This window comes from Streptomyces sp. ME19-01-6 (assembly GCF_033793745.1).
GTDB lineage: Bacteria > Actinomycetota > Actinomycetes > Streptomycetales > Streptomycetaceae > Streptomyces.
In genome coordinates this window covers 227,637-341,614 of record NZ_JARAXF010000004.1, presented here as the reverse complement: position 1 = coordinate 341,614, position 113,978 = coordinate 227,637, and the positions used below count along the sequence as shown (strand labels likewise).

The following is a 113,978-nucleotide window of genomic DNA, read 5'->3' as shown; positions in this document are numbered from 1 at the left end:
CCGCTCGCGGGCGTGGCCCGAGGCCCGTCCGTCGTCCAGATACAGCCGCGGCAGCCGGGTCAGCACCTCCGCGAAGTCCGCCTCGGTCGGCAGCCGGTCCGGGTGGCCCAGCCGGCCGGCCAGCACCCGCACCGTGGCGATCTGGGCGGCGTCGTGGTGGCGCGAGACCTTCGGCACCCCGCCGAGGACGTCGACCGCTCCGGTGCGGTCGCCCGCGGCGAGCCGCAGCCGGGCCAGGCCGAAGGCGGCGCTGCCCTGGGAGCGGTTGCGCTGCCAGACCGCCTGGTAGAACCGCTCGGCGGCGCCGTGGTCGCCCAGGTGCTCGGCGCAGTACCCGAGGGCGAGCTTGGGCGCGGACTCCCCGGGCAGCGCCCCGTACACCGCGTCGAACTCGCGCCGGGCCTCCTGTACGGCGCCCTCGGCGAGCCGCACCAGCGCGCGGTGCCAGTTGAGCCGCCAGTCGTACGGCGCGGCGTCACCGCCGATGATCCGCTCGGCGGCCCTCACCTGGGCGTCCGCCTCGTCCAGCTCGTCGAGCTCCAGGTGGGCGCGGCAGGTGCGGAGCCGTATCTCGGCGGACTCGTGCGGAAAGGCGCCCAACTGCTCGATCAGCCGCCGCGGGCCGCTGTCGGTCGGGGTGTTGAGCAGCGGCGCGCCCGGGTCCTTGGCGTCGGGGAACGGCACCGGCAGTCCGAGCGGCACCTCCTCCGGGCCGGGCCGGCCGTCCGCGAGCACGGGACGGGCCTCCCCGGTCAGCCAGCGCTCCAGGCCGGGGATCCGGCCGAGCCCGGAGTCGAGCAGGGCCGCGGTCGGGGCGAACAGCGTGGAGGGCTCGGGCTGCTCCCGCTCCAGCCGCAGCGAATGGATCTCGCGGAGCACCCCGCGCAGCTGCTCGGCCATCTCGCGGGCGGAGCCGAACCGCTGCCGCGGGTCATAGGCCGTGGCGCGGGCCAGGAGCCTGTCGTACGACTCGCGGCCGAGGCCCGGCGGCCGCTGGGCGGCCCGCTTGACCTTGTCGGAGAGGTTCTTCAGCGTCTCCCCGGCCCCGTAGAGGTCATGGAGCTCGGTGGGGAGGGCGCCGCGCTGGACCACCTCGGGGGCGGCGAACTTCTCGGTGATGACGGGTGAGCCGTCCCGCTGCCCCAGCTGGCGGACCGCGCCGAGGTCGATCACCTTGACCCTGCCCTCGTGGTGCATGACATTGCTCGGCTTGAGGTCGCAGTAGACCAGCTTCTCGCCGTGCAGATAGTCCAGCGCGTCGAGGATGAGGGCTCCGTAGGTGAGGATGTGCTGGTAGACGCGCTCCCCGTCGAAGTGCGGGTCGGCCCGGGCGATGTAGTCCCCGATCGTCGAGAGGGTCACGCCCGCGACGAACTCCATCACGATGTAGCCCTGCGGCCGGCCGCTGCCGCGGGCGGGGTGGCGCACGTAGTTGATGATGCTGACGATGCCCGGGTGGTCGAGCATGGTCAGATAGCGGCGCTCCTCGATGGCCGCGCGCTGCGCCGCCTCGTCGTCGTCGTTGATCAGCCCCTTTATGGCCACGGGCTGGCGGTCCAGCTGGGTGTCCTCGGCCAGATAGACCCACCCGAGACCGCCGTACGCCACGCAGCCGGCCACCTCGTACTGGCCGCCCAGCAGATCCCCGGGCCGCAGCTGCGGCGTGAAGTCGAAGGGGTGGCGGCAGTGGTGGCAGACCCCCGCCCAGAGCGCGGGCTGCCCCGCGTACGGCGCGCCCACGGTCTCCTCGCAGCCCCCGCACGGCTGCCCTTGAGGGGGCGGCTGCGGGTCGTCGTCGATCAGGTCGCGGAGAGAGGGGAGCTCGACGGGCGGCAGGTCCATCAGGCCGTCGCCCGCGGGCCGGACGGTGAACTTCCGGGCCACGGCGCGCCGTCGCGCGCGGGCCCCGGTGGCGGTGGACTCGGACTCCAGGATGGCAGAGCCGGAGGCAGAGGCAGCCGCGGAGGCGCCGGGGGAGGAGCTGCCGGGTCCCCGGCCCCGGGCCTTGCGGCCGCACTCCGAGCAGAAGCCCCGGACGTTGATCCGGCCGCGGCCGGCACCGCGGCAGTCGGGCCGGTCGCAGACCGCCGCCCCGCCGCTCGCGCCGCCCCTCGTCCCGTCCGTCATCCTGTCTCCTCCCCGTCCCGGCTCTCTCCGTCCTGCCTCTTCCCGTCCCGCCTCGGGAGCCCGCTCACGGCCTGAACTCGTTGACGGCGCGCACGAACCGGTCGACCGCCTCCTGCGCGGCCGCCACGTCGTACGGCACCGCACGCAGCAGGTCGAAGGCCGCGCGCTGGAGCGGGATCAGCTCGGGGTGCTCGGCCGCGCCCATGGCGCCCAGCCGCACGGCGTAGGGGGCCAGCAGGCTCTCCAGCTCCGGGATGCGCTTCAGCTGCTCCTCGGCCGCGCGCAGCGCCGCCTCCGCGCGGCGCAGAACCGTGGCCACCTCGTGCTCGAAGGCGGCCATCTTGGCGATGATGTGGTGGGTGTGCAGCCCGGGGTCCTCGCGCAGCCTGAGCAGATTGACGCGCAGCACCGCCGCGTTTTGGGCGTACGGCGGGCCCGGGGCGGGGGAGAGGCACGCTCTTCGCTCGACCGCCTCGCGCTCCAGGCCCTCCGCGCGGGTCACCTGCCCGGTCAGCTCGTCCAGCCATGCGTCGATCCGTGCCCGGTCCGGGCGGAACAGCCGCTCGGCCAGGCGCAGGCCCGGCGCCCGCGGATCGCGGAAGACCAGCATCAGCCGGCTGCCCCGGTCGGCGAGGAGCTTCATGAAGTGGACCAGGGCCTCGGGGTCATGGGCCCGGTCGACGCTCACGGCCACGATGGTCAGCGGCACCGCGTTGGCCCGGATCCGGCTGAGTGGTGAGGTGTCGCCGAGCGACTTGAGGTCCATCCGGTCGGCGACCCGCTTGGCCACGTCGGTGTCGGTGCGGCCGGTGACGTCGATGGCCAGGTCCAGGCTGCCGATCGGCGGCACCGTGTTGCGCGGCGCGGCGGACACCGCCTCCTCGGCGCCGCCCCCGGACAGCTCGCGGTCCGCGAGCGTCACGGCCCGGCTGAGCGCCCCGTACCGGTCGCTGTCGTCGTCCTCGATCACGACCGTCTGGACGTCCGCGATCCCATCCCGGCCGGCCAGGCTCTCCCGCCGCAGCCACAGGGCCAGCCGCCGGGCGAAGCCGATGTCCTGGACGCCGTCGGTGAGCGGGGAGACCAGCCGCGGGTCCACACCGGCCTCGCCGCCCACCCAGCGGGCGACCCGAGGCAGGTGCCGGACGATGGTCTCGACGGGGATCATGTACGAAAACCGGCGGCGCTCGGCGCTCGGCACGCTGTCGGAGTCGTCGTAGCGGCTGACCACCATGCCGATGACGTGGTGGGTCTGCTCGTCCTCGACCCCGGCGCCGCTGAAGCCGTACCGCACCACGTCACCGGGCGTCTCCGGGTTCACCTGCACCCACTCCGCGCGCGGGCCGGCGGTGCCCGCGAGGCGGCCCAGGAACCACATCCCGTCGTCGTTGCCGTCGGGGAAGCCGCACATCCGCACCGGCCGCCGGGACACCGGGGGCAGCCGGAACAGCGGCGCCGCGTGCTCGGCGGGCTGAGGGCGGCTCAGCCTCAGCAGCGCCACATCGCCGCAGCTGTCGGCGCGCTGGGGCACCCAGCAGCCCGGGGCGACGCGCGCGGTGACGGGCTCGGCGTCGGGCACGCCGACCAGGTCGACCCGGACCTCCGTGGCGGGAAGCGGCTGCCCGTCCTCGGGGATCACATGGGCGCACGTCAGCACCGTCTCGCTGCCCAGAAGGATTCCGGCGCCCAGGACATCGCCGGTCGTGCTACGGATCCGTACCCGCCAAGCCCCGTCGTGGGTGGGCACATTGGCGGTATTGCCGTTTTCCGCCCCCATGTGGCCCGAGCATACGCCCGAGACGTACAAAATTGACTGCTCCCCTCCCAAAATCCTGAAGGGAGGGGAATCCTGGCTCAGGCTGCCTCCGGGAGCAGCGCTCCCGGAGGTCTTACGCCCTCGGCACCAGCCGGGTTCAGACCTGCCCGGACGAGCATTACGCGGGCGGAGTTCTTGTCTCTGGGGGAGACGGCTCCGCACGCGGTGCAGGTGTAGGTGCGCTCGGACAGCGGCAGTGCGTGCTTGGTTCTCGCTCCGCAGCGTGCGCAGTCCATGGTGGTGTGCGCGGGATGCACGAGACGGATGTCGCGCCCGTGCTTGCGGCCCATCTCGATCAAGGCCTTCTTCGTGGCGCCGATCGCGGCGTCCGCCGCCTTGCGCGCCATCGAGGACCTGGCGAGGAATTTCGCCTTGAAGTCCTCCACCGCGATGGCGTCGTGGTCGGTCACGGCCTTCTTCGCCCACTTGCGGCCGGTGTCCTGCCGCTGCCGGGCGACCTTCTTGTACGCCTTCGCGCGCAGGTGCTTGGCCTCGCGGTAACCCTTCGAGGCGGCTTGCCCCTTCTTCGGTCTGCGCCGGGCCATCATCCGGTCGTACCGGGTCAGTTTGGCCTGGGCCTTGCGACCGTGCTGGGCGTGCGGGAGGTCGTGGGCGTTCGAGGTGGTGGTCGCGGTCTCTTTCACACCCCAGTCAACCCCGAGCACCCGGCCGGTCTTCGGTAGCGGCTGCACCCGGGTGGGGACCACGAACGAGCAGTACCAGTGCCCGACGCTGTCCCGGTATACACGCACCGACGAGGCTTCGGCGGGCAGGTGCCGCGACCACACCACCGTCAGTACAATCCCGCCCGCCAGGTGCAGGCGACCGTCCTTCAGCCGGAACCCGCGCCGGGTGCAGCTCAGCGTCAGCAAAGCCTCACGCTTCTTCTTCCACTTCGGCATACCGGCCCGCTGCCGCTGAGGCGGCCCTTCCCGGATGTCCTTGTGCGCCTTGGCGCGGGACTTGCCGAAGTCTCGTATCACCTGCTGCTGCGCGACGCTGGAGCCCCCGCACAGCCACGGCGTACGCTCCCGCGCCTGCGTCAGCATCTTGTCGAGCTGCGCCGGGCCACCTTGGCGAGGCACTCGTTCCAGACCCACCGGCACCGGTCCCATTCCGTCAGCAGCGCCGCACCGGCGGTCGACGACACGCGAAGCCGGTACGTGTACCGGGCGTGCCCGGCCTCGTCGGCTTCACTTGGCGTCGTCATGCTGCCAACGTAGCGTCATCGTTCGTTTCTCACTCAGGATCCTGGCAGACCTACACGAACGGGTGACTGCTCAAGCTGCAGCGCCACCGTCGGCACCCTGTTCACCTACACCGCGGCTCCGCCCCGGACCCAGCGGGCGGTCCCCGGACGGCCGGGACCACCACACGCCCTCACCGCGCGTGAGCCCCGGCAGCCACCGCTTCACCCCGTGCACCTCCCGGGCCGGGATCCGGCCTTCGAGCAGCCAGGCCGGCACCGCGCCCGCCGTTTCCTCGACGGCGGTGATGTCGGCCTCGGCCGCAGTGAGTTGGCCGGTGACCGGGGCCAGCGTGTCGTGCGGGATCTCCAGCTCGAAGGCGTGACACGGCTCGTACACCCGCGTCCCCGCGTCGCGCAGCGCGCGCTCCAGCACCACCGGGGTCAGGCCCCGGAAGTCGCCCGCGGTGCTGACCGGGCTGGAGAAGCCCGAGCGGATGAGGGTGACGAGGCAGTCGGTCACCGGACGGCCGTCGTGGCCCTGGAGGAGGGTGTCCTGCACGGTCTCCTCGATGGCGTGGTGGAACGCGCGGGGCAGCGCGCCCAGTTCGGTCTCGTACCGGAAGATCACCCCGGAGCCGGTCCGGGCGGGTTCGACGCGCAGCCCGATGGTGGCCCAGAAGCCGGTGTGATGGCGCCGGGCCATCTCCTCGCACGCCTCGCCGACGCGCACGGGCCGCTCGACGTGGACCGGCCGGCTCGGCTCGAAGTCGGCCTCGATGCCGAAGTCCCGGGCCAGTGTCGCCGCGATGATCTCCTTCTGGACCTCGCCGTACAGCAGCACCGAGGTGGCGCCGCCGGGCAGGGCGCGGGTGTGGATCAGCGGGTCCTGTTCGGCCAGGCTCAGCAGCGCGGCGTGCAGCCGCGCGGCGGGGCCCGGACCGGGCTCGCGCGCGCGGACGACCGTGCTCAGGCTGGGCGCGGCGAAGTGCGGCTGGTCGGGCAGCGGGTGCCCGGGGCCGCGGCCGTTTGCGTGGCCGGTGCCGCTTTCGGCGCTTGGGTCGGTGCCGGTGTTGCCGTTGGTGTGGGCGTCGGTCCCGCCGAGCCGGTCGCCGACCCGTACCTCGGGCAGGCCGCGCACCTTGCCGATGTTCCCGGCGGTCAGCCGCCCGGCGTCCGCCTGCGCGCCGGCCCGGCCGACGACATCGAGCGAGGTGATCTGGCCGCTGTACTCGAACAGCGTGCCGCCCGGCCCACGGCGGTGGAGCGTCACCTTCTGGCGTACGGCCAACTCGCCCGCGAACAGCCGCAGATACGCGGTCTTCCCGCTGGTCCCGCCCCGGCGCTCGACGGCGAAGACCGTCCCGTACGGGGCCGCTGCCGCTTCCGCGCCGACGGGCGCGGGCGGCAGCAGGCGCACCATGCCGCGGGCGAGTGCGCCGACGCCCTGGCCGCTCAGCGCCGAGCCGAAGAACACCGGGTGCACGCGGCAGTCCGCCGTGCCACCGGCCAGCTCCGCCCGCAGCTCGGCGGGCGTGGGCGGGGGCCCGTCCAGGACGCGGGCGAGCAGCGCGTCGTCGGTCTCGGCCAGCGCTTCGGCCACTTGGGCGCGGAAGTCCGCGTCGTCGAGCGAGCGGGGCACGGCGCGGGCGTCCCGCGTGCCCGGGTCCCGTACGGCCGTCATGGCGACGAGGTGCGGGGCCAGCTTGTGCCGGATGTCCGTCAGCAGCCCGGCGTCGCGGGCGCCCGCGCGGTCGATCTTGTTGACGAAGAGCAGGGTCGGCAGCCGCAGCCGGCGCAGCGTCTTCATCAGCACGCGGGTCTGCGCCTGGACGCCCTCCACCGCGGACAGCACCAGGACCGCGCCGTCCAGTACCCCGAGAGCGCGTTCGACCTCGGCGATGAAGTCCGAGTGGCCGGGCGTGTCGATCAGGTTGACCTGGGCCGGTCCCACGGTGAAGGAGGCGACCGCCGAGCGCACGGTGATGCCGCGCTCGCGCTCGATGTCGCCCGTGTCGGTCTGGGTGGTGCCGCTGTCGACGCTGCCGAGGCGGTCGATGGCGCCGTGGTCGAAGAGCAGGCGCTCGGTGAGGCTGGTCTTACCGGCGTCGACGTGCGCCAGGATGCCGATGTTCAGAGTGTGCGAAATGGGCATGCGTGTGGAGGTCCTCGAGAACTGTCGTCCGGTGGGGGCGCTGGGTAGTTCCGAGGAATCGGCGCATCGCATGCTCCTGGCTGGGCGTCGGACGGACGCGGGCCATCCTGTCAGCGGGAGCGGCAGGGTCAACCGAATTTAAGGCCGTATGGGTGGGGTGGCCTGCGCGAGGTGGCGGACGATCCGGCGCAGCTGCTCGGTGTAGTGCTCGCGGAACTCCGGCGAATCCGGGTCGGTGCCGAAGAGCTGCCGCACGAGGTGCGGCATCGCGACCGGCGCCGAGACCATGCTGATGAACAGCATCATCGCGGCGGCCGGGTCGAGGTCCTCGGCCAGCTCGCCGTCCGCCTGGCGGCGGCGCAGTCCGGAGAGGTCTTCGGGCTCGGGCTCCAACGCGCCGCCGGTGAGGCCCTTCCAGAGCATGAGGCGGGTGGGCCGGGGGTCGGCGAAGGTCAACTCGAGGTAGCGCGCGATGAGTTCGTCGAGGGGGAGGCCGGGGTCGGCGATGGTCTCCTCGCGCCGCAGCCACTGCTGCTGCAGCTCGCGGTAGAGCCCTTCCTTGCCGCCGAAGTAGTAGCTGATCAGCTGCTTGTTGAGCCCGGCACGGTCCGCGATGTCCTGGACGCGGGCGCCCGCGTACCCCTTCTCCGCGAACTCGTCCATGGCGGCGTCCAGCAGCAGCCGCCGGGAGCGCTCGGAGTCGAGCTTGCGCTCTGTGGGCGCGGGGGCGCGGCGGGGCTTCTTCGGCGGTTGCTGCCGCTGTTTCTCCTCCACGCGATCAGGCTAGCCGCAGCCCCTCGGCAGGTCACCCATCTAGTTGTTTGACAACTTCATCTGTCTGGATGAAGAGTGGTGGACGTCAAGCCCCAATCGCACGGCAGAGCAAGGAGTTTCGTCATGATCGTGGTGACCGGAGCCACCGGAAACGTCGGTAGGCATGTGGTGGACGAACTGGTCGCGGCGGGCGCGGAGGTCCGTGCGCTGACCCGTGACCCGGACTCGGCGCGGCTGCCCGAGGGGGTGCGCGTGGCGCGCACCGCGGACCTTCCCCTGGAGGGTGCCGACGCGGTCTTCCTCAACCCGGCGGTGGTGTGGGACAAGGGCCCCGGCGAGCTGCTGCGCGAGGCCGCGCGGGCGGGGGTGCGGCGCATCGTCACGCTCTCCTCCTCGTCCGTGCTGCACCCCGGCCCGGGCAACGACATCGGCAACCACCATCATGAGCTGGAGACCGAGATCGAGGCCTCGGGGCTGGCCTGGACGCATGTGCGGCCGGGCGCGTTCGCCTCGAACGCGCTGCAGTGGGCGGAGCAGATCCGCAAGGGAGACGTGGTGTACGGGCCGTACGCCCAGGCCCACACGGCGCCCATCCACGAGGCCGACATCGCGGCCGTCGCCGCCCGCGCCCTGCTCGGTGAGGACCACGCCGGTCAGGCGCCGGTGCTGTCGGGGCCGCAGTCGCTGACCTTCGCGGAGCAGGTGAGCATCATCGGCGAGGCCCTCGGGCGGCCGCTGCGGTACGAGGAGATCCCGCCGGAGGCGGCGCGCGAGGCGATGACCGGTGGCGGTCTGCCGGCGAACGTCGCGGACACGCTGCTGCGGATGTACGCCGGGTTCGTCGGCCGTCCCGCAGAGATCTCCGCCGAGACGGAGCGGATCACCGGGCGGCCGGGGCGCACCTTCGCCCAGTGGGCGAGCGACCACGCGGCGGCGTTCAGCTGACGCGTGCAGCTGACGCTTCCGTAAGGCCGCGGCCCGGCAGTGGTCCGGCGGCGGTCAGGAAGCCGTCCTGCCGCCCGCCCGCTTGCCGGTGGCCTGCTTCTTGGCGGGGGCCTTCTTGGCCGCGGCCTTCTTCGCCGTGGTCTTCGCGGCGCCGGCCTTAGCGCCGGCCTTCTCCGTGCCCTTCGCGGCGCTCTTCTTCGCCGCCCCGGCGGTCCGCTTCCCGGCCGGGGCCTTCTTCGCGGGCGCGGCGGCCTTCTTGCGCGCCCGCAGCGGGTGGACCGTCGCCTCCGCCTCTTCCCCGGCCTCACCGGCCTCCGCCTCTTCGCCGGCCTCCTCGCCCCGGGCCTCGCGGGCGCTGCGCACGCTGTCCCGCAGCGCCGCCATCAGGTCGACGACCTGGGCCCCGGCCGGGGCCTCGCCGGGCTCGGCGGTGGGCGTGGCGCCGGCCATCTTCGCCGCCACGAGGGCTTCCAGCGCCTCGTGGTATTCGTCGTGCAGCTCGTTCAAATCCACCTCGCCGAGCGTGTTCATCAAGGTGTCGGCCAGGTCGAGCTCCGCCTCCCGTACCGTCACCTTCTCCTTGGGGGCCACCCCGACCGGGGTGCGCACCTCGTCGGGCCACAGCAGCCGGTGCATCGCGATGGCGTCCCCCACGACACGCAGCATGCCCAGGCGCTCCCGGCCGCGGTGGGCGTACTTGGCGATGGCGACCTTCTCGCTGCGCTTGAGCGCCTCGCGCAGCAGCGCGTACGGCTTGGCGGCGGCGGGGCCGCTCGCGCCGAGGTAGTAGGCGTCACCCATCTGGAGGGGGTCGATGTCCGCCGCCGAGACGAACGCCTGGATCTCCAGGGCGCGGGTCGTGGGCAGCGGAAGGCGGGCCAGGTCCTCGTCGGTGATCGGGATCAGCGTGCCGTCGGCGTCCTCGTACGCCTTGCTGATGTCCTCCGCGTTGATCTGTTTGTCCTCGAGCTCACAGACCTTGCGGTAGCGGATACGGCCGCCGTCCTTGGCATGGATCTGCCGGAAGGAGACCGAGTGGTCCTCGGTCGCCGGATACATCTTGATCGGGATGCTGACCAGGCCGAAGGAAATGTTCCCATTCCAGATGGATCGCATGCTTTTGATCCCTTTCGTGAGATTCTTATCGTATGTCCCCGATCGCGGAGGTGGAGGGGCGGCGTATCGCGCTCAGAAACCTCGACAAGGTGCTCTATCCGGCCACGGGCACCACCAAGGGCGAGCTGCTGCACTACCTGGCCGCCACCGCCGGCCCGCTCCTCCGCCATCTGCGCGGCCGCCCGCTGGCGTTCCTCCGCTTTCCGGACGGCCCCGACGGCCAGACCTTCTTCACCAAGAACCCGCCCCCGGGCACGCCCGACTGGGTGGAGACGGCCGAGGTGCCCCGCCACGAGGGCGAGACCTCCCGCCAGATCCTCGTCCAGAACCTGGCCTCCCTGATGTGGGCCGGCAACCTGGTTGTCGAATTCCACGCCCCCATGTGGCGCGCCGATCGCGACACCGGCCTCGCCGACCGCCTCGTCTTCGACCTCGACCCGGGCCCGCCCGCCACGATCGTGCACTGCTGCGCCGTCGCCGAGTGGCTGCGCGAGCGGCTGCGCGCCGACGGCCTGTCCGCGTACGCCAAGACCAGCGGCTCCAAAGGGCTGCACCTGCTGGTCCCGGTGGAGCCGACCCCCTCCCGGCAGACCACCGGCTACGCCAGGAAGCTCGCCCTGGAGGCCGCGGCCGCCGTGCCCGGCCTGGTCACCTCCAAGATGACCCGCTCGCTGCGGCCCGGGAAGGTGTTCGTCGACTTCAGCCAGAACGCCGCCGCGAAGACCACCGCCGCCCCCTACACCGCCCGCGCGCGACGCGAGCCGACCGTCTCCGCGCCCGTCACCTGGGGCGAGGTCGAGGGGTGCGAGGACCCCGCGCAGCTGGTCTTCCGGATCGGCGACATCACCCCTCGGCTGGACCGCCACGGGGATCTGCTGGAGCCCCTCCTGGACCGAGAGCAGGCCCGCCCGCTGCCCGAGGGGGCCGGACAGTGACGGCGACGACCGGACCGCCCGCCGGGGCGCCGCATGCCGGACCGCCTGCCGGAGCCGCGCTGTGATCCCGCACTGGAGCCGGCCCTCTCGGGTGCCGCTGCTGCCGCCCGTGGAGGTCGCGCTGGCCCGCCCCGTCCAGGCCTTTCCCGACCCGGCCGGGAGGCGGCTGGCGTACGAGCCGAAATTCGACGGCCACCGCGTACTGATCTTCCGTACGGAGAACGATGTCCTGCTGCAGGCGCGCTCCGGCCGCATCGTCACCACGGCCTTCCCCGACCTGCGGGCCGCCGCGGAACAGCTCCCGGCCGGCACCGTCCTGGACGGGGAGGTCGTGGTGTGGACCGGGGGCCGTACGGACTTCGCCGCCGTCCAGAAGCGCGCGGCCGCCACCCGCGCCCGCGCCGCCCGGCTCGCCCGCGAACTCCCCGCCTCCTACGCCGCCTTCGACCTGCTGGCCGCCGGGGACGAGGACCTGCGCCCGCTGGCGTACGAGCGGCGCCGTGTCCGGCTTGTCGCCCTGCTGGAGCCGTACGGGCCGCCGCTGCAGCCCGTCCCCATGACCACCGACCCCGAGCTGGCCGCCACCTGGTACGACACGCTTCCGGCCATCGGCGTCGAGGGCCTGGTCATCAAGAGCCTCGGCCAGCCCTATCGCGCGGGCCGCCACTGGTGGAAGCTGCGGCACTCCGAGACGTGGGAGGCCGTGGTGGTCGGCGTCGTCGGCCCCCGCTACCACCCGCGCTCGCTCGCGCTGGTGCTGCCGGGCGACGACGACCCCGTGGTCTCCACGCCGCTCTCCCCGGCCGTGCGCGCCCAGATCACGGCCGCGCTGCGCGGTCTGCCCGCCGCCTCCGAGCCGCCCGGGCCTCCCGGGGCCGAGCCCGGCCCCACCGCCAAGGACATGGTGGGCACCGAGATCATGTACCGGCCGGTGGCCCCGGAGCTGACGGTCGAGGTGAGACAGGACAGCACCGCCCGCCACGCGGCGACCACGGTGGTGCGGCTGCGCGCGCCGGGATAGCCGCCGAGTTTGTGGTGAGTATGAGACATCGACACGCCGACGCCACGGCCTGTCGATGTCCCAAACCCACGACAAACTCACTGGCCCGGCCCCGGAACCGGATCCGGCGGCCCCGTGATCACGGCCGTGACCCGGCTCCCCGGCGGCAGTGCGGGGCCGCCCGCCAGGTCGTACACGCACCGCAGCATCTTGGCGACGTAGCGACGCTCCGCGGCCAGGCCGTGCCGCTCCTCGAAGCCCTCGGCGAAGGCGGCCAGCTCCGCCGGGACGCGGCCGTAGCCGCCGCCGTGGTGGTCGTGGTCGATCCGCCAGTTCGGATACGTCCGCCCCCACCCCCGCTCGTGCAGCCGCGCCACCTCGCCGTCCAGATACCGGGCGCCCTTGACCACCGCGACCCCCAGCGCCCGGGCGCCCTCGGGGAGCGCGGCGGCGATCCCGGCCAGCGTGCCCCCGGTGCCCACCGCGCAGCACACCACATCGCCCGGCCCCAGTCCGGGCAGTTCCGCGACGATCTCCGCCGCCCCGCGCGCCGCCGCCACGTTCGTACCGCCCTCCGGCAGCACATAACAGCGGCCCCACCGCTCCTCGAGCCGCCGGACCGTCTCCGGCGCCGTCTTTGGCTCCGCCAGCTCGCGCAGCGTCTCCCGGAAGCCGGCCCGGTTCCGGAACGCCAGCTCCATCCCGTACTCCTCGGCCCGCGCCAGCGACCAGTTGCGGGGTGCTCCGGCCAGCTCGTCGCCCCGTATGACCCCCACCGTCCGCAGCCCGACGGCTGCCCCGGCGGCGGCCACGGCGCGGATGTGGTTGGAGTACGCCCCGCCGAACGTGAGCAGCCGCGAGTGCCCCTGGTCGAGGGCGGCCGTCAGGTTGGGGGCCAGCTTGCGCCACTTGTTGCCCGGCACCGTCGGATGCACGAGATCGTCCCGCTTCAGCCGCAGCTCCACGCCCCGCTCGGCCAGCCGCTCGTCGTGCACCCGCTGCAGCGGGGACGGCAGCCGGGGCGCGAGGGCGACGGCGGGATCGATGGGCAGGCTCACCTCTCCATTCTGACCGCTGGAGCCCGTCTACTGGGCCGTGCGGCCGACCGGCCGGGAGGGGCCGGGACGTGCGCCGGACACGCAGCGTAAGCACTGGCACGGTGGCCACACACCGGTTTGCAGGGGAGGTAGGGATTCGCTGCTCATGACCACCACCTCGGCACCCCAGGTCCGGCCGCTGTCATGGGACACCCTGAGGCTCATGAGCCGCCGACCCTGTTTCCTTCTGTCCGTCATGATCCGCCCTCTCTGTTGCGTCCGGTCGTGATGGTGGCGCCGTTGCCCGGGACACTGCGACGACAGAAAGGGCGTTGCTCGGGCGTCCCTCAATAGGCGTCATTTAGGTGTCATCAGGCGCCGGTTGCCGTTAGCGTTGGGTGTCATGACGACCGAGGTGCACGTACCGAACGACGCACTGCGGGCCGTGCGCATCGGCCTGCGGATGAGCCAGGACGACCTGGCCAAGGCGCTCCGGCGAGCAGGGGCCGAATCAGGGGAGCCGAACGACGCCAGTAAGAGGCTTGTGCAGCGCTGGGAAGCCGGTATCAGCAGGTCGCCGAGGCCCGTGTACGTTCGCGCTCTGGAGAAGGTCACAGGGCTGTCAGCCGAGTCCTTGGGGTTCGCCCCGCAGGTGCCCATGGGCAGAGTCCAGGGCGATGGGCGAGGGGGAGACGACATGGCTCCGAGCCCTGAGGGCGTCGCCTCCGCCTCGGCGGACACCCGGACGGTTCAGCAGGCAGCGGAGGCCAACTACAGCGGCGTATGGCTGTCCCGGTACGAGTTCTATTCCTCGGGCCGCGACGACTCGTTCGAAGGCAGGCATTACGTCGTCCTCGTTCAGCACGGCAACCGATTGACGGGACGTTCGCTGAACGGAGCTTCGTCGAATCCGGATTCGCCGCTCTCGCTGGACCTCACGGTTGACCGGAACGTGGTCACGGGGACGTGGACCGAGCAGACGGCCAATGACGGCTACTACCAGGGAGCGTCCTACCACGGCGCGGTTCAGCTGCTCGTGGAGCCGACGGGCCGCCGTATGGCGGGCAAGTGGGTCGGGTTCGGAAAGGACTTCGACGTCAACACCGGCCCTTGGGAACTGAGGCTCATGGACACGTCGACGTCCAAGGCCGCCTTGGAGCGGTACAGCATTCCGCCGGAGTGAGGGCATACGACCGGGCCGGGCGCGGTCGCCGACCGCCGTGCCCACCGGGGCCACCCGCGACCGTGCCGGGAGTCGTCCTCGGCGGCGTACACGCTCACCTCGCCCCATCCGCCGAGGACGACCGTCTGCATCGGAGGGGCCGTCAGGCGAACCGCGCGATGGCGGTCATGGTCGGCCGCAGGTTCCGTACGACGGGCAGCCGGTACAGCACCGGCGTCAGCGCCCCGAAGTACGGGCCCCGGCCGCGCGGCAGGTGCAGCTCGCGGACGTCGACGACGGCCGGGTGGGCCGTGCGCACCTTCCGCAGCTCGCCTGCGTTCAGGCCCCACGGCATGCCGGGCATGCGGTAGTTCGGGGCGGGGCGATTCTCGCCGCGCTGGGTGCCGACGCTGAGCCAGCGGGGGACGGCGTCGAAGACCAGCGCCCCGCCCCGGAACCGCTCGGCGCACGCGTTGATCAGCTCCCGCACCTCGCGCGGGCGCAGATACATCAGCAGCCCCTGGGCGGTGATCAGCACACCGTGTTCGGTGTCGACCTCGTCCATCCAGGACAGGTCGAGCACGGACTGGGCCAGGACGCGCCGCCGTTTGGTGTCCGGCAGCAGGGTGCGGCGCAGCTCGGCGGTTTCCGGGAGCTCGACGCCCAGCCAGTGCGCCCGGCCGTTGTCGACCCGCCAGAACTGGGTCTCCAGGCCCTCAGCGAGGTTGACGACGGTGCCGGCCGGGTGGTCGGCGAGGAAGGCCTGTACGGCGGCGTCGAAGGTCCGTACGCGCAGCGCCTGGCCCTGGGCGAGCAGGGGGTGGGGTCGGCCGAAGGTCTTCTCGAAGGGGTAGTCGAGGCGGTCGACCAGCTCAATGGCCTTGGGGTCGTGCAGCACTGTCCGGGGCTGCCGGGCCTCATGCGCCCGGTGGTAGAGGTTCCATAACAGGGTCTCGGGGACGCGGCTGAGCCGCACGGGCACCTTGTCCTGGTCCGCCACGTTTCCTTGCTCCCTTCCGGCCGTATGTCCCGGCGAATATCGCAGCGAACGCTAGTGGTCCGCCCGGGCAAGGTGTGGGTGCCCGCGCCGTATGAGATCAAATCGGGACTCGCTGCTGGAAGTTGGGCGTGCCGACTATGCTCGCCACACCGCCTGGGGGATGGTCGGCCGCACGAGGCGCACCACCGCCGCAGGAGGGGGAGGAAGAGATCGCATGAGGCCCGGGGACGGCGAGATCGCGACGCCCGGCGAGCGTGGCGCCGGACGGCTGATCGCCGGTCGGTATCTGCTCCTGGACCGGCTCGGCAGGGGCGGCATGGGCACCGTCTGGCGCGCGCGTGACCAGGTGCTGGAGCGCGAGATCGCCGTCAAGGAACTGCACATTTTCACCGACGGCGGCGAAGAGCACAGGAGGCTGCTGCGTCGCGCGGTCCGGGAGGCCCGTACGGTCGCCCGGGTGCCCCATCCCCATGTCGTGGGGGTCCATGACCTGGTCGAGCACGAGGACCGGCTGTGGATCGTGATGGAACTCATCGACGGCCCTTCGCTCGTCCGCCTGCTCGCGGACGACGGGCCGCTGCCGCCGCGGCGGGCCGCCGCCCTCGGGCTGCAGCTGCTCGGCGCTCTGGAGGCCGTCCATGCCGCCGGAGCGCTGCACCGCGACGTCAAGCCCGCCAATGTGCTGCTGCGCCGGGACGGCAGCGCGGTGCTCACCGACTTCGGCATCGCGATCCTGGACGACGGCGAGTTCCTGACGACCACCGGAGAACTGGTCGGATCCGCCGACTTCATGGCGCCGGAGCGGCTGAACGGGGACGAGGTCGGGCCCGCGTCCGATCTGTGGTCGCTGGCCGCGACCTTGTGTGTCATCACCTCGGGGGAGTCGCCCTTCGGGCGTCCTTCACGCGTCGCCACCCTCCATGCCGTGGCGTTCGGGGAGCCGGTGATCCCGGAGCGGGTCGGGCCGCTGCGGCCGGTGATGGAGGCCCTGCTGCGCAAGGCCCCCGAGGAGCGCCCGTCCGCGGCGACGGTGCGGGACGCCCTGCGGCGCGTCGCGGACGGCGCCGCGGACCCCGGCCCGCCACCGCCGGCCGTAGGGTTACCACCGGACGCACGGCCTTTACCGGACGCACAACCTTTACCGGCGGCGCCGCCTGAGACCGTACGGGCGTCGAGCCTCATCGCGGACGCGGAGACCCGGACGCACGCGGGCGGTACGGGCTCCTGGGCGGGCGGATGGGAGCCGACCGCCGCCGGCACGAGCCCTCTTCCCGACCCCCGGGCCACCACCTGGGCCACCGTCCGTGACGACGGCCGCGGAAGGAGCCGAGGGAGCCGGAAACGGACGTGGTGGGCGGTCGCGGCAGGGGCCGTCGTGCTCACGGCCGGGCTCGCCACCGGTCTGTTCGTCACCGGCACGCCCCCGTTCGGGCGGGACGACGCCCCGCTCGGCCCGACCACCACGAAGAGCAAGATGACGGTGCGCGCGGCCACGGGCTGGCAGCGGGCGGCGGTGACGCCCATCCGGAAGGGCGACCGGGTGACCGTGCGCTACACCAGGGGCACCTGGACGGTGGACTACCGACAACGACAACTGCCCTATGTCGGCGCGCGCGGCCTTTCCGCGGCCGACGACCAGGCCTTGGAGTTCGCCAGGGACTGCAAGGTGAACTCCGGCGCGAGGTTCGGAACGCTGCTGGGGCGCTTCTCGGGAAACGCCAAACGCCTCCCGGGCCACATCGTGGCGCCCGAGTGGCACTTCCGGGCGGCCCGCAGCGGGACATTGGAGCTGCGGATCAATGACGGCGACGACTGCCTGGAGGACAACAAAGGCACCCTCGGCGTGACCGTGTCGGTCACCCACTGAGTCACTGATCCGTTACGGATCCGGCCCGGATCGCGCCGCACATGTCCCCTATGCTGGGAGTCGTGCCACAGGGTATTGCTCCGCTCCCAGCCGTTGGTGGTTCGATTGCCGCACTTTCTCGACGCACTGCCCTTCGACTGGAGCAGGCCGGAGTCCCGTGAACTGCACGACTTGCTGGCGGGTATCCATTTCCGGGAAGGGCCGGTTGTCGAGTTCGCCGTACGGGCGGGGGTGAAACCGGCGACGATCGCATGGGATCGGCCGATGCATTCCGTCTGGCACGACCTGATCACCAAGGCCCGTAACCAGAATCGCCTGCGTGCGCTGCTCGAACAAGTGGCGGAAAGCGATGAGGCGGTGGCGCTGCGGCTGCGGGAGCTGATGGCGGCGGAGCCGGTGGTGGAGGCCCCGGCGGCGGCCGATTCGGGGGTCGTCTGGAAGGGCTTCGACGCCCGTGGCGGGTGGGAGCGGCAGATCTTCGACGAGCCGACCCTGCTCGATGTGGCGTTCATGCGGCGCGGGGTCGAACTCGCCCCGGCCGTGGTGCGGCTGTTGGTGGCGCTGGAGAGCGGCCGGGCCTACGGGACCGCGTTCCGGATCGGCGACGACCTGCTGCTGACCAACCACCACGTCCTGTTCGACCCCGGCTCCGGTCCCGTGGGCGGTACGCCCGCGACGCGCGTCGAGGCCTGGCTGCACTACGAGCTGGACACCGCTGCCCGGCACCGCGTTCATACGGTGGTGCACTGCCGACCCGAGACGATCACCGGCGACCGGACGCACGACTGGGCCGTGATCCGGGCGGACGGACCGCTGCCGCCCGACATTCCCGTCGTCGCATTGGCCGCCGCCGAGCCGGTCTCGGTCGGCGAGCGGGTCTCCATCATCCAGCATCCGAACGGCGGGGTGAAGAAGATAGGGATGCACCACAACGTCGTCCGGCATGTCGATGACGATGTGATCCAGTATTGGACGGACACAGAGGCCGGTTCCTCCGGCTCGCCCGTCTTCAACGAACGGTGGCAATTGGTCGGGCTGCACCATCGATGGCTGGCCGTCGAGGAGTTCGGGAAGCGGGAATTCCGTAATCAGGGGCGCCGGATATCCCGGGTGGCAGAGGGACTTGCCTCGGCTGGAGTGCTGTGAGTGCTGTGAGTGGTGTGAGTGATACGAGTCTGTTGGACAAGGCCCCTTTCGCCGCCGACGACCCGCAGGCGCGGGAGCTGCTCGCCGTCCTCCTGACCGTGTACGACCGGGGGCCCGAGGTACGGACCTTCGTACTCTTGGCGGGGATGCGCGCGGCCGAGTTTCCGTGGACGGCGCCCATGGCGGAGGTATGGCCACAGGTCCTGCGCCGGGCGGCGGACCAGGGGAGGCTGCGGCGCCTGGTCGGCGTGATCGCCGAGGACCCCGACAGCGCGGCGTACGGGATCATCGCCCGGCTCGCCGCCACCCCCGCACCGGCCACCGCCACGGCGAACGCCGCCGCCCCCGCACGCCTCTCCTATCAGCCGGGTGACGTACGCCGACTGGTCATGGACTCCTTGGACGACGACGAGCTGAACGCACTCTGCCTCGATCATTTCCCGTCCGTGTACGGACAGTTCGCCCAGGGCATGAGCAAGTCGCAAAAGACGATCCGGCTGATCGAGTACTGTGCGCGACGTGATCGGCTACCGGACCTCGTGCGACGGGTGGGCGAGGTCAACCCCGTCAGACACCGCGAGTTCACCGACCGCCTGGAAATCCGAGACGAGAGGTGAGCATGGACGAGCGTGAGCTGAAGCTCAATTCCCTGTCGCGGTACGCCAAGACGTCACCGCTTTTCATCCTCGAAGAACACGGACATTGCGAGGTGCCCGCCGGATGCGGCGGCGTGGTGCTCCGGTGGCGCAATCCGCGGGCCGGAGTCCCCTTCACGATGTGGCTGGAGACCGACGGCCCGAGTGAAATGTACCTCGACGGCACGGCGCCCTCCTCGTCCCGCCCACTGGTCCCGTTCGGCACACATGTCCTCGCGCTCGAAATAGCCGCGTACGACTCCGCGTACACCACGCTGATGTTCGCCGGGATCTACAAACCGGATGAAGACATCCATGTGCAGACCACGGCCCCTCACGGCGTCGCGGAGACGTCCGTGCTCTCGGCGGCGGACGGCACTTGGAAATACTCCCTCGACGAGCCGGAGGACGATGCCTGGGCGCGCCCCGGTTTCGACGACGACGGCTGGCAGCCCATGGTGGAGCGGCCCGAGCGGCGGCCGGCGGAGGATCCGGAGCGAAATGCCGAGCCCTACCGGGTGAGAAAGCTGAAGGGATTCGGCGCGGTCGGCCTGGGGGTTCCCGGGCAGGGCGGCGGCCGGGTCTGGGTCCGCAAGGTCTTCACCATTTCCGACCCGGACGCGGCCTGACAACAAACGGAGGTTAACGATGCCGGAACGGGCCCCGCTGGTGCTCACCCCGCAATTCTTCGGCAGCCTGGTCTTCGACCGCCGTACGTCGCGGTATCTGCCCTTCGACGCGGAGGCCACGGACGTACTGCGGCGGCTGAGCACGCACCCCGTCGATCGCCTGCTCGCGGAAACGGACGACCCGATCCGGCGCGGCCGGATCCAGCGCTTCTTCGAGCACTTCTACGACCTGGGGTTTTTCACCATCGACGGCCGGTTCGCCGGTGTCGTCCGCGACGACACCGGCGAACCGGCCGTGCCGCCGGACCATCTCACCGGCCCGCTGGCGGTCCATCTGGAGGTCATCGCCTCGTGCAACCTGGGCTGCACCCACTGTTTCGCCGGTGACCTCCCGCGCCGCGAGAAGCGGCTGAGCCTGGAGGAGATCGACCGGCTCTTCGCCGAGATGGCGCGGCTCGGCGCATTCCGGCTCGGGCTCACGGGCGGCGAACCGCTGCTGCGGAAGGATATTTTCCGCATCATCGACATGGCCCTCGACCACGGCCTGGCCCCGTGCATCACCACGAACGGCCTGCTCATCACCGAGGACATCGCCAAGGAATTCGGAAAGCGCGAACTGGTCTGGCTGAATGTGAGCCTGGAGGGCGCGACCGCCGAGACCAACGACCGGGTGCGCGGCCCCGGCACCTTCGCCAAGGTCCTCGACCGCCTCGCCGTGCTCCGCGAACACGCCCGCTTCACCCTGGCCTTCACCATCATGCGGACCAATCTCGACGAGATCGACGCCTGCGCCCGGCTCGCCCATGAAGTGGGCGCGGACACCGCGGTGTTCCGGCCGCTGTACCCGGTCGGTGTCGCCGAGCGGAATCAGGAACTGATGCCGAGCTTCGTGGACTACACCGAGGCGTTGAACAGCCTGTCCCGGCTGGGCGGCCCAAGCCTTGACGATCCCGGCAACCACGTCGATCTGCATCACATCGACCCGTTCAGCCCGCATTCCCGGCAGGAGACGCAGTCCGTCATCCACCAGAACTACGGCTGCGGCGCCGGAAACCTCGTGTGCTCCGTCTCCGTGTCCGGCGACGTCAACCCGTGCAGCTTCCTCGGCCCGGATTTCGTCGCCGCCAACGTACGGGAGACGTCCCTGGCCGAGATCTGGCACCACAGCGCCGGATTCCAGGCGATACGCGCCCTCCCGCACACCGACCCGGCCAGCGACCACGGCCAGACCGCCACCTTCGCCGGCGGCTGCCGCGCCCGCTCCCTCGTCCTGGCCGGCTCGGTCAACGCCCCCGACCCCTGGATCGCCGAACAGGTCGCGGCAGAGGCGCGCTCGGGGGCGGCGGTCCGCAACCCGCTCGCCGTCCTGGACGTATCGGCGCGGCATTCCCGCCCCTCCTGCCCCTCCGCTCAAGGGGTGTCCTGCCACGGATCGTGCGGGTAAGGCGATGGGATCCGCGTACGAATGGCTGCGCACGGACCACACCGCCACCGGCAGCGCCCGCGACCTGCTGCGGCTCGCCCGCGAGCTGGAGGCCCAGGGCGACCCGCGCACCGCCGCGACCGCGTACGACCGCGCGCGCAGGGTCGCCCCGGCGGACCCCGAGATCGCCGAGGCCCGGGGCGCGCTGCTGGACCGGATGGCGGTGGAGGAGCACGGCATCCTCTTCCGCTACATCCCGGCCGGCTCCTTCGTGATGGGCTCCGCCGGCGGCGACCTGGACGAGCGCCCGGTACACCCGGTCCGGCTCGACGACTACTGGCTGTCCGAGACCCCGGTGAGCTGGGCGGCCCACTGCGACCTCATGGACTGGGAGCCGCCCCCCACCGGGATGCCCCAGGAGGAGCTCGGGCGGGGCGGATCGGTGAACCCCGGCTGGTTCCTGTACGAGGCGAACAAGATCCGCCTGCAGTACTGCGAGGACGCGACCGTCCGCGCCACCGACTGGCACGCCCACGCCCCGCGCCACGACTGGGTGAGCGGAAGCGGCGAGCGGGTCGACTCCCGGACCCTGTTCGGCACGCCGCGCCGTGACGACCCCCGGCGCCCGTGGGCCTACGACCGCAAGCCCATGGTGAGCGTCTCCTGGCAGGACGCCGAGGAGCTGTGCGCGCGGCTGTCCACCGACCAGGTCCGGTACGCCCTGCCCACCGAGGCGGAGTGGGAGCGGGCCGCGCGCGGCGGCCTGCCCGGCCGCCGCTATCCGTGGGGGGACGAGCCCCCGACACCGGAGCGCTGCGACTCCGACCGCTTCGACCAGTTCTCCATCCTGCCCATGCGGCGCCTGCCCGCCAACGGCTATGGGCTGTACGCGATGAGCGGCGGGGTGTGGGAGTGGACCGCCGACTGGTACGACGCGGAGTACTACCGCACCAGCCCGGGAGCCAACCCGACCGGGCCCGCCCAGGGTCAGGAGCGGGTGCTGCGGGGCGGCTCCTGGGCGGACTGCGCCGAGGCGGTCACGGTGTCCTTCCGGATGTCCCGTGAGGCGGGCAGCTGGCGAAAGGGCGGATGGGGCGCCCATATGACCCCCAACATCGGCTTCCGGCTGTGCCGCAAGGGACCCGCGCCCGCGGTAGCGCCATGACGGGCGGCGGCCCCCACGGCGACGCGTACGGCGCCGTGCGCAACCCCGGCGCCGTACGGGCCCTGATCGACCGGGCCCTGTCCGAGGACGAGATCCGGGACCTGTGCTTCGACCACTACCCCGAGGTGTACCGGGAGCTCTCGGCGGCCATGAGCCGCCGCGAGTGCATCCGCAGGCTGGTCGCCTGGTGCCACGCCCATCACGAGCTCGGCGCGCTCGTCGCCCACGTCGCCGGGATCAACGCGGAGGCCGTCGCCGCGCACGCCGAAGCACTCGCCGCGCCCCCACGCGACCCGGACCCCAGGGCCGCGTCGCGGGTACGCCCCCTGACGGCCGGCATCGTCCACGCCCTGCCCCCCGCCCCCACCTTCGTCGGCCGCGCGGACGAACTGGCCGCCCTCAGCCGCTTCTGGCAGGACGGCGAGCCGGGCGTACTGGCGCTGCTCGGCCTCGGCGGCGCGGGGAAGACCGCCCTGGCCGGGGAGTTCCTGACCCGGCTGAGGACACAGGGGGACCCGCCGCCCGACGAGCTGTTCATCTGGAGCTTCTACCTCAACCAGGACGTCAAGGAGTTCCTGGAGGTCGCCTACACCTACTTCAGCGGCGGCGCGGTCGTGCGCGGCAGCCCCATGGGCACCTTCTACCTGCTCACCGAAATCCTCACCTCGCCGGGGCGCAGACTGCTCGTTCTGGACGGCCTGGAGCGGGTGCAGCGCCCGGCCACCGACCGTCAGGGCGCCTTCGGCGACCTGACCGACCGGCTGCTCGCCCAGGTCATCGACCGCCTCGCCGACGGCCTGGGCACCACCAAGTGCCTGATCACCAGCCGCCTCCCGCTGCCCCGGCTGGCGCCCTGGCACGGCCGCGGCTACGCCCGGCTCGACATCGACCAGCTGTGCCGCGAGGACGCGGTGGCCCTGATCCGCGACCGCGGCGTACGCGGTGGCGACGACGCGCTGCACACCCTGATCGACGAGTTCGGTGCCCACGCCCTGACCCTCGACCACCTCAGCGGCTACCTCGTCGCATACGCCGACGCCGACCCGGCCCGCGCCGCCTCGCTGCCCGAGCCGCGCGCCGACTCGGGAGAGCCGCAGGAGCGGCGCCTGGCGCGGGTCCTCGACGCGTACGAGACCGCGCTCAGCGAACGCGAGACGGCCCTGCTCGCCCGGCTGTGCATCTTCCGCTTCGGCGCGTCCGCCGACCAACTGCACTCCGTCTTCACCCGCAGCACCAGCCCCCAGATCGCGGGCCCGCTGAGCGGCCTCGACCGGCGCGACGTCCTCGCCACCCTGCGCCACCTCCACCAACTCCACCTCGTCCTGCGCGAATCCGCCGACCAGTTCACCGTTCACCCCGCGGTCCGCGACCACTTCTACCGGTCCTTCACCGACCCGCGCTCCGTCCACCAGGCCATACGCCGCCACTACAGCGCCCTGGTCAGCGGCCCCGGCGTGCTGCCCCCCGACCGCCCCGAGACCCTGGACCTCCTCGAAGAGCTGGTCCACCACTCGCTGGCGGCCGGCCATGTCGCCGAGGCCGAGGAGGTCTACCGGCTCCGCATGGGCGGCTACGAACATCTCGCCTGGCAGACCGGCCAGTACAGCCGCTGCGTCCGCGTCCTGGAGGAGTTCCCCACCTGCCCCGACCCCGGCGGCCTCCTGTGGTGCTACCGCGCGATCGGCGACCTCCCCGCCGCCCTGGCCCGTATCGACCCGGACGACAGCTGGTGGCTCGCCATGATCGGCACCCTCAGAGGCCGCCTCGCCGAGGTGGCCGACCTCCTGCGCGGCAGCCGCCGCGACCCCATCCTCGCCGTCTCCCGCGCCCTCACCGGCTCCCTGCCCATCGACCGGCTGGCCACCGCCCCCGTCTGGTTCGGCCTCCCGCTCTCACCGGCCGAGTGCCTCCTGGAGGCCGGCCTTCCCGAACCGGCGCTCGCATACGTCTCCCGCGCCCGCTCGGGACTGACCGACGCCTCCCTGGGCGTCGACTGGAACGACGAGGTCGCCCGCTACGACCTGATCGAGGCCGCCCTCGCCTGCCACTCCGGCGACCTCGTCATGGCCCAGAGCCTGCTGGACAAAGCCACCCAGTGGATCGTCACCTCCGGCTCCCAGGAACACCTCTGTCTCCTCCACCTCGGCCGCGCCCGCCTCGCCCGCGCCCAGCGCCACCCCACCCTCGCCACCACCGCGATCCGCGAAGGGCTCCGCACCGCCGAACAGTGCGGCTTCGGCCTCCACCGCCTCGCCCTCCTCCTCGAAAAGGCCGAACTCGCCCTCCACGAAGACGACCCCACCGCCGCCGCCACCACCGCCACCACCGCCCTCCACGCCGCCTCCGACCCGGCCTGCCACCACGTCTGGGCCACCGCCCGGGCCGGCCACCTCCTCGCCCGGGCCCACCACCGCCTCGGCGACCACGCCCCCGCCCTGGCCCAACTGACCCGCACCATCGCCCTCCAACGCGACATCGGCGACCCCCGGCTGGCCGGGTCCCTGGAGCTGTTGGAAAGGATCGAGCAGCGGCGCGAGTGAAGGGCTGCGCAGACGAGCGCAGCGCCACGCTCAAACGGCCGAGACCAGCGCCAGCGCCTCGTTCAAGTGATGTGCGGCGATTCCTCGCATGAACGCCCGGTCGGGGAAGTCCCCCTCGAGCAGCCGGAGCGGGCCCGCCGTCAGTGACAGCCGCTGGGCGAGCGTGTAGAGCGCGAACCGGTCTTCGTCGAGGCCGTCCACCGCCAACCGCCGGTAGTGGCCTTCGGGATGGCGGAGTCGCAGGAACACGTGCTCCCACTCGACGTCGAAGTACATCAGGTCCTCGATGTCGATCAGAACGGGGTTGCCGTCCCGGTCCACCAGCACGTGATCCAGCCCCAGCTCACCATGGACGACCGAGTACTCGGCACGCGGCCGTACCGCTGCGGCGAGCTCTCGCAGCCGCTCCTCCAGCCGGTCGCGGGCATCCGCGATCCGCTGGTCACGCGCGGCCGCCTCGGCGAGGCAGCGCAGCGCGAAGTCGAACACGGCACCCTCGCACGACGTCCCCCGCGACGTCCTGCCCCCGTCGATCAGGGCCACCTTGCCGAACGATGGCGCCTGGTGACCCCGCATCGCCACCAAGGCATCGGCAAGGCGCGCCATCGTCGGCTCTGCGGCGCGCGGGTCGCGGTTGAGCAGGTCAAGCAGGTTCTCGCCGGGGAAGTCCTCCACGATCGCGAGGTCGGCCGGGTAGTGGGTGCGATCGCGGTCGACCAGGTGGACCTCGGGAACCCGCAGGCCCAGCGAGCCCAGCCGCGCACGGGCGGCCTCGAACAGGTCGAGCCCGACACCGGGCGAGAACGGATCGGTGAGGTCGCCGTCGCCCTCGGCCGTCGGCCAGTAGTTCTCCGACTCGTCCCACAGATACGCGACCGCCGTCGTGGCATCGTCCATCGTCAGCCGGTACACGCCCTTCCTGCTGCCCCCGGCAAGCCGCTCAACCGCCTCCAACCGCCGCCCGCCCCCCAGCGCGGCCCGCGCCACCCCTGCCAACTCGTCTCGCGTCACTGTCCGGGGTGCCATGTCCACCACTCGCCTTTCCAAAGGGACAACTGGGGAACCCTAAGCGAGACACCGCTCAACGCCGAACGATTTGTCGCGCCGCACCCCCCTACCGCCTAGGGTCGAGGCATGCTTTGACGCCTGCCCGCCGGCCGGGCACCCCCGCCACCTCCTTCGTACGTCCCATCCCGATTCTGCGGACCCCACGAAGGAGACCTTTCCCATCGACCCCCATCGACGTCCCCGACGCCTTCGCACCGCGTGGCCGTGCGGGTCCTGGCCGAGTTGATGGCGCGGCTGACCTCGGTGGCCGCTCCTGAGGGGCTGCGGGGGCTGGCCGGTGTCGCGGCGGCCATGCTCGACGAGACGCCGCAGGCGGTGCCGGCGCTGTGTGACCCTGGTGAGCAGCGGCTGGTGCGCAGTTGCGCGTCCGCTGTGTAGGCCGGGGCCGTGCGGTCCAGCGCCCTGTACGACGAGCAGGGCGGCGGGTGGGCAGGTGGAGCGACTGGTACAGCCGCCGGCAAGGGGGTAGTACTCGTCGCGCGCGTTGCGCGCCTCGATGACCCTCCACCTCCCTCGGGCTTCCCTTCATAGGCCCTGCACCCAAGCGGGATCATGTGATTTATGAACTTAAATGGGGACAATGGAGGGAGAAGGCAAAGTCAGGTGATGGGTCAGGTGTGATCATTATGAAACATCGCGTATCGGATCGAATGCTGCCACCAGGCAATGGTCCGCCCGGTGCGGGGGCAGTCGGTGATGAGCTGTCGATCAGCCAAGCGGTGCCGCCTGCCGACAGAACACCGGACGTCGTCGAGCGGGATGAGCTGCTGACCTTGGTGGCCCGGCGACCGCTGGCCGATCTGGGGGCGTCGGCGGTCAATGTGTACCTGCACGACGCCGACAGCCGCATGCTGAGCGCTGCGGTGGTGGCGGTGACGCCTCTCGGTATTGGGTCGGTGGAGCGTGTGCCGGAGGACGAGTATGTCTACGCGTCGGCGACCGCGTTCAGCACGGGAAAGATCACGACCGCCCATTCCCTCCAGGAGTTGGGGAGCCACCCCGAGCTTGCGGTCTTCGCGCCCTTCCCGTTCACCGTCACCTCGGTGCCGCTGATCTCCGAGACGCGCCGCTTCGGTGCGGTGGCCGCGTACTGGCCGCAAATGTTCCGGGTGCTGACCGACGACGACCGCCGCTACCTGCACGATCTCGGCGCCGAGACGGTTCGGAAGCTGGAGCGGCTCGTGGATCGGGGCGTTTCGATGGAGCCGCCGCGGGTGCCGCTGGTGGTCACCGCACCCGGAGAGGCGGCTAACGACGCCCACTTCGACGAGAGGTCCTGGGCCACCACGCCGCTGATCTACCACGTGCACAAACTGGCGAACGCGCTGATCGGTGCGGAACGCACCTCCGAGGCGGCGAATCTGGCGCTGGAGCGGATCACGAACGGATTCAACGCGCCCGCCATGGCGCTCAGCCTGATCGACGGCGACCGGCTGCGGGTGATCGGTGCCTCCGGCTGCTCCCGTTCCTTCCTCCGCCGCCTCCATGGCCGACCGCTGGGCGTTTCCTCGCCGGAGACCGACGCGATGTCGCAGAAGCGGCAGATCGTGCAGGGCCCGCCCGAGGAAGGCGGCCCGGAGCCTGGTGTGCCCGAGCGCGACAACCTCGTCTGGGCGGTGCTGCCCCTGCTGGCCGGCGGCCACGCCATCGGAAGCTGCTCGATCGGATTCCGGCCTGATCAGGCGAGCATCCTCTCCGAGCACTCGATTCTCATCGCGCTGGCGACCTTGCTCGGCCAGACATTCGAGCGAACCTGGCACCGCGACGCCCAGCACGCCCTCGCCCAACGTCTCCAGCAGACCCTTCTGCCCCGCATGCTGCCCCATCAGGCCGGCGTGATCACCACCACGCGCTACGTGCCCACCAGTAGCGGGATCGAGCTCGGCGGCGACTGGTACGACGTGATCAACCTGCCCGACGGTGGCATCGGAGCCGTCATCGGTGATGTCCAGGGCCACAACATCGCTGCGGCCATCACCATGGGCCAGCTGCGTAGTGCGGTACGCGCCTACGCGGCCGAAGGGCACGACCCGAGCACCGTGCTGAGCCGGACCAACCGCCTGCTGCTCGAGCTGGAAACCGACCGGTTCGCCACCTGCTGCTGCGTGTGGCTCGATCCGAGCACCGGCACCGCCGAGATCGTCACCGCCGGCCACCACCCGCCGCTGATCCGCAGCCCTGACGGCGGGTACCGCGCCCAGGAGGTGGACCCCGGCATCCCCATGGGCATCGAAGCGGACGCCCGCTACCAGGCCACGACGGTCACCCTGGCCCCGGGAACGTTGATCATGCTCTACACCGGAGACCTTGCCGAGCCCGTCGGCCAGCCCACCGGCAGGTTCATCGACACGCTCGAGGCCGCGCTCGCCGACTCCGGAGGGGAATTGGAGACCCTCGGTGACCGGTTGATCGGCGGCATCGCCAGCCGACCCGCCCGCGCCGACGACGCCGCACTGCTGCTCGTACGGTACGAAGGCCCCTCGGCGGGCTCCCACCTGCATGTCCGCAGCCTCGCGATCCACCGCCGTGACCTGCAAGGCGTCCGGCGTGCCCGGCGATTCCTCCGCGAATGGCTGCACAGCGTCGAGCTGACCCCGATGTCGGAGGAGGCCGAGCTCCTCGCCTCCGAGGTGGTCACCAACGCCCTGATCCACGGCGACAGCGACGTCGACATGCACGTACGTCGCTACCCCGAGCGGATCCGCGTCGAGGTCCGCGACAGTGACCCGCACCCCGCGCTGCCCGTCTCGCTCGGCCTCGCCGAAGACGAAGCGGAAGGCGGACGGGGCCTGGTCATCGTCTCCGCCATGGCCTCCGCTTGGGGCAACTCTCCCAGCGGACGCGGCAAGACGGTCTGGTTCGAGCTACCCACACCCGGCGGCAACGGCAACCGCGACTACTAGGCCGTTCCTGTCGCCCCCGGCGGCATTGTGCCCGGAGCCGGCGCTCAGCCCAGCACCAGCAGCGTCGCCAGCGCCGGGCCCAGCGCCCCGCCCAGCTGATAGCCGAGGGTGAACAGGCCGATGGCGGTGGGACGTTGGGCCGCCGGTACGGCGGAGGCGGCGTCCATGGACTGGGTGGCGTTGGCGCCCGTCGCGCAGAACACCGCCGCGCCCGCCGCCGCGAGCAGCGCGGGCGCGCTGTGGGCCCACGCCGCCGTCGCCGCGGCCAGCACCCCGACCGTGAGCAGCACCGCCCGCACCCGCGTCCGCCCGAGCCGTGCCGAGACCGCCGCGAAGCCGAGGGCGAGGGCCGAACCGGTCAGCAGGGCCACCAGCTGGCCGGTGGCCACCGCCCCCGTCGACCAGCCGGCCCGCCCGGCGATCAGCCGTGGCACGGCGAACAGCAGCACGAAGTACGACGTGGAGAGCGTGAGCGCGAGCAGCGTTCCGATGCGGAAGACGGGGGTGCGCAGCACCGCCGACGGGACGAACCCCTCCGGGCGGCGGCGGATGTGCAGGGCGAGCAGCACGGTTGCGCCCACCGCCGCGCCGACGGCCGGCAGTGGATAGGAGGGCAGCAGGATGACACCGGTGGCCAGGGCGCTGAGCAGCAGCGCGCCCCGGGTGTCGAAGCGGCCCTCGGCGGGCGGGGCCTGGGTGACATGGCGCCCGACGGCAGGTACGGCGAGCAGCGCCACCACCGACACCGCCAGGGCGGCCCGCCAGGACACCGCCTCGGTGATGCGCTCGCCGAGCAGGGGACCGGCCGCGCCCAGCATGCCGAACCCGGCGCTGATCACACCCATCCGCCGGGCGTTGCCCGCCAGGCTCATCGCCACCGCGATCAGCCCCGCGCCGCCCGCGGCCTGCGCGGCGCGCCCGAGGAGGGTCAGCGGCAGCCACGGCGACGCGACCAGCACAACGCTGCCGCCGAGCACGAGACCGGCCCCGACCCGTAGCGCCATCCGCGCCCCGCGCCGCCGCAGCAGCGTCGCCAGCAGCGGCATCGCCACGGTCATCGCCCACGCGAACGCGGTGACCAGCCAGGCGGCGGTCGCCGTGCCGACGCCCAGCGAACGGCTCATGTCGTCGAGGATCAGTACGGGGGCGTTGGCCCCGGCGGCGACCGGCGTGGCCAGCAGCGCCAGCCAGAGTACGGGGATCGGACGGGCTCGGCCGTCGCTTGTGCCGGTGTCGGTGCCGGTGCCGCGGGGGCCCGGCCTTGCGGTGATGGACAACGGTTCCCCCGCCTCGCTTATCTCAAGGTTCATTCTCTCAACGTTGAGATAAAAACAGCCGGGCTTGTGCGGCGTCAAGTGTCTTAACATTGAGAAGGTCTACGCTGAGGAAAACAGGGACGCCGAGGGGAGTGCCGATGAGCGACGTCATTGACCTCATCGCTGAGCAGTGGGCGCAGGAGCGCCCCGAGTTGGCGGACGATCTCTGGACGGTCCAAGTGCTCGGTCGCGTGCAGCGGATGCAGCGCGTCATCGACAAGTCGCTCAAGGCGTTCTGTGCCGAACACGGCATCGAGATGGGCGAGTTCGACGTCCTCACCACGCTCCGCCGCTCGGGCCCGCCCTACGCCCTGACCGCGGGCGCCTTCCTCAAAGCCGCCATGGTGACCTCCGGGGCCATCACCAATCGCATCGACCGCATGGAGGCCAAGGGGCTGGTCGAGCGGGTCCGCGAGGGTCGCGACCGGCGCACCGTCCTCATCCATCTGACCGAGCGCGGCCGGGAGCTCATCGACGCCGTGATGGCCGCGCATCTGCGCAACTACGCCAAGATCCTCGGAGCCCTCGACCGCGACGAGTGCGAGCAGGTCGCCGCGGGCCTGCGCAAGGTTCTGGAGGCCCACGGCGACACGTCGATCACCTGAGAGGGCGCATGGGGGTGATTGAGGACGCAAGGCACCCTCGATCACCCCCGGAAGCCTTCCCGGCGCAGGATCAGGCAGGGTGGTCCTTGTCCGACGCGAACCAGGCCTGAAGGTTCGTCGGGTTGATCGGGATCGAGATGTGCTCGTGCGTGATCAGCCACTTGCCGTTCACATGCCGGAGGCAAACGGTCTCCCGCACCCATATCGACGACTGGAGCCCGCCCTTGCGCTTCCCTGAGTCCAGGTGGAGCATATTGGCGAACGCGACGTCCCCATGTGTCGCGATGGCCAGGTCGTGCGTTTCCAGGCCGATGGGGCCGTGGTAACCGTCGAACCATCGCACGAAGTTGCGGCGCACTTCTTCGATTCCCGTGAACCGGAGCGGGGGAACGACATCGTAATAGACGATGTCGGAAGCGTAGAAGGACATGAGCCGATCGATGTCCTTCGACTGCATGGCGTCGATGCGACTCTCCAAGGACGCCTTGACTTCGGAACTGTTGACCGTCATCGTATCTTTCCTTCGAGAATTCTGACCGCGACCAGCTGCGACCCCTCAGGGCTCGAGGTTGGTCACTCCCTTACCGCTCGCTATGTCGAACGGCACAGAAACCTGGTCGTGCGCGATCAACCAATCGCCGTCGACCTTCCGGAAGCAGAAAGTGCCCCGGACCCACATACCGCTTGTCGCTGCCCCGTTCTTCAGCGTTCCGCTGAGCCGGCCGAAGAAGTGCCCGAAAGCCAGGTCACCGCCCGCGGTGACGGTCAGGTCACGAACCTCATAACGCACATCCTGGAAGAACGTGAACGCCCTCGCCCAGTTCTCCGACTTCGCCTCCACCCCTACATGCTGCAGCGGCGGCTCGACGTCGAAGGACACGATATCCTTGGCGTAGAGCCGCTTCAGGCCCTCCAGATCCTTGGTTCGAATCCCTTCCACAACTTTTTCGACCTGCTGCCTGATCTTGGCCTCGTCGACCTCGCGTTGCGTGGACATCACGCCCCGTCCCTTCCCATTGGTGTGGAATCTCGGTTTCTCACTGGTACGACGACACAGCAGCCCGGAATGTCAGGCCCGAGGCTGGCGTTCTGACGTCGCGCGCAGCGGCGCGAGGGCGGTACTCCAGGCGACGAGCTGGTCCAGCAGCGCGTCCAGCGCGGTGGTGCTGTGGTCGCCCGGCTTGAAAGTCGTGTAATTCTCGAACTCGGTCAGCAGTGACAATGCGACCTGCGGGGCCACATCGGCCATCTGCAGCGCCCCACAGATCAGCCGCAGCTGCTCGACCGCGCGGGTGCCGCCCAGACCGCCGTAGGAGACGAACCCGACCGCCTTGTTGTTCCACTCCGCGCACAGGTAGTCGATGGCGTTCTTGAGCACCCCTGGAATGGAGTGGTTGTACTCCGGAGTGATCATGACGAACCCGTCGAACGAGGCGATGGCGTCCGCCCAGGCCCTGGTGCGTCCGTGCTGGTACCGGCCCCCTGACATCGCCGCCGGCGTCGGCTCGTCCAGGTGCGGCAACGGGTGGTCGAGCAGGTCGATCACCTGGAACCCGGCGTCCGTGCGGCGCGCTGCCCGCTCATGGACCCACTGCGCGACCTGTTCGCCCCTGCGGCCGGGGCGGGTGCTGCCGAGTATGATCCCGATCTTGGTCATTGTTCTCCTGTCCTGGTGCTGGTGCTGGTGACACTGCGGTGCTCGCTGCCCGCGGGGAACCGGGGGAGCCGGGCTCAAAGGGGGCGATCCGCGCATCGAAGGTGAGCGCCTTCAAGCAGTACGACGACGCGACCCGTCGGAATGTCAGGGCGGCGCGGCAGCCTGACATTCCGGTGCGCTGTCTCGTCGGACTGATGACGGCACAACCGACCCAGGGAGCCTGCGGAACCATGAGCGACCACGCGGAGTCAGAACACGACCGGTCCGACGCGGACCTGGGCGCGATCACCAGCGAGCGGCGCCAGCTGATCAATCTCGCCTACCGGCTGCTGGGCTCCCTGGCCGAGGCCGAGGACGCCGTCCAGGAGACCTACGCCCGCTGGTACGCCATGTCCCGGCAACAGCGGGACGCCATCGCCTCGCCCGGCGCCTGGCTGACGAGGGTCGCCACCCGCGTCTGCCTGGACCTCCTCGGTTCGGCACGGGTCCGACGCGAGGCCTACGTGGGCGAATGGATCCCCGAGCCGCTGCCCGACCGAACCGAGTGGATCAGTGGGCGAGCGGGCGCCGCCATGGCCGACCCGGCCGACCGCGTCACCATGGACGAGTCGGTCAGCATGGCCTTCCTCGTCGCGCTCGAATCGATGACCCCGGCCCAGCGCGTCGCGCTCATCCTGCACGATGTCTTCCGCTACTCCTTCGCCGAGATCGCCGAGATCACCGGCCGCACCCCGGCGGCATGCCGGGAGCTGGCCTCCTCGGCCCGCCGCCGCATCCGCACCTCCCGACCGCCCACGGCCCCGGCAGCCCACCAGGCCGACCTGGTCAGAAACTTCAAACAGGCATGGGAAGCCCAGGACATCGGCACCCTCATCGGCCTCCTGGACTCCGGCGCCACCCTCACCGCGGACGGCGGCGGCCTGGTCAGCGCCGCGCTCCGCCCGGTGGAAGGCAGCGAGCGGATCGCGCACTACCTCGTGGACATCGCCGGCAGAACACCCGGCGGCCTGACGGTCCTGGAGCGTACGGTCAACGGCCAGCCCGGCCTGATGGCCCAGCTGGAGGGCGTCACGGTGGCGGTGTACGCGTTCGACGTCGCAGACGGCCGGATCACGCACATCTGGGCTGTCCGCAACCCCGACAAACTCCGCCCCTGGACGGCAGGCTGACCCGCACTGCCTGCCCCGCGACGGCCGACGTCTGCACTTGTGCGCTCGGCGTTGCGTTTGTGGTGGATATGAGACAGCGACACGCCGTGACATCGGCGTGTCGCTGTCTCATATCCACCACAAAGTCAGCGGCAGGCCGACCAGCTCGTACGCGATCTACCCGGCTGCGCGCCCTGCGCGGGCTCCCACACCAGCCGGATGCGCTCCTGTGTTCCGCGGGCTTCGGCGACCGAGTTGCTATATTGCCCGGCAGCGAAGCGTAGACAGTGTCTACTGCCGTCGAGTCGAGGAGAACAGCCGTGTCCGGAAGCCGCATAGCCGCCCTGGGGCACTACCAGCCCTCGCGCGTGCTGACCAATGACGAGCTGTCGACGAAGGTCGACACCAACGACGAATGGATCCGCCGCCGCACCGGCATCGCCACGCGCCGCATCGCCGCGCCCGACGAGTCCGTCACCGACATGGCCACCGCCGCCGCGGGCAAGGCGCTCGCCGGGGCCGGGCTGCAGCCGGCCGACATCGGCCTGATCACCGTGGCCACCTGCACCGCGATCGACCGCTGCCCGTCGATCGCCGCCCAGGTCGCGGCCCGCCTCGACATCCCGTCCGCCGTGGCCTTCGACCTGAACAACGGCTGCGCGGGCTTCTGCACCGCCCTCGCCTGCGCCGACCACTCGGTACGCGCGGGCGCCGCCCGCCACGCCCTGGTCATCGGCGCCGAGAAGATGTCCGACGTGACGGACTGGAGCGACCGCAGTACGTGCGTGTTGCTCGGCGACGGCGCGGGCGCCGCCGTGATCAGCGCCGCCGAGGGGGCCGGTATCGGCCCCGTCACCTGGGGCTCCGACCCCACCCGCGGCGACGCCGTACGCCTGGTCGACGACTGGCACCCGTACTTCGCCCAGGAGGGCCAGACCGTCTTCCGCTGGGCCACCACCGAACTCCCCGCCATCGCCCGCGAAGCCTGCCACCGCGCCGGCCTGACCCTCGCCGACCTCGCCGGCGTGGTCACCCACCAGGCCAACCTCCGCATCATCGAGGCCGTGGTACGCCAACTCGGCCTCCCCGAGGAGGCGGTGATCGCCCAGGACGTCGTCGAGTCCGGCAACACCTCGGCCGCGTCCGTCCCGCTCGCCCTGTCCAAGCTGACGGCCCGCGGCGACCTCCCCTCGGGCGCCCCGGTCCTGCTGCTCGCGTTCGGCGGCGGCCTGTCGTGGGCCGGCCAGGTGGTCGCCTGCCCCTGAGGACCATGGTCCTGAGGAACGTGGCATGAGAAGCTTTCGGCCATGAACGTTGGGGCGGCGGAACTGCTACTCGGCGGCGTCGTCCTGGTGGGCGCCTCCGTGCAGTGGCTGACGGGGATGGGGTTCGCGCTCGTCGCCGTGCCCGCCCTGGTCCTGCTGGTCGGCCCGGCCCAGGGCGTCGCCCTCGCCAACTGCGCGGCAGGTGTCATCTGCGCGGTGGGGCTCGCCGGGGGCGGCTGGCGGCTGGTCCGGCTGAGGGCGATGGTCCCCTTGGTCGCCGCGTCCGCGTGCACCGTCCCGGCCGGTACGTGGGTGGCCGCCCACCTGCCCGAACCCGTCCTCCTCGCCGTCATGGGCGGCTTGGTCACCGTGGCCGTCCTGCTCGTCATGGGCGGCACGCGGGTGCCCGCCCTGAGCGGCGTCAAGGGAGCGCTGACCGCGGGAGCCGCCGGGGGCTTCATGAACTCATCGGCCGGGGTCGGCGGTCCGCCCGTGTCCCTGTACGCGATGAACGCGGGCTGGACCGTCCGCGAGTTCGTGCCGAACGCGCAGTTCTACGGGATCCTGGTGAACGCGTTTTCCATCGCCGCCAACGGGGTTCCCCGACTGAGTACGGCCGTATGGGCGTTGGCGGTGGTCGGCATGGCGGCGGGCGCGGTCGTCGGCAAGGCGCTCGCCGAGCGCGTCCCGGAGCGGGGAGCCCGGCTGCTCGTCCTCCTGCTCGCGTTGGCGGGCGGGCTGTCCACGCTGGTCAAGGGCGTCTGGGCGCTGTGACCCCGGGACGGTGATCTTCTTCAACGTACGTCCGCGCACTCCGCGGCGGCCGGGGCCGCGTAGCACTCCCGCTGGTGCTGCTCCTCCTGCGCGCTCTAGCCCATGGCGTTCGTCACCGCCATGACGATGAGGGTGATGACCACGACCACCGCCTGGCCATAAGCCGCCGCCCCCGCGCCGCGCACACCGGCGAAGACCCCCGCCGCGGCGGCGACAACGGCCACCACACCCATCTTCACGATGTACGGGTCGACGTCTTCTGGGACGTAGTTCGGATCCCAGGAGAAGTACTCCTCGCCCCAGGCCCCAACGAAGAGCACCGCGACCAGGACCAGTTGCACCGCGACCACGGCGCAGGTGGCACAGCCCCGCCCCGGCGGTTCCGTCACCGGCCCGCCTCGTCCCGGAACGGCCCGGCCGCGGCCATGACGGCCTGCCACGGGGTCGCGTCGAAGATCAGCGGGACATCTCCGCGGGAGCGGGCATCGTGGTACGTCCTGACGGTGCGCAGGGTCGATATGCCGGCGGTCATGGTGCCGATGGTCATGGCGTCTCCGGTCGCTCTGTTATCGGTCGTGGAGTACCCGCGGCCGGGTGACGGGGACGACGGTGAGGAGATCGTCCAGCCCTTTGAAGTCGTCGGGGTTGGTGGTGAAGAGCGGGAGACCCTCGGCGATGGCGATGGCGGCGATCATCAGGTCGGCGACCCGACGCCGCGGTTTTCGGCCGGCGCTGATCACGGCCGCGCAGACCCTCCCGTAAATGCGGGCTGCTTCCGCGTCGAAGGGGATGGGGTCGAACTCGTTTTCGGCGCGCTGGAGGACATCCGTCCGCCGGGCGCGCTCGGCGTGCTCGTCGTAGTCGTCCTGCTCCTCGTTCCGGCGGACTTCGTGCGGCCCCGCGGACAGCTCGGCCAAGGTGATGGCGCTGATCGCGACCTCGGCGGGAAGCTCGTCAGCGTCCACCCACCTGCGCAGGATCATCACGTTGGTGTCGAGGAGTCCTTGCTGGTACTCAGCGGGCATAAGGGTCGTCCGGCTCCTGCTCGGCGGTGGCGTCCTGGTCGGCGCGGAACGCCTCCAGAGAGATGTCGGGGGCTGTACGAGACATCGCCGCGAACTCGCCGCGCGGGACGAACCGCCTGCGCCGCCGCAGCGGGATCAGCTCGCCAATGCGGTGCCCGTCCCGGGTGACCGTGAAGGCTTGCCCGTCTTGGACCGCGTCCATGATCTCTTTGGACTTGGTGCGCAGGTCGCGCTGGGTGATCTCGGGTTGTGCGGTCATGATGTCCACGGTAGCGAGTAGTGCTATCCCGTGCTACCTGATGGCACATTTCCTCCGTCGGTAGGGAAGCCTGAACCGGCGCGGGCCCGGCGAAGTCGCGGTTCGGTCAGTCCGGGTTCTCCGGGTGCTCCGGGCACACCGCCCGCAGCAGCCCGCGTACGAACGCGGGCCGTGGTCTCGCGGTACTGCTCCAGGCAGCGCTCGGCCACCCCGCGCAGCAAGGCGTCCCTGGTCGGGAAGTAGTTCTTGGCGGTGCCTGGCGGCACCTCCGCGGCCGTGTCGACAGCGCGATGCGTCAGGCCGCGTCCGCCCGCGTCGGCCAGGTGGTAGTTGCTGGGTGGTGGGCCGGACAAACCGGGGAGAGTCACATGACGGCAACAGCGGTTGTCGTGGGGGCGGGGGTCGGTGGCCTGGCGACGGCGATCGGGCTGCGCCGCGCGGGCTGGACGGTGTCGATCCTGGAGCGGCGTACGGAGCTGGAGCGGTACGGCACGGCCTTCGGCATCCACCCCACCGCGCAGACCACGCTCGACCGCCTGGGCGTGGGCGAGGCGCTCCGCAGCCGGGCGGTTCCCTACCGAGGTGCCCGGATCCGCACCCCCGAGGGAAGGTGCCGGCGAGCCTTCCGCTGGAGCGGATCGAGCGGAAGCACGGTCGCCCCGAACTGCTCGTCTCCCGCCCCTGTCTGATCGACGCCCTGCTGGGCGAGCTGGACGCCTTCGGGGATGTGCCGTTGAAGTACGGCGAGAACGCCAGTGATGTGGCGGCCCTGCTGGCCGGGCACGACCTGGTCGTCGGCGCCGACGGAATCCACAGCGCCGTACGGACGTCCTGCTTCGGCGACCGCAGCGGCCCGCGGCGGATCGGAACCGTCGCCTGGATCGGCATCGCCGACTTCGAGAGCGGCGTCCACGGCGAGACCTGGGGCAAGGGCCGGTTCTTCGGCATGACCCCGGTCGAGCCGGGCCGCACCAACTGGTACGCCACCGTCCCGGAAGCCACCACCGCCGAGGAACTGCGCGGGCACTTCGAGGGCTGGCACGACCCTGTCCCGCGCATCCTCGCCGAGACCGCCCCGTCCACCTGGATCCGCTACGAGATGCGTCATCTGTTCCCCGCCCTGCCGACCTTCGTCCGCGACGGGAAGGTCGCGCTGGTCGGCGACGCGGCGCACGCCATGACACCCAACCTGGGCCAGGGCGCCTGCACGGCGATCCTCGACGCGGAGGCCCTGACCCGGGCCGTCGCCGAGCACGGTCCGGCGACCGGCCTGCCCTCCGCCCTGCGCGCCTACGACGCGGAACGCCGCCGCAGCGCCCAGCGGGTCGCCTTCGCCTCCCGGAACCTGCACCGCTTCATGGCCACCGGGCACACCCGCCTGCGCGACCTGCTGGTCCGTTTGACGCCTGGTTGAGGCTTGGCCGGCGCTCGGTGCGCTCACGGAATGAGGCGGACTCCGGCTGTGGCCTAGGACCATGGCCCGAGGTGTTCGGGCCCCGTGGTCAGTACCGTCGCGAGACATGAACATCGCCAAGAAACCGCGCAGCGCCGAACAACGGCGTCGTGACGTACTCGAAAGACTGCGGACAGAGGAGGACATCTGGGTCGCGTCCGCCGACGCGGACGGACTGCCGTACCTGGTGCCGCTGTGGTTCCTCTGGGACGGCGCGGCGCTGTGGATGGCGACCAGGCTCACCAACCCCACCGGGCGCAACCTGCGGGAAACGGGCCGGGCTCGCCTTGCGCTGGGCGATACGCGGGATGTCGTCCTGATCGACGGAACGGTGGAGACCTTCACCGCTGACGAGGTGCCGCCCGCCGCGGCGGACGCGTTCGTGCGGAGATGGGGCTGGGACCCGCGGAAGGATCACGCCTCCTACGCGTTTTTCAAGGTGCTGCCGTGGGCGATACAGACCATGCACGGCGAGCATGAGATCAAGGGCAGGTATGTGATGCGCGACGGAGAGTGGACCGACGGCTGCGGCTCATGACCGGCACGCGGGGCTGGTGGGTTGGTCCGCGAGGTAGAGCGACTGTTCGCTTCGGGTGAAGGACCGCTGGACCGCTTGGCAGACTCTCTTGATGGAGGCGGCTGGGTCAGGGAGAGCGGCGTTCCACAGATGGATCGTCTCGTCGGCGCTGCCGCTGGCGAGGGTGCGGCCGTCGGGGCTGTACGCCAGGGATTCCACGGAGTCGGTGTGTCCGGTGAGGATGGTGTGTGGTTTGCCGGTTGCCACGTCCCACAGTCGGATGGTCCCCTCGAAGCCGCCGCTGGCCAGGGTGCGGCCGTCGGGGCTGTACGCCAGGGAAACCACGTAGTCGGTGTGTCCGGTGAGGATGGCGCGTGGTTTGCCGGTTGCCACATCCCACAGTCGGATGGTCCCCTCGAAGCCGCCGCTGGCCAGGGTGCGGCCGTCGGGGCTGTATGCCACCGCCTCCACGCTTTCGGCGTCTCCGGTCAGAGTGGCGCGTGGCCTGCCGGTTTCCACGTTCCACAGCCGGACCTTCCCGCCGTCCTCACCGCTGGCCAGCGTACGACCGTCCGGGCTGAAGGCGATCGACATCACCCCCTTGGCGTCTGCGGTCAGGGTGGCCCGTTGTTTGCCGGTCGCCACGTTCCACAGCCGGACCTTTCCGTCCCATCCTCCGCTGGCGAGGATGCGGCCGTCGGGGCTGAACACCAGCGTCCCCACGATTTCGGTGTGTCCGGTCAGCGTGGTGTGTTGTTTGCCGGTCGCCGTGTTCCACAGCTGGATCTTTCTGTCCCTCCCTCCGCTGGCCAGGGTTCGGCCGTCGGGGCTGAACGCGACCGACTCCACAACGTCGGTGTCTCCGGTCATGATGGCGCGTGGCCTGCCGGTTGCCATGTTCCATAGCCGGAGCTTCCCGCCGTCCTCACCGCTGGCCAGCGTACGACCGTCCGGGCTGAACGCCACCGAGGCCACGGCCTCGTGGCGTCCGGTCAAGGTGGTGCGCGGCCTGTCCTTCGTGACGTCCCACAGCCGGACTGTCTTGTCGTCGCTGGCGCTTGCCAAGGTGTGGCCGTCCGGGCTGAACGCCACCGATTCCACGATGCCGGTGTGTCCGGTCAGGGTGGCGCGTGGCCCGCCGGTCGCCACGTCCCACAATCGGACCTTCCCACCGCTCCCACCGCTCCCACCGCTGGCCAGGGTGCGGCCGTCGGGACTGAACGCCAGCGTCCCCACGGCGTCGGCGTTTTCGGACAGGGTGGTGCGCCGTTTGCCCGTCGCCACGTCCCACAGCCATACCGTCAGGTCGTCGCCGGCGCTGGCCAGGGTGCGGCCGTCCGGGCTGAACGCCACCACGACCACGGGGGCGTCATGCGCGGTCAGGACGGTCCGTACCCTGCCCGTTGTCACGTCCCACAGTCGCACTTTCCTGTCGAAGCCGCCGCTTGCCAGGGTGTGGCCGTCCGGGCTGAACGCCACCGATTGGGGGCCTTCGTCGTGTCCGGACAGGGTGGCGCGTCGTTTGCCGGTCGCCACGTTCCACAGCCGGATCTTTCCGTCCCATCCTCCGCTGGCGAGGGTGCGGCCGTCGGGGCTGAAAACGACCGACTCGACGACGTCGGCGTCTCCGGTCATGGTGGCGCGTGGCCTGCCCGTCGCCGCGTCCCACAGCCGGATCTTCCCGCCTTCCTCACCGCTGGCCAGGGTGCGGCCGTCCGGGCTGAACGCCACCGTCAACACAGCCCGGCTGTGCCCGGTCAGGGTGGTGCGTGGCTTGCCGGTCGCCGCGTCCCACAACCGGACCTTCCCATCCTCCCCAGCGCTGGCGAGGGTGCGGCCGTCTGGACTGAACGCCACCGATCCCACGAAGCCGGTGTGTCCGGTCAGACGGCGCTTGAGAGGAAGAGCCGCAGCGGTGAAAAGGCTGGCGGTGGCTTCCTTCGTGGGACTGGTCCGGTACGCCTGGACGGCCAGGAGCGAGGCCAGGTCGGGATCGGAGTCCATGAGCCCGGCCGACTGGGCGGCCAGCTGCCGCGACAGTGCGATGTGTTGGGCGGTGAGCGCCTGGCGCCGTTGCTGCTCGCTGGTCCGGTATTGCTGCCAGGCGATCAGTCCAGCGGTGAGAGCGAGGACGAGCAGGATCGAGACGGAGGTGGCGAACTGGCGCAGGCGTCGGGTGGTACGGGCGGCTGCCTGCTCTTCGTGGTGGCGGGCGGTGGAGCTGCTGGTGAGGAAGTCACATTCCAGAGGAGTGAGGTCGGCGTCAGCTGTGGGGAAGGCTTCCTCGGCGGCGGCGAGCCGGGTGCCTCGGTACAGCGCGCCGGAGTCGCGGCCGAGGTTGTGCCAGGTGTGGGCGGCGTCGGTGAGCTGACGGTGGCGGCGTAGGCGGTCGCGGTCCTCGTTGATCCACTTCTGCAGCCGGGGCCAGGCGGCGATGAGGGCTTCGTGGGCGAGGTGCACGGTTGGGCCGTCGAGGGTGACCAGCCGTGTTTTCGCCAGGCGCTCCAGTACGGCGGCGGTGGCGGGGGAGGTGTCGGTTTCCAGCTCTTCCCGGGGTGCGGGCCGTCGGGTGTCCTGTGCGCCTTCTCCTGGGGTGATCAGGCGTAGCAGGATCCGCCGGGCGCAGGAAGCTTGGTCAGGGGACAGGTCGGTGTAGAGGTCTTCGGCGCTCTGGGCGATGGCGCCGTGGACGCCGCCGGCGGCTTCGTACGCGGTGAGGGTGAGGGCGCGGCCTTTGCGGCGGTGCCAGGTTTCCAGGAGGGCGTGGGACATCAGGGGCAGGGCGCCGGGTTCGCCGTCGACTTCGTCGATGATGCGGGCGGTCAGGGTGCGTTCGACGATGAGACCTGCCGCTTGGGCGGGTTTGACGATGGCCTCGCGGAGTTCGTCGCGGTTCATGGGCGGGACCAGGAGCGTGGCCTCGCGCAGGGCGTCGGCGAGGGGGCGGTGGCCGGCGAGGTGGCCGAAGAAGTCGGCCCGTACGGCGATCAGCACCCGCAGCCGACCGTCGGGCGCGGCGGCGGTCAGGAGGCGGTCAATGAACGCGGTGCGTTCTTCCGGGTCGGTGCAGAGGGTGTAGAGCTCCTCCGTCTGGTCCACGACCAGCCACGTGTCCCCCTCCCCACCCTCTTTCGGTACCAGCCGCCGCTCGTGGTCGCTCAGCGGATGAGCCCCTGGGGTGATGACCCGCAGGGCCGCCGGACGTAAGCCAGGGTTCTCGGTGGTGCGCAGGCGAGGGATGAACCCGGCGCGCAGCAGGGAGGACTTTCCGCTGCCGGAGGCGCCGACCACCGCCGTGATCCGGTGGTGGCCGGCCAGGCGCAGCAGGTCGTCGATGAGCTGGTCGCGGCCGAAGTAAAAGGCCGCGTCGCCGGGTTCGAAGCGGGCCAGGCCCCGGTACGGAGGCTCGGCGTCCTCGTCGGCACGCGGCTCGGCGGCTTCTTCTTCGGCTGCCTGCCGCCAGCGCTCTTCCCACTCCTCAGTGTCGCCGCCGCAGGCCTGCACATAAGCCAGCACCACCGGGAGGGTCGGCAGCCGTTCCCCGGCGGCGGCCTGCGACAGCGTGCTCGCACCGTGGTCGGTACGCGAGGCCATGGCCCGGTACGTAGGGCTGCCGGCCTCCGCCCGCAGCTTCCGTAACTCAAACGCCAACCGCTGCGCCGGACCCGCACTCGGGTCCAGCGGACTCTCAGGACGCCCCGCCATCGGTCACTCCTCCCCCTCCGCCTCCCCCCGGACGCGGATGGACCGCCCGTCAAGCTACGCACGGCCTGTCGGGTCGGCAAGAGCTTTGAGCTGGGGCACAGGCATTGATCAGACCGGCGGAACAGGGCTGCCATTCAATTCCCCGGCCGCTGAACTCGATGTCAGGCAGGCAACCGGCCCGACGCCACGGGGCGCTCGCCGGGACGGCCTTCGCATCTCCACTCATCCGGAAGGACACATTCACCATGACCACACACAGGCGTACCGGGCTCGCCATCGCAGCCGTCATGTGCGGCGCGGCGGTCGCCGCCGGCCCGGCCGCGGAGGCCATCGCGGCTCCCGCGCCGACTTCGGTTTCGAGCGCGGTCACGCAGACAGGCGGGGTCTGGCAGGGCGGCTCTGACTCGGCGAAGGGAGCGGTCTCCACGCAGGCGGCCCGTGCCCACCGTATTTGGGGGCCTGCCTGGATCTCGCCCGAAAAGCTCAAGAGCAACGGCAAGAAGTGGGTGTCCAGGAACTACACGTCGAAGGGCAAGTGGACGGGCGTGGCCGTGCGGTGCTACAACAACCGCGCCAAGATGCGGGTGCGCATCTTGAACGTGGACGCCGGACGGTACATCGCGGACAAGAAGGCCCAGTGCGACCGCAACGTGAGCATTGTGGCCTGGAGCAACAAGTTCCAGCGTCGAGACACCCTGAGGGTCGTCCTGCTCGGCGACCAGGGCTCCTACGTGAAGGCCTACTACAAGAACCGGTGAGCACATCGGCGCCAGTCCGGAAAGCCGTACGCCCGCCCGGTGCCGTCGTCCAACGCTCACGTCGCGGCCTGGTCCACGCCTCATCGGCCGTGGGCCAGGCCCGCCAACCAGCAGGCAAGCATCAAGCACCCAAGGAGCATCATCATGCACAGCACACGTGCGCAAAGGATCCGCGCGGTGGCGGTAGCCGCTGTCGCCGCAGGTCTGCTGACCGGCGGGGTCACCGCCGGAACCGGCAACGCCCTCGCCGCCGCCAAGCCCACGAGCGCGCAGTCGAAGTTCTACGGCACGTTCCAGAAACGGGACGGGTGCCCGTACCTCGTGACCTCACGCGGCACCCACTACTACCTGCCGGGCTACACGGTCGGCGGCAACGGCGGCCTGTACAAGAAGGGTGGCGGCTTCATCGCCTACCCCGGCTGGCGGATCCAGGCGAACGGAACAAAATATCGCAAGTCGGGTGGAACTAGCCTCTGTGCGACGTGGGGCACCCACCTCCGCATTAAGGCGCGGTCCATCTACGCCCGCTGATTCAGCTCGGCCGCTCCTCAAGCAGCGCTGGAGAGGCCCACGCCCCACGCGGCGTGGGCTCCCGGCCCCCGGCCCCGCCCGTCAGCGTGCGCTGAGCCTGTCCCGGACACCGCCGCTGGCCTGGGCGGACATTCTTGGACTGTCTCGGACGCCCGGAACCGTTGCCGGGCCTGCCGGACACTCCGAGGCTCTTTCTCACCGCCCCGTGTCGGCGGCCCCATCAGTCATCAAAGGAGCATCACCATGGCCTCGTGCGACTACTACCAAGGCCGCCGCCGCTCGCTCAGCAAGCTACCGGCAGCCCTCGACAGTCGCGGCAGCGCGTCGGCTCCGCCGCGCGGAAGGCGCGTTCGCAGCCGTCGCAGGTCTGCCAGGGCAGGGGACCGGCCGGGGGCGTGCGCGGCACGGCGGCGGGGGAGTCGGGCGCCGGGAGGGGCGGCTCGCTGAGGCGGGAGGCCAGGATGCGGGCCGGACGGGCGAGTAAGCGGTCCGGGAGGCCGGTGGTGAGGACGTTGGTGAGCTGCCTGGGCCCCACACCCGTCGCGAGCCACTGCGTGACGGCCGGGGCCAACTCGGCCACCTCACGCCTGGAGAGGATCAGCCGTGGGTCGGCGAGCCGCAGCGAGGCGAGGAGCGCGACGGCCTGTTCGTCGGCCTCGGCGAGTGGGGGCGGGGGAGCGGGTGTGGGGGAGGGTTCCGGTGCTGGTGGGGTGGGCTTTCGGGGGCGCGGTGGCGGGGTGGGCAGGTCGCGCTGCGGTACGTCGCGGACGTACGTACGCGTGCGGATCAGCCCGCCGGGCCCGCGCTCGCGGCGCCGCTCCAGATAACCGGCGGCCTCCAACTCCCTGAGCGCCCGCGAGATCAGGATCTCGCCCTCCGTGAAGTGCTCGCACAGCGCGGCGATGCTCACGGGCGCGCCATCCGGCAGCGAGAGGATGTAGGCCGCCACGCCGATCGTGACCGCGCTGCCGCGCCGTTGCGCGAGGGCGTTGGAGATCACCGTGAAGTCGGCGGTGAGGCGAGTACGGATGTGGATGACGCCGGAGGTCGTTGCTCCGGCGTCGACGCGCGCATGCGCGTTAGACTGCGGGTCAGCCATCGGGAAGGTTGCTTCTTCCTGATCGGTCAGGCCCTCGTTCGGGATGCCAGTCCCGGCCGGGGGCCGTCGTCTGTCTGGGGTTGTTTCGGCGAACGTAACCGCCCGCATCCCACACCCGCAAGCCGGTCACTCGTACGGGTGACGTGCGGGAAGGGAGGGTGGGTGGGAGGTTCTTTACCCCAGGTTCTTTAGGGGAGTTCGTGGCCCGCCGAACCCCCGTGTACGGGGATCCGGCGGGGCGAGTCAGAGGCGGTGGCCGGTCTTCAGTCTGGTGATGAAGACCGCCCAGGACGTGGCCGGGAAGAGCAGCGCCGGGCCTTGAGGATTCTTGCTGTCACGGACGGGCACGACGCCGGGTACCCCGTCGGCCACCTCCACGCAGTTGCCACCCTCCTGGTTGCTGTAGCTGCTTTTGCGCCAGGAGGCGCCGTTCAGATCGGGACGGGACACTCGCTCCACGGTGGTTGCCCTCCATCACGGATCGGATCATGTCGAGAGACATGTACGGGGGCAGGGATACTGCCCGCAGCCGATCGTAGGTCACCGCAAAGCGCCTGACTTCGCTTGGTTCTTCCACGAGTTGGCCGTAATGGGCGCCCTCGGTGTAGGTCACCTCCGAGCTGTCCGGCAACGTCAGCACGGTCATGGAACCGCCCATCACGTCATGCTCGCCCTGCTCGAACGGCAGCACCTGCACAGTGATGTGAGGTTGCTCCGCAGCCTCCAGCAGCCGGGCCAACTGCTCCCGCATAACGGCCGCGCCGCCCACTGGACGTCTCAGCACCGACTCGTCCAGGACGACCCACAAGTCGGGGCGGTCGGAGGACGTGAGTCGGTTCTGCCGACCGAGACGGGCGGCGACCCGCTCCTTCAAGTGCTCCTCTCCCGTGAGCGACAGACCAACGCTCAGGACGGCCCTCGCGTAGTCCTCCGTCTGTAATAAGCCGGGCACCACATGCGCCGCGTACTCCCTGATCGACACCGCCCGTTCCGAGTACGCCATGAACGCCCGCGACCAGTCCGGGAACGCCTCGCGGTACACGTACGGCCACATGTCGATCAGCAGATTGTCCGCGCCGAGGATCGTGTCGAGCACCTGCGTCAGCTCGAACGTCGGTTTCGCTCCCGAGGCCCGCTCGATCTGGGTGATCCGCGTGCTGACCACATGCGCCTTCGCGCCCAGCTCGGCCTGGGTCAGCCCGGCGGCCAGCCGGAGTCTGCGCACCTGCGACCCGAACAGCGCCGCCATGGACGACTGGGGATCAATGGCTTTGGCCAAAACATCACTTCCGTTCCTTACGGGATGAGAGGTAATGCGTTACGGCCTTTTGAGCGTAGACCCGCCGGGCGACCCTTGAGTACGGAACGTCACGATGCGCACACGCTGCGAATCGTACGAAAGCTCGATGGACAGAAATGGACAACAACCGTGCTGAAGGCGAACACCCTGCCGGACGAAGGCGTGCAGCTCCCCTCGACACCGCGCGGGGCGCGGCTCGCCCGGAAGCTCGCCGTGCGGCGCATGGGGGAGTGGGGGTATCCGTCCGCCTCGGACACGTCCGGCACCGTGGCGTTGCTGGTGGCGGAGCTCGCGTCCAACGCCGTACGGCACGGGCGCGTGCCCGGGCGGGACTTCCGGCTCCGCCTCACCGCCTTCGGAGCGCCGACGCGGACGATCCGCATCGAGGTGTCGGACGCCCGCGAGGACCGGCTCCCGGTCAGGCCGCCGACGCCCTCGGCCGAGGACGAGACGGGTCGGGGCCTGCTGCTCGTGGAGCTGTTGACCACGCGGTGGGGCGTGACCCCTCGTACCCCGGTCGGGAAAACGGTGTGGGCGGAGGTGGCGGCCGACCGCCTGGATGCAGCAGGGCTGGACGGGTCGGCGCGGTCGAGGATCTCGTTGGAGTAGCGGCGGACCTCGGCGTACTGCTCGTGCCGGCTGAACCGGCACGAGCAGTGGAGGCGGCGAGGTCACATCACGCGACGGCGGTTCCCTCGAGTTCGACCATCTGGCCGGGGATCGCCAGCCGTGTCACCCCGAGCATCGTGGTGGTCGGCGCCACCCTGGCGGCGCCCAACCGCGACGCCAGCACGCCGTAGTGCTGGAACAGCAGATCGACGTCGGTGGTGTAGACGTTGAGCCGGACGAGGTTCGTGAGGGACATGTCGGCCTCGCCGAGCACGGCCTCCAGGTTGTCGAGGCTCAGCGCCACTTGGGCCGCCATGTCACCGTCATGCTGGGGCTTACCGTCGCTGCTCATCGCGGTCTGCCCGGAGCAGTACAGGGTGCGGGTGTGCCCGGAGACGAGCTCACCCTGGTTGAATCCCATCTCCACCGACCACGTCACCGGGTTGACTGCCGTTCGTTCCAATGCCACATCGGCTCCATTCGATTCATCGGGTGTACGTACGTCCATCGGCTCGGTAGCCGGCCGTCTTTGACGTCGTGCTGAAAGCCTCCCAGCGAATGCACGACATCCTGTGTCACGTATTCCAGTAGGGTTTTCGTATGCGCGCCGACCGGTTGGTCTCGCTGGTGCTGCTGCTGCGCCAGCGCGGTCGGCTGTCCGCGGCCACGCTGGCCCGCGAGCTGGAGGTGTCCACCCGCACCGTGCTGCGTGACATCGAGGCGCTGTCCGCAGCCGGCGTCCCGGTCTACGCCGAACGCGGCCGGCACGGCGGTTTCGCGTTGCTGCCCGGTTTCCAGACAGAACTCACCGGACTGAACCACGACGAGGCACTCGCCCTGCTGGTCGCCGGATCACGGCGTGGCGCGCAGGTGTTCGGCCTCGGCTCGGCGCTCGCTTCGGCCATGCTCAAGGTGGTTGACGCGCTGCCCGAAGGCCATCGGGACACCGCGGCCGGCGCGGCGCAGCGATTGCTCATCGACCCGGAGACCGACCTCCTCTCGCGCCGCGCGGTCGCTGAGGAGGTGCCCGACACCGTCGTGGCCGAGGTCCGGCGCGCGGTGTTCGCGGGACACAAGCTGCGCATCCACTACGCGGCTGTGGACCAGACCCCGAAGTGGCGCACCGTGGACCCGATCGGCCTGGTCACCGTACGCGGCCAGGGCTACTTGCTGGCCACGAGGTCTGGTGCGGACCGCACCTACCGGCTGGACCGGGTGTTGGCCGCCGAGGAACTCGACGAACCCGCACAGCGACCGGACCGGGTCGACCTGGACCGGGCCTGGCAGGAACGCAGCACGCGGTTTCGGACCGGCGGCGACCAAGTCGCCGTGCTGGTACGGGTGAACCCGGCGCGGCGCGAGGACCTGGTGGGCACCGCGCTGGCCGTCCGCGCAGAAGAAACCGACGCGGACGGCTGGCTGCGGCTGGATGTGACTTTCCAGGATTCACGACACGCCGAATGGGCGCTGTGGCAGCTCGCCACGGACGCGGAAGCCCTCGCCCCGCAGTGGTTGCGCACCTCCCTGCGCAACCGCGCCGCCGCGATTGCCACCTGCTACGGGGTGGTACAGCTCCCGCCGTAACCGCCGGTACCCGCTGGCCTACGTCTTCCACGGCACCGTCGCCGTCGCCGCGATCCGGCTCTGGCCTCGTCCGTGATCGGCCGGATGGAACCTGGTGGTGAGGCGCTCGAAAACCTGTGGAGCATGCGAAGCTCACGGTCCTGGAGCGGATGAATGTGCGCTCCGTACGACCTGAGCTGCTGGACCGGCTGCATGACAACGACCCTGGCCTGACAGCTGAGCTGCTCCAGGATCTCGGTCCGCTTTGCGGCGCGGATCCCTGTCCGGCCCCCAGGCTGACCGCACCGGATGGCACGACCCTCCGTCTGCACCGGGTCCTGCGGCCCGCCCCGCACGGCGCATCGCTCGTTCCCGAAGGAACCACCGGTCATGTCGGGGGTGCCTGGCAGTTGCCGGACGGCACCCGCGCCCGCGGGCTGTTCGCCGCCCTGCACACCGGCTCTCGGGGCTAGGTTCCGTCTCTCCGCGTTCAGGCAGCCCGGCTGGCGGACGTCGGCCCGCTGCGACCTGCCGGAAGAACGTGACGGGCCCCCGGGCGGCCAACGCCGCTCCGGGAGCCCCATCACTGCTGGTACTGCTGGTCGGTGCCGCCTAGAAGCCCTTGCAGCGGTTGCCCGACTGCCAGGGGGCCTTGGCACCGACACAGACGTACACCACGACGCCCTTCGTGGAGGAGTCGCCCCACTGGAAGTGCTTGACTCCGCGCGAGGGCCCGTCCGTGGCCAGGGGGCCCGACCACTGGCGCACCCAGCGGCCGGTGTGCCTCTTGTAGGACTTCACGTACGCCCGCGCGGCCTTGCCGTCCCTGCTGCTGGTGTCCTGCACCCAGGAGGACGAATAGTCGACGCGCGCGTTGTACCGGTTGTCCCAGCAGATGTGGGTGGCGGCGCGGGCGCCCGACACGGCGCCGCGTGCGGACCGGTGGTGCGGCCAGTTACTGCCGCACTCCAGCCCGGCGGTCGGGGAGGCGGTGGCGCTCTTCTGTGCTGTGGCGGCCTTGGCCTCCGGGGACGCGGCGAAGGAAGTGGTCGCCTGGGGCAGAATGAGGCTGCCCCCTAACACCGCTGTGCCGACAGCGAGTGTCAGCCTCTTGCTCATGGACATATCGCTCGATCCTTTGTCGCTCCATGTGTCCTTGACCTGCGGAAGGTTGTTCTTCCAGCAGGTGCTTCCGCTCTCCCTGCCCCTTGCGGTGCGTGCGGGCCACGGGCGCGGCAACGAGTCCAGTTTGTGGACTGATGCCGGAGAAGTCGTTGGCTGGGTGCGCCAGGCTGTTAGCTCTGGACGCCAATGTCGGTGAGCAGGTGCTGTCGGTACTCCTGCGGAGGACAGCCGTACCGGCACCGGAAGGCGCGGCTCGTCACTTGGATGGGGAAATCGGCTAGCGGTCGTGGAGGGCGTCGAAGGAACCTCGGTGGGCGGCGGCTCAGGGAGACTGACAGATCGCCATCCCTGTGGTTACGATGCCGGAGATGAAGAACTTCTCCTCGTACGGATTGGGGGAATCGTTCGCGCAAGGTGAGTGCTGATGGCACATCACTTCGCGAACAAGATTCCGACCCGCCTGTTGATGTGGCAGCGCGTGCGCGAGTACGCCGTGCCACCGTCCATGATCGAGACCGCGACCGCTCGGCGTGCGGTCGGTGACTGGGCGGGGGCCTGTGCCGCCGCCCGGATCGACGTCGATCTCGATCTGCGCGCCGTGCGCGACCGCCACGGCACCGATCTCGTCACCCACCTCCGTGCGGATCTGCGTCGGCTGGCGCCGGATCTGCTCCGCTGGCACATGTTCCGGATCGCCCCCGACGGGTGGCTCCGGCCCGGCCTCACCATCTCTCTGGCCCGCTACCGGAGTTCCGGCGCCACGCCGCTGCAGTTGGTGGTGCGGACGCCGCCGGCCTGGGCGGACGCAGGACAGCGGATGTCCCTGGCCCTGTGGGAGGGGTCCGGGAACAGCGCCCCCGGGCACCATCCGCATCCGCATCCGCACCCGCATCCCGACCGCCGTTTCCGGCTCGACCTGCACCGGCATCTCTGGGACTCCGGGCGGAGCGGCGAACTGGCGCGGCGGTGCGGTGCGGGCGGGGCACGGTCCGCGGCGCCGCCCGACCGGCCCACCGTCGACGACCCCCCGTGGGCGGTGGGAAGGTGGGCCGCCGAGGCGGAGTTGTTGCTGCGGGCCGAGGGGCGTCCTCGCGGGGCCTTCACCGTGCGGCTCGGTGCGCGGAGCCGCGCCGTGCTCGAACTCGTCGCCCCCGACGAAAGCCATGCCCCGACGTTCCGGCCGCTGCGGGAGGCGCTGCCGCCGCAGGAGGTCGCGGCGCTTCCGGCGCTACCGGAGGCGTCGGCCCGGGTCCCTCCGGATCTGGAGCTGCTGTGGGCCGGGCTGGTCACGGCCGAGCGGCTGCATCCGCTCGTCGCCGTGGCACTGGGGGCGTCCGGCTCGGCACCGGTGGCCGGCCCCGGCCCCGAGCCCGGCGATCCGCACCGGGTGGAGTGCCGGGGCGAGGTCCACCGGATCGCGCCGCGGGACGGGGTGCTGACGGCGATCGATCACGACGCGGCCCAACTGCGGCGGGAGGAGCTGCTGGTGGCGCTCGGCGGGCCGGCGCTGCCCTGCCTGCGGGCGATCGACGCGGTGCACCGCAACCCGGAGGCACTGCCCGCGGTCCGGGAGCGGCTCGGCCACGGTGATGTCGCCGGGGCGCTGGCCGTGGTCGAGGGGCTGCTCGGTCCCGGTGCGGTGTTGCGCGACGGGCCGCTCCGGGAGGAACTGGAGTCGGCCGCGGCCCGCCGCATCGACCACGGGCTCTTCCGCTCGGGGCTGGTCGCCGTGCACCCCGGTGCCGGTGTGGCAGGAGGCGGGAACGCCTCGGGCGTGGGGCACGCGGAGGCGGGCCACCGTCCCCGGCTCGACCGCCGTACGCCTCCCGCGATGCGCCGCAAGCGCAGCAGCCGTGCCCGGCCCCGCACCGGCCTGACCTGCTGACCGGCTGCCGCCCCCGCTGCCGCCACCGAAGTCCCTTTACCGCACCGCGCATGCCGCGCCGCACGCCCCCACGACATCCGGGACGGGCCGTCCCGTTCCCTTATCCCACCCCAGGTGATGCCCATGACCTCCAGCACCCTCCTGCCCGCCCCGGCCCCGGCCGCCGGTACACCCGCACCCACCACCGCCGGCGTATCCGGAACCGGCACCCGCCTTGCCCTCGCCGACGACCTCCTGACCCTCCTGCGGACGACCACCACCGAGCCGCGCCCCGACGAGCAGCTCGAAGCGCTCACCCTGGCTGTCGCGGCCGACCTGCCCGTGCTGCTCTGGGGCGAGCCGGGTATCGGCAAGACCGCGGCCCTGACGCAGCTCGCCACCTCCCTCGACCTGCCGCTGACGACCGTGATCGCCAGCGTCCACGAGCCGTCCGACTTCTCCGGGCTGCCCATCGTGGGCGACGACCCGGCGGTGCGGGGGGTGCCGATGGCTCCGCCGCAGTGGGCCGTTGAGCTCGTGCGGGCCGGGCGGGGGCTGCTCTTCCTGGACGAGCTCTCCACCGCCACCCCGGCCGTCCAGGCCGCACTGCTGCGGGTCGTCCTGGAGCGGAGGGTCGGTGCGCTGCAACTGCCGCCCGGGGTACGGATCGTGGCCGCCGCCAATCCGCGCGCGTCGGCGGCGGACGGGTGGGAGCTGAGCCCGCCGCTGGCCAACCGGTTCGTGCATCTGTACTGGGTGCACGACCGGGAGGTGGTGGTGCGCGGGCTGGGCGGGGTCTGGCCCCGGGCGGAGCTGCCCCGGCTGGTGCCGGAGCGGCTGCCGGAAGCGGTGGCTTTCGCCCGGCGCGCGGTGTGCGGCTTCCTGGAAGCCCGGCCGACGCTGATCCACCGGCTGCCGAGCACCGAGACGCGGCGCGGCGGTGCCTGGCCCTCGCCCCGAAGCTGGGAGGCTGCGTTGACCCTGCTGGCCTTCGGCACGGCGGCCTCCGTCTCCCGGGAGGTGCTGGCGCTGCTGGTGCGGGGCGCGGTGGGGGACGGGCCTGGGCTCGAACTCCTCGCCCATCTGGACCGGATGGACCTGCCGGACCCGGAGTCCCTGCTGGCCGATCCGGCCTCCGCCGAACTGCCGGTGCGGGGCGATCTGCGTCAGGCAGCGCTGGAGGCGGTGGTGGCGACCGTCGGGGCGCGGCCGGAGCGGGAGCGCTGGGAGGCGGGCTGGGCGGTGCTGGTCCGGGCGCTGGAGACCGGCGCCCCGGACCTGCTGGTCGCCCCGGCGACGGCGCTGGCCGCGCTGCGGCGCGACGACTGGGAGGTGCCGGAGGCGGTGGAGCGGCTGGCCGGGGTGGTCGGTCTCGCCCGGCGAGCGGACCGGTCGGTGGGGCGGGCCGCGGCGGCGGCTGACGCCGGGCCTGCGACGGGGGCGGGCCGATGACGGGGGCCGCGAAGCGCCCGGGGCCGCACCCGCTGCCGCGCCCGATGTCCCGGCCCGCACCGCCGCGCCCGGTGCGGGCCACCGTGCCGAGGCCGCCGGCCGGCTCCGGCGGGCCGGGCGGCCGGCCCGCACTCCCCCTGGACATGGAGAAGTTGCTGGCCGCCCGGCTGCACGCGGTGAAGGTCCGTCCCTATCTGGCCGGTGCGCTCTTCGCGCTGCATGTGGTGGAGGACCGGTCGGTGCCGACGATGGCGGTGGACGCGCACTGGCGCTGCTATGTCTCCCCCTGCTTCGTGGCGCGCACCCCGGTGGAGGAGCTGGCGGGCGTCTGGGTGCACGAGGTCTCTCATCTGCTCCGCGACCACCACGGGCGGGGCGAGCGGTATGCGCGGGAGCACGAGGAGCACGGGCCGGGCGAGCGGCTGCGGCGGAACATCGCAGCCGACTTCGAGATCAACGACGACATCTACGGTGACGGTCTGCCCCTGCCTGCCGGGGCGGTGCTGCCGTCGCTGTTGCGGCTGCCCGACGGGCTGCTGATGGAGGAGTACCTGCGGACGGCGTCGATGTCCGGGCTCGCCGCGGAGCTGGCCTGGCTGGACTGCGGCAGTGGTGCTGACGGGCAGGACCGGCCGTGGGAGCTGGGGCCCGACGGGGCACACGGGCTGAGCAGGCAGCAGCGGGACGCGATCCGTTTCCGGGTCGCAGAGGGGATCAAGGGCCGACCGGGCGACGCGCCGGAGGGGTGGCGGCGATGGGCGGACGAGGCGTTCCATCCGCCGCAGCCGTGGCGGCAGTTGCTGGGGGCGGCGGTCCGCTCGGCGGCGGGTGTGCCGGGGGTGGGCGAGGACCACAGCTACCGGCGTCCGTCCCGGCGCTCGGCCGGTGTCCCTGGGGTGCTGCTGCCGAGCCTGCGCCGTACGCCGCCCCGGGTCTGCGTCGTGATCGACACCTCCGGGTCGGTGAGCGACGCCGAGCTGGGCAGCGCGCTGCTGGAGGTGGTGGCGATCTCGCGGGCGGTGGGCGGGCGGCGCGACCTGGTCTCGGTGATCTCCTGCGACGCGGCGGCCGGGGTCGCCGTCCCGCTCTGCCGCGCCGAGAACATCGAGCTGGTCGGCGGCGGGGGAACGGATCTGCGCTCCGGTTTCGCCCGGTCGCTCCGCTCCCGGCCCCGTCCCGACGTAATCGTCGCCCTGACTGATGGTCAGACGTCGTGGCCCTCCGCGCAGCCGCCCTGCCGCACCGTCGTCGGTCTCTTCCCCCGTCCCGCCCGCGCCGTGGACGAGGAGAACCCCGACTACGTCCCGGACACCCCGCCGCCCTGGGCGCGTGTCGTCACCATCGGCTGAGAAAGCGCAGTGGCGCGGTATCGCCACCTCGCCTAGCGGCTTCTGCGATGGCGACCGCGGCGATCATCAAGTCGGCGACCCTACGCCGTGGTTCGCGGCCGACGCTGATCACGGCCGCGCAGACTCGACCGTAGATGCGGGCCGCTTCCGCGTTGAAGGGGATGGGGTCGCAGATCGCGTTGCGTGATTTCGGGCTGACCGCTCATATCGCCCACGATAACCGCGCGTGCCATCTGGTGTTACAGGGTGCCAACAGCTAACAGGTTTCGCAGTCTCTCAGTCCCTCCTCCGCCTGTGCGCGCTCGCCCGGGTGGGCACTCGCCCCGGGCACGTCGAGGGCCATCCGGAACTGCTCGCGTGCCTCGTGGACGCGGCCCGCCGCCGCGTAGGCGCGGCCCAGTCGGCAGCGGATGTCCATCTCGATCCGGTCGTAGTGAGGTTCGGTGAGCGGGTCCAGCCCCTGAAGCCGCGAGAGCGCCCGGTGCTGGAGGGCGATGGCGCCGCTCAGGTTTCCCGCGCCCTGCTCCGCCGTGCCCAGTCGGGCCAGGGTGAGGATGTGCAAGAAGGTGTCTCCGGCCTGCTCGACCAGGTCGGCGGCGCGGCGGAGCAGGACCGTGGCCTCGCCGTGGTCGCCGAGGCCGATGTGGACATCGGCGGCCAAGGTCAGGACCCGGCTGAGCATGCGGGGTCTGCCGTTCGTCTCGGCATGGGTATGGGCGCCGTCGAAGCAGATCAGCGCCTCCTCGTTCTGCCCCTGGGCGTGGTGGATGGCGCCGAGGAAGCAGAGCCCCATCGCGGCCAGCCAGTGGTCGTCGAGCTGCCGGGACAGGTCCACCGCCGTGGTGAGACGGGGAATCGCCTGGTCGGCCCGGCCCATGTTCAGATCGGCGGCACCCAGCCCGCTCAGGGCCCGGGCCTCTTCGCGCTGGTCCGCGTGGCGGCGGCTGAGGGCGAGGGCCTCGGTGAACCAGGCGTGCGCTTGCGGGTAGCGGCCCTGGTATACGTCGATGATGCCCATGCAGTTGCGCAGCGCCGCGGGCATCCGCCGGTCGGTGGCCCGGTCCGCGTGGGCCAGGGCGATCTCCACGGCCGTTCGGCATTCGTGGGAGCGGCCCCGGCCCAGGAAGTGGTCGGTCAGTGCCTCGGCGATCCAGCAGGCGTAGTCGGCTTCGCCGAGCGCCGCGGCGTGGCCGACGACGTCGGCGAGCTCCGCGCTGGCCGCGTCCAGCCAGGCCTCCGCGTCCTTCCAGCCCGTGAACGCCGCTTCGGCGGGCTGTGGCCCGGTGGGGAAACCGCCCGGGCCCCAGTCGCTGGTGATCCGGCCCGCGTCCAGGAAGAGGCGGAGGGCGGCGGTGCGCGCCGCGGCGGCTTCGGCGGGGGCGGTTTCCGCGAGCCGCCGCGCATGCACCCGGACCAGGTCGTGCAGTCGGTAGCGGCCCGGACGGGGCTGCTGGAGCAGACTCGTATCGACCAGGCTCTCCAGGGCCCGCTCGGCCTCGCCGGACGGCCGGCGCAGCATGGCGGCCGCCAGAAGCGGGTCGAACTCGACCGTCGGCGCCACGCCCAGGGTGCGGAACCCGCGCTGCTGCTCCGGCGTGAGCTGGTCGTACGACAGGCGGAAGGCCGCCTCCACGCTGCGGTCCCCGGCGGTCAGCTCGCCGAGGCGGTGCTCGTCGCCCGCCATACGGTCCACCAGGTACGTCAGCGTCCAGGCGGGGCGGGTCTGCAGCCGCGTCCCGGCGATGCGCAGCGCCAGCGGCAGCCCGTCGCACAGCCGGGCCAGCTCATGCGTCGCCTCCGGTTCCCGGTCCGCGCGCTCCTCCCCGACGATGTGCCGGAGCAGGGACACCGCGGCGCCCGTCTCCAGGGGCTCCAGGGTGACCCGCCGATCGGCGTCGAGCCCGGGCAGCCGCCGTCGGCCGGCCACGAGCACCAGGCTGCCGGGACCGGCGGGCAGCAGCGGCCGGATCTGCCGCGTACCCAGGGCGTCGTCCAGTACGAGCAGCAGCCGCAGCGAACTGGTCGCGGCGCGCCAGGCGGCAGTGAGTTCGTCGAGGTCGTTCGGTACCTCGCTGTCGGCGGCGCCGAGCGAGCGCAGCAACCGCCGCAGCACGCGCTGCGGGGAGAGTTTCTGCCGCCCTCCTGTGCTGTGCGCACGCAGGTCCACGAACAGGCAGCCGTCGGGGTAGTGGGCGCGGAGGCCGTGCGCCGCGCGTACGACGAGGGCGGTCTTGCCGACCCCGGCGGGGCCGTCCACCGTCACGACCGCTACGGATTCGGGTGGGGAGGGCGTGGTCAGCAGGGCCAGTTCGGGCTTACGGCCGACGAGGTGGCCCGCGTCGCCCGGCAGTTCATTGACCGCGACGCGGTGGGGTCGGGGCTGGGTGGGCGGAGCGGCGGGGCGCCGTACAGCCTCCCGTCCGAGGAGGTACGCGTCGTCGCGGCGCAGCACCGCTTCGTGCACCCGGCGGAGCTCCTCGCCGGGATCGACCCCGAGTTCATCGCGCAGCCGCTCCCGCATGTCCTGAAAGGCGTTCAGCGCCTCCGCCTGACGTGCGCTGCCGTACAGGGCGCGCATACGCAGCGCCAGCAGCGGCTCGTCGTAAGGGTCGGACGCGGACAGGGCGGCGAGATCGTCCAGGGCTTCGCCGGACCGGTCCAGCAGCACCAGGCACTCCAGCCGCTCCAGCTGGAGCTTACGCTGACGCTCCACCAGCCGCCGCCGCTCGACCTGCGCGAACGGGCCCGGTAGCCCGGCCAGAGGCTCGCCCCGGAACAGGGCGAGCGCCCGTGAGAACCCGTCCGTGGCGGTGGCCAGATCGCCGGACGCCTTGGCGCGCTGTGCCTCGCCCGTCCGCTCGGCCAGTTCGGCCACGTCGAGCCGGACCCCATCGGTGACGAAGCGGTATCCGCCCCGGCCACTACGGATGACCGACCGCTCCTGCCCTTCGGAGCCCGTTTCGTCGAGCGCTTTCCGCAGCGGGTAGACATAGCTCGGGAGCACCCGGTGGCCGGACTTCGGCGGGCTTGAACCCCACACCCCGTCCAGCAACTGCTCACGGGTCACCAGTACGCCCGGACGCAGCACCAGCGCGCTGAGCACTGCCTGCCGCCGTACCGGCCCCAGCTCCAGCGGCGTACCGTCCCGCCAGGCCCGGACCGGTCCGAGCACCGCGATCCGAAGCCGCTGTCGCTGCGGAGTTCCCCCGTCCACCTCGTCGAAGCCTCCGCCCCCGCATCATCGAAATTTCATCTGCATTGCAGCGCCTGCGGCCAGGGTTGGCAAATCGTGACTGAGCAGCGCGGGGAAGCATGAGGAAGATTCGCGGCGCGGTGGATGAACTCGTCGCCGCCATCGAGGCGGTGGGCCGGCAATGCGTCGGCGTCCAGCCGTTCCTCGCCTCAGTCGACATGCAGTTCGTCCGCGCCGTTTAGTCACGGTGAATGTCAGAAGTCGTCAAGGGAGCAGCGTGGACGAGCACCATCCGGGGGCCGGTTCCGGGAAGCGGGAGCCGCAGGAGGGACAGCAGCCTCCATCCGTCGTTCCGCCGGCGCTGTCCGGTGCGACCGGTGGAGCCGGGGAGTCCGCCGTGCCTGGCGGATCCGAGGACGCAGCCGGGACGCATCCGCCGTTGCCCGCCCCTCCGGCTGTTCCTCCGCTGCCTCCTCGTCCGCCCGCAGTACCTCCGATGCCTCCCCGTCCGCCCGCCGTACTGCCGCCGGGACCTGCCGGGCAGGGGTTTGCGGGCAGGCGCCGCAAGGAGGTGCTCCTGTCGCTGGTCGGTGCAGTCGTCGTGCTGGCGGTCGTGCTGGCCGGCGTGCTCTGGCCCGACGGTTCCGAAGGTTCCGGCGGGGCGGGCGAAAGTCCCACGGGGGCGGGCGGAGGGTCTCCTGCCGCTGCGGCGGCCCGGGGTGCGGCGGCTGCCCGGGCGCTGGACAAGCTGCCAGGTGTGCACCTGTCGGCGGTCTATGCGCCGGGCGACGGCGAGCCCGCGACCCGGGCCGAGATGACGGTCACCGCCGAGGGGAAGGCGACGGGGACCCTCAACGCACCTGTGACCGGCAGGGCCGCCATGGCGTGGTCCGACGACCAGCTCTACCTCAAGGGCGACAACGACTTCTGGGCCCAGCAGGGCCCGCAATACGGGCATGACCTGACGAGCAGCGGCCACTGGATCGCCCCGGAAAAGCGCGACGGCTACTACATGCTCGACAGCTTCGGAGTGAACGCGGGTTCCTTGACTCCGAAGTCGTTCGCCTCCGTGGTACGGGAAGTCACCTCCGATCCTTCCGTGGAACAGGAGGACGCCGGGAGCTCGCAGGGGCGCAGGGCAACGTCCTACACGACGCAGGGCCGGACGGTCGTCCTCACGTCTGACGCCCCGTATACGGTCGTCGCCGTCGGGGTCAACCCCGTCGACGCCGGCCCGGTCGAGACGGCCGCCTGGCACTCTTCCGCGAGCACCCTGACGCTGACCGCCGGCCACCGGGCCGTGCCGGTCGACGACGGCGACAGTTACTACAACCCCTACCTCATCGCTGTGCCGAAACCCGCCACGGACAAGGAAACCGCCGCCGCCGACGCGGCTGCTGACAAAGCAGCCGCGGCAGCCGTTCCACCCTCATCGACCGCGAAGGAAGCCTCGTCTCAGGGCCCGAACTTCACGACCAGAATGACCAGCCCCTACCTGTGCACGTCCAAGCCGTGCTCGTACTCCATCACGGTCACCAACGAAGGGGACGAGCCGGCGGAGGCCATCCTCCATGTGAGCTTCCCGGGCATCCCCGACCGGGCCCACCCGCTCGGCACGCTGGCCCCCAACGAGTCCAAAGAGGTCAGCGGTACGCGTCCCAACGCGGCTGCCGGGACGGGGAAGACCGTGCGGCACACCGACTACGCGTGGGTGTACTCGCCCGCGTTCTACGGCCCTGACCCGAAGGTGGCCGAGCGTCTGCACGCACGGAATCTGAAGCCGGACGACGTGTTCGTCGCGACCCCGCTGAAGCCCGCGGTCGCGATGCTGCTGGACCTGATGACACAGGGGACTCCCGACGATGACACGGAGGCCAACAACAACGCGGTCGAGGCCCTGCGGAGCGCCAACGACCGCGGGCAGCTGCCCTTGTTGGCGGCGATCGCGGAGTCCGGCCGCTTGTCGAACACCAAGGACCTGGCCGAGAACGTGCTCAAGGCCAACAAAGCCGATAATCCGGGCGATGTCCGCGTGCTGGAACAGGTTGCCCACCTGATGAAGACCGATCCGAACGCGGAGGTGATCTACGACGGCCCGTACGAGATCAACGGCAAGAAATTCAAGACCGACTACATGGTCATCTCCTCCAAGGGGGGAGAGGAGATCAAGAAAGCGTTTCAGGTCAAGACCGTCACTTCCAGGAGAAACCTGCCGCATCACGTGGACAAGGGTGGCGAGCAGCTCAATGGTGAGGGCGGAGGAAAGGAACCCGAGAGCGCGCCCCCCGGCTTTGAGCGTGTCCTCCAGATCAACATCGAGCCGGGTTTCGCGGACCTGTTTCTCAAGAACAAGGCCGACCTGGAGAAATTCCTTTTTTCGACCAGGAAATACGCTACGGTCCGAGAAAATATGTGCAAGCAGAGGAAAGACGGCAAGGGGCTCCGTATCCAGCAACTGGTCATCGTCAATAAGGCCGGAACTCACGTATGGGCCGACCTGAGCAAACTCTGCGAGAAGGATCGCTGAACACCCCGGGCGGAGCGCGTCAGGGCACGATGCGCACCGCCCGGTAGTCGTACCCGTCCTGCTTGAAGCCGGGCGCTTCCCATTCGAGGGTGACCCGCTGCCCTGGCGCCAGAGAACGGAACCCCTCCGTCTCGACGGCGCTGAAATGACCCCAGCAGCCGCCCGGGGTGTCGGGGCAGTCGAGTACGCCCCACCCCTCCTCCTCGTGCCATTCGCGTACGGTCGCAGTCACCATGGCCGGAAGCCTACTGGGTCAACGCCTCGACGAGCCGGGCGAGGTTGGCCAGCGCCATGCGCGTACCGGTCTCGTTGTCGGCGGCGGGCACACTGTCGGGAATCCCTTCGTGTACGACGAGGACATCGGTGCCGCCGTCCACGTCGGTGAGCGTGGTCGTCATCGTCATCGTGGCGCGCAGCGCGGGATCCGCGGTCTCGAACTCGAACACCTCGACCACCTGCTCGTCCGGCACGAGCTTCGCGAAGTGGCCGTGGTACGTGTCGGTGTGCGGAGCCGACTTGCCGGTGCCGAGCGGCTCGTCGTAGGTGAGCGAGATGCGGAACGCCCCGCCTTCCCGGGCGTCGAACGCGTGCACGTGGCTGCTCATGCCGGTCGGCACCCGCCATTGCGCGATCGCGTCCGCGTCCACGAGCGCCCGGTAGACGGCCGAGCGCGAGGCATTCACGTGCCGGGAGACCCGCGTCGAGTACATGCCGTCAACATAACGCCGACCAGGACCGTTTTGTGACGCGCATCACGGGAACATTTGGGCTTCGCCGCTCCTCCTCTGACTGTCAGCTCGTCTGTGAACCGAGGAGAGGCACCCCACCATGCTCAGCATCAGCCGACGGCGTTCGGGGCAGGCCGTCGCCACCCTCCTGGCCTTCGACGGCCTTCTGCACCTGTACTGGACGACCGGCCTGACCTGGCCCGCGTCCGATGACCGCGCCCTGTCACTCGCGGTACTGGGCAGTGAAGTCCCCTTCACCCCGCCCGTGCTTCTGCCTCTTGCCACCCTGCTGTTCACGGCCGCCGCGGCCGTGTGGGGCCGCGCCCGCGGGCGCGGCGGCAGGCGGGCGCAACGGCTGCTCGGGCTGGTCACCCTCGCGGTCGCGGTCGGGCTGCTCGTCCGTGGGCTGGCCGGGCTGGTCTGGGCGTGCGGGGTGGGTGATGGCGCCGGCCCCGCGTTCTACTGGCTGAACCTGCTGCTCTACACGCCGGTGTGCCTGAGCTTCGGTGTCGCAGCCGCCCGGCTCGCGGGCGGCGGCGCTGTCCCGCTCCCGTCAACAAGCTGAGGGAAGGCTTCCTCCGTGTCCGATGACCTGCCGACCTCGGATGTGCCATCCCCAGGCGTGCCGACCCCAGGCGTGCCGACCCCGGCCGAGGGAGTCGCGCTGGCACGCGCGGCGCGCGGCGGTGACACGCTGGCGATGCAGGACCTGCTCGGCCGACTCACCCCGTACATCGCCCGCATCTGTACCCCCATCGCTCTGGCCGGCGGCCCCGACGCTACCCAGGAGGCGCTGGTCGTGGTGTTCCGGTCGCTGCGCTCGCTGCGGGAGCCGGAAGCGCTGTACGGCTGGGTGCGCGCCATCGCCGTACGCGAGGCGGTACGGATCGCCCGGCGGGACGCCCGCGACCGCCCGGCCGAACTGGCAGAGCTCCCGGCGCGCGGCGACCCGCAACTCCGCGCCGACATCCACGACGTGCTGACCCGGCTGGCGCCGGAACACCGCGCCGTGCTGGTCCTGCGGGACATCGAGGGGCTGGATGAGCAGGCTGCCGCGGCGCTGCTGGACATCCCGACCGGTACCGTCAAATCCCGGCTGCACCGCGCCCGGGCGAGTTTCCGAAGGGCGTGGTCCTCATGACCGCCGAACCCATGTGGCCGGCCAGCGAGATCGACGACGTACGGCGGCTGCGGGTGATGGCGGCGGCCATCCCCGGGGCTCGTGTCAGCGAGCGGCTCGTGTCCGCGGGCCTTACCGAGGTGTGGGCGGTGATGGGTGATCTCGAAGGCGAGTTCGGGCGGTTCCAGCCGGACATGCGGCGGTTGCGCATCAGCCGCGTGGAAGGCGAACGCATCGAGGCCGTCGCCCGCAGCCGGTACGGCATGCGCGCACGGTTCGACGGTGTGCTCCGGCCTGGTTGGTGCTGGCTGCAGAGTCGCTTCCTGATCATCGGCATGGCAGCCGCCGCGGAGAGGGACGGCACCCGGATCGCCCTGACCGGCGGTGTCCGCGTACCGGGCCGCGCGGCCATCGTCCCGGTCGGCACCCGCCGGGAACTGCACCGCGCGCTGAACCGGCTGGAAGGCGCCCTGCGCGACCGCCACGACAGCTGACCCGTAGGGTCACCTCACCTGTCTGATCTCTTCCCGGGGCGGCCCCATGAGCGACACCTACTCACCGATACCCGAGCTGAATCTCCTCAAAGACTTTGATGATCAGTGCACGGACTTCTACTCGCCGGGTTTCGAACTGCGAGCGTACGACAACGACGCATCCTGGCTGGATTCGGAGAACCCGGATTTCGAGGACCGAGTGATTCCCTTCGCCCGAGCCACCACCTCCGGTTCCTTTTACGCGCTGTGGCGGTCCGACGACCGGGCGGACCTCGCCACCCTGCCCGTCATCTTCTTCGGCGACGAGGGGGATCTCTACATCGCCGCGCACGATCTGCGGGAACTGTTCTGGGATCTCCTCGACGAGGATTTCGACGGTCCCGCTCCCACCCGCCAGACGTACGTCGACACCCGCCAGGCGTACCTCACCTGGTTGCGGCGGAACTTCGGGCCCACACCGCCCTCATACGACCGGAGCCCCATGGAGAAGCACGGCTGGCGGTTCGTCGACTGGCTGCTGAGCGTGGGAGAAGAGGATGCCGCCGACGTCGTGATCGAGAATCTTGAGCTTTTCGAAGTACCGCGTCCCCAGAGCCGATAACCGAGGACCGTGGCTTCGAGCGCAGGGTGAACAGGGTCTCGTGGCTGGGTGATCTCTGCCCGGGTGCTCACGGCCCGCCGGCCGCGCCCACCGCCTGCCGCCCCATGGTGCTCGCCCGGGGGATGAGCCGGTGCGGGGCCCGGATCTCCATGCCGGGGGCGGGGCTTGAGCTTCCGATCCGCTTGAGCAGGCGCTCCACCGCTGTCTCGGCGATCAGCTTCTTGTCCGGCGAGACCGTGGTGACGGGCGGGTTCGAGTAGCGGGCGTCCTCGATGTCGTCGTAGCCGACGACGGCGACGTCCTCGGGGACGCGCAGTCCGCGGGAGGCCAGCGTGTGCAGGGCGCCCAAGGCCACCAGGTCGCTGTAGCAGAAGACCGCGTCGGGCGGTTCCTCCAGGTCGAGCAGGTGGGCCATGGCGCTGGCGCCGTCGGAGCGGTTGAAGCGCGGGGTGGAGATGACGAGTTCCTCGCGGACGGGCATGGCGGCCCGCTCGTGGGCCAATCGGTAGCCGCGGGTGCGCAGTTGGGCCGCTTCGCCGGTGCGGTACGGCTGGTCGCCGATCGCGGCGATGTTGCGTCGGCCGAGGCCGAGCAGATGCTCGGTGGCCTCCAGGGAGGCGGCGACGTCGTCGATGCCGATGTGGTCGAAACCGCCGTCGCTCACCCGCTCGCCGAGCACGACGAGCGGCAGGCTCGGGTCGCGCTCGGACAGGTTGGACTGGGCCAGGCCCAGCGGGCTGAAGATGACACCGTCGAACAGCAGGTGCTGGGAGCCGCGGCTGAGGAACAGCTTCTCGTGCTCGGCGTCGCCGTCCGTCTGGTCTATCAGCACGTTGTACCCCCGCACCCGGGCCGCGCGGATGATGCCCTGGAGTAGTTCGGCGAAGTACGGCGTGTCCAGGTAGGGCACCACCACGGCGATCTGGCCCGACCGGCCGGAGGCGAGGTTGCGGGCCAGCACGTTGGGCCGGTAGCCGAGCTGGTCCACGGCCTGCTGAACCTTGACACGGGTGGCCTCCGAGACGGGCGCGTAGCCGTTGACCACGTTGGACACGGTCCGGCTGGATACGCCGGCGAGCTCCGCGACGTCGCGAAGAGTGACGCCCTTTGTCATATGCCACCTTCATCCCGTATGTCCGTTTCAGCGCTGAAAGTTCCTCCGAGTCACCTCTTGCAGCGCGGCAAGTTCTCGGGTAACACTTTTGCAGCGCTGCAAAGCGTAGCAGAAGGCGCCTGATCCAACGGGTCAGGCATCCAGGGGCCGTGGGCGTCATCCGCGCCGCGGACCGGATCCCCGAGAGTGCTCTCGGGGACAGCAAGTAGGAGCCGCAGTGGGACCAGCAACCTCTCACGGGCCGGGAGCCGCACCCGTCCCGACCGGGCATCAGGCATTACGCGCCGCGGTCTGAGCCGTGGGCCGGCGCGCCCGTCGCGCCCGCCGCGCTGTCCCTGCCCCCCCGACGTCACGTACGCCCACCCTCCCGCGTCGACTGATGTCCGTCCGCCAGGATCCCCCGGCGGGCACCACACCCGAGCGTCCGGCACACCTGAGCGCCCCGACCACCCCCGGTGACCGCCGTCACCCGAGCCGGTGTGCCCGCATGTGCTCGCCTCCTGCCGCGCCGGACGCCGGTGTGCCCGGCGTACGTACCTCTCCGTACCTCTCTCACCCCCGTCTTCCTGCCCCTCGGGCAACCTCATCCAGGAGATCGCTCATGTCGTCCAGCAGCAAGCCCACCTCCCGTTCCTTCCGGCGGACCGCGGTCGCGGCGACCTCCGCCGCTCTCGCCGGCGTGCTCCTCGCGGCCTGTGGGGCGGGCGGCGGCAGCGGGAGCAGCTCCACCGGCAGCGGGCCGGTGCACATCAAGGTGTGGGCCTGGTACCCGCAGTTCAAGCAGGTCGTGGCCGAGTTCAACAAGACCCACAAGGACGTCCAGGTGGACTGGGTGCAGGCCGGCGTCGGCCAGGACGAGTACACCAAGCTGAAGACGGCGATCAAGGCAGGCCAGGGCGCCCCGGACGTCGTCATGCTGGAGTTCCAGGAGCTGCCGACCATCCAGCTCACCAAGGGCCTGCTCGACATGGGCAAGTACGGGGCGGGCGCGGACAAGGACAAGTACGTCGACTGGGCCTGGAAGCAGTCCTCCGACGGCGACCACGTCTACGCCATCCCGGTCGACGGCGGCCCGATGGCGATGATGTACCGGGCCGACCTCTTCAAGAAGTACAACCTGAAGGTGCCGACCACCTGGGCGGAGTACAAGGAGGAGGCGGCCAAGCTGCACAAGGCCGACCCCAACGCGTACATGACCGACTTCGGCAGCGACGAGACGGCGGCCGGCTGGCGCCAGGGTCTGATGTGGCAGGCCGGCTCCCGCCCGTACACCTACTCGGCGAGCAAGCTGCCGAACATCGGGGTCAACCTCAACGACGCCGGGGCCAAGAAGGTGTACGACTACTGGGGCGACCTGGTGAAGAACAAGCTGGTCGACACCCAGTCGTACGCCACCACGGACTTCTACAACGGCCTCAGCACCGGCAAGTACGCCACGTACCTCGCGGCCGGCTGGGGGCCGGGCTACCTCTCCAGCGTCGCCAAGAAGACCGCGGGCAAGTGGCGCGTCGCCCCGCTGCCGCAGTGGACGGCGGGCGGCAACGCCCAGGGCGACTGGGGCGGTTCCAGCTTCGCGGTGACCTCGCAGACCCAACACCCCAAGGAGGCCACCCAGGTCGCCCGGGAGCTCTTCGGCACCTCCCAGGCGTCCTGGAAGATCGGCATCGACCAGGCCTACCTCTTCCCGCTGTCCAAGCCGATCCTCAACGGGGCGTACTTCGAGGACAAGAAGTACGACTTCTTCGGCGGCCAGCAGATCAACAAGGTGTTCGTGCCCGCGGCGAACGGCATCGGGGCCTTCGACTGGAGCCCGTTCCAGGACTTCGCCTACAACACCGACACCAGTGAGGTGGGCAAGGCCGTCCAGGGCAAGAGCGACTGGTCGTCCGTCTCCGGCAGCGTCCAGCAGCAGGTGACCTCCTACGCGAGCAAGCAGGGATTCAAGGTCAACAAGTAACCGGCCCGAGTCCTCAAGTTCGCACCGCCCCCGCCGACGCCCCGGCGTCATCTGTCCGCCGTCGGCGGGGGCCCGCACGACGCGCAAGGAGATGTGATGAGCCTGCTCCGACAGCAGGGACCAGTGGTCGCACCACCAAGGGCCGCTCCCGCCGAAGGACGTGGCATCCGGGCGGCCGGCGACAAGCGCGGCCGACGCACCCAAGGGCTGTCCACCCGCACCCGCCACAAGGGCATGGGCCTGCTGCTGATCGCCCCGTTCACCCTGCTCTTCCTGGCCTTCCTGGTGGCACCGCTGACGTACGCCTTCTGGTTGAGCCTTCGGACCTCCACCCTGGTCGGCGGTGACCACTTCAGCTGGTTCGCCAACTACAAGGAGACCTTCACCGACCCGCACTTCCTGTCCGGTGTGCGCCGCGTGGCGGTCTTCGGCCTGGTGCAGATCCCGGTCATGCTCGGTCTGGCGCTGCTCGGGGCCCTGATCATCGACGAGGTGACCAGCAGGCTCGCCAAGGTGTTCCGGATGACGCTGTTCATGCCGTACGCCGTGCCCGCGGTGATCGGCGCCCTGATGTGGGGCTTCCTGTACAGCCCGACCTTCGGCCCGGTGCACTCCCTCAGCGACGCCCTCGGCCTGGGGAAGGTCGACCTCCTGGGCCACAGCCTGATGCTGACCTCGCTGGGCAACATCGTGACCTGGCAGTGGACCGGCTACAACATGATCGTCCTGTACGCGGCCCTGCAGGGCCTGCCGCGCGAGGTGTACGAGGCGGCGAAGCTCGACGGCGCCGGCCAGATCCAGACGGCCCTGCGCATCAAGATCCCGATGATCTCCTCGGCTCTGGTGCTCACGCTGATGTTCACCATCATCGGCACCCTGCAGTTCTTCACCGAACCGCGGGTCCTGGAGCCGACCGCCTCCTCCGTGATCACCCCGGACTACACGCCCAACCTCTACGCCTACACCCTCGCCTTCCAGTACTCGGAGTTCAACTACTCCGCCGCCATCTCCTTCTCCCTCGGAGCGGTGGTCTTCATCGGCTCCTACCTCTTCCTGTTCGCCGCGCGCAAAAGGAGCGGACTGAAGTGACCACCGCCACTGCCCCCGCCCCCGCCGTCGCCGTCCCGGCGCCCCGCCGTACGTCCTCCACCCGAGGGCGCGTCACCGTCAACGCGGTGATGGTGGCGATGATCCTGTACTTCCTGATGCCGTTCTGGTGGCTGGTCGTCGCCGCCACCAAGAACAACGACGCCCTGTTCTCCACCGCCGCCCTGTGGTTCCACTCGCCGGGCTCCTTCTTCACCAACCTCCAGCAGCTGTTCACCTACAACGACGGTGAGTACCTGCGCTGGATGGGCAACACCGCGATCTACGCGGGCGTCAGCGGGGTGGGCGCCACCGCCGTGGCGACCTTCGCGGGCTACGCCTTCGCCAAGTACCGCTTCCCGGGCCGGAACCTGCTCTTCTCCAGCCTCCTCGGCGCCATCATGGTGCCCGCGACCGCGCTGGCCATCCCCACCTATCTGCTGCTGAGCAAGGTGGCGCTGACCAACACCATGTGGGCGGTCATCCTGCCCTCGCTGCTCAACCCGTTCGGCGTCTACCTGGTGCGGGTGTACGTCCAGGAGTCGCTGCCGGACGAGCTGCTGGAGGCGGCCCGCGTCGACGGCGCCGGCGAGCTGCGGGTGCTGTTCTCCGTCGCGCTGCCGACACTGAAGCCCGCGCTCGTCACCGTGCTGCTGTTCTCCATGGTCGGCACCTGGAACAACTTCTTCCTGCCACTGGTGATGCTCAACAACGACAAGCTGTTCCCGCTCACCGTCGGCCTGCAGTCGTGGTACCAGGGAGCGCAGGTCCAGTCCGGCGCCAACGCGCTGTTCACCCTCGTCATCGCGGGTTCTCTCGTGGCGGTCCTCCCGCTGATCGTCGCCTTCCTCCTCCTCCAGCGGTACTGGCGCGGCGGTCTGACCGTCGGAAGCCTCAAGTGACCCAGCGGGCCCGCCCCTTCCCCTTCTTCTTCGCGCACCTCCCGGAGCGACCTTCATGCTGCACGCCTCCCTGACCGTCGACCCCGCCTTCCGCGTCGCCGACGTGAGTCCCCGTACCTTCGGCTCGTTCGTCGAGCACATGGGCCGCTGCGTCTACACCGGCATCTACGAGCCCGGCCACCAGTACGCCGACGAGGACGGCCTGCGCCGTGACGTCCTGGACCTGGTGCGCGAGCTGGGCGTGACCGCCGTGCGCTATCCCGGCGGCAACTTCGTCTCCGGCTTCCGCTGGGAGGACAGCGTCGGCCCGGTCGCCGAACGCCCCACCCGCCTCGACCTCGCCTGGCACAGCACCGAGACCAACGCCTTCGGCCTGCACGAGTTCCAGCGCTGGGCCGAGAAGGCCGGCGTCGAGCCCATGATGGCCGTCAACCTCGGCACCCGGGGCGTCGCCGAGGCCCTGGACCTGCTCGAGTACTGCAACCACCCGGGCGGGACCGCCTGGTCCGACCAGCGGATCAAGAACGGCGCCCCCGACCCCTTCGGCATCCGCATGTGGTGCCTGGGCAACGAGATGGACGGCCCCTGGCAGACCGGCCACAAGACCGCCGTCGAGTACGGCCGTATCGCCGCCGAGACCGCCCGCGCCATGCGCATGGTCGACCCCACGCTGCAGCTGGTGGCCTGCGGCAGCTCCAGCTCCTCGATGCCGACCTTCGGCTCCTGGGAGGCCACCGTCCTGGAAGAGGCGTACGACCAGGTCGACTACATCTCCTGCCACGCCTACTACGAGGAGCTCGACGGCGACCTCGGCAGCTTCCTGGCCTCCGGCGTCGACATGGACCACTTCGTCGAGTCCGTGGTCGCCACAGCCGACCACGTACGCGCCAAGCTGCGCCGGAAGAAGCGGATCAACCTCTCCTTCGACGAGTGGAACGTCTGGTACCAGTCCCGCTTCGAATCGCAGGACAAGCCCGCCGAGTGGGCCGTGGCCCCGCGGGTCATCGAGGACGAGTACAACGTCGCCGACGCCGTCGTCCTCGGCGGGCTGCTGATCAGCCTGCTGCGGCACAGCGACCGCGTCACCGCCGCCTGCCTCGCCCAGCTCGTCAACGTCATCGCGCCCATCCGCAGTGAACCGGGCGGCCCGAGCTGGCGGCAGACCACCTTCCACCCCTTCGCCCAGGCGGCCCGCCACGCCCGCGGCACCGTTCTTCGGGTGGAGCCGGTCGCGCCGGTGTACGAGACGAAGCGTTTCGGCGAGGTCCCCGTCGTCGACGCCGTGGCCACGCACATCGCGGAGGCGGACGGCGCCGACGAGCTCACCGTCTTCGCCGTCAACCGGCATCAGAGCGAGAACGTCGAACTCGCCCTCGACCTGCGGGCGTTCCCCGGTTACGCGCCGGTGGAGCACTCGGTGCTGAGCGACCCCGACATCCGCGCCGCCAACACCCAGGGCGACCCCGACCGGGTCCGCCCGCACGCCGCCGACACCGGTTCCGTCACCGACGGCCGCCTCGCCGCGAGCCTGCCTCCCGTCTCGTGGAACGTCATCCGGCTGCGCCGCGCCGGCTGACGCATCCCCTCGGACACCCGCCGCTCCCGACCTCTTTTTTCTCTCCCAGGGGCGGCGGGCCCTGCACCACCCCTTTTCCCGGACATTCCTTGGGAGCCGCCCATGTCCACCACCAGGGAAGGCGCCAGACACCGCGCCCTGCCCCGCACCCAGGCGATCACCCTGCTGCTGGCCCTGCTCGCAGCCGCCGTCGCCCTCGTCCTCCCCACCTCCGGCCAGGCGCACGCGATCTCGCGCGCCTCGCAGACGATGTACACCCCGCCGTCGAACGCCCCGTCGCCCGGCTCGCTCTACCCGCGCGCCCTGCGCCTGCAGCACAGCGGATCGTCCAACGGCACCCTGCTGGCCACGTTCGAGCAGTACAGCTCGGGCACCCCCGTCTTCCCGGTCTACCGCAGCACCGACAACGGCAACAGCTGGAGCCAGATCTCCAGCATCAGCGACACCCACAACGGCTTCGGCAACCGCTACCAGCCGTTCCTGTACGAACTGCCCACCGCCATAGGCAACTTCCCGGCCGGCACGATCCTCGCCTCCGGCAACTCCATCCCGAACGACCTGTCCTCGACCGAGCTGGACCTGTACGCCAGCACCGACCACGGCACCAGCTGGTCGTACGTCAGCACCATCGCCACCGGCGGCAAGGCCGACCCCACCAACGGTGAGACGCCGGTGTGGGAGCCGTTCCTGATGGTGTCGGGCTCCAAGCTGATCGTGTACTACTCCGACCAGCGGGACCCCAACCACGGCCAGAAGATCGTCCACCAGGTCTCGACGGACGGCGTCAACTGGGGCTCCGTGGTGGACGACGTGGCCACCTCGACGTACGGCGACCGTCCGGGCATGCCCGTGATCGCCAAGCTGCCCAACGGCAACTACGTGATGACGTACGAGTTCTGGGGCGCTCCCGAGGGCGGCTTCGCCGTCTACTACAAGATCTCCTCCAACCCGGAGGCGTTCGGCTCCGCCACCGCCATCCCGCTCAAGGCGACCGACGGCACCCAGCCCAAGAGCTCCCCGTACATCACCTGGCTGCCCACCGGCGGTGCCAACGGCACCCTCGTGGTCAGCGCCAACAGCAGCGACGACCTGTTCCTCAACACGCAGAACGGTGCCGCGAACACCTGGACGCGCATCGCCTCCACCGTCCCCGGCGGTTACAGCCGCGGCATGCTCCCGCTGGCCGACGGCCACAGCCTGCTGGTCCTCAGCGGCGGCCACCTCACCAGCACCGGCCTCAACCCGATCACCTACGGCACGATCGACCTGGGCGGCGGCATCTCGGACGGCGCCACCTACACCGTGTCCAACGCCAACAGCCACCTGATGCTGAGCATCGCCGGCGGCTCCACCACCAACGGCACCTACGCCACCCAGCAGAACGCGGACAACGCCGGCGACCAGAAGTGGAAGTTCGTCCAGCAGACGTCCGGCTACTTCAAGATCTTCAACGTGGCGAGCGGCAAGGTGCTGGGCGTGGAGAACCAGTCCACCGCCAACGGCGCCAAGGTCCTGCAGTGGGACGACAACGGCACCCTCGACCACGAGTGGGCGGTCGCCCCCGACCCGGCGGGCGGCTTCACCGCCGTCAACCGGATCAGCGGCAAGCTTCTGGAGATCCCCAGTGCGTCCACCACGGTGGGCACGATCGCCGGGCAGTGGGGCCCGACGGGCTGCGCCTGCCAGCGCTGGAACCTCACCCAGACCGCCCTGCCCGATCTGGCCACCGGCCAGTACCGCCTGGTCAACAAGAACAGCGGCAAGCTCCTGGAGATCCCCGGCGCCTCCACCACGGTGGGCAAGCAGGCGGGCCAGTGGGTGAACACCGCCAACAACTGCCAGCTGTGGACGTTCCAGTCGCAGAGCGGCGGGGCGTGGACCGTGAAGAACGTCAACAGCGGTCTGTACCTCGACAACAACGGGTCGACCTCGTCGGGCGCGGCCGTCGTCCAGAACTCGTCCTCCGGCGCGAACTCCCAGAAGTGGACGCTGACGGACGCGGGCAACGGCTACTACAAGCTCGTCAACGTCGGCAGCGGTCTCGTGGCGGACGTCGCCTCGGGCTCCACCGCCAACGGCGCGCTGATCGTCCAGTCGACGGCCAACGGCGCCGACGACGAGCTCTGGCAGATCGTCCGGGTCAACTGACCCACCTGGGGGCCCGGTCACGACCGGGCCCCCCTTCCCCGTCGTACCCAAGAGGCTTTGCCATTCGTTGACTCGAACATCGACCGGCATACCGAACAGAGCATGCGAAAGAAAGTGGGGCCACTGTGGCTGAGGAACCCTGCGTTGTCGGTGTCGACTTCGGCACCCTCTCCGGCCGTGCCGTCGTCGTCCGCGTCCGCGACGGCGAGGAGCTCGCGTCGGCGGAGCACGTTTACCCGCACGCCGTCCTCGACCGAAACCTGCCCGAGGGCACCCGGCTGCCTCCCGACTGGGCCCTACAGGTGCCCTCGGACTACATCGACGTCCTGCGCCACGCCGTACCCGAGGCCCTCGCCCGGGCCGGAGTGCGGCCGGAGCAGGTGATCAGCATCGGCACCGACTTCACCGCCTGCACGGTTCTGCCGGTGCTCGCCGACGGCACGCCCCTGTGCGAGCTGCCCGAGTACACCGCCCGCCCGCACGCCTACGTCAAACTGTGGCGCCACCACGCCGCCCAGGGCCAGGCCGACCGGATCAACGCGCTGGCCGCCGAGCTCAAGGAGCCGTGGCTGGAGCGGTACGGCGGGAAGATCTCCTCGGAGTGGGAGTTCGCCAAGGCGCTCCAGGTGCTGGAGGAGGACCCGGAGATCTACCACCGCACCGAGCGGTGGCTGGAGGCGGCCGACTGGATCGTGTGGCGGCTGTGCGGGCGTTACGTCCGCAACGCCTGCACCGCCGGCTACAAGGGTCAGTACCAGGACGGGGTCTATCCGTCGCCCGCTTATCTGGGGGCTCTGCACCCGGACTTCGCCGGTTTCGTCACCGACAAGCTGGACCAGCCCATCGGGCAACTCGGCGGCCCGGCCGGGACGCTGACCGCCGAAGCTGCCGCCTGGACGGGACTGCCCGAGGGCATCACGGTCTGCGTCGGCAACGTCGACGCGCATGTCACCGCCCCGGCGGCAGCGGCCGTGGAACCCGGCCAGATGGTCGCCATCATGGGCACCTCCACCTGCCATGTGATGAGCTCCGACAAGCTCGGCACCGTGCCCGGCATGTGCGGCGTCGTCGACGGCGGCATCCTGCCGGGACTGTGGGGCTACGAAGCCGGGCAGAGCGGTGTCGGCGACATCTTCGCCTGGTTCGTACGGACCGGCCTGCCCGCCGGGTACGCCGAGCGGGCCGCGGCCGCCGGCCAGAGTCCGCACGAGTACCTGACCGCCCTCGCCGCCGAACAGAAGGTCGGCGAGCACGGACTCGTGGCCCTGGACTGGCACAGCGGCAACCGCTCGGTGCTGGTCGACCACGATCTCAGCGGCCTGCTGATCGGCCAGACGCTGTCCACCCGCCCCGAGGACGTCTACCGCGCCCTGCTGGAGGCCACCGCCTTCGGCACCCGCACCATCATCGACGCCTTCGAGTCCGCCGCCGTACCGGTGAAGGAACTGATCATCGCGGGCGGCCTGACGAAGAACGCCCTGCTCATGCAGATCTACGCCGACGTCACCCGCCGCCCGCTGAGCATCATCGCCTCCACCCAGGGCCCGGCGCTCGGCGCCGCCATGCACGCTGCGGTCGCCGCCGGGGCGTACCCCGACATCCGCGCCGCCGCCCACGCCATGGGCAAGGTCCACCGCCGGGTCTACCTGCCGGACCCACAGCGGGCGGCGGCCTACGAGCGCCTGTACGCGGAGTACCGCGTGCTGCACGACTACTTCGGTCGCGGCACCAACGACGTCATGCACCGCCTGCGCCGCATCCGCGCCGAGGCGTCCGCCTGATCAGCCGCTCCTCTTGAAAGGAACCCTCATGGAAACCAACGCCGACCCCTACCCGAACCAGGAGATCTGGTTTCTCACCGGAAGCCAGGCCCTGTACGGCGACGACGTCCTGCGCCAGGTGGCCGAGCAGTCCAGAAGCATCGCCGAGATCCTCGACGGGCCCGGGAAGATCCCGGTCAGGGTCGTGTGGAAGCCGGTGCTCACCGACGCCGAGTCGATCCGTCGGATGTGCCAGGAGGCCAGCGCCTCCGACACTTGTGTGGGCGTGATCGTGTGGATGCACACCTTCTCCCCGGCGAAGATGTGGATCGCCGGACTCAGCGCCCTGGGCCGGCCGCTGCTGCACCTGCACACGCAGTACAACCTGTCGCTCCCCTGGCCGAGCATCGACATGGACTTCATGAACCTCAACCAGGCCGCCCACGGCGACCGCGAGTTCGCCCACATCGAGTCCCGCGTCGGCGTCGACCGCAAGATCGTCGCCGGCCACGCCACCGACCCGAGAGTCGTCCGGCGCGTCGCCGCCTGGGCCCGCGCCGCCGTCGGCCGGCACGCCTCGCGCACCCTGCGGCTGGCCCGTTTCGGCGACAACATGCGCGACGTCGCCGTGACCGAGGGCGACAAGGTGGAGGCCCAGCTGCGGTTCGGATTCTCCGTGAACACCTACGCCGTGAACGACCTGGTCGCCGTCGTGGACGACGTGGAGGACAAGGCGGCCGCCGAACTCGCCGACGAGTACATCGAGTCGTACGACGTCGCCTCCGCCCTGCGCCCCGGCGGCATCCGCCACGACTCGCTGCGGTATGCGGCCCGCCTCGAACTGGGCCTGCGCGCCTTCCTGACCGAGGGCGGCTTCACCGCCTTCACCACCAACTTCGAGGACCTCGGCGGCCTGCGCCAGCTGCCCGGCATCGCTGTCCAGCGCCTGATGGCCGACGGCTACGGCTTCGGCGGCGAGGGCGACTGGAAGACCTCCGCCCTGCTGCGCACGATGAAGGTCATGGGCGCCGGACGCCCCGGCGGGACCAGTTTCATGGAGGATTACACCTACCACCTCGGCCCGGGCACCCCGTGTGTCCTCGGCGCCCACATGCTGGAGGTCTGCCCGTCCGTGGCGGCCGACCGCCCCCGCTGCGAGATCCACCCCCTGTCCATCGGCGGCCGCGAGGACCCGGTCCGCCTGGTCTTCAACGCGGCCGAGGGCCCCGCCGTCGTCGTCGGCCTCTCCGACCTCGGCGACCGCTTCCGGCTCACCGCCAACGCCGTCGACGTCGTCGCCCCCAGCGAACCGCTGCGCCGTCTGCCTGTGGCCCGGGCCGTGTGGAAGCCGCGCCCCTCGCTGGCCGAGTCCGCGGAGAGCTGGCTGCTGGCCGGCGCCCCGCACCACACCGTGCTCAGCTCCGCGGTCGACGTCGAGACGCTGACCGACTACGCCGCCATGACCGGCGTCGAACTGCTCACCATCGACGAGAACACCACCACCGAGCAGTTCGCCAAGGAAATCCGCTGGAACGCCGCCTACCACCGGCTCGCGCAGGCCCTTTGACGTATCACCGGCACAAAGGAGAACACCGATGACCACCACTGTCCGAGAGAGCCTGCGCCGGGAGGTACTGGAGGCGAACCTCGCCATTCCCCAGGTCGGGCTCGCGACCCTGACCTGGGGGAACGTGAGCGGAGTCGACCGCGAGGCGGGCGTGTTCGTCATCAAGCCCTCGGGGGTCCCCTACGAGGCTCTGACGATCGACGACCTGGTGACGGTCCGCCTGTCCGACGGCGCCGTGGTGGAGGGCGACCTACGCCCCTCCACCGACACCGAGACCCACCGCTGCCTGTACCTGGCGTTCCCGTCCGTCGGCGGCGTGACCCACACCCACTCCACCCACGCCGTGGCCTTCGCCCAGGCCCGCCGCGACATCCCCGTCCTCGGCACCACGCACGCCGACACCTTCAACGGCCCCATCCCCTGCACCCCCGACCTCACCCCCGACCAGTGCGCCAAGGACTACGAGTACAACACCGGCCGCGTCATCATCGACACGCTCGAAGAGGACGACCAGAAGGCAGTCGAGGTCCCCGCCGCCCTCGTCGCGGGCCACGGCCCCTTCACCTGGGGCGCCACGGCCCGCAAGTCCCTGGAACACGCGATCATCTGCGAGGCCGTGGCCGACATCGCCCTCCACACGATGTACCTGTCCCCGACAGCACCGCCGCCCGCCCACCTGCTGGAGCGCCACTACACCCGCAAACACGGCCCCGGCGCCTACTACGGCAATCCGGAGCCGGTCATGCCGTGACGGTGAACCCCAGGGTGTCCAGGGGGGGCAGTTGGGAGACGACCCGTTCAGGGGTGACCTTGCCGGAGGCGGCGAGTTCGCATGTCGAGCAGGGGCAGCTCGCCGGGGCGGAAGTGGTTGCCCGCCGATTCGCACACCCCTCCGGGCCCAGGCACTTGACGGCCAGGGCGAGCTGGTCGACGCGGCCGGTGGCCTCGACGGCGATGTCGCATGGGCATGGCGGCTCCTTCGCTCTTCGACGGCCACTCGCTATGACGGTCGTTATAGCGCGTGGCCACGGTAGGCTATGACGGTCGTTATAGCCAGCGGGGTAGAGGGGAAGTGCACAGGTGGCCAAGGGCAGTACGCCATCGCGCGAGCGGATCGTGGCCGGGGCCGCCGACATGATCAGTCGGCGTGGCCTGAGCGCCACGAGCATCCGGGAGATGGCCAAGCACGCCAAGGCGCCGCTCGGCTCCACGTACCACTACTTCCCCGAGGGCAAGCAGCAGCTGGCCACGGAAGCAGTCCTCTATATGGGCGAGTGGGTCGCCCGCAGCCTGCGCAAGGAGCTGGAAGCGGGGCCGGCGGAAGGGCTGCGGGCGTTCCTCGCCCTGTGGCGCGCGATCGTCGTCGAGAGCGACTTCCATGCCGGCTGCCCCGTCCTCGCCGTGGCCATCGAGGAACCCCCCGCCGGCGAGACCCCGCCCGCCCTGGCAGCCGCCGCCGAGGTGTTCGGTCAGTGGGAGACCTTGCTGGCCGACTCCCTACGGGAGCACGGTGTCGAGGCCGAGCAGGCCACGCAGCTCGCGACGCTCGTCGTCGCGGCCGTCGAGGGCACGGTCGCCATGTGTCGCGCCAAGCGCAGCACACAGCCGCTCGACCACACCGCCGAGCAGCTGCAGGCACTCATCGCCGGCGCGATCAAGGGCTGAACGCCCGACAAGGGGTGGACGCGCGGACACGCGGGCCCGGGTCATGCGCCGAGTGCGCCGAGCGCGGCGCGTACGGCCTCGGCCTTGGCCTCGGTGAACGCACCGCTGTCGAGGAGGGAGAGAGCGGACAGCACGCCGCCGCGCGACCCCCAGCTGCCCTCCTCGATCACCCGGAAGGTGACCCACCAGGCCGGCGACGGCTCGGCGAGTCCGCAAGCGTCGGCCATCGCGGCCAGCACGCGCTCGATGACCTCGGCCCGGACCTCCTGCCGCCAGTCTCCGTCCATCACCGTCACGTCGATCACCATGACATCGACATCCGAGCCGGCGTCTGCCAGGAGCCGTCCACCGATGGCCATCATGTCGGTTGCACGCTCGACGAAGTGCACCTGGAACCCGACCCGCGCGGCCGGGGCGAACTGCCCGACCTCGGGCACGAGGACCGCGTCCGTCAGCGTCTCGGCCAGCTTGCGGCGCTGATCCTGGCTCAGGCGCCCCGTGGGGGTGTTCACGGTGATGATCGTCACGACATCCTCCTATGACAGTCGTTATAGACGGCGGCAGGCTATACCCGTCTATAGCGACTGTCATAACGCGATGGTGTGCAGATCCGCGTCGGCGATGGGCGGGAGAGCGGGCTGCCGGTGAACGCCTCGTCGGACGTTCGGCCGGGGTCGGGTGTACGGCTGGTTACACAACAACGACGTCCAGGCGTACAACCGGAGACCTGCCTTCCGAGTCCGACTGTGCGGGGGCGCGGCGCGTGCCGTGTTGAACTCGACCACGTTGAGAGGCAGTTGTATGTCCCGAGCAGGACGCAGGATCCGTACCGCACGGCTGGGTTCGCCCCTGGCCGCCGCGGTGCTGCTCGCCGGAGGGCTCAGCGCCTGGGCCCTCACCGGAGCCCCGGCCCAGGCCGCCCCCGCGTCGGTGGACGTCCAGGACGACTTCAACGGCGACGGCTACGCCGACCTCGTCATCGGGGCGCCGAACGCCACGGTGTCCGGCAAGGCGAAGGCCGGCTATGTGGCCATCACGTACGGCTCGGCGAGCGGACCGTCCACCGCCAACAAGAAGCTCGTGAGCCGGTCGACCAGCGGGATACCCGGCTCCGCGACCGCGGGCGAGCGCTTCGGGCTGACCTTCGCCAAGGGCGACCTGGACGGCGACGGCTACGGCGACCTCGTGATCGCGGGCGGCCCCGCGGGCTCCGTCGTCCTGTGGGGCTCCGCCTCCGGGCTCACCGGCGGCACGAACCTCGCCGGGTACGGGCAGGCCCCGCAGGCCGGTGACTTCGACGGAGACGGCAAGACCGACCTCGCGCTGTTCGCTCACAACACCGTCGCAGGTGACGACCCGCCGAGCGCCAAGGCCGCCCTGTGGAAGGGCCCGATCTCCCGGACCGGCACGCCCGCCGCCGTGCTCAACATCCTCGACAAGTCCGAGTGGTGGGGCTACGACGAGGACGACGCCTCCTGCGCCACCGCAGGCGGCTGCGAGGACGGCCCCGACTCGATCACCGGGCCCATCGTCAACGGCCACGTCGGCGACATCAACGGCGACGGCAAGGACGACATCGTCCAGTGGATCTACACCGGTGACGGAACCTGGGGCAACCGGCTGCTGTACGGAGGCGCGTCGGGCTTCACCAAGTCCTCGGCCCCCGGCGACACCGCGGGCGGCGTCGCGGGCACCGGCGTGGGCGACGTGAACGGTGACGGCTTCGACGACGTGGTGGTCGGCGTCGACGGCTGGAGCAGCAAGGTCCGCGTCGCCTACGGCTCGGCCTCCGGCCTGTCCGACGCGAACACCAAGTCGTTCGACCAGGACCTGCCCGGTCTCTACGGCGCGGAGGAGGCGGGCGACGGCCTCGGCACGGCGGTCTCCGTGGACGACGTGAACGGCGACGGCTACGCCGACATCGCCCTCGGCATCCCCGGTGAGGACTTCAGCGGCCTCACCAACGCCGGTTCGTTCGCCCTGGTGCCCGGCAGCGCCTCCGGCTTCACCGGTACCGGCAGCCAGGTCTTCCACCAGAACACCGACGGGGTACCCGGAGTGGCCGAGTCGGGCGACCGGTTCGGCGCCACCACCGCGCTCCTCGACGTCAACGGAGACGGCCACCGCGACATCGCCGTCGCCTCCACCGCCGAGAACAGCGACAACGGCGCGGTCTGGACACTGCGCGGCACGTCCACCGGTCTGACCACGACGTCCGCCCTCGCCTTCGGCCCCGGCGACCTGTCCGCGCCCGCCACGGACGCGCTGTTCGGGAACAGCCTGCGCTGACCGGGCGGGCGGACTGACGGTACGGCCCGTACGACCGGCCTCACCCACGTGGCCCCTGGCTTCCCGCCAGGGGCCACGGCTCATGCTCCGCGCCCCCCGTGAGCCCGGTCACGCCATGTGGATCACGGAACGACGATCGCGCCCGGCGAAGCAGGGGGAGGCCGGTCGGTGGGGCCATGGGCTGATGGACCTATGGCCAGAGTTTGCTGTCGGGGGACGACTTGTGCTGCGGTGGCCTGGAACAGTGCGGCGGGCGGCTGAAAGCGGCGGCCCGCGGAGGGGGTACCTCGGCGATGGCGCGTGTGACGATCGGGAAGCCGGAAGCGGCGAGGGCAGGGCGGCTGCCCGCGCTCGCCGATCCTGAGGCCGTCCGGTGGGTGGCCGGGCTGCTGGGAGACGGCTGGGCGGCGGTGTTCCTGTCCCAGGAGCCCGCACGTCATGGCCGTCTGCTGATGTGGCGTCCCGGCGAGGCGGGCCGCACACCGCCGGGCGAGCCGGCGGAAGGTGTCGGCCGTTGCTCGGCCGAGCTGGTGCTGCCGCACGGGCGCGGGGTGCGCCGCCGTACGGTCCAGGGGTGGGCCGTGCCGGTCGCGGTGGCCGTGCCCGCGCTGCTCGGCGCGGTGCCGGCCGTACCGGACCAAGTCGGGGGTGCGGGCTGGGAGCCTGCGGAGCCGCCGCCCCTCGGGTCGCCCCGGGCGCACCCGTCGGCGGCCGCGTGGGCGGCCGCCGTCCGGTTCGCGTTGTGGCTGCTGGCCGACGGCCGGCTGTATCCGGGGCTGACCCCCGAGGCGTACGACACCTGGCGTGCGGGCCCTTATGAGGCTGCCCACCGCCAGGCACTGAACGGGCTGGCCAAGGCGTTCCCGCCACACGCCCACTGTCTGCCCGAGCCCGGACCGGCACCCCTGCGCATCGCCGAACCGGCCTCCCTGGTCCGGCAGTTCTGCGACGCGGTCGCGGACACGCTGGCCCGCACCCCGGCCGCCCCGCTCGCCGTCGGTGACGTCCCGTACGCCTGGCGGCAGACGCGCCCTGTGCCGGAGCTGCGCGAGTGGGCGGAGGAGACCGACGGGGCGCTGGCCGCCGAGGTCACCATCTCGCTGCGGGTCGATCCTCCCGGCGGACGGCGCGAGCAGTTCCGCGCCGTCCTACAGGCGCACACTGCCCGCGACCCGGCCCTGGTCGTCGAGGCCGCCCAGGTCTGGGAGGCCCCCGCCGACGCGGAACGCCTCCTCGGTCCGCGCGCCGAGAGCGAGATGCTCCTCGCACTGCGCCGCGGCGCACGCGCCTGGGAGCCGCTTGACCGCCTCCTCCAGGACGCCGCCCCCGACCAGCTGCGCCTGACCGATGACGAGGCGTTCGACCTGCTCGGCGACGCCACCGACGCGCTGAGCGGCGCGGGGGTCGCCGTGCACTGGCCACGCGAACTCGTCAAGGCGCTTACCCCCCAGGCCGTCATCGGGCAGCCGTCCGCGCCCGGCTCCACGGTCACGGGGCTGCTGAGCGCCGATGCCCTGCTGGACTTCCAGTGGAAGATCTCACTCGGCGGCGAGGAACTCACCGACGCCGAGATGGACGCGCTGGCCCAGACCCGCCGCCCGCTGGTCCGGCTACGCGACCAATGGGTGATCGCCGACCCGAAGCTGGTAGCCCGCGCCAAGCGCCGCCGCATGGCCCCGCTCACCCCCATGGAGGCGCTCACCGCCGTGCTGACCGGCGAGACCGAGGCGGACGGGGAGACGGTCGCCTGCGAGGCGGTCGGCGCACTGGCCGAGCTCGCCGACCGTATCCGTGCCCCCGAATCCCGCAAACCCGTCTTCCCTCCCGCCGCGCTCGCGGCCACCTTGCGCGGCTACCAGCAGCGCGGCCTGGCCTGGCTCGCCGACATGTGCGAACTCGGCCTGGGCGGCTGCCTCGCCGACGACATGGGCCTGGGCAAGACGATCACCCTGCTCGCCCTCCACCTGCACCGCCAGACCGACCCGGCCTGCGCGGGCCCCACGTTGGTGGCCTGCCCCGCCTCGCTCCTCGGCAACTGGCAGCGCGAGGCCGTCAGATTCGCCCCCACGATCCCGGTACGCCGCTACCACGGCGGCGAGCGCCACCTCGACGACCTCGCACACGACGAACTCGTCCTGGTCACCTACGGGGTGCTGCGCCGCGACCGGGCCGAACTCGCCGCCGTCCCCTGGTCACTGATCGCCGCGGATGAGGCCCAGCACGCCAAGAACCCCTACTCCGCCACCGCCCGCGAACTGCGCGCCCTGCCCGCCCGCGCCCGGGTGGCGCTCACCGGCACTCCCGTCGAGAACAACCTCTCCGAACTATGGGCCCTGCTCGACTGGACCACGCCCGGCCTGCTGGGCACCCTCACCGCCTTCCGCGAACGCTACGCGCGCGTGGTCGAATCCGGCGAGGACCCCGCGGCGGCCGCGCGGCTGTCCCACCTCGTACGGCCGTTCCTGCTGCGCCGCAAGAAGTCCGACCCGGGCATCGCCCCCGAACTGCCGCGCAAGACCGAGACCGACCGGATCGCGGCGCTGAGCACCGAACAGGCCTCGCTGTACGAGGCGGTGGTGCGCGAGACCATGGACCGCGTCCGCGCCAGTGAGGGCATCGCCCGGCGCGGCCTGGTCCTGGGGCTGCTGACCGGCCTGAAGCAGATCTGCAACCACCCCGCCCAGTATCTGCGCCAGAGCGGGCCGCTGACCGGCCGCTCCGGAAAACTCGATCTCCTCGACGAACTCCTGGACACCATCACGGCCGAAGGCGAATCCGCCCTGGTCTTCACCCAGTACACACAGATGGCCAGGCTGCTCGAGCGCCACCTGACCGAGCGCGGCCGCACCCCGCTCTTCCTGCACGGCGGCACGCCGGTGGCGCGCCGCGAGGAGATGGTCACCGCCTTCCAGAGCGGCGAGGCCCCCGTCTTCCTGCTGTCCCTGAAGGCGGCGGGCACCGGCCTCAACCTGACCCGCGCCACGCACGTCGTGCACTACGACCGCTGGTGGAACCCGGCCGTCGAGGACCAGGCCACCGACCGTGCGTACCGCATCGGCCAGGACCGCCCCGTCCAGGTCCACAAACTCATCACCGAGGGCACCGTGGAGGACAAGGTGGCGAAGCTGCTCGAGACCAAACGCGGCCTGGCCGACTCGGTGGTCGGCTCCGGCGAAGCGGCCCTGACCGAACTGACCGATGACGACCTCGCCGAACTCGTGACCCTGCGGAGGCAACCATGAGCCCAGCGGCCCGCCGCGCCCCCGCACGCGGCAAGCGCGCCTTCGCCGCCACCTGGTGGGGCCAGGCATGGGTGCGGGCCCTGGAGGATTCCACCCTCGACGCCGGACGCCTCTCGCGCGGGCGCACCTACGCCCGCAAGGGCATGGTCGGCGACGTCATCGTCGCCCCGGGCCAGGTCAAGGCCCCAGTCCAGGGCAGCCGCCCCCGCCCCTACCGCTCCGCCGTCCATCTCCCCGTACTGACCGACCGTCAATGGGATACGCTCCTCGACGCGATCGCCGCCCGCGCGGGGCACGTCGCGGCCCTTCTCGACGGCGAGATGCCCGAAGACCTGGTCGAGGACGCCGGCACCGCCGACGTCCCCCTGCTGCCCCGCCCCACCGAGCTCGACCCCGAGTGTTCCTGCCCCGACTGGGGCCACCCCTGCAAGCACGCCGCCGCCCTGTGCTACGCGATCGCCGCCCGGATCGACGACGACCCCTTCCTCCTCTTCGCCCTGCGCGGACGCACCCGCGAACAGATCTTCACCGCCCTGCGTGCACGCCGCACGGCCGCGAGCCCCACCCCCGTACAACCGTCGGCCGGAGTCCCGGCCACTGCCGCGTACGCACGCTGGATCGAAGAGCAACCACCGCTCCCCAGCCGGCCCTTGCCCACCGGGCCGCGCGCCCCCGTCCTCCCCGTGGCCCCACCCCTCACCAGCGGCCTCGACCTGGAAGAGCTCCAGCGCCAGGTTGCCGACACCGCCACCCGCGCCCAGCAACTCCTCCACGGGGACCCCACCTCCCTCACCCTCACCCAGCGCCAGGACGCAATACGCCTCGCCGCATCCCACGGCAGCCCCGAGTGGTTCCACCGACTCCAACAGGGCACGGGCCTACGCCCCCGGGAACTCGCCCGCCTGACCCGCGCCTGGCGGCACGGCGGCCCCATGGGCGTCACCGTCGCCGAACAACCCACCCCCGCCGCCCCGGCCGTACTGGCCGCCGCCCGCACCGCCCTGTCCGCGGCCCTCACCGACATGACCGAGCAGGCCGTGCCACTCAAGGCATGGCGAGGGCGCCTCACCCTGGGCGACACCGGCATCCAACTGCGCCACGGCCCCGACAACCGTTGGTATCCCTACACCCGCGAGGACGGCGAATGGTGGCCCTGCGCCCCCGCCGACACCGATCCGGTCGCCGCGCTCACCACCGCTTGGGAACAGCGCACCCGGCGCAGCGGCGAGAAGCCGCGCATGGCAGGCAAGGCCCACACCGGGGTTTGAAGGCCGGGCAGCACCGCGGTGGGCCCGCCGGGCCGGTGGTGGCGGCTGTCGCCGGGAGCTGCGGGTCGAACGTTTGCGCCGGAGGTCGAAGTGTGCGCCGGAGGTCGAAGGCGAGGAATGCCAGGCTTCGCGTGGGGGCACATGCACGGCCTCCGGATCCCCGCACGCGCGAGCGAGCCGCCTTCGGCCGACTGAAGCGTGTTGCACAAGGCCGTGAGCTCGTCCACGGCGAGCAGCGGGAGGCCGCCGCCTGGCAGGACGACGCCGATCCGTACGGCGAAGACGAATCGACCCCGGGGAGGCCTCGGGGCGGGCACCCCCGTAACGATGGAAGGCAACCTGGCGTACTTCGGAGACCATCGCCCGGTCAGCACGGTTGTCGGCGTCACCGAACTGACCTTCCCCGGCCAGGTCATCGAGATCAGCTTCGTCGTCGACACCAAGCTGCCTGCCTGAGCCGGATCAGATCCGACAGGAGGCGATCAACGATATGCCGCCCATGAGACCGATCGCCGTTGATCCCCGGAAGCCCGCCTCCGGCTGCGCACGGCCGACACGGGCGCGCCGGCCGACATCGCCTTCCGCGTCCCGTGGGTCAAAGCTCCCCGCTGGCTGTACACCCCCTGCTCCCTGGCCCTTGGGTGGGCACCGGTGCGTTACCTGCCCGACTTCCTGCACACCGGCGGTGCGGCTGTAGTCCCCCTGACAGTGACCGGCGGTCTCCTCTGCACCGCGGGCGCGGTGGTCTGCGCCGTCCAACGCCCCGACCCGTCGCCCCGCTGGTCCGGCTTCCACGAGGTGTTCCACGCCCTGACCGTGGCGTCCGGGTATGGAGCCTGCCAGCCGCCTCACCCACTGTGGCCGCGCCGCGACCGGGGCCGAAGGCGAGCGAAATGCCAGTGGAACCGTTCGGACACGAGGACCGTCCCTGCGCGCCACAGCCCGGCCATGCGCGGGTGTGATGGCCCGCCGATACCGGCGGGCACGCACACCTCAGGCTGCGGCCGATGGACCGGACGACCCGCCGGTGCGGCGGTGTTCGGCGTTGACGCGCTGGGCTTCTTCGAGCTGGTCTTCGAGGATGATGATCCGGCATGCGGCCTCGATCGGGGTGCCCTTATCGACGAGCTCACGCGCGCGGGCCGCGATGCGCAGTTGGTAGCGGGAGTAGCGGCGGTGTCCGCCCTCGGAGCGCAGTGGTGTGATCAGTCGCGCTTCGCCGATGGCGCGGAGAAAGTTGGGAGTGGTACCGAGCAACTCGGCGGCCCGGCCCATCGTGTAGGCGGGGTAGTCATCGTCGTCGAGACGGCCTAGCGACTCGTCTGCTGTCATCTCACCTCTCTGTGGAACGCGTGGAGGGGCCTTGGTGCCGTACGGCACCAAGGCCCCGAAGGAACTGCAACACCATCTGCCAGCCCTAGTGCTGCGCCGGCCTTCTGTTTCCGCACAGCTGCCCGATACTCCTACGGGGGTGCGGGGATCGCGGATGCGTGACCGGAGACCACCTGCCTATCGATGTCCTGCGGTACCCGGGCTCCGTGTCTTCCGCCCGGGCGATCCTGATGGTGCTCGACTCCTCCGTTCTTCCCTCTGGACCAATCACTTACAAACGGGGACTGCGTACTGCTTGTACTGCTGATACCGCGAACTGCTGGTGGCCTCACGCAGCGCCACTCCCCGGCACGCGCGTCCGCAGCCCGACGCCTTCACCGAGGGCACCGCTCAATACAGCACTGCTGGTACTGCAACCGCGTCAACTGCGGCCCTGCTCACGGCGGCCCCTCATCACTGCGGGCCACCCGGTCCGGTCGTCAGTCCCGTCGCCGTCGTACAACAACCTGGCTTCGAAACTCCACCACCGCACCGTCATGCGTGTACTGCTGCCCGGCAGTTCGTGTCTGCCGGGCCTTGCTCGATCTCGGCTACGAGAGAAACCATAATCATGCAGCCAACGAATGTCTACTCCAGCGGGCATAGATTTGGTGTGCTCGACGATGAGGTACCTCTCTGGGCCGGTCTGCGAATGCTTGGGACCGTCCGCAGCGCAGGTCCGACGCGGGTGAGACCCGGAGCCGCCCGCCGAGCTTCCCGTGACGCCGCCGACCGGCGCGGCGCGTCGCCCGCGATTCTCAGTCCCCTCCGGCAAGCACGGTGGCTCCGGCGGGCTGACGGGCGGGGCACAGGGGCCGGGTGGGCAAGGGCCGGGCATGGACGATCCGGAGACCAGGGTGACAGTTCCCGGACACCATCGAGGTGGCCGTCCACGACCCCGGCCCGCAGGCGCCGCACATGCGCACCCCTGGCCTGTACTGCGGCACCGGGGGAGCCGTATGTGCCCGTCTTGCCCGGCAGCGCCACCGCCCACGCCGCCCGGACGGGCCGGTGCATAGAATGCGATCTCATGCCGAAGCCTGACGAGCTGATCGTTGACATCGCCGCCCTTGTTGAGACCGGGCAGAGCAATCAGATGTCCCTGACCGTGGTCACCGGTGGTGCTGTCATCACCGGTCGCCTGGCTCCCGAAGCCGTGTGGAGGCAGAGGGTGTCGGAGGTGCTGACGGACTCCGCCCACCTGGGCGAGTTCTCCGCTGTCTTCGACACCCCCGCGAAGGAGGGGGGGCCGCCCACGCATCTGCACTTCCATGTCGCCCGGATCCTGCAGGGTCCGGTGGGGATCCCGGAGACGGGCGGGATGTACCGCGTTGCGATCGAGGACGTCAGTGCCTGGACCGTGGGCGACTTCAGCTACTCCAACCACTGACCCACTGACCCACCGCCACGCCGAGAGCGGCTCGGCACGCGGTGAGGGCCCTACCGGCGCGCGCCGGTAGGGCCCTCACTGCTCTGTTCGGCTCGCGCCTGTCCCGTCGGTCAGACGGACAGGGCGGTGCCGAGCATTGCGGAAGCCTGCTGCAACGGGCTTTCGATGCGCGCGGGTGCGGCCTCGGGGAGGGTGCGACAGGTGAAGCCGAGCCGGGACATGGCCCGGAGGACTTCGCCGGCGCTGAAATCGCGGCGGTCCTGGCGGGTGATGACCTGGCCGACCTGCTTAACGGGGTAGTGGCGTCGTCCGATGATCACGGACTCGCCGGTGACCGGTTCGGGCTTGACGCCCTTCATCGATTCCAGCACGCCGCTCTTGGTCAGGTCGAACGGGAAGCGGGCGATGACACAGCGCATGATGCCTCACAGGGGAAAGGGGGGGACGGGTCCGACCGCCGTGAAGCGGTTCAGCGGGAGAGGGCGAGGACACCCACAGCGTTGCCGTGTTCGTCGACCACGGGCAGGGCGCCGAGCCGGCGGCAGCGCATCGCACGCTCGGCTTCGGCCCTCGTGATCAGCGGCGAGGCGAAGGGCTCGATGACGTCGGCGATGTCACGCAGACGGGTCCGGTCCGTGTATCCGGAGCTGTCCCGGACGGCGTTGAGCCGGGCCTGGGTGACCAGGCCGGTGCACAGGCCGTCCTCGTCGCAGACGACCAGATGACCCGTACGGGCGGCGGCCATCACAGACAGTGCCACCTCCGCGGTCATGTCCTCCCAGACCTGCGGTACGGCCGCGTCCATGGCGTCGGCCACCGTGCTGTGCACGCGGTGGGCGCTCGCCGGGCGGGTCCGCATCTGGATGAGCGTCAAGGGGTGCCTCCTGCGGAGTTGGGTCGGCTTCCTGATCACGAAGGTTCTATGCCGCCGCACCGGCGGTGGACTGCCGTACGGGCGTGCGGCGGGCCGCTGAGGCGGGGCGGCGTCGGCCGCGTGAGGTGGCGCCGCGCTTCTTGGGGCGTTCCACCACCGGTGCGGTGATGACGACCGCGATCCCGGAGGGGGCCTGGGCGCCGGTGATGCGGTGCAGGGCCTCTTCGCCGACACGGACCTGGGTGGTCTGCGGGACGATGCCGGCCGCTGCCATGAGGCGGGTCATACTGCGGCGCTGGTTCGGGGTGACCAGGGTGACGACGCTGCCGGACTCGCCGGCACGGGCCGTACGGCCGCCGCGGTGGAGGTAGTCCTTGTGGTCGGTCGGCGGGTCGACGTTGACGACGAGGTCGAGGTTGTCGACATGGATGCCGCGCGCCGCGACATTGGTCGCCACCAGCACGTTGACGTGCCCGGTCTTGAACTGCGCCAGCGTGCGGGTGCGCTGCGGCTGCGACTTCCCGCCGTGCAGGGCGGCGGCCCGTACCCCGCTGTTCAGGAGGTGCTCGGTGAGGCGGTCGACGGCGTGCTTGGTGTCGAGGAACATGATCACGCGGCCGTCGCGTGCGGCGATCTCGGTGGTGGCCGTGTGCTTGTCGGCGCCGTGGACATGCAGCACGTGGTGCTCCATCGTCGTGACCGCGCCGGCCGAGGGGTCGACGGAATGCACGACCGGGTCGCTGAGGTAGCGGCGCACGAGCAGGTCGACGTTACGGTCGAGCGTGGCGGAGAACAGCATGCGCTGGCCCTTGGGACGCACCTGGTCGAGCAGGGCGGTGACCTGCGGCATGAAGCCCATGTCGGCCATCTGGTCGGCCTCGTCGAGGACGGTGATGGAGACCTGGTTCAGCCGGCAGTCGCCGCGGTCGATGAGGTCCTTGAGGCGTCCCGGTGTGGCGACGACGACCTCGGCGCCACCGCGCAGCGCGCTCGCCTGCCTGCCGATCGACATCCCGCCCACCACCGTGGCCAGCCGCAGCTTCACGGAGCGGGCGTACGGGGCGAGCGCGTCAGTGACCTGCTGCGCCAGCTCACGCGTCGGTACGAGGATCAGCCCCAGCGGCTGCCTGGCCTCGGCGCGCTGCCCGGCCGTACGGGCCAGCAGCGCCAGCCCGAAGGCGAGGGTCTTGCCGGAGCCGGTGCGGCCACGGCCGAGGACGTCCCGGCCGGCGAGGGAGTTCGGGAGGGTCGCGGCCTGGATCGGGAACGGTACGGTCACGCCTTGCGAGCCGAGCGCGGCCAGCAGCTCCCGGGGCATGTCGAGATCGGTAAAGCCCTCCACGGCGGGAAGCGCGGGAGTGATCGTCTTGGGGAGGGCGAACTCCCCCTGGATCGCGGCGGGCCGGCGGCCGTAACCGCTGGAGCGGCTCGGCCCGCCGGACCGGCGCGGGGCCGACGAACCGAATCGGCTGCCACCCTTTCCGGAGTCGGCACTGCCGTTACGGGTGCGGGCGAAGCGGTCGTTCGTGCGTGTGCGGTTCATGCGGAACCTTCCTCGATGCGGCACATATCAAGGAATTCCCGCAGCGATGAGCAGCACGGAGAATTGCAAGAAAGGGCCGGCGGAACGCGACAGCGAATCTGGCCGGCGGAAAATCCGTGCGGGCGCAGGCGCTGAAATGAATGGCGCGATGTGGACGCAATATTCGGGGCGTCCACGGCGGTATAGCTGTGAAGGGATGCGTCTGCACCCCGGAAGGGGGATCCGTGTGCGGTGAGCCTACGGATTCCCTGGTTGTCGTCCACAGGTGAAACCACTGCGGGAAATGCGAGCAGCTGGGGCCCGCACCCCGAAGGATGCGGGCCCCAGCTACAAAGTGCGCGTCAGTGTCAGGCAAGAACGATGTTCTCGGCCGTCGGGCCCTTCTGGCCCTGCGCGATGTCGAAGGTCACCTTCTGGCCTTCGAGCAGCTCGCGGAAGCCCTGGGCGGCGATGTTCGAGTAGTGGGCGAACACGTCAGCGCCGCCACCGTCCTGCTCGATGAAGCCGAAGCCCTTTTCCGCGTTGAACCACTTCACGGTACCAGCAGCCATGTCATTTCTCCTTTGGGGCAGTGCATCAGGGTCCGCACTGCGCGGACACCGTGTCGCCGCGATGATCACCCCACCCGGAAAAAGACCGGATACACAAAAACGCTTCCAGTGGCACAGAAGCCAACCGGAGAGCATTCGAAGTTTCGGGAACCACAACTGCAACTGAGATCGACAGTAGCACGCCGCAGCGGCCTGTGTGTGGTGAAGAATCCCACTCCACTTATTGCGGCAGAGAATCTGTCTGCATGTGCCGTTGAAATCTCAGCTCGCGGACACAGCTATTGATTCACCCGGAGCACAACGTTTCGGGGAGCATGGGGCGCGCTCAGCGTAAGAGCTGTCCCCCAAAAGACCCTGCCGGCCTCGTGGGAGAAGGCCCGGAAGGAAGCGCCCGTCTGCTGCACCCCGGCAGCCGGGCCACTCCCAGGACTGCGGGCATGCCGTCTGCCCATCGTGACATTGAGACGGTTGCACCTCCCGAGCCTGCACGCCGCATGAGAGAAGCGCGCGGTGTGACAGGTGGGCTCTTCCCCTTGTCAGGATGCGAGCCGCCCTCGGTCGCATCCTCAATCGGACCGGCGCCTTCTGTGCCGGTCCGCTCCCTTCAGGCGCGGGAGAGGCAAGAGCATTAGCTCGTACGGGGAGCAATGCTCTTGCGATAACTTGCTCCCGGCGAGGCCGAATTGAGCTTCGGCTCACCTGCGGTGGGGACGAGAGGTGTGTTCGAAGTTCGCATCGAGTGTTGTTCCGTGGCGTGACGTGACGTGACGCGCAGCCGTACGGAACGGGGTGACGCGTTCGTTCCGGCGGTCTTGGTCTCTCGCACGGTGCGCGCGTGTGAACTGGTGAAGCTCGCGGCGTCGGGCAGCAGGGGAACGGTTTGCTGTTCGTCAGCGTCGTCCCTCTCCGGGGGGACGGTGGCTGTGCCCCGGAGAGGGGAGACCGGGTGCATACGGGCGGCTTCGCCAAGTGGACAAGGCGGTTCGAGGACGAGCGCGAGCGCAGGCGCGCCCAGGGTGACCCGGACCGGGGGCAAAGCGCGACGCTACATCCGGCGGTGTGGGCCAGCATCCAGCGCTTCCAGGTCGGCGAGGACGGTGACGGCGCCAACCTCGTCGGCAAAGCGGATGAGGCCGGCGACGACGACTACGCGCAGGCAGTCCGGCTCTTCGTCGCCGAGGAGCAGAACCACGCCCGCCTCCTCGCTCGGCTGCTGGCTGCGGGTGGCGTTCCGACGCTGACCGGCCACTGGAGCGACACGGTCTTCGTACGGCTGCGGCGTGTCATGGGCCTGCGCATGGAACTGCTGGTGCTGATGATCGCGGAAGTGGTGGCACTGCGTTATTACCGGGCCCTGCGCGATGGCGCCGGCGACTCGCTCACTTCGGATGTGGCGGGGCGGATCCTGTCCGACGAGCAGCGCCACGTCCCGTTCCATTGCGAGCGGCTGCACGCCTCCCTGGCGGAGTTGCCTCGCGCGATGCGCCGCCCGGTGATGGCCCTGTGGCGACTTCTTCTGCTCGCGGTCTCCCTCGTCGTCGCCGTCGACCATGGTCCGGCGCTGCGACGACTCGGCATCGGACGCCTGCGATTCGTGGCTGATGTCGCGGCTTCGTCCGGCGCGGTCGTCTCCGCGGTGCTGGCGCCCCGCCCAGATGCATGGACGAGCGCGGGCTGACAACAGACAGCTCACCGCTTCCCGCCCACCTCTTCAGGAGAGAGGCTGGACGATCACGCAGCTGACCTGGCGCTTCGGTACCTGGTGAGGCAACTGGAGACTCGACCGCAGAACACCCGCGTTGACTGTGGCTGACCCCTGCATCCGGCACGGTTGTGGCACGAACCTCAGCCGACGACAGCCAGCCACGACGGCGGGTGCGCCGGCCACCACGCACGCAAGCCGCTGGTGCGCGGCGTCCCACCGATCCGCTCCCGCCGCGGTCCACGTAGGCGGCGGCCCGCCAAACTCCACGCGGGCAAGGGGTACGACTACGACCATTTGCGCCGAGGGCTGCGCCTGCGCGGCATCCGGCACCGCATCGCGCGTAAGGGCATCGAATCCTTCACCCGGCGGGGCCGGCACCGCTGGACGATCGAGCGCACCACGTCCTGGCTGGGCGGCTGCCGCCGCCTGCACCGCCGTTACGAACGCAAGGTCGAACACTTTCTGGCCTTCACCGCCATCGCGTGCAGTCTCATCTGCTACCGAAGGCCCACCAAGCTGCTCTGAAGAAAGCTTGCCACGAGCCATCCTGGCGTCAGTCGGCAGTCCATTCGTTACGCAGGATCGAGTAGTACACGCTGTCGCGCCAGGTGCCGTCCCCGCGTGGCCAATCACGGCGGACCAGCCCGTCCCGCCCCGCCCCCAGACGTTGAAGCGCCTGCTGGGATCGGATGTTCTTCGGGTCCGTGCGGAACACCACCTTCTCGCAGGCCAGCTCGGTGAAGGCATGCTCCAGCAGGAGCCGCTTGGCCTCCCGGTTGATTCCCGCACCCCACCACGCCCGCCCCAGCCAGGTGGATCCGATCTCCACCTGCCGACGCACCTCATCTGGATACCAGTACGACGTGGTTCCAGCCACCTCCTGTCCGACCACCACCGCAAACGGCAGCCGCACCGCCTCACGAGTCAGCGCCGCGCTGATCCACTCACCCATGGCTTGCACGGTCGGCGGACGGTCGTACGGCAGCTTGGCGAAGACCTCGTCGTCCGCCGCGGTCCACAGCCCCTCAGCATGCTCAAGGGACAGCGGCTCCAGACGAACGCGCGAGCCAGACAGGGCGAACGGGCGCTGAGGAAACACCTCAGTAGTCTGCCAGCTGCCGACCCTGCACGAGGTGCCTGCCACCCGAGACGCCTGGCGCCGGCGGCCGGGACAGCGTCGCGGCGCGGATGCGAGACCTCGTCCCTGGCCTGCGTCGCCACCCCGTCGGCTCGACCTCCGCCTGGACGCACAGAAGATCGTTCTGCCGGAAGCGGTCGCCCGAGAGATCGAGCGCGCCGCTCTCATCCTGACCCGCTTGAGTATCCGCCCGTACGGGACCGCCGCGTGGAACGAGTACCACCAGCGGTTCTACGAGCGGTACGGCATCGGCACGATGGTGCCGCTCGTGGAGGCTGTGGCGGACAGCGGCACCGGCTATCCCGACGGCTATCCAGGGGCTCCGGCCAGCGCACGCAGGCCCCGCGTCTCCGCCCGGGATGACGCCCTCGTACGGCTGGCTCAGGCCGCCGCGCTCGACGGCCGTGATGAAGTGATCCTCACGGACGAACAGATTGAGGCCCTGGACATGGGTCCTGACGAGCCTCGGCTGCCGCCGCACTTGGAGATCGGGGTGCGGGTGCACGCGGCCAGTCTGGAGGAGTTGCAGCGTGGGCGGTTCCGGCTGGAGGTCGTGAGTGTGTCCCGTGGTGCCGGCGTCTCCATGGGCCGGTTTCTCAGCGTGCTGGCCCCCGCCGACCGGGAGGCCCTGGTCGCAGAGCTTGCCGACCTCCCGGCCGCAGACGGCAACACCATGCCCGCGCAGCTCTCTTTCCCGCCCCTGCTCCCCGAGAGCGCCCACGTCACCCGCTCCCCACAGGTTCTACCCACCGTGATCAGCCTTCAGGAGCACCGCGCCCCGCAGGACACCGTCCTCACCCCGGAGGACTTGGCTGTGGGGTGCGACGGCCGCCGCATGTACCTCGCCGTCCCCGAGCGAGGCCACCGCGTGGAGGCCATCGGGATGCACGCGCTGAACCTGCACACCCACACCCCGCCACTGGTGCGGTTCCTCACCGAACTGTCCCGCGCCCAGTGCGCGCAGGTCACCGTCTTCGACTGGGGCGCCGCAGCGGCGATGCCGTTCCTGCCATGTCTGCGGTACGGCCGGACGGTGCTGGCCCCGGCGCGCTGGCGGCTGGAAGCGTCCGAACTGCCCGGCCATGCCCGCCCCCGGGCCGAGTGGGACGCCGCGCTCAGCGACTGGCGTGCCCGGCGGAGGCTGCCGCGCCGCGTCTACCTGGTAGAGGACGACCGGCGCCTCTTCTTCGACCTCGACGAGGCCGGCCACCGTGCGCTCCTGCGCCGGCACCTCGACCATTCGCGCCTGGCTGTGCTCGTCGAGGCCCCGGAACCGGAGGCGTACGGCTGGTGCGGCGGGCGAGCCCACGAGGTCGTGGTGCCCCTCAAAGCAACCAGGCCGTCGGCATGGCCGCCACTGCCAGCCCCCAGCCGTGCCCGTGCCCTGTCTGCGGCCCAGATGCAGACGCCTGCCTCTTCCTCAGTTCTTCTGGCCGCCCTGTACGGTGACCCCCGCCGCCAAGACGTCTTGCTCTCCCGGCACTTGCCCGGCCTCCTGGAACAACTCGGCAGCCCGCCGTGGTGGTTCATTCGCTTCCGCGACCCGGACCAACACCTCCGCGTACGCATCGACCTCCCCGACCCGGAAGCCTTCGTCGACACGGCCCGGACGGTGAGCGCTTGGGCCGACGAGCTACGAAGCATCGGCCTGCTGGCCGACCTGCGCTATCCCACCTCCTACCGTGAGATGGGCCGCTGGGGCTCCGGCATCGCATGGGAGGCGGCCGAGGAGGTGTTCCGGGCGGATTCGCGCGCCGTCCTGGGCCAACTTGCGCAGCCACAGCGTCCGGGCCAGCGCACGCTGGTGGCGGCCCACACGGTCGCCATCACCTCCGCCTTCCTCGGCACCACCGAGGCTGGGATGCAGTGGCTGATCGACCATGTCTCGCCGACCGCACCGGTGCCCGTTCCACGCCCGCAGTTCACCGAGGCAGTACGGCTCGCCGACCCGAGCGACGACTGGTCGGCCCTGCGCAGCGCTCGGGGCGGAGACGCCATCGTGTCCGGATGGGTCGACCGGGAAGCGGCGCTCGCCAGGTACCGGCCGCACCTGCCCGGCCCGGACACCCAGGGCATCGCCGTCGACGACGTCCTCACCTCCCTGCTGCACGTCCACTTCGTGCGCCACGTCGCCGTGAACTTCCCGGAAGAAGAGGTGTGCCTCTACCTGGCGCGTGCCGCCGCCCTGGCCTGGACCGCCCGCACCAGGAGGAGTGCCTCGTGACCGCCGACCCCGTGCTCGGCCTGGTCGACGCCCTCGCCGCCCGGCTCGCCGACCCCGACACCGTGCCCCTCGGCTCCAGGACGCTGTCCTCGGACCGGCAGCACCTTGCTTACGGCCCGCCTGGCATCGCGCTCCTGCACATCGAGCTGGCCGCGAACGGCCTCGGCCCGTGGCACCGCGCCCACGACTGGCTCGCCGCCGCCTCCCGGCAGCCGCTCACCAGCGGCCCGGACAGCCACCCCTTCTACGGAGTGCCTGCCTTCTCCCACGCCCTGACCTGTGCCGCCGACCACCTTCCCGGCTCCTACCAGCGCGCCCTCGACACGATGGACAGACAGATCGCAGTCGACGTCGGACGCCGTCTCGACACCGCGCACCGCCGCATCGACGCCGGACGCCTGACGCGGCTCGCGGAGTTCGACACCATCCGGGGCCTCACCGGATACGGCGCCTATCTACTGCGCCGAAACCCCGGCAGCTCCACGATGCGCGCCGTTCTCGACTACTGTGTGCGCCTCACCGAACCGATCACCCACCACGGCGAGACCCTGCCGGGCTGGTGGGCGGGGACAGGGCCCTCGGGCAGCCCGGACGACCGCTTCCCCGGTGGGCACGCCAACGCCGGTCTGGCGCACGGCATCGGCGGCGTGCTCGCGTTCCTGGCCCTCGCCGCTCGGAACGGCTCCGTCACCGATGGGCACCATGCAGCACTGCGCACCATCCTGGCCTGGCTGGACCGCTGGAAGGAGAAGACCGGCGGCGGACCGGTCTGGCCGTACTGGGTCACTCAGGGTGAGCTGCACAGCAGGCGTCTCGGCTCGTCAGCCCCCAGGCGGCCGTCCTGGTGCTACGGCACCGCCGGCCTCGCCCGCGCTCAGCAACTTGCCGCGCTGGCCCTCGGCGATGCGAGCCGTCAGATCGCCGCGGAGAACGCGCTCGTGGCCGCCCTCACTGATCCCGAGCAGTTGAAGGCCACGACGGACAACGGCCTCTGCCACGGGTTCGCCGGCCTCGCCCACGCTGCCGCGCGTACGGCCGACGATGCCCACCCCTCGACTGCGGGAGAACTTCGCGCCGCGATCCCGGCCCTCCTGGCTGCGGTTATCCCACCGAGCACCGACCCCGAACTCATGGCCACGGCGCTCGTTCAGAACGAGGAAGGCGGCCCCGGCCTACTCGACGGCGCCGCTGGCATAGCCCTGGCCCTCCTCGCGCCCAGCACCGCCGCACCACCCCGGTCCGCCTGGGACGCATGCCTCCTCATCGCTTGATCCACCGACCGAAGGACCTCTATGCCTCCCGACCGCTGGCAGCAGCACAACATCACCTTCGTCGACCGCGAGATTGCCCGGCGCACCATCGCCGAACGCCTCGGCCCCACCCTGATCGAGGCGGAGGCCGACGGGCAGCTCACCGACTGGTGGTTCATGAACAAGCAGCCCTGGCCGCTGCGTTACCTCGCGGACAAGCCCTCATCAGCCATTGAGTCGTTCCTGAGCGATCTCGTCGGCGACGGCGTGGCCGTGTCGTGCCTGCCCTGCGTCTACGAGCCCGAGACCGACACGTTCGGCGGCCCGGAGGCCATGGACACAGCCCACGAACTGTTCCACAGCGACTCGCGCCACCTGCTCACCTACCAGCTGAGCCCGATGCATTTGGGACGTCGGGAGACCACCGTCCTGCTGGCAAGCGTCATGATGCGCGGTGCTGGACTCGATTGGTTCGAGCAGGGCGATGTATGGGCGAAGGTCGCGGCCCTTCGGCCGGTCACCGCTCCACAACCACCTGAACGAGCCGCCGAACTAACTCCGGCCATGCGGAAGCTCATGACCGCCGACGCCTACAGCCTCTGCTGCCTGGGCGGCCCACTCCACGCGCACGAGGAATGGGTGACCGCCTTCGAACGGGCCGGAACCACTCTCGCTGCCCTCGCAGGCCGCGGCGCCCTCACCCGCGGCCTGCGAGCCGTCATCGCCCACCACGTGATCTTCCACGCCAACCGCGCCGGTCTCCTCCGGGACGACCAGAGCGCCCTGTCCTACATCGCACGAGAGGTAGTCATGGGAACGAGTGACCACACCGAGTCCCCCACCGAGGCAACGGCCGAGATCGATAGCGTCAGCGCGGTGAACACCGACACGATCGCCACCCCTACGGCGGACGCCGAGCGCCTCCGCTACGCCCTGGTCGACCAGCTCCGCGCGGACGGGCACGCCCGCACGACCGCCGTCGAGACCGCGTTGCGGACCGTACCCCGCCATGTGTTCGTGCCCGATGCATCGCTCGAAGACGCCTACGCCAACGCACCGGTGCACATCAAATACGACACCGACGGCACATCGATCTCCTGCGCATCCCAGCCGGGCGTCGTCGCCCTCATGCTGGACCAGCTCGGCGCCCAGCCCGGCGAGCGCGTCCTCGAACTCGGCGCCGGCACCGGCTACAACGCGGGTCTGCTCGCCCACCTGGTCGGCGAGAGCGGACATGTGACCACCCTCGACGTCGACGACGACCTCGTGGAGGGCGCCCGCGCGCACCTCGCCGCTGCCGGGGTCACCAACGCCGAGGCCGTGACCCGTGACGGAGCCCTCGGCTACGCCGAAGGAGCGCCGTACGACCGGATCATCGCCACCGTCGGCGCGCACGGCGTGCCGCACGCCTGGTTGCAGCAGCTCGCCCCCGGCGGCCGGCTCCTCGTCCCCCAGCGCCTGAAGGGCACCGTCTCCCGTTCCATCGCCTACGAGCAGCGCGATGGCCGATGGGTCTCCCTCGGCAGCGAGATGAACACCTTCATGCCGCTCCGGCGGGGCATTGCCGACGACGACCGCCGAGTCATCCCGCTCAGCGCGGACGGCGCTGTCCGGCTTCAGGCCCCCGCTGGGCAGCACATCGACACCGACGCCCTTGCCGGTGTCCTGGACCAGCCCCGCACCGAGGAGTGGACTGGCATGACGGTCCAGGCCATGGAGTCGCCGGAGTGGATGGAACTGTTCGTCACCTGTTCGCTTCCCTCGGGCCTGATCCGGATGCTGTTCCCCGAGAGCACCAAGGGCAGTCTGCTCACTGAGGACCCCTACCCCTCGTCGACCGCCGTCGTCGACAAGGGCGCCGTCACCTACCTGGCGCGGCGGCTGTCGGAGAAGAGGACCCCCGAGGGCGGCAAGCTCTGGGAGTTCGGCGTCATCGGCCACGGCCCGGACAGCGACGAGCTGGCCGCGAAGGTCGCCGACGCCATCCGCACCTGGGACCGCGAATACCGCAGCCGTGAAGCCACGTTCGAAATCCAGCCCCTCGACGCCCCCAGCATCGAGCGGCGCCCCGGCCTCTTCGCCCTCGACACCCCGCTGAACCGCATCGTCGTCGACTGGCAGTGACGCCCCACGCGTAGCGGACGGTGCCCGCCGAGGTACGGCCGGCGGGCACCGTCACTTCACCAGTTCTCACTCATGCCTGGGGGACCCATGGACCCGCACGGACCCACAGCCCAACGCTTCCCGCTCGTCGCGCGCTTCCGGCCCGCCTGCCTGCCCCTGCCCGAGCGCGTACGCGCTCTCATCGACCTGGCCGATACCGCGGTGAACAAGACCGACCAAGGGCTCGCATCAGCTGTCTACAACCAGGCCGCGCTCATCGCCTCCGATCTCGACCTTCCCGACCTCGCACGCCAGATGTGCCACCAGCACGCCGCTGCCTACCTCCACGCCTGCCCCCTGCCCGGCATGAGCGCAATCCGAGGGCTGGAACCCATCGTCAACCTCGCCCGCCTCCAGATCCGCGCGGGCCGCGCTGATGAAGGCCGCCGGCGACTGCTCGATCTGTATGGGGCGGTCGAGGCGGGCGCAGATGCTCGGTTCGAGGGTGTCGTGGTACCGGCGTACCTCACTGCGACCGACGAGGACCGCCACGAGGTCCGCGCGTGGCTGTGGCGCGTGCTCCTCGCCGACGGCACGCGCACGCTCACGACCGAGGGACGCTGGGCCGAGGCCCTGGCGCACATCGAAGCTCACCGCGGCGTAGGCAAGCGGATGCTCGACGGGCGCCAAGTCGCCGTCCTCGCCACCCTTGTTGAGGGCGACACAGCACGGGCCGCTGTCCTCCTCGCCGACACGATGCCTGGCGATCCGTGGGAGCAAGCCGTTACGGCATGCCTGACCGTCCTGTGCCGCCGCGACGCCGGGCAGACGGTCGACGGCCACCTGGCGGACCTCGTGGCCACCTATCTTGAGCGCCGGTCCGAACCTGGGATGACTGTCTTCGATGCCCGGCTCGGCCTTACGGTCCTCGACGCGATCGGTTCCGCCGATTCGCCCACCGCGCACCGCATCGCCGAGGACCTCCACCGCAGGACGACGGAGGCCGAAGACGGCTACGCGGCCCGTGAGAACCTGGCGCACGCTCTGTTCATTGCGATCGCCACGGACCTGCAAGCACAGGGCTGCCGCGCACTGGTGCGTTCCTGCGCCCTCGGGAAAGGGACCATGCCGGACGAGCTGATAGGAGAGCTGACGGCGGCACTCCGCGCCAGCGACAGCGTGATCCGGGAAAGCCTTGCATGCTCTTCAGATCTCGGACGTGCAGCCCCTATGGAGAGAGCCTGATGGACTCAGGAACCTGGGAGGTCGTCGAAGGGCTGGAGCTTGATGAGGCTCTTTGAAATCTCGGAGATCAACTCTCCGTCCGCTCACGCAAACGGCCCCGGACGAGACGTCCGAGGCCGAGTAGGAGCCCTCTCCAGGGGATAAACCCCAGGTCAGAGCGGTAGCGCGTTGTGCCCCCGGGCAGATTCGAACTGCCGACACCCGCTTTAGGAGAGCGGTGCTCTATCCCCTGAGCTACGGAGGCGGGGGCTTGTGGCAAACCTTGCTGAAAATCCAGGGTGTGGATCTTCAACGAGGAGTACAAGCCCGCTGGTCAGACGTGGTACGACGCTCTCCGCAGGGTCACCTGAGCAGACAGCGCGATGTACCAATGGCTGACCAGGGACAGCGTAGCGGATGCGCGTCGGTGAGGGTCCCCTTGTGGGGGATGGGGGAGGGGCGGCGAGCTGGAGTGCCTCTGACCTGCCGTGCCTGTGGCTTGCAGCGCATGATTGGTGGACGTTGAGGAAGCAGGGACCGAGGGCGGTTGAACCGTTCTGCTCCCCATATCAGCTCGTGGGGCTACTTGCCGCTGTCTCGGAGCGCCTGGCATGACAAGCCGCCCCTTGTCGGAGGAGGTAGCGGCCTCTTGCGCTGCCCGCAGGCCGGAACTGCCGTCGTCATGCGGACCATGCCACCGCAACCGGTACCGCCATCGCCGGTCGACTCGGCGCACGGTCATCGACGCGGTGTGCTGCCCCGCAGGACGACGTTCGTAGAGACCGGTACGATCCGCGAGGCATCGTCTTCGGAGAGTGCGAGTTCCATCGCACAGAGCCCGACCTGCTGCAGAGGTACGGTCACGGAGGTGAGTGCCGGGTCGACGTCCACGGCTGGGCCGATGTCGTCGAAGCCGGCGACGGCGACGTCCTGCCCCGGGATCAGCCCGGCGTCGCGGAAGGCGGTCATCGCGCCGATCGCCATGACGTCGTTGACGGCGAAGACGAGTTCCGTGCCGTCCAGGCCCCGCCGGGCGAGCTCGCGGGCGGCCGCACAACCGCCTCGGCGGCTGAACTCTGCTTCGACCATGAACCGCTCGTCGATGTCGATGTTGAACTCGCGCAGGCCCTCCACGAAGCCGTTGCATCGGTCCCGGGACGTCCTGAGCCCGATGCCGGCGCGTACCACCGCGAACCGGCGGTAGCCGAGACCCACCAGCGCGCGGGCAAGCTGCCGCGCTCCACCGTAGTTGTCGATGCTGACCGTGCGGAACGGCAGGTCGTGCTCGCTGATCAGGACCACGCTGCCGCCCGCTTCCTGGTAGGCGTCGAGCTCGTCGAGGAGAAAGTCGCGGGTGTAGGTGCCGTCGATGCGGCTGCCGGTCAGGATGATGGCGCGGGGCCGAATGCCGCGCAGTGTTCGGACGATCTCCAGTTCGCGGTCGGGGGAGCGGTCCGCGACCGCCATGGTCACGATGAGTCCGGCCGCCTCCGCCGCCTGCGTCACCCCTGCCGCGATGGAGGAGAAGTACGGGTCGTCGACACCGCTGACGACCAGCGCGGCGGTGTTCGTCGATCCCCGCGCGATCGCCTGGGCGGACAGGTGCGGCGCGTAGTCCAGTTCCGCGGCGGCGGCGAGCACGCGGTCGACGTTCTCCTGCCGGACGTTGCGGATGCTGCCGTTGAGCACGCGCGACGCCGTCGCCTGCGAGACGCCCGCCGCCCGCGCCACATCACGCAGGGTCGCCTGGCGCTCCCCGGATACGGCCTTCCGCCGTCGCGGCGGAGGCGCTGCCAACCCGTCTTCCATGCCGCACATTGTGCACCGAGCCGTACAGCGCCTCGAAGGTGCTGGAATGATTACCAGCGTCACTCACTCACCACTCATTCATTCATTCACTCACTCACTCGCCCGCCCATCCACCACGGAATGCGTTTTCCCCCTCCGGGCGGTCGGCCACGGGGGCCAAGGAGCCGATCACCACCCCTGTCCGTGTCCCCTTCGGCGACCTGCCACCTATCCTGGGGTAGCTTCGACGGCGGCTCGTTTTCTTGGTGCGGGAGGGAACGGTAGATGCCTCATCCAGCCAGGCTGACCGTCACCCTTCGCGATGTGGCGGCGGCCGCCGGTGTATCGGTGTCGACCGCGTCACGAGTCCTGGGCGGCAGCTCCCGGACGGTCGCGCCCGCATACGAGCAGCGGGTCCTCACAGCTGCGGCCGCGCTGCGCTACACCGCGGACGCCTCGGCCCGGGCGATGCGGCGCGCGAACGACTCGATCGCGGTCGTCGGCGACGACCTCACGACCCCGTCGATGGGGATGGCCGCCGCGGCGATGGAACGGCAGGCGCGTGACGCCGGGGCCTTCGTGACCGTCTCGTCGACCCATGGCACCGCCGAGCGCCAGCTCGAAACCGTGCGCCTGCAGCGTGCGCTCCGGCCGCGGGCGCTCATCCTGACCTCGAGCCGCCTCGACGCGAATGCCCTGGGCGGGCGCCTGCTCGACCAGTTGCTCGGCTACGAACGCGAGGGCGGCCGGGTGGTGATCGTCGGTGACACCGACATGCCGTTCGACTCCATCGGCTTCGACAATTACGGCTCCGCGAAGGAACTCGCCACCCATGTCGCCGAGCAGGGGCACCGGCACGTGACGATCCTCGCCGGTGTCCGCGGGCGGGGGAACGTCTCCGCCCGCACCGCGGGTTTCGTGGCCGGGCTCCGCGACGGCGGCGTCGAAGGGCGGCACATCCGCATCGCGCACAGCGCGGTGAGCCGCCAAGGAGGGTTCGACGCGGCGCGGCGGCTGGTCGCCGAGGGGCTGGAGCCGCCCCACGCGGTCCTCGCTGCCAATGACACCATCGCCATCGGTGCGATGTCCGCCTTCCGGGCTGCCGGGGTGGCGGTGCCGGCGGACGTCTCGGTGACCGGTTTCGACGACATCGACCTCGCGACCGATGTGACACCGCGGCTGACGACCGTGTCGTTGCCGCTGGCGCAGGCAGGTGCCGAGGCGGTCCGCCTCGCACTCGCGGCTCGTACGGACGCCGCACACCTGATGATGCGCGGGCAGGTCGTGGTGCGCGACAGCACGGCGGCCCGTACCGACTGAGCTGCCCCTGCTGTTCGGCGCAGGGGCCACGCACCCCTTCGGCCGTCCCGGGCGGGTGAGCAGCACCGAGCGTCCCGTCGGCACTGCCGTTGGCCTCCCCGCGGGTCTGCCTCAACGCTGACGAGTTCATACGCCCGAAACCTTGACGCGCTCTCTCACGGCTGGGCACACTGCGCGGAATACGTTTTCCCGGGCTGAGGGGGCAGGGCATGAGGGCTCTCGGCGAACTTCGGCGGTTGCGCGGGAGCGCCGACGACACCGCACGCGAGCGTGAGGACAAGGCCGCCTCCGGCCTCCCGCTGCCCTGGCGCGCAGGTCGGCCCTTCTCACGTGAGCCGGCCGTGGCGCGGCCGGCCCTCGGCTTCGCCGACTGCGGTGTCTCCGGCAAGGCGACGCTGACCGACAACCTGTTCGTCTCCGTGCCGAACTCGCCGTCGTTCGAGCAGCAGTCGACCATCCTCTACAAGAACAACGGGTACTCGTCCAACATGACGACCATCCCGACGTCCGACGCGACGCGCAAGGTCGGCAGTCCGATGCTCGTCAAGCCCTCCGTCACGGGCCCCTACGGCGACGAGAACGGCCCGAGATTCGACACGGCGGCGAACTTCGCGCTCCGGTCCGGATCGCCGTTCGTCGACACCGGCGCCACCGTCACCGGCAACGGCGGCCTCGACCTCGCCGGGGCTCCCGTGCCGATCGGGGCCGGTCCGGAGATCGGCGCCTTCGAACGCGGCGCGCCCAGCGTCGCGTTCACGGATGGTTTCGACAACCTGGCGACCGGCGCGCTCGCCAACGGGACCAACGGTTGGCGAGTGATCTCGACCAACAACGACGTCTCCGTGGTGGCGACGCCGTCCGCCACCGACAAGAGCGTTCGGCTGACGCGCACCACCGATGGCGGTGGCAGGAACGGCACCAATCTCGCCCGGCTCTTCAGCACCCCACTGCAGGGCCTGGTCACCATCGACGCGCAGGTGATGCGCGACGACACGCAGGCGGGCTGGTTCGGCCTGCCCTACCTGTACAACGCCGACGGCACCCAAGCCGTCAGCGTCGCGTTCGCCCGCGGCCAGATCCACGCGTACGAGGGGACCACGGACACCGTGCTCGGTACGTACACCACGGGCAAGTGGTACCGGATCACGCTCACCGTGGACACCGTGAACCAACGCTTCGACCTGGACATCGACGGCCATCGCGTGGTGACCGATGCCGCGTTCCGCACCTCGATGCGGGGCATCGCGAAGGCCGCGTGGTACTCGAACGGCGGCGAGCGCGGGGCGGTGCACGTGGACGACGTCCGGATCTCGCGCGGTACCGGATACAGCCAGTGACAGATTCAGTCCACTGAAAATTCGCACATGAGAAATCAGCTCTGCCGGGCCGAATGGGCCCGCAGAGCTGATTGACGCACTGATCAGTGTGATGACATCTGTCGCAGCCTTGCGCTCACCACCGGCACATAGAACGTGGTGATACCTGCCATGTTCGGGTGCGTTCCCGACCCATCCCTGCCGGGGAAACCGTTGACCAGACCGTCGAATGTGTATGTCGCCCGCTGGGCGTCATCGCGGGTGTCGAACATGGTGTCCTGGAAAACGTCGGCGATGGCGACATCCCACTTCTGACAAGCCCGCAACGTCACCTCGCGCAGCGCCACCTGAGTGTCCCAGTCCCGCGAGCCGAGTTTGTGGGCGGCGACGTACACGATGTGGGCGGTCGGCCATTTCCGCTTCATCGTATCGAGCGTCCTCTCCAGCTCTTCTGCGTAGGTGCCCACGTCATACACCTGATGCCGGAAGATTGACTGGGCATCGTTGGTGCCTCCGTCGAAGACGACGAAGTCCGGCGCGATGTCGGGCGCCTGCTCGATCTGTCTGAGTATCTGCCCACCGGAAGCATGTGGGTCGGCGCCAATGGTCGCGCCGTTCCGTGCGAACTTGGCAAGGGTCATTCCCTCTCGTTCGGCAACGAGGTCAGCGAAACTGTGCGGATACACATGCCCGTACACAATGCTGTCGCCGAAGGCGTAGAAGCTCTTGCCCGCCAACCCATTGTCCATATCAGTCTCCTCGCTACTCCGACGATTCGGGATTGATTTAAGCAGGACATTGACCCGTTGAGTCAGGAGAGCGTATCTTACAGACATAGTAAGCGCTTACTGTCGCGAAACGGAGTGCTGCTGTTCATGAATGCAAACAATACCGGGTTGCCCGGGGGTGTCGCCATCTCGCACCTGTCGGTGTACGACTGGCCTGCTGTCGACGGGGTGTGCGGTGGCACGCCTCATATGCATCTGGCGTGCTCGGAGGCGTACGTCGTCATGGGCGGCCGTGGGGCCGTGCAGACGCTGACTGCATCGGGGTACGAGGTCACTCCGCTCCAGGCCGGTGCGGTCGCCTGGTTCACGCCCGGCACCATCCACCGGCTGGTCAGCGAGGGCGATCTGCGGATCACCGTCCTGATGCAGAACAGCGGGCTGCCGGAGGCGGGGGACGCCGTCCTCACGCTGCCCCCGGAGTACCTGACCGACCCCGAGACGTACGCACGTGCCACCGTCATCCCGGCTGACGCGCCCGAGGAGGAGCAGGAGCGCGTCGCCCGGGCGCGGCGGGACCTGGCGCTGGAGGGCTACCGGGCGCTGCGCGAGGCGGAGGGGCCCGAGGCCCTGGCGGCGTTCCACCGGGCCGCCGCCGCGCTCGTACGGCCGAGCATCGCCGAGTGGCGCGAGCGGTGGCGACAGGGTGCCGAGGCTGCTGCCGCGGCTACCGGGGTGCAGCTCGACTGGCTGGAGCGGGGGGAGTTCCCCCACCTCGCCGATGCCGTCGTACGGTCCCAACGGCCTGCTGCCTTTGGGAGGTTCGGGATGTGCGGACGGCTCGACGTCTACGGGAACTGAGCCCCTGGACGCGCCCGCATGACCCACACGGGTGCGTGCCGTGCCGGCTCAGACCTCCAAGCGGGCCCGCCGACAGGGCCGACGGAAGGGAAGGCCCGGTCCGAGACCGGCACCGACTCCGGCGGCAGTGCCCCCGAATGGTCATCGATCGCGGCCAGGACGGTCTTCGGGGGACGGTTCGGCCGTCGACTCCCGCCATACGATTCGGAACAGCGTCTCCCCGTTCGCCTCGGGCGCCGTATCGAGCAGACCCGCGATCAGCTTGGTCATGGCCCTGCGGCCGAGTCGTTCGAGGTCCACGTCGACCGTGGTCAGGGACGGGGTCATGAACTGTCCCACCCCGACGTTGTCCCAACCGGTCACGCTGATGTCGCCCGGCACGTCCCAGCCGCGCTCCCGGGCGCCCCGGACGACGCCGGCGGCGACGAGGTCGTTGGCCGCGATCACCGCGGTCGGCCGGGCGCGGTTCGGGAGTGACCGGATCGCCGCTATGCCGGACTCGCCGGACCAGTCGCCGTCGAAGACGCCGACGGACTCGAGCCCGAGGCGTTCGACCGTGTCCAGATAGCCCTGCTTGCGTGCCCTCGCGGAGGCGAACTGCGCGTCGCCCGCCACGTGAAGGAACTGTGAGTGACCGAGCTCCGCCAAATGCTCGATCATCCGCACGATCGGCGTGGCGTCGGCGAGCTCCCCGATGACGCGCATCTCGTCGTCGAAGTCGGCCGAGATCACCACGGTCGTCCTCTGGTGCAGTTTGTTCTCCATCGCGGGGAGCACGGGGGCGAGGGAGAGGATGCCCTCGAACTGCCCCGAGTCGGCGAGTTCCAGCAGGCGCTCACTCCTGGCCCGTACGCCGCCCCCGGCGCTCACGACGTCCACGAAGTACCCTGCGGCGTGTGCCGTCGCGCTGGCTCCCGCCAGCATGCGCGAGGGGTTGAAGGCCATGGCGGGCATGAGGATCGCCAGTCGGCCGGTCTTCCGCGTCCGCATGGACCGTGCCACCAGGTTGGGGCGGTAGTCCAGTTCGCGGATCGCGTTCTCCACGCGTTCCAGGGTCGCGGGCTTCAGCCCGCCGTTGAACCGCAGGTACCGCGACACCGTCTGGGGCGATACGCCGGCGAGGCGCGCCACATCTGTGATCGTCGGCCGTCGTCGCGCCGTGTCAGCGCCGTCCATCCGTCTCTCCCACCCATCTGCCCACATTCGGTGAAGTCAGAGACTACACACTCTTGACGCAAAAAGTGATCGTTCACTATGGTCCTCACAACTCAAAGTGTGAACGATCACTTTTTGATCATGCGTGGCCCGGGGCGGGCCCGCACCACTGTGTTTCCGATGCCGCCGCTCAAGGGAGCAGTGCCGTGAGCTCCATCAACGAACTACGCCGGCTGCGCGGGTCCCGACGGGGCGCGCGACAGCAGAACAAGGCGGCGTTCTTCTTTCTCCTGCCATGGTTCGTCGGGCTCTTCGGGATCACTCTCGGCCCGATGCTGGCCTCGCTCTACCTCAGCTTCACCAAGTACAACCTGCTGCAGCCGCCGCAGTTCAGCGGACTGGACAACTGGACGCGCATGCTGCACGACGAGCGTCTGCACCAGTCGCTCCAAGTGACCTTCACCTATGTCCTGGTCTCCGTTCCGATGCAGCTGGCGCTGGCCCTGGGGCTCGCCCTGCTGCTGGACAGGGGAGTGCGGGGCCTCGCCTTCTACCGCTCCGTCTTCTACCTGCCGTCACTGATCGGCGGCAGCGTCGCGATCGCTGTGCTGTGGCGCACGATTTTCGGCACCAGTGGCCTGGTGAACAAGGGCCTCGGTGTGTTCGGCATGCATGGACAGGGCTGGATCTCGGAGCCCCGGACCGCGCTGTCGACCCTCATCGTCCTGAACGTCTGGACGTTCGGCTCACCCATGGTGATCTTCCTCGCCGGCCTGCGGCAGATTCCGGCCTCCTTCTACGAGGCGGCCTCCGTCGACGGCGCGACGCGCTGGAGACAGTTCCGCAGCATCACGATTCCGCTGCTGACACCCATCATCTTCTTCAACCTGGTGCTGCAGATCATCCATGCCTTCCAGACGTTCACCCAGGCCTTCGTCGTCTCGGGCGGCACCGGAGGCCCCGCCGACTCCACCCTCTTCTACTCGCTGTACCTCTACCAGCGCGGGTTCGGCCACTTCGACATGGGTTACGCGTCCGCGCTCGCGTGGGTCCTGCTCCTCATCGTCGCGGTCTTCACCGCCGTCAACTTCTGGGCCTCAAAGTACTGGGTGTTTTACGATGACTGACCGCACCGTGGCCGTACCCCGCTCGCTGCCCGTCACCCGCTCTCACGCGGCGCGCCGCGGCAGGCGCAGGATCCGCCCTCTTCTCAAGCACGTCCTGCTCGTCGCCTGCGCCCTGACGATGCTGTACCCCGTCCTGTGGATGGTGGTCAGCTCCCTGCGCCCCAACGACGAGATCTTCCGCAAGGCGGGACTCGCCCTGACGCACCTGCGGGTGGAGAACTACACGGGCGGCTGGAACGCCTTCTCCCAACCGTTCAGCCACTTCCTGATCAACTCGCTGATCGTCGTGACCGGCGCGATCCTCGGCAATCTCCTCGCCTGCTCCTTGGCCGCCTACGCGTTCGCCAGGCTGGATTTCCGGGCGAAGCGCCTGTGGTTCGCCGTCATGCTCGTCACGATCATGCTGCCGGTCCACGTGATCATCGTGCCGCAGTACATCCTGTACTCGCAGCTCGGCTGGGTGAACACCTTCCTGCCCCTGATCGTGCCGAAGTTCCTGGCGACCGACGCCTTCTTCATCTTCCTCATGGTGCAGTTCATCCGCGGCATCCCACGCGAGATCGACGAGGCCGCACGGATCGACGGCGCGGGGCACCCGCGGATCTTCTTCAACATCATCCTGCCGCTGATGGTCCCCGCTCTGGCGACCACGGCGATCTTCACCTTCATCTGGACCTGGAACGACTTCTACACCCAGCTGATCTATCTCACCGATCCGGACAAGTACACCACCCCCCTCGCGCTGCGGGCCCTCGTCGACCAGCAGAGCGCGACCGACTGGGGCTCGGTGTTCGCCATGAGCGTGGTGTCGCTCGCTCCCGTCTTCCTCGTCTTCCTCGCCGGACAGCGCTTCCTGCTGCGAGGCATCGCGACCACCGGCGGCAAGTAACCGCGGGGGCTACTGCCGGACACGCGGAAGCGACCGAGCCATGGCCGCTCGCGAGCACCGCAGCCATCAATCTCACCCACGCTCCACGCACAGGAGAAGCACATGAAAGCCAGCCCCTTCAGACGCGTCGCCATCGGAGCGGTCGCCTCACTCTCGCTCGCACTGACCGCCTGCTCCGGCACCAGTACCGGCTCCCCTGCCAAGCTCAGCGACAAGCCGGTCACCCTCCGCCTCACCTACTGGGGAGCGGACGCCCGAGCCAAGGTCACCGACGAAGCCATCGCGGCGTTCGAGAAGAAGCACCCCAACATCAAGATCAAGGGGCAGTACAAGGACTGGAACGGCTACTGGGACGCGCTCGCCACGACGACCGCGGCGAAGGACTCGCCCGACGTCGTCCAGATGGACGAGCTCTACCTCGCGTCGTACGCGGACCGCGGAGCGCTGTACGACCTCGGCAAAGCCAAGAAGTTCCTCGACACCTCGCAGTTCGACGCCAAAGCCCTCGCCACCGGACAGGTCAACGGAACGCAGTACGCGCTTCCCGTCGGTATCGGCGTCATGTCCGTCGTTGTGAACACCGACCTGTTCAAGAAGTACGGCGTGGCCCTTCCCGACGACAAGACGTGGACCTGGGACGACTACACCAAGGTCGCCAAGGAGCTGACGGACAGGAGCGGCGGCAAGATCCACGGCACGTCCACAGCACCCGGCTTCGACGCCGGCAGCCTCAAGTACTGGGCCCGTCAGCAGGGCGGCAACCTGTTCGGCAAGGACGGCAACGTCTCGCTCAAGTCCGAGGCGCTCGCCGGCATGTGGAAGTACGGCCAGAAATTGATCTCCTCCGGGGCCAGCGTCAAGGCCTCGACGATGGTCGAGGACCTGACCGCCGGTATCACCGCCGGCAGCTTCGCCACCGGCAAGACAGCCATGATCGGGGCCTATAACACGCAGATCACCGCGTTGCAGCAGGCGACGGGCGCACATCTGAAGCTGCTGCAGATGCCCCACGTCGGCACCACCAAGGCGAACTTCTTCAAGCCCTCCATGTACTGGGCGGTCTCGAGCCAGAGCAAGCACCCGGCCGAAGCCGCCGAGTTCGTCAACTTCCTGCTCAACGACCCGACGGCCGCGGACATCCTCAAGACGGAGCGTGGAATCCCCGCGAACGAGAAGATACTCCAGCACCTCGAGACGGGTCTGGCGGGGACCGACAAGGCGGCTGTCGACTACATGAACGCGGTGACGCCGGGTGAGTCGCCGGTCGTGACGCCCAACGGCGGAAGCGGGGTCGAGCCGGAGCTGCAGCGCTACAGCCAGGACGTCTACTTCAAGAAGAGCTCGCCCGAGGCCGCCGCGAAGGCCTTCATCAAGGAACTCCAGGGCGAGATCGACGCGGCCAAGTGACCTCTCCCCGGGGGGCCGTCACCACCCCCTCCTCCCCCGACGGCCCCCGGGGAGAACCCCGCGAAGAGCAGGTCAGAAACCGAGAGAGAGAAACCACCCATGCCCAGCTCCCGGCCGCCGTACCGCGTGGCCATCATCGGCACCGGCGGTATAGCCGGCGCCCATGCCGCAGCCCTCGCCGAACTCTCCGAGCGCGCCCGGCTGGTCGCCGTCGCCGACGTCGACCCCACACGCGCCGCTGACTTCGCGAACAAGTTCTCCGTGCCGCACGTCTTCACCGACGCCAAGGCCCTGCTGGAGAGCGAGAAGCTCGATCTCGTGCACATCTGCACGCCCCCGCAGACCCACGCACCCCTGGCCTCCCTGGTGATGCGGGCCGGCGTCACCGCCCTGGTGGAGAAGCCGACGGCGCTGAGCCTGCGCGAGATGGACCAACTGGCCGCAGTGCAGGAGCAGACCGGGTCCAGGGTCCTCACCGTCTTCCAGCACCGCTACGGTGCCGCGGCCGTACGCCTGCGCCGGCTGGCCGCGTCCGGGGCGCTGGGCCGGCCGCTGGTCGCCACGTGCGAGACGCTGTGGTATCGGCCCGACGAGTACTTCGACGTGCCGTGGCGGGGACGCTGGGACGTCGAGGGAGGCGGCCCCACCATGGGGCACGGCATCCACCAGTTCGACCTGATGCTGTCGGTCCTCGGCCCCTGGTCCGTGATCACCGCGCTCGCCGGCCGCCAGGCCCGGCCCACGGACACCGAGGACGTCTCGGTCGCCGCCGTACGGTTCGACAACGGAGCTCTCGGCACGGTGGTCAACTCCCTGCTGTCCCCCCGGGAGACGTCACGGCTGCGCTTCGACTTCGAGTACGCCACGGTCGAACTCGAGCACCTCTACGGCTACCGCGAGGAGCACTGGCGGTTCACCCCGGCCTCCGGCCACGAGGAGCTCTCGGACCTCTGGGCCGACGCCGACGAGCCGGACATCACGAGCGGCCACCGGGTGCAGTTCGAGGCCGTGTTCGACGCCTGGGACGCCGGTCAGGAATCCGGTGTCACTCTGCTGGACGCGCGTAGCACCTTGGAGTTCGCGGCGGCGACGTACGCCTCGGCGTTCCGCGGTGTTCCCGTCACCGCGGGAGAACTGGCGGGCGACGACCCGTTCACGCTCAGCATGGACGGCGGCGCCGTGCCGTGGGAACCGGTCAAGGAGACCCTGGTATGAACGCTCTGCAGATCAGCCACGACGTCGGTGCCTCGGTCACCGTCCGCGACGGCGACACCGTCCTCTTCCACTACGTGTACCAGCCGGACACCGTCCAACTGGAGTCACCCAAGCCCTACATCCACCCCCTGCGCACCCGGGCCGGCAAGGTGGTCAGCCTGTTCCGCCCCCACGACCACGTGTGGCACAAGGGCATCGCATGGTCACTGCCCCACGTCGGCGAGGAGAACTTCTGGGGTGGCCCCACCTACGTCCACGGACGCTTCTACGTTCAAATGGAGAACAACGGGACCCAGGCGCACCGCCGGATTGCCACGCTCCACCGGGACGGCGGTACGGCGACGTTCGCGCACGAGCTGGAGTGGATCACCCAGTCCGGCGCGCTGTTCTTCACCGAACGCAGGAGGCTGCGAGCGGAGCTGATTTCCCCTCAGGCGTGGGCGCTGACGTTCGAGACGCGGATGACGAACGTCTCCGGAGCGGACGTCGCCATGGGATCGCCGACCACCAAGGGACGGGAGAACGCCGGCTACGGCGGCCTGTTCTGGCGGGGCCCGCGGTCGTTCACCGGTGGCCGGTTCGTGACCGAGGAGGGTCTGGGCGGCGACGAGGTCCGCGGGCGGCGCATGCAGTGGATGGCTTTCGAGGGCCGCCACGACGCGACGGACGCGCAGTCGCTCGTGCTCATGGTCGACGACGCGGCCAACCCCCATCACCCGCCGCAGTGGTTCGCCCGGACGGAGGAGTTCGCCTGCCTCAACCCGGCACCCTTCTTCAGCGAGGAGCTGACCGTCGAGGACGGCGCCACCGTGCGGTTCCGCTACGGCGTGGGAATTGCCGACGCCGACGCGAGCGCGGCTCCCGCACTCGCGGACGCGGTACGCGACGTGCTCGCACGGTCCGACGCGTCCACCGCCGCCGGGCAACCCGCATGAGCATCACGTTGTGGTGACCGAAGTGGCCCTCGGGGAGTATCCGAACGGAAATCAGCGGTAGCGGAGCGATCTTGATTCCGGTTCGGTGACGTGCCTGTTTTGCCTGGTCAACGGGGTCTACGTGCCTGGTCAGGCCTGTTGAATACCTGTCTGCTGAGCAAGAGGCCCGCTACGGCCGGTTCGCCACGGAACCCTCACCCGGGGAGTCGGCACTTTCCTGACCGAGGACCCCATGGCGGTACCGGCCTCCGTGGTGCGGTTCGTCGCCGAGCAGCTCGGCCTCGACGACGAGCATTTCGCCGAGTACGGGACGCGCGCGCAGACGGTGTACGAACACGCGGGGGAGTTCCGCGACACCTACTGGGCGATGTACTCGGCTACCGCCCGGGGGCACCAGGCGGTGGTGTCGGGCGCGCGGCTGGCCTCGATCTCGCCGTCCAGCTGCTCGTTGGCGATGCGCTCGGCATCCGCCGGCAGTACGTGGCGGTCCATGAGGCCGTCCAGGGCGTAGGGGACCGCCGTGCGCTCGGGGCCCTGGGGGAGCGCGCGGCGGGCGGTGTGCAGTCCTCGGGAGATGACGGCCTGCCCGACGTCCAGGAGCTGGCGGTACTCCTTGCCGCCCTGGGTGAGGCGGGCGGCGGCCGGGGGCCCGCCTGCGGGCCCCCGGCCGGCATCGATCCCGCCACGCGCGATCCGGAGTGCGGCACGATCATTTGTGGTCGACGTACCACTTCGTGCAGCTCTTGCCCCCGCTCTTCGGGAAGAGACAGGTACGCACGGCGTAGCTGTAGCCGTCGCCGGTCTGCAGCCGCACAGCACGCGTCGCCAGCTGGTCCTCGACGTTTGCCTCGTAGGCGTTCGCTGTGTCCCCGCAACTGTCGTAACCGCCCACGGTGGCGGGATGCTGCGGCTTGCTGCTCATCTTGAACTTCTTGTCGCTGCGCTGGACCTCGACCCGGTCACCCTTCACGATGTCCTTGGCATAGGCGCGGGCCTTGTTGTCCTTAATCCGCTCGGTCCACAACTCGGCGTGCTTTCCCTTGTAGTCCAGCTCACCCGAGACCCCGTAGATCCCCGCGACGCCCCCGCAGAACTCCGCCGCCGCCCGCACCGACGTCCCCACGCCCTTGGTGACAGCGCTCGCCGGCGCCCCGGTCACAGCGATCCCGGCGCCCGCGAGCAGGAACGACGACACCACCACGCCGCCGGCCATACGCTTCTTCCTCATAACTCTCCCCCGTACGTCCTGAATTACGGCGCCCCCTCCGGGGACGCCCCGGCGGAACAACGCGCCCCTTGACCAACGCGTGCTCCGCACCCATAGACGCCGGCCACACCGGAACCGGTTCCCACCCGGCCTGCCCGCCCACACGATCGGCACCGATTCGTACGATCCCCGCCCCGGACACTCGCGTTCAAGATGTCTTCCTGACGGCTCGGCGGCGGACCGGCGCGCTCCGATCCCCGTGCCGGTCCGTCTTGACGGTACGGCGGCCCGGTGACAGCGGGGGCCTGTTCCGCACCGGGCGGATCACAGGTTGCGCAGGGCGTCGTTGGCGGCGTCGCTGACGAACACCGCCCCACCGAGGAAGCCGAGCGTGGCACCCCCGAAGACGAACCAGCCCAGGGGCCGGCCGCCGCCGAAGGCGACCAGACGAGACGGCGATCGGGCTGATGGCGCCCGATCGCCGTCCATGACCGCGCGTGTTCGTTGAGGGACCTCAGACGAGTTCCGATTTCTGAAACCGGCGCAGGTCAGCGAGTTGGACGGGCGCGGTGAGCGTTCCAACCGTCCGGCGGGAACGCCCCGAGAGCCGCACTGCTCCGGCCCTGGTCAGAGGTGACTACAGAGAACTACTCGTCACTTCGCCGCAGCTTCGGGAGCGGACCCCCGACGTAGCTGCCCCCGATCAGCCGCAGGCTCTTGACAGATAGGGTCCATTCCTCTGTACGGAAGGGGCCCACGAGTGGCGAACCTGGTCTACGAGCGAGTCTCGACCGACCAGCAGTCGACCGCCCGCCAGGACCTCGTCCTGGACGAGGCCGGGATCGAGGACCCGGTCGTCTTCGAGGAGGACCCCGGCACCTCCAGCCGCCTCCACCCGCTCCAGCGCTCGAAGTTCCGCGAACTGCTCACCTACGCGCGGCCCGGCGACACCGTGCACATCTCCGAGATGTTCCGCCTCGTACGCGGCACCGGCCACATCCTCGACGTGCTCGACGTCCTCCACCGCGACCGCCTCGCGCTGCGGATCCACGACGGCGCGTTCTCCGCGATGGACCTCACCGCCCGCCACCCGCGCACCGGTGAACTGCCGTCCACGGTGAAGTTCATGGTGCAGACCCTCGCCGCCGCCGGCGAACCGCAACGCGACCTCCAACGCGAGCTGACCTACGACGGGCTGCGGGCCGCCGAGGCCAGGGGCAGCAAGGGCGGGCGCCGACCCGCCGTGGCGGCCGACAGGACCGACGCCGTCCGCACCGCGTACCTGGAAGGCCGCTCCATCGCCGCCCTCGCGCGCGACCACGACGTCAGCCGCGGCGCCTCCGTACCGCCGTCGCCGACCTTCTGCCCGAGCACACCGCCGAGGGCCAGGAGGACCTCCCGGCCCCGGAACTGCCGGTCA

The 113,978-nt window shown here is 70.4% G+C and carries 94 protein-coding genes, 1 tRNA gene and 12 pseudogenes (1 of these 107 only partly in view); 64 read left to right on the top strand and 43 right to left on the bottom strand.

Annotated features, from left to right (window positions below):
* From PV419_RS11520 to PV419_RS11500, 5 genes and pseudogenes are all read right to left on the bottom strand, one after another.
* Positions 1–2,127, bottom strand: the 5' portion of a protein-coding gene (locus PV419_RS11520; protein WP_319687869.1) for a serine/threonine-protein kinase. 219 nt of this gene lie to the left of the window's left edge; only the first 2,127 of its 2,346 coding nucleotides appear in the window; it begins with the start codon at positions 2,125–2,127; its stop codon lies beyond the left edge, outside the window.
* 64 nt (positions 2,128–2,191) lie between these two features.
* On the bottom strand, positions 2,192–3,904 hold the full coding sequence (locus tag PV419_RS11515; protein WP_319687868.1) for a serine protease: 1,713 nt from the start codon (positions 3,902–3,904) through the stop codon (positions 2,192–2,194).
* A gap of 77 nt (positions 3,905–3,981) precedes the next feature.
* Positions 3,982–5,153 (bottom strand): annotated as a pseudogene (locus PV419_RS11510) (RNA-guided endonuclease InsQ/TnpB family protein).
* Positions 5,154–5,223: 70 nt separating this feature from the next.
* The gene (locus PV419_RS11505; RefSeq protein ID WP_319687867.1) at positions 5,224–7,284 is read right to left on the bottom strand and encodes a translation factor GTPase family protein; all 2,061 of its coding nucleotides are present in this window, start codon (positions 7,282–7,284) and stop codon (positions 5,224–5,226) included.
* Between the two features lie 138 nt (positions 7,285–7,422).
* Entirely contained in the window at positions 7,423–8,058 is a 636-nt protein-coding gene (locus PV419_RS11500) for a TetR family transcriptional regulator (RefSeq protein WP_319687866.1), read from the bottom strand.
* Positions 8,059–8,181: 123 nt separating this feature from the next.
* On the opposite strand from PV419_RS11500, the gene PV419_RS11495 reads away from it, so the two are divergent.
* The gene (locus PV419_RS11495; RefSeq protein WP_319687865.1) at positions 8,182–9,003 is read left to right on the top strand and encodes an NAD(P)H-binding protein; all 822 of its coding nucleotides are present in this window, start codon (positions 8,182–8,184) and stop codon (positions 9,001–9,003) included.
* 54 nt (positions 9,004–9,057) lie between these two features.
* Here PV419_RS11495 and PV419_RS11490 read toward each other — a convergent pair whose 3' ends face one another.
* On the bottom strand, positions 9,058–10,119 hold the full coding sequence (locus tag PV419_RS11490; RefSeq protein ID WP_319687864.1) for a Ku protein: 1,062 nt from the start codon (positions 10,117–10,119) through the stop codon (positions 9,058–9,060).
* Between the two features lie 32 nt (positions 10,120–10,151).
* Between PV419_RS11490 and ligD the strand changes: the two genes are divergently transcribed.
* Together ligD and PV419_RS11480 are read left to right on the top strand one after the other, a co-directional pair.
* Positions 10,152–11,054: a non-homologous end-joining DNA ligase gene (gene ligD / locus PV419_RS11485; RefSeq protein ID WP_319687863.1), complete on the top strand. Its 903-nt coding sequence runs from the start codon at positions 10,152–10,154 to the stop codon at positions 11,052–11,054.
* Between the two features lie 61 nt (positions 11,055–11,115).
* The gene (locus tag PV419_RS11480) at positions 11,116–12,075 is read left to right on the top strand and encodes an ATP-dependent DNA ligase (protein WP_319687862.1); all 960 of its coding nucleotides are present in this window, start codon (positions 11,116–11,118) and stop codon (positions 12,073–12,075) included.
* A gap of 77 nt (positions 12,076–12,152) precedes the next feature.
* On the opposite strand, the gene PV419_RS11475 is transcribed toward PV419_RS11480, so the two are convergent.
* Complete coding sequence (locus PV419_RS11475) at positions 12,153–13,112, bottom strand: 1-aminocyclopropane-1-carboxylate deaminase/D-cysteine desulfhydrase (RefSeq protein WP_319687861.1); 960 nt, start codon at positions 13,110–13,112, stop codon at positions 12,153–12,155.
* 382 nt (positions 13,113–13,494) lie between these two features.
* Here PV419_RS11475 and PV419_RS11470 point away from each other — a divergent pair, with 382 nt between their 5' ends.
* On the top strand, positions 13,495–14,274 hold the full coding sequence (locus PV419_RS11470; RefSeq protein WP_319687860.1) for a helix-turn-helix transcriptional regulator: 780 nt from the start codon (positions 13,495–13,497) through the stop codon (positions 14,272–14,274).
* Between the two features lie 142 nt (positions 14,275–14,416).
* Here PV419_RS11470 and PV419_RS11465 read toward each other — a convergent pair whose 3' ends face one another.
* On the bottom strand, positions 14,417–15,253 hold the full coding sequence (locus PV419_RS11465) for a class I SAM-dependent methyltransferase (protein WP_319687859.1): 837 nt from the start codon (positions 15,251–15,253) through the stop codon (positions 14,417–14,419).
* A 214-nt stretch (positions 15,254–15,467) separates the two neighbouring features.
* Here PV419_RS11465 and PV419_RS11460 point away from each other — a divergent pair, with 214 nt between their 5' ends.
* From PV419_RS11460 to PV419_RS11430, 7 genes are all read left to right on the top strand, one after another.
* Positions 15,468–17,120, top strand: coding sequence for a serine/threonine-protein kinase (locus PV419_RS11460; protein ID WP_319687858.1), 1,653 nt, complete (start codon positions 15,468–15,470; stop codon positions 17,118–17,120).
* Between the two features lie 96 nt (positions 17,121–17,216).
* On the top strand, positions 17,217–18,266 hold the full coding sequence (locus tag PV419_RS11455; RefSeq protein WP_319688172.1) for a trypsin-like peptidase domain-containing protein: 1,050 nt from the start codon (positions 17,217–17,219) through the stop codon (positions 18,264–18,266).
* 14 nt (positions 18,267–18,280) lie between these two features.
* Positions 18,281–18,883, top strand: a complete 603-nt coding sequence (locus tag PV419_RS11450; RefSeq protein ID WP_319687857.1) for an effector-associated domain EAD1-containing protein — start codon at positions 18,281–18,283, stop codon at positions 18,881–18,883.
* A gap of 2 nt (positions 18,884–18,885) precedes the next feature.
* Positions 18,886–19,530, top strand: a complete 645-nt coding sequence (locus PV419_RS11445) for a hypothetical protein (protein ID WP_319687856.1) — start codon at positions 18,886–18,888, stop codon at positions 19,528–19,530.
* A gap of 19 nt (positions 19,531–19,549) precedes the next feature.
* Positions 19,550–20,974 carry a radical SAM protein gene (locus tag PV419_RS11440; protein WP_319687855.1) on the top strand — a complete coding sequence of 475 codons (1,425 nt, stop codon included), beginning with the start codon at positions 19,550–19,552 and terminating at the stop codon, positions 20,972–20,974.
* 4 nt (positions 20,975–20,978) lie between these two features.
* Entirely contained in the window at positions 20,979–22,118 is a 1,140-nt protein-coding gene (locus tag PV419_RS11435) for an SUMF1/EgtB/PvdO family nonheme iron enzyme (RefSeq protein ID WP_319687854.1), read from the top strand.
* Positions 22,115–24,658, top strand: coding sequence for a hypothetical protein (locus PV419_RS11430; RefSeq protein WP_319687853.1), 2,544 nt, complete (start codon positions 22,115–22,117; stop codon positions 24,656–24,658). Before PV419_RS11435 ends, PV419_RS11430 begins: the two co-directional genes overlap by 4 nt.
* A 30-nt stretch (positions 24,659–24,688) precedes the next feature.
* On the opposite strand, the gene PV419_RS11425 is transcribed toward PV419_RS11430, so the two are convergent.
* Positions 24,689–25,684: a phosphotransferase family protein gene (locus PV419_RS11425; RefSeq protein ID WP_319687852.1), complete on the bottom strand. Its 996-nt coding sequence runs from the start codon at positions 25,682–25,684 to the stop codon at positions 24,689–24,691.
* Positions 25,685–25,924: 240 nt separating this feature from the next.
* On the opposite strand from PV419_RS11425, the gene PV419_RS11420 reads away from it, so the two are divergent.
* Together PV419_RS11420 and PV419_RS11415 are read left to right on the top strand one after the other, a co-directional pair.
* A complete protein-coding gene (locus tag PV419_RS11420; protein WP_415925285.1) occupies positions 25,925–26,104 on the top strand; it encodes a hypothetical protein in 180 nt (59 codons plus the stop codon).
* A gap of 341 nt (positions 26,105–26,445) precedes the next feature.
* Positions 26,446–28,629, top strand: coding sequence for a SpoIIE family protein phosphatase (locus PV419_RS11415; protein ID WP_319687851.1), 2,184 nt, complete (start codon positions 26,446–26,448; stop codon positions 28,627–28,629).
* A gap of 44 nt (positions 28,630–28,673) precedes the next feature.
* Here the strand turns inward: PV419_RS11415 and PV419_RS11410 are convergent, their stop codons facing one another.
* Positions 28,674–29,939, bottom strand: coding sequence for an MFS transporter (locus tag PV419_RS11410; RefSeq protein WP_319687850.1), 1,266 nt, complete (start codon positions 29,937–29,939; stop codon positions 28,674–28,676).
* Positions 29,940–30,043: 104 nt separating this feature from the next.
* Here PV419_RS11410 and PV419_RS11405 point away from each other — a divergent pair, with 104 nt between their 5' ends.
* Positions 30,044–30,550, top strand: a complete 507-nt coding sequence (locus tag PV419_RS11405) for a MarR family transcriptional regulator (RefSeq protein ID WP_319687849.1) — start codon at positions 30,044–30,046, stop codon at positions 30,548–30,550.
* A 70-nt stretch (positions 30,551–30,620) separates the two neighbouring features.
* On the opposite strand, the gene PV419_RS11400 is transcribed toward PV419_RS11405, so the two are convergent.
* The 3 genes from PV419_RS11400 to PV419_RS11390 all read right to left on the bottom strand — a co-directional run bounded on the left by PV419_RS11400 (position 30,621) and on the right by PV419_RS11390 (position 32,207).
* Positions 30,621–31,061, bottom strand: a complete 441-nt coding sequence (locus tag PV419_RS11400; protein ID WP_319687848.1) for a YybH family protein — start codon at positions 31,059–31,061, stop codon at positions 30,621–30,623.
* 45 nt (positions 31,062–31,106) lie between these two features.
* The gene (locus tag PV419_RS11395) at positions 31,107–31,547 is read right to left on the bottom strand and encodes a YybH family protein (protein WP_319687847.1); all 441 of its coding nucleotides are present in this window, start codon (positions 31,545–31,547) and stop codon (positions 31,107–31,109) included.
* A 72-nt stretch (positions 31,548–31,619) separates the two neighbouring features.
* Complete coding sequence (locus PV419_RS11390; protein ID WP_319687846.1) at positions 31,620–32,207, bottom strand: NAD(P)H-dependent oxidoreductase; 588 nt, start codon at positions 32,205–32,207, stop codon at positions 31,620–31,622.
* 230 nt (positions 32,208–32,437) lie between these two features.
* On the opposite strand from PV419_RS11390, the gene sigJ reads away from it, so the two are divergent.
* The 3 genes from sigJ (at position 32,438) to PV419_RS11375 (ending at position 35,394) form a co-directional block, all read left to right on the top strand.
* Positions 32,438–33,376 (top strand): RNA polymerase sigma factor SigJ, encoded by a 939-nt coding sequence (gene sigJ, locus PV419_RS11385; protein WP_319687845.1) that lies wholly within the window; start codon positions 32,438–32,440, stop codon positions 33,374–33,376.
* Between the two features lie 299 nt (positions 33,377–33,675).
* Positions 33,676–34,620 (top strand): beta-ketoacyl-ACP synthase III, encoded by a 945-nt coding sequence (locus PV419_RS11380; protein WP_319687844.1) that lies wholly within the window; start codon positions 33,676–33,678, stop codon positions 34,618–34,620.
* Positions 34,621–34,662: 42 nt separating this feature from the next.
* Positions 34,663–35,394 (top strand): sulfite exporter TauE/SafE family protein, encoded by a 732-nt coding sequence (locus PV419_RS11375; protein ID WP_319687843.1) that lies wholly within the window; start codon positions 34,663–34,665, stop codon positions 35,392–35,394.
* A gap of 95 nt (positions 35,395–35,489) precedes the next feature.
* Here the strand turns inward: PV419_RS11375 and PV419_RS11370 are convergent, their stop codons facing one another.
* From PV419_RS11370 to PV419_RS11350, 5 genes and pseudogenes are all read right to left on the bottom strand, one after another.
* Positions 35,490–35,783: a hypothetical protein gene (locus PV419_RS11370; protein WP_319687842.1), complete on the bottom strand. Its 294-nt coding sequence runs from the start codon at positions 35,781–35,783 to the stop codon at positions 35,490–35,492.
* Positions 35,780–35,941: a hypothetical protein gene (locus PV419_RS11365; protein ID WP_319687841.1), complete on the bottom strand. Its 162-nt coding sequence runs from the start codon at positions 35,939–35,941 to the stop codon at positions 35,780–35,782. The genes PV419_RS11370 and PV419_RS11365 overlap by 4 nt, the downstream gene beginning before the upstream one ends.
* Before the next feature lie 19 nt (positions 35,942–35,960).
* Positions 35,961–36,419 carry a type II toxin-antitoxin system VapC family toxin gene (locus tag PV419_RS11360; RefSeq protein WP_319687840.1) on the bottom strand — a complete coding sequence of 153 codons (459 nt, stop codon included), beginning with the start codon at positions 36,417–36,419 and terminating at the stop codon, positions 35,961–35,963.
* The gene (locus PV419_RS11355; protein WP_319687839.1) at positions 36,409–36,678 is read right to left on the bottom strand and encodes a type II toxin-antitoxin system prevent-host-death family antitoxin; all 270 of its coding nucleotides are present in this window, start codon (positions 36,676–36,678) and stop codon (positions 36,409–36,411) included. The genes PV419_RS11360 and PV419_RS11355 overlap by 11 nt, the downstream gene beginning before the upstream one ends.
* Positions 36,679–36,782: 104 nt before the next feature.
* Positions 36,783–37,046, bottom strand: a pseudogene (locus tag PV419_RS11350) (TetR/AcrR family transcriptional regulator); the annotation flags it as partial.
* Between PV419_RS11350 and PV419_RS11345 the strand changes: the two are divergent.
* Together PV419_RS11345 and PV419_RS11340 are read left to right on the top strand one after the other, a co-directional pair.
* Positions 37,047–38,092: pseudogene (locus PV419_RS11345) on the top strand (FAD-dependent oxidoreductase).
* Between the two features lie 106 nt (positions 38,093–38,198).
* Entirely contained in the window at positions 38,199–38,669 is a 471-nt protein-coding gene (locus PV419_RS11340; RefSeq protein ID WP_319687838.1) for a pyridoxamine 5'-phosphate oxidase family protein, read from the top strand.
* Here the strand turns inward: PV419_RS11340 and PV419_RS11335 are convergent.
* Positions 38,664–42,242, bottom strand: a complete 3,579-nt coding sequence (locus tag PV419_RS11335) for a hypothetical protein (protein WP_319687837.1) — start codon at positions 42,240–42,242, stop codon at positions 38,664–38,666. The two genes, PV419_RS11340 and PV419_RS11335, sit on opposite strands and share 6 nt — an antisense overlap.
* A 356-nt stretch (positions 42,243–42,598) precedes the next feature.
* Between PV419_RS11335 and PV419_RS11330 the strand changes: the two genes are divergently transcribed.
* A complete protein-coding gene (locus tag PV419_RS11330; protein WP_319687836.1) occupies positions 42,599–43,111 on the top strand; it encodes a hypothetical protein in 513 nt (170 codons plus the stop codon).
* A gap of 144 nt (positions 43,112–43,255) precedes the next feature.
* Entirely contained in the window at positions 43,256–43,642 is a 387-nt protein-coding gene (locus tag PV419_RS11325; protein WP_319687835.1) for a hypothetical protein, read from the top strand.
* A gap of 283 nt (positions 43,643–43,925) precedes the next feature.
* Here the strand turns inward: PV419_RS11325 and PV419_RS11320 are convergent, their stop codons facing one another.
* From PV419_RS11320 to PV419_RS11310, 3 genes are all read right to left on the bottom strand, one after another.
* Positions 43,926–44,741: a hypothetical protein gene (locus PV419_RS11320; RefSeq protein WP_319687834.1), complete on the bottom strand. Its 816-nt coding sequence runs from the start codon at positions 44,739–44,741 to the stop codon at positions 43,926–43,928.
* A gap of 243 nt (positions 44,742–44,984) precedes the next feature.
* Positions 44,985–45,113 (bottom strand): DUF397 domain-containing protein, encoded by a 129-nt coding sequence (locus PV419_RS11315; protein WP_319687833.1) that lies wholly within the window; start codon positions 45,111–45,113, stop codon positions 44,985–44,987.
* Positions 45,076–45,990 (bottom strand): helix-turn-helix transcriptional regulator, encoded by a 915-nt coding sequence (locus PV419_RS11310; RefSeq protein WP_319688171.1) that lies wholly within the window; start codon positions 45,988–45,990, stop codon positions 45,076–45,078. Before PV419_RS11310 ends, PV419_RS11315 begins: the two co-directional genes overlap by 38 nt.
* A gap of 180 nt (positions 45,991–46,170) precedes the next feature.
* Between PV419_RS11310 and PV419_RS11305 the strand changes: the two genes are divergently transcribed.
* The gene (locus PV419_RS11305) at positions 46,171–46,650 is read left to right on the top strand and encodes an ATP-binding protein (protein WP_319687832.1); all 480 of its coding nucleotides are present in this window, start codon (positions 46,171–46,173) and stop codon (positions 46,648–46,650) included.
* Between the two features lie 67 nt (positions 46,651–46,717).
* Here PV419_RS11305 and PV419_RS11300 read toward each other — a convergent pair whose 3' ends face one another.
* Positions 46,718–47,113: a RidA family protein gene (locus PV419_RS11300; RefSeq protein ID WP_319688170.1), complete on the bottom strand. Its 396-nt coding sequence runs from the start codon at positions 47,111–47,113 to the stop codon at positions 46,718–46,720.
* 137 nt (positions 47,114–47,250) lie between these two features.
* Between PV419_RS11300 and PV419_RS11295 the strand changes: the two genes are divergently transcribed.
* Both PV419_RS11295 and PV419_RS53245 read left to right on the top strand, forming a co-directional pair.
* The gene (locus PV419_RS11295) at positions 47,251–48,234 is read left to right on the top strand and encodes a helix-turn-helix transcriptional regulator (RefSeq protein WP_319687831.1); all 984 of its coding nucleotides are present in this window, start codon (positions 47,251–47,253) and stop codon (positions 48,232–48,234) included.
* Positions 48,235–48,359: 125 nt separating this feature from the next.
* Positions 48,360–48,467, top strand: a pseudogene (locus PV419_RS53245) (DUF1062 domain-containing protein); the annotation flags it as partial.
* 358 nt (positions 48,468–48,825) lie between these two features.
* On the opposite strand, the gene PV419_RS11285 reads toward PV419_RS53245, so the two are convergent.
* Entirely contained in the window at positions 48,826–49,332 is a 507-nt protein-coding gene (locus PV419_RS11285; RefSeq protein WP_319687830.1) for a hypothetical protein, read from the bottom strand.
* Positions 49,333–49,762: 430 nt separating this feature from the next.
* On the opposite strand from PV419_RS11285, the gene PV419_RS11280 reads away from it, so the two are divergent.
* The 3 genes from PV419_RS11280 to PV419_RS11270 all read left to right on the top strand — a co-directional run bounded on the left by PV419_RS11280 (position 49,763) and on the right by PV419_RS11270 (position 54,003).
* A complete protein-coding gene (locus PV419_RS11280) occupies positions 49,763–51,223 on the top strand; it encodes a hypothetical protein (RefSeq protein WP_319687829.1) in 1,461 nt (486 codons plus the stop codon).
* 123 nt (positions 51,224–51,346) lie between these two features.
* The gene (locus PV419_RS11275; protein ID WP_319687828.1) at positions 51,347–52,654 is read left to right on the top strand and encodes an AAA family ATPase; all 1,308 of its coding nucleotides are present in this window, start codon (positions 51,347–51,349) and stop codon (positions 52,652–52,654) included.
* A gap of 143 nt (positions 52,655–52,797) precedes the next feature.
* On the top strand, positions 52,798–54,003 hold the full coding sequence (locus PV419_RS11270; RefSeq protein ID WP_319688169.1) for a DUF2201 family putative metallopeptidase: 1,206 nt from the start codon (positions 52,798–52,800) through the stop codon (positions 54,001–54,003).
* A 40-nt stretch (positions 54,004–54,043) separates the two neighbouring features.
* Here the strand turns inward: PV419_RS11270 and PV419_RS11265 are convergent.
* Positions 54,044–54,172 (bottom strand): annotated as a pseudogene (locus tag PV419_RS11265) (VapC toxin family PIN domain ribonuclease); the annotation flags it as partial.
* An 87-nt stretch (positions 54,173–54,259) separates the two neighbouring features.
* Positions 54,260–57,217 (bottom strand): AfsR/SARP family transcriptional regulator, encoded by a 2,958-nt coding sequence (locus PV419_RS11260; RefSeq protein WP_319687827.1) that lies wholly within the window; start codon positions 57,215–57,217, stop codon positions 54,260–54,262.
* Positions 57,218–57,315: 98 nt separating this feature from the next.
* On the opposite strand from PV419_RS11260, the gene PV419_RS11255 reads away from it, so the two are divergent.
* Positions 57,316–57,438 (top strand): hypothetical protein, encoded by a 123-nt coding sequence (locus PV419_RS11255; protein WP_319687826.1) that lies wholly within the window; start codon positions 57,316–57,318, stop codon positions 57,436–57,438.
* Positions 57,439–57,767: 329 nt separating this feature from the next.
* Positions 57,768–59,723: a hypothetical protein gene (locus PV419_RS11250; RefSeq protein ID WP_319687825.1), complete on the top strand. Its 1,956-nt coding sequence runs from the start codon at positions 57,768–57,770 to the stop codon at positions 59,721–59,723.
* A 19-nt stretch (positions 59,724–59,742) separates the two neighbouring features.
* Here the strand turns inward: PV419_RS11250 and PV419_RS11245 are convergent, their stop codons facing one another.
* Complete coding sequence (locus PV419_RS11245; protein WP_319687824.1) at positions 59,743–59,958, bottom strand: cold shock domain-containing protein; 216 nt, start codon at positions 59,956–59,958, stop codon at positions 59,743–59,745.
* Between the two features lie 10 nt (positions 59,959–59,968).
* Positions 59,969–60,433, bottom strand: coding sequence for an SRPBCC domain-containing protein (locus tag PV419_RS11240; RefSeq protein WP_319687823.1), 465 nt, complete (start codon positions 60,431–60,433; stop codon positions 59,969–59,971).
* 118 nt (positions 60,434–60,551) lie between these two features.
* Between PV419_RS11240 and PV419_RS11235 the strand changes: the two genes are divergently transcribed.
* Genes PV419_RS11235 through PV419_RS11220 form a run of 4 tightly spaced genes read left to right on the top strand, consistent with a single transcriptional unit; the run spans position 60,552 to position 62,666 of the window.
* Positions 60,552–61,016 carry a DUF3995 domain-containing protein gene (locus PV419_RS11235; RefSeq protein ID WP_319687822.1) on the top strand — a complete coding sequence of 155 codons (465 nt, stop codon included), beginning with the start codon at positions 60,552–60,554 and terminating at the stop codon, positions 61,014–61,016.
* Positions 61,017–61,031: 15 nt separating this feature from the next.
* Positions 61,032–61,592, top strand: coding sequence for an RNA polymerase sigma factor (locus PV419_RS11230; RefSeq protein WP_415925284.1), 561 nt, complete (start codon positions 61,032–61,034; stop codon positions 61,590–61,592).
* Positions 61,589–62,065 (top strand): hypothetical protein, encoded by a 477-nt coding sequence (locus tag PV419_RS11225; protein ID WP_319687821.1) that lies wholly within the window; start codon positions 61,589–61,591, stop codon positions 62,063–62,065. Before PV419_RS11230 ends, PV419_RS11225 begins: the two co-directional genes overlap by 4 nt.
* Before the next feature lie 46 nt (positions 62,066–62,111).
* Entirely contained in the window at positions 62,112–62,666 is a 555-nt protein-coding gene (locus PV419_RS11220; protein WP_319687820.1) for a hypothetical protein, read from the top strand.
* 67 nt (positions 62,667–62,733) lie between these two features.
* Here PV419_RS11220 and PV419_RS11215 read toward each other — a convergent pair whose 3' ends face one another.
* The gene (locus PV419_RS11215; protein ID WP_319687819.1) at positions 62,734–63,780 is read right to left on the bottom strand and encodes a LacI family DNA-binding transcriptional regulator; all 1,047 of its coding nucleotides are present in this window, start codon (positions 63,778–63,780) and stop codon (positions 62,734–62,736) included.
* 601 nt (positions 63,781–64,381) lie between these two features.
* Here PV419_RS11215 and PV419_RS11210 point away from each other — a divergent pair.
* From PV419_RS11210 to araD, 8 genes are all read left to right on the top strand, one after another.
* Positions 64,382–65,737: an ABC transporter substrate-binding protein gene (locus PV419_RS11210; RefSeq protein ID WP_319687818.1), complete on the top strand. Its 1,356-nt coding sequence runs from the start codon at positions 64,382–64,384 to the stop codon at positions 65,735–65,737.
* A 96-nt stretch (positions 65,738–65,833) separates the two neighbouring features.
* Entirely contained in the window at positions 65,834–66,826 is a 993-nt protein-coding gene (locus tag PV419_RS11205; RefSeq protein ID WP_319687817.1) for a sugar ABC transporter permease, read from the top strand.
* Positions 66,823–67,725, top strand: a complete 903-nt coding sequence (locus tag PV419_RS11200; RefSeq protein ID WP_319687816.1) for a carbohydrate ABC transporter permease — start codon at positions 66,823–66,825, stop codon at positions 67,723–67,725. Before PV419_RS11205 ends, PV419_RS11200 begins: the two co-directional genes overlap by 4 nt.
* 55 nt (positions 67,726–67,780) lie before the next feature.
* A complete protein-coding gene (locus PV419_RS11195) occupies positions 67,781–69,301 on the top strand; it encodes an alpha-N-arabinofuranosidase (protein ID WP_319687815.1) in 1,521 nt (506 codons plus the stop codon).
* Between the two features lie 102 nt (positions 69,302–69,403).
* Positions 69,404–71,449: an RICIN domain-containing protein gene (locus PV419_RS11190; RefSeq protein WP_319687814.1), complete on the top strand. Its 2,046-nt coding sequence runs from the start codon at positions 69,404–69,406 to the stop codon at positions 71,447–71,449.
* A 125-nt stretch (positions 71,450–71,574) separates the two neighbouring features.
* Positions 71,575–73,230 carry a ribulokinase gene (araB, locus tag PV419_RS11185; protein ID WP_319687813.1) on the top strand — a complete coding sequence of 552 codons (1,656 nt, stop codon included), beginning with the start codon at positions 71,575–71,577 and terminating at the stop codon, positions 73,228–73,230.
* Between the two features lie 28 nt (positions 73,231–73,258).
* Positions 73,259–74,776: an L-arabinose isomerase gene (gene araA, locus PV419_RS11180; protein WP_319687812.1), complete on the top strand. Its 1,518-nt coding sequence runs from the start codon at positions 73,259–73,261 to the stop codon at positions 74,774–74,776.
* 28 nt (positions 74,777–74,804) lie between these two features.
* Positions 74,805–75,527: an L-ribulose-5-phosphate 4-epimerase AraD gene (gene araD, locus PV419_RS11175; protein ID WP_319687811.1), complete on the top strand. Its 723-nt coding sequence runs from the start codon at positions 74,805–74,807 to the stop codon at positions 75,525–75,527.
* On the opposite strand, the pseudogene PV419_RS53240 reads toward araD, so the two are convergent.
* Positions 75,517–75,735, bottom strand: a pseudogene (locus PV419_RS53240) (dehydrogenase); the annotation flags it as partial. The gene araD and the pseudogene PV419_RS53240 sit on opposite strands and share 11 nt — an antisense overlap.
* 121 nt (positions 75,736–75,856) lie before the next feature.
* Between PV419_RS53240 and PV419_RS11170 the strand changes: the two are divergent.
* Positions 75,857–76,441 (top strand): TetR/AcrR family transcriptional regulator, encoded by a 585-nt coding sequence (locus tag PV419_RS11170; protein ID WP_319687810.1) that lies wholly within the window; start codon positions 75,857–75,859, stop codon positions 76,439–76,441.
* 41 nt (positions 76,442–76,482) lie between these two features.
* Here the strand turns inward: PV419_RS11170 and PV419_RS11165 are convergent, their stop codons facing one another.
* Complete coding sequence (locus PV419_RS11165) at positions 76,483–76,968, bottom strand: tautomerase enzyme (protein WP_319687809.1); 486 nt, start codon at positions 76,966–76,968, stop codon at positions 76,483–76,485.
* A gap of 274 nt (positions 76,969–77,242) precedes the next feature.
* Between PV419_RS11165 and PV419_RS11160 the strand changes: the two genes are divergently transcribed.
* The 5 genes and pseudogenes from PV419_RS11160 to PV419_RS11140 form a co-directional block, all read left to right on the top strand.
* On the top strand, positions 77,243–78,730 hold the full coding sequence (locus PV419_RS11160) for an FG-GAP-like repeat-containing protein (RefSeq protein WP_319687808.1): 1,488 nt from the start codon (positions 77,243–77,245) through the stop codon (positions 78,728–78,730).
* A 293-nt stretch (positions 78,731–79,023) separates the two neighbouring features.
* The gene (locus tag PV419_RS11155) at positions 79,024–81,972 is read left to right on the top strand and encodes a DEAD/DEAH box helicase (protein WP_319687807.1); all 2,949 of its coding nucleotides are present in this window, start codon (positions 79,024–79,026) and stop codon (positions 81,970–81,972) included.
* On the top strand, positions 81,969–83,240 hold the full coding sequence (locus PV419_RS11150) for an SWIM zinc finger family protein (protein WP_319687806.1): 1,272 nt from the start codon (positions 81,969–81,971) through the stop codon (positions 83,238–83,240). Before PV419_RS11155 ends, PV419_RS11150 begins: the two co-directional genes overlap by 4 nt.
* A 330-nt stretch (positions 83,241–83,570) precedes the next feature.
* Positions 83,571–83,696 (top strand): annotated as a pseudogene (locus PV419_RS11145) (RidA family protein); the annotation flags it as partial.
* A gap of 99 nt (positions 83,697–83,795) precedes the next feature.
* Positions 83,796–84,065: pseudogene (locus PV419_RS11140) on the top strand (hemolysin III family protein); the annotation flags it as partial.
* A 168-nt stretch (positions 84,066–84,233) separates the two neighbouring features.
* Here PV419_RS11140 and PV419_RS11135 read toward each other — a convergent pair.
* The gene (locus tag PV419_RS11135; RefSeq protein ID WP_319687805.1) at positions 84,234–84,572 is read right to left on the bottom strand and encodes a MerR family transcriptional regulator; all 339 of its coding nucleotides are present in this window, start codon (positions 84,570–84,572) and stop codon (positions 84,234–84,236) included.
* A 1,069-nt stretch (positions 84,573–85,641) separates the two neighbouring features.
* On the opposite strand from PV419_RS11135, the gene PV419_RS11125 reads away from it, so the two are divergent.
* Complete coding sequence (locus PV419_RS11125; protein WP_319687804.1) at positions 85,642–86,001, top strand: hypothetical protein; 360 nt, start codon at positions 85,642–85,644, stop codon at positions 85,999–86,001.
* Between the two features lie 110 nt (positions 86,002–86,111).
* On the opposite strand, the gene PV419_RS11120 is transcribed toward PV419_RS11125, so the two are convergent.
* The 4 genes from PV419_RS11120 to PV419_RS11105 all read right to left on the bottom strand — a co-directional run bounded on the left by PV419_RS11120 (position 86,112) and on the right by PV419_RS11105 (position 88,969).
* Complete coding sequence (locus PV419_RS11120) at positions 86,112–86,420, bottom strand: SCO5918 family protein (protein ID WP_319687803.1); 309 nt, start codon at positions 86,418–86,420, stop codon at positions 86,112–86,114.
* A 50-nt stretch (positions 86,421–86,470) separates the two neighbouring features.
* On the bottom strand, positions 86,471–86,875 hold the full coding sequence (locus tag PV419_RS11115) for a CBS domain-containing protein (protein ID WP_319687802.1): 405 nt from the start codon (positions 86,873–86,875) through the stop codon (positions 86,471–86,473).
* 46 nt (positions 86,876–86,921) lie between these two features.
* Entirely contained in the window at positions 86,922–88,418 is a 1,497-nt protein-coding gene (locus PV419_RS11110; protein ID WP_319687801.1) for a DEAD/DEAH box helicase, read from the bottom strand.
* A gap of 347 nt (positions 88,419–88,765) precedes the next feature.
* Entirely contained in the window at positions 88,766–88,969 is a 204-nt protein-coding gene (locus PV419_RS11105) for a cold-shock protein (protein ID WP_014145516.1), read from the bottom strand.
* A 946-nt stretch (positions 88,970–89,915) separates the two neighbouring features.
* Here PV419_RS11105 and PV419_RS11100 point away from each other — a divergent pair.
* Positions 89,916–90,647: a ferritin-like domain-containing protein gene (locus tag PV419_RS11100; protein ID WP_319687800.1), complete on the top strand. Its 732-nt coding sequence runs from the start codon at positions 89,916–89,918 to the stop codon at positions 90,645–90,647.
* 222 nt (positions 90,648–90,869) lie between these two features.
* Positions 90,870–91,199 (top strand): annotated as a pseudogene (locus PV419_RS11095) (transposase); the annotation flags it as partial.
* Between the two features lie 28 nt (positions 91,200–91,227).
* Here the strand turns inward: PV419_RS11095 and PV419_RS11090 are convergent.
* On the bottom strand, positions 91,228–91,818 hold the full coding sequence (locus PV419_RS11090) for a GNAT family N-acetyltransferase (RefSeq protein WP_319687799.1): 591 nt from the start codon (positions 91,816–91,818) through the stop codon (positions 91,228–91,230).
* Between the two features lie 17 nt (positions 91,819–91,835).
* Here PV419_RS11090 and PV419_RS11085 point away from each other — a divergent pair.
* From PV419_RS11085 to PV419_RS11070, 4 genes and pseudogenes are all read left to right on the top strand, one after another.
* Positions 91,836–94,036: pseudogene (locus tag PV419_RS11085) on the top strand (lantibiotic dehydratase); the annotation flags it as partial.
* Positions 94,033–95,307 (top strand): lanthionine synthetase C family protein, encoded by a 1,275-nt coding sequence (locus PV419_RS11080; protein WP_319687798.1) that lies wholly within the window; start codon positions 94,033–94,035, stop codon positions 95,305–95,307. The pseudogene PV419_RS11085 and the gene PV419_RS11080, both read left to right, overlap by 4 nt.
* A 21-nt stretch (positions 95,308–95,328) precedes the next feature.
* Positions 95,329–97,410 carry a methyltransferase, FxLD system gene (gene fxlM / locus PV419_RS11075; protein WP_319687797.1) on the top strand — a complete coding sequence of 694 codons (2,082 nt, stop codon included), beginning with the start codon at positions 95,329–95,331 and terminating at the stop codon, positions 97,408–97,410.
* An 87-nt stretch (positions 97,411–97,497) separates the two neighbouring features.
* Positions 97,498–98,634, top strand: a complete 1,137-nt coding sequence (locus PV419_RS11070; RefSeq protein WP_319687796.1) for a hypothetical protein — start codon at positions 97,498–97,500, stop codon at positions 98,632–98,634.
* 171 nt (positions 98,635–98,805) lie between these two features.
* On the opposite strand, the gene PV419_RS11065 is transcribed toward PV419_RS11070, so the two are convergent.
* Both PV419_RS11065 and PV419_RS11060 read right to left on the bottom strand, forming a co-directional pair.
* Positions 98,806–98,878: transfer RNA gene (locus PV419_RS11065), tRNA-Arg, on the bottom strand.
* Between the two features lie 473 nt (positions 98,879–99,351).
* Positions 99,352–100,422 carry a LacI family DNA-binding transcriptional regulator gene (locus PV419_RS11060; RefSeq protein WP_319687795.1) on the bottom strand — a complete coding sequence of 357 codons (1,071 nt, stop codon included), beginning with the start codon at positions 100,420–100,422 and terminating at the stop codon, positions 99,352–99,354.
* A 264-nt stretch (positions 100,423–100,686) separates the two neighbouring features.
* On the opposite strand from PV419_RS11060, the gene PV419_RS11055 reads away from it, so the two are divergent.
* Both PV419_RS11055 and PV419_RS11050 read left to right on the top strand, forming a co-directional pair.
* Positions 100,687–101,721 (top strand): LacI family DNA-binding transcriptional regulator, encoded by a 1,035-nt coding sequence (locus PV419_RS11055; protein ID WP_319687794.1) that lies wholly within the window; start codon positions 100,687–100,689, stop codon positions 101,719–101,721.
* A 209-nt stretch (positions 101,722–101,930) separates the two neighbouring features.
* Positions 101,931–103,058: a choice-of-anchor Q domain-containing protein gene (locus PV419_RS11050; RefSeq protein ID WP_319687793.1), complete on the top strand. Its 1,128-nt coding sequence runs from the start codon at positions 101,931–101,933 to the stop codon at positions 103,056–103,058.
* Between the two features lie 83 nt (positions 103,059–103,141).
* Here PV419_RS11050 and PV419_RS11045 read toward each other — a convergent pair whose 3' ends face one another.
* On the bottom strand, positions 103,142–103,786 hold the full coding sequence (locus PV419_RS11045) for an SGNH/GDSL hydrolase family protein (RefSeq protein ID WP_319687792.1): 645 nt from the start codon (positions 103,784–103,786) through the stop codon (positions 103,142–103,144).
* A 126-nt stretch (positions 103,787–103,912) separates the two neighbouring features.
* Here PV419_RS11045 and PV419_RS11040 point away from each other — a divergent pair, with 126 nt between their 5' ends.
* Positions 103,913–104,623, top strand: a complete 711-nt coding sequence (locus PV419_RS11040) for a cupin (RefSeq protein ID WP_319687791.1) — start codon at positions 103,913–103,915, stop codon at positions 104,621–104,623.
* Positions 104,624–104,764: 141 nt separating this feature from the next.
* Here PV419_RS11040 and PV419_RS11035 read toward each other — a convergent pair whose 3' ends face one another.
* Positions 104,765–105,799 carry a LacI family DNA-binding transcriptional regulator gene (locus tag PV419_RS11035; protein WP_319687790.1) on the bottom strand — a complete coding sequence of 345 codons (1,035 nt, stop codon included), beginning with the start codon at positions 105,797–105,799 and terminating at the stop codon, positions 104,765–104,767.
* A 185-nt stretch (positions 105,800–105,984) separates the two neighbouring features.
* Here PV419_RS11035 and PV419_RS11030 point away from each other — a divergent pair, with 185 nt between their 5' ends.
* The 6 genes and pseudogenes from PV419_RS11030 to PV419_RS11005 all read left to right on the top strand — a co-directional run.
* A complete protein-coding gene (locus PV419_RS11030) occupies positions 105,985–106,905 on the top strand; it encodes a sugar ABC transporter permease (RefSeq protein WP_319687789.1) in 921 nt (306 codons plus the stop codon).
* Positions 106,898–107,794 (top strand): carbohydrate ABC transporter permease, encoded by an 897-nt coding sequence (locus PV419_RS11025; RefSeq protein WP_319687788.1) that lies wholly within the window; start codon positions 106,898–106,900, stop codon positions 107,792–107,794. The genes PV419_RS11030 and PV419_RS11025 overlap by 8 nt, the downstream gene beginning before the upstream one ends.
* Positions 107,795–107,896: 102 nt before the next feature.
* A complete protein-coding gene (locus PV419_RS11020) occupies positions 107,897–109,201 on the top strand; it encodes a sugar ABC transporter substrate-binding protein (RefSeq protein ID WP_319687787.1) in 1,305 nt (434 codons plus the stop codon).
* Between the two features lie 99 nt (positions 109,202–109,300).
* Positions 109,301–110,416, top strand: coding sequence for a Gfo/Idh/MocA family oxidoreductase (locus PV419_RS11015; protein ID WP_319687786.1), 1,116 nt, complete (start codon positions 109,301–109,303; stop codon positions 110,414–110,416).
* Entirely contained in the window at positions 110,413–111,351 is a 939-nt protein-coding gene (locus PV419_RS11010; RefSeq protein ID WP_319687785.1) for a PmoA family protein, read from the top strand. The genes PV419_RS11015 and PV419_RS11010 overlap by 4 nt, the downstream gene beginning before the upstream one ends.
* Positions 111,352–111,556: 205 nt before the next feature.
* Positions 111,557–111,862: pseudogene (locus PV419_RS11005) on the top strand (DUF4158 domain-containing protein); the annotation flags it as partial.
* Between the two features lie 198 nt (positions 111,863–112,060).
* Here the strand turns inward: PV419_RS11005 and PV419_RS11000 are convergent.
* Positions 112,061–112,579, bottom strand: coding sequence for a hypothetical protein (locus tag PV419_RS11000; RefSeq protein WP_319687784.1), 519 nt, complete (start codon positions 112,577–112,579; stop codon positions 112,061–112,063).
* 303 nt (positions 112,580–112,882) lie between these two features.
* On the bottom strand, positions 112,883–113,047 hold the full coding sequence (locus tag PV419_RS10995) for a hypothetical protein (protein ID WP_319687783.1): 165 nt from the start codon (positions 113,045–113,047) through the stop codon (positions 112,883–112,885).
* 271 nt (positions 113,048–113,318) lie between these two features.
* Here PV419_RS10995 and PV419_RS10990 point away from each other — a divergent pair.
* Positions 113,319–113,720: pseudogene (locus tag PV419_RS10990) on the top strand (recombinase family protein); the annotation flags it as partial.
* Positions 113,721–113,978 lie beyond the last annotated feature (258 nt).

What these genes read in the sequence shown, in the direction of transcription:
- PV419_RS11515 (WP_319687868.1), bottom strand. Translation starts at nt 3,904, where the DNA reads ATGGGGGCGGAAAACGGCAATACCGCCAATGTGCCCACCCACGACGGG.
- PV419_RS11505 (WP_319687867.1), bottom strand. Translation starts at nt 7,284, where the DNA reads ATGCCCATTTCGCACACTCTGAACATCGGCATCCTGGCGCACGTCGAC.
- PV419_RS11495 (WP_319687865.1), top strand. Translation starts at nt 8,182, where the DNA reads ATGATCGTGGTGACCGGAGCCACCGGAAACGTCGGTAGGCATGTGGTG.
- PV419_RS11490 (WP_319687864.1), bottom strand. Translation starts at nt 10,119, where the DNA reads ATGCGATCCATCTGGAATGGGAACATTTCCTTCGGCCTGGTCAGCATC.
- ligD (WP_319687863.1), top strand. Translation starts at nt 10,152, where the DNA reads ATGTCCCCGATCGCGGAGGTGGAGGGGCGGCGTATCGCGCTCAGAAAC.
- PV419_RS11470 (WP_319687860.1), top strand. Translation starts at nt 13,495, where the DNA reads ATGACGACCGAGGTGCACGTACCGAACGACGCACTGCGGGCCGTGCGC.
- PV419_RS11460 (WP_319687858.1), top strand. Translation starts at nt 15,468, where the DNA reads ATGAGGCCCGGGGACGGCGAGATCGCGACGCCCGGCGAGCGTGGCGCC.
- PV419_RS11445 (WP_319687856.1), top strand. Translation starts at nt 18,886, where the DNA reads ATGGACGAGCGTGAGCTGAAGCTCAATTCCCTGTCGCGGTACGCCAAG.
- PV419_RS11440 (WP_319687855.1), top strand. Translation starts at nt 19,550, where the DNA reads ATGCCGGAACGGGCCCCGCTGGTGCTCACCCCGCAATTCTTCGGCAGC.
- PV419_RS11435 (WP_319687854.1), top strand. Translation starts at nt 20,979, where the DNA reads ATGGGATCCGCGTACGAATGGCTGCGCACGGACCACACCGCCACCGGC.
- PV419_RS11430 (WP_319687853.1), top strand. Translation starts at nt 22,115, where the DNA reads ATGACGGGCGGCGGCCCCCACGGCGACGCGTACGGCGCCGTGCGCAAC.
- PV419_RS11425 (WP_319687852.1), bottom strand. Translation starts at nt 25,684, where the DNA reads ATGGCACCCCGGACAGTGACGCGAGACGAGTTGGCAGGGGTGGCGCGG.
- PV419_RS11410 (WP_319687850.1), bottom strand. Translation starts at nt 29,939, where the DNA reads ATGAACCTTGAGATAAGCGAGGCGGGGGAACCGTTGTCCATCACCGCA.
- PV419_RS11405 (WP_319687849.1), top strand. Translation starts at nt 30,044, where the DNA reads ATGAGCGACGTCATTGACCTCATCGCTGAGCAGTGGGCGCAGGAGCGC.
- PV419_RS11400 (WP_319687848.1), bottom strand. Translation starts at nt 31,061, where the DNA reads ATGACGGTCAACAGTTCCGAAGTCAAGGCGTCCTTGGAGAGTCGCATC.
- PV419_RS11395 (WP_319687847.1), bottom strand. Translation starts at nt 31,547, where the DNA reads ATGTCCACGCAACGCGAGGTCGACGAGGCCAAGATCAGGCAGCAGGTC.
- PV419_RS11390 (WP_319687846.1), bottom strand. Translation starts at nt 32,207, where the DNA reads ATGACCAAGATCGGGATCATACTCGGCAGCACCCGCCCCGGCCGCAGG.
- sigJ (WP_319687845.1), top strand. Translation starts at nt 32,438, where the DNA reads ATGAGCGACCACGCGGAGTCAGAACACGACCGGTCCGACGCGGACCTG.
- PV419_RS11375 (WP_319687843.1), top strand. Translation starts at nt 34,663, where the DNA reads ATGAACGTTGGGGCGGCGGAACTGCTACTCGGCGGCGTCGTCCTGGTG.
- PV419_RS11365 (WP_319687841.1), bottom strand. Translation starts at nt 35,941, where the DNA reads ATGACCATCGGCACCATGACCGCCGGCATATCGACCCTGCGCACCGTC.
- PV419_RS11360 (WP_319687840.1), bottom strand. Translation starts at nt 36,419, where the DNA reads ATGCCCGCTGAGTACCAGCAAGGACTCCTCGACACCAACGTGATGATC.
- PV419_RS11355 (WP_319687839.1), bottom strand. Translation starts at nt 36,678, where the DNA reads ATGACCGCACAACCCGAGATCACCCAGCGCGACCTGCGCACCAAGTCC.
- PV419_RS11340 (WP_319687838.1), top strand. Translation starts at nt 38,199, where the DNA reads ATGAACATCGCCAAGAAACCGCGCAGCGCCGAACAACGGCGTCGTGAC.
- PV419_RS11335 (WP_319687837.1), bottom strand. Translation starts at nt 42,242, where the DNA reads ATGGCCTCGCGTACCGACCACGGTGCGAGCACGCTGTCGCAGGCCGCC.
- PV419_RS11330 (WP_319687836.1), top strand. Translation starts at nt 42,599, where the DNA reads ATGACCACACACAGGCGTACCGGGCTCGCCATCGCAGCCGTCATGTGC.
- PV419_RS11325 (WP_319687835.1), top strand. Translation starts at nt 43,256, where the DNA reads ATGCACAGCACACGTGCGCAAAGGATCCGCGCGGTGGCGGTAGCCGCT.
- PV419_RS11320 (WP_319687834.1), bottom strand. Translation starts at nt 44,741, where the DNA reads ATGGCTGACCCGCAGTCTAACGCGCATGCGCGCGTCGACGCCGGAGCA.
- PV419_RS11310 (WP_319688171.1), bottom strand. Translation starts at nt 45,990, where the DNA reads ATGGCGGCGCTGTTCGGGTCGCAGGTGCGCAGACTCCGGCTGGCCGCC.
- PV419_RS11295 (WP_319687831.1), top strand. Translation starts at nt 47,251, where the DNA reads ATGCGCGCCGACCGGTTGGTCTCGCTGGTGCTGCTGCTGCGCCAGCGC.
- PV419_RS11285 (WP_319687830.1), bottom strand. Translation starts at nt 49,332, where the DNA reads ATGAGCAAGAGGCTGACACTCGCTGTCGGCACAGCGGTGTTAGGGGGC.
- PV419_RS11280 (WP_319687829.1), top strand. Translation starts at nt 49,763, where the DNA reads ATGGCACATCACTTCGCGAACAAGATTCCGACCCGCCTGTTGATGTGG.
- PV419_RS11275 (WP_319687828.1), top strand. Translation starts at nt 51,347, where the DNA reads ATGACCTCCAGCACCCTCCTGCCCGCCCCGGCCCCGGCCGCCGGTACA.
- PV419_RS11270 (WP_319688169.1), top strand. Translation starts at nt 52,798, where the DNA reads ATGGAGAAGTTGCTGGCCGCCCGGCTGCACGCGGTGAAGGTCCGTCCC.
- PV419_RS11255 (WP_319687826.1), top strand. Translation starts at nt 57,316, where the DNA reads ATGAGGAAGATTCGCGGCGCGGTGGATGAACTCGTCGCCGCCATCGAG.
- PV419_RS11245 (WP_319687824.1), bottom strand. Translation starts at nt 59,958, where the DNA reads ATGGTGACTGCGACCGTACGCGAATGGCACGAGGAGGAGGGGTGGGGC.
- PV419_RS11240 (WP_319687823.1), bottom strand. Translation starts at nt 60,433, where the DNA reads ATGTACTCGACGCGGGTCTCCCGGCACGTGAATGCCTCGCGCTCGGCC.
- PV419_RS11235 (WP_319687822.1), top strand. Translation starts at nt 60,552, where the DNA reads ATGCTCAGCATCAGCCGACGGCGTTCGGGGCAGGCCGTCGCCACCCTC.
- PV419_RS11225 (WP_319687821.1), top strand. Translation starts at nt 61,589, where the DNA reads ATGACCGCCGAACCCATGTGGCCGGCCAGCGAGATCGACGACGTACGG.
- PV419_RS11220 (WP_319687820.1), top strand. Translation starts at nt 62,112, where the DNA reads ATGAGCGACACCTACTCACCGATACCCGAGCTGAATCTCCTCAAAGAC.
- PV419_RS11215 (WP_319687819.1), bottom strand. Translation starts at nt 63,780, where the DNA reads ATGACAAAGGGCGTCACTCTTCGCGACGTCGCGGAGCTCGCCGGCGTA.
- PV419_RS11210 (WP_319687818.1), top strand. Translation starts at nt 64,382, where the DNA reads ATGTCGTCCAGCAGCAAGCCCACCTCCCGTTCCTTCCGGCGGACCGCG.
- PV419_RS11205 (WP_319687817.1), top strand. Translation starts at nt 65,834, where the DNA reads ATGAGCCTGCTCCGACAGCAGGGACCAGTGGTCGCACCACCAAGGGCC.
- PV419_RS11195 (WP_319687815.1), top strand. Translation starts at nt 67,781, where the DNA reads ATGCTGCACGCCTCCCTGACCGTCGACCCCGCCTTCCGCGTCGCCGAC.
- PV419_RS11190 (WP_319687814.1), top strand. Translation starts at nt 69,404, where the DNA reads ATGTCCACCACCAGGGAAGGCGCCAGACACCGCGCCCTGCCCCGCACC.
- araA (WP_319687812.1), top strand. Translation starts at nt 73,259, where the DNA reads ATGGAAACCAACGCCGACCCCTACCCGAACCAGGAGATCTGGTTTCTC.
- araD (WP_319687811.1), top strand. Translation starts at nt 74,805, where the DNA reads ATGACCACCACTGTCCGAGAGAGCCTGCGCCGGGAGGTACTGGAGGCG.
- PV419_RS11160 (WP_319687808.1), top strand. Translation starts at nt 77,243, where the DNA reads ATGTCCCGAGCAGGACGCAGGATCCGTACCGCACGGCTGGGTTCGCCC.
- PV419_RS11155 (WP_319687807.1), top strand. Translation starts at nt 79,024, where the DNA reads ATGGCGCGTGTGACGATCGGGAAGCCGGAAGCGGCGAGGGCAGGGCGG.
- PV419_RS11150 (WP_319687806.1), top strand. Translation starts at nt 81,969, where the DNA reads ATGAGCCCAGCGGCCCGCCGCGCCCCCGCACGCGGCAAGCGCGCCTTC.
- PV419_RS11135 (WP_319687805.1), bottom strand. Translation starts at nt 84,572, where the DNA reads ATGACAGCAGACGAGTCGCTAGGCCGTCTCGACGACGATGACTACCCC.
- PV419_RS11125 (WP_319687804.1), top strand. Translation starts at nt 85,642, where the DNA reads ATGCCGAAGCCTGACGAGCTGATCGTTGACATCGCCGCCCTTGTTGAG.
- PV419_RS11120 (WP_319687803.1), bottom strand. Translation starts at nt 86,420, where the DNA reads ATGCGCTGTGTCATCGCCCGCTTCCCGTTCGACCTGACCAAGAGCGGC.
- PV419_RS11110 (WP_319687801.1), bottom strand. Translation starts at nt 88,418, where the DNA reads ATGAACCGCACACGCACGAACGACCGCTTCGCCCGCACCCGTAACGGC.
- PV419_RS11105 (WP_014145516.1), bottom strand. Translation starts at nt 88,969, where the DNA reads ATGGCTGCTGGTACCGTGAAGTGGTTCAACGCGGAAAAGGGCTTCGGC.
- fxlM (WP_319687797.1), top strand. Translation starts at nt 95,329, where the DNA reads ATGCCTCCCGACCGCTGGCAGCAGCACAACATCACCTTCGTCGACCGC.
- PV419_RS11070 (WP_319687796.1), top strand. Translation starts at nt 97,498, where the DNA reads ATGGACCCGCACGGACCCACAGCCCAACGCTTCCCGCTCGTCGCGCGC.
- PV419_RS11060 (WP_319687795.1), bottom strand. Translation starts at nt 100,422, where the DNA reads ATGGAAGACGGGTTGGCAGCGCCTCCGCCGCGACGGCGGAAGGCCGTA.
- PV419_RS11055 (WP_319687794.1), top strand. Translation starts at nt 100,687, where the DNA reads ATGCCTCATCCAGCCAGGCTGACCGTCACCCTTCGCGATGTGGCGGCG.
- PV419_RS11050 (WP_319687793.1), top strand. Translation starts at nt 101,931, where the DNA reads ATGAGGGCTCTCGGCGAACTTCGGCGGTTGCGCGGGAGCGCCGACGAC.
- PV419_RS11045 (WP_319687792.1), bottom strand. Translation starts at nt 103,786, where the DNA reads ATGGACAATGGGTTGGCGGGCAAGAGCTTCTACGCCTTCGGCGACAGC.
- PV419_RS11040 (WP_319687791.1), top strand. Translation starts at nt 103,913, where the DNA reads ATGAATGCAAACAATACCGGGTTGCCCGGGGGTGTCGCCATCTCGCAC.
- PV419_RS11035 (WP_319687790.1), bottom strand. Translation starts at nt 105,799, where the DNA reads ATGGACGGCGCTGACACGGCGCGACGACGGCCGACGATCACAGATGTG.
- PV419_RS11025 (WP_319687788.1), top strand. Translation starts at nt 106,898, where the DNA reads ATGACTGACCGCACCGTGGCCGTACCCCGCTCGCTGCCCGTCACCCGC.
- PV419_RS11020 (WP_319687787.1), top strand. Translation starts at nt 107,897, where the DNA reads ATGAAAGCCAGCCCCTTCAGACGCGTCGCCATCGGAGCGGTCGCCTCA.
- PV419_RS11015 (WP_319687786.1), top strand. Translation starts at nt 109,301, where the DNA reads ATGCCCAGCTCCCGGCCGCCGTACCGCGTGGCCATCATCGGCACCGGC.
- PV419_RS11010 (WP_319687785.1), top strand. Translation starts at nt 110,413, where the DNA reads ATGAACGCTCTGCAGATCAGCCACGACGTCGGTGCCTCGGTCACCGTC.
- PV419_RS11000 (WP_319687784.1), bottom strand. Translation starts at nt 112,579, where the DNA reads ATGAGGAAGAAGCGTATGGCCGGCGGCGTGGTGGTGTCGTCGTTCCTG.
- PV419_RS10995 (WP_319687783.1), bottom strand. Translation starts at nt 113,047, where the DNA reads ATGGACGGCGATCGGGCGCCATCAGCCCGATCGCCGTCTCGTCTGGTC.